The sequence below is a fragment of the Paenibacillus nitricinens genome, from assembly GCF_052056485.1.
Lineage (GTDB): Bacteria > Bacillota > Bacilli > Paenibacillales > Paenibacillaceae > Paenibacillus_AQ > Paenibacillus_AQ nitricinens.
Genome location: NZ_CP183948.1, coordinates 6,573,927 through 6,689,269 on the forward strand (window position 1 = coordinate 6,573,927; position 115,343 = coordinate 6,689,269).

At 43.0% G+C, this 115,343-nt stretch carries 108 protein-coding genes, 2 pseudogenes and 2 riboswitches (2 of these 112 cut by a window edge); of the genes and pseudogenes, 32 read left to right on the forward strand and 78 right to left on the reverse strand.

Features of this window, described 5'->3' with window-relative positions; translation table 11 throughout:
• The 3 genes from ACN6KS_RS29245 to ACN6KS_RS29255 all read right to left on the reverse strand — a co-directional run.
• Nucleotides 1-723 carry the 5' portion of a nucleobase:cation symporter-2 family protein gene (locus tag ACN6KS_RS29245; protein WP_094868385.1) on the reverse strand. The gene continues 597 nt to the left of window position 1, outside the view, so 723 of the gene's 1,320 nt are visible here — the first part of the coding sequence; its start codon is at nt 721-723; its stop codon lies beyond the left edge, outside the window.
• Nucleotides 717-1,331: a xanthine phosphoribosyltransferase gene (locus tag ACN6KS_RS29250; RefSeq protein WP_094868386.1), complete on the reverse strand. Its 615-nt coding sequence runs from the start codon at nt 1,329-1,331 to the stop codon at nt 717-719. The genes ACN6KS_RS29245 and ACN6KS_RS29250 overlap by 7 nt, the downstream gene beginning before the upstream one ends.
• Nucleotides 1,332-1,503: 172 nt before the next feature.
• Nucleotides 1,504-1,607, reverse strand: a riboswitch (purine riboswitch).
• Nucleotides 1,608-1,725: 118 nt separating this feature from the next.
• Nucleotides 1,726-2,673 carry a sugar-binding transcriptional regulator gene (locus tag ACN6KS_RS29255; RefSeq protein WP_440961011.1) on the reverse strand — a complete coding sequence of 316 codons (948 nt, stop codon included), beginning with the start codon at nt 2,671-2,673 and terminating at the stop codon, nt 1,726-1,728.
• Between the two features lie 153 nt (nt 2,674-2,826).
• On the opposite strand from ACN6KS_RS29255, the gene ACN6KS_RS29260 reads away from it, so the two are divergent.
• The 3 genes from ACN6KS_RS29260 (at nt 2,827) to ACN6KS_RS29270 (ending at nt 6,143) form a co-directional block, all read left to right on the forward strand.
• Nucleotides 2,827-3,795: a Gfo/Idh/MocA family protein gene (locus ACN6KS_RS29260; protein ID WP_440961012.1), complete on the forward strand. Its 969-nt coding sequence runs from the start codon at nt 2,827-2,829 to the stop codon at nt 3,793-3,795.
• Nucleotides 3,796-4,033: 238 nt separating this feature from the next.
• A complete protein-coding gene (locus tag ACN6KS_RS29265) occupies nt 4,034-5,242 on the forward strand; it encodes an MFS transporter (protein ID WP_094868389.1) in 1,209 nt (402 codons plus the stop codon).
• A gap of 58 nt (nt 5,243-5,300) precedes the next feature.
• Nucleotides 5,301-6,143: an aldo/keto reductase gene (locus tag ACN6KS_RS29270; RefSeq protein WP_440961013.1), complete on the forward strand. Its 843-nt coding sequence runs from the start codon at nt 5,301-5,303 to the stop codon at nt 6,141-6,143.
• Nucleotides 6,144-6,218: 75 nt separating this feature from the next.
• Here ACN6KS_RS29270 and ACN6KS_RS29275 read toward each other — a convergent pair whose 3' ends face one another.
• From ACN6KS_RS29275 to rlmN, 4 genes are all read right to left on the reverse strand, one after another.
• Nucleotides 6,219-7,148, reverse strand: coding sequence for an AEC family transporter (locus ACN6KS_RS29275; protein ID WP_440961014.1), 930 nt, complete (start codon nt 7,146-7,148; stop codon nt 6,219-6,221).
• Between the two features lie 150 nt (nt 7,149-7,298).
• Nucleotides 7,299-7,778, reverse strand: a complete 480-nt coding sequence (gene greA, locus ACN6KS_RS29280; RefSeq protein ID WP_042131553.1) for a transcription elongation factor GreA — start codon at nt 7,776-7,778, stop codon at nt 7,299-7,301.
• A gap of 116 nt (nt 7,779-7,894) precedes the next feature.
• The gene (locus ACN6KS_RS29285) at nt 7,895-8,182 is read right to left on the reverse strand and encodes a DUF6509 family protein (protein WP_094868392.1); all 288 of its coding nucleotides are present in this window, start codon (nt 8,180-8,182) and stop codon (nt 7,895-7,897) included.
• Nucleotides 8,183-8,260: 78 nt separating this feature from the next.
• Nucleotides 8,261-9,331, reverse strand: coding sequence for a 23S rRNA (adenine(2503)-C(2))-methyltransferase RlmN (gene rlmN / locus ACN6KS_RS29290; RefSeq protein WP_440961015.1), 1,071 nt, complete (start codon nt 9,329-9,331; stop codon nt 8,261-8,263).
• Nucleotides 9,332-9,487: 156 nt separating this feature from the next.
• Between rlmN and ACN6KS_RS29295 the strand changes: the two genes are divergently transcribed.
• Complete coding sequence (locus ACN6KS_RS29295; protein ID WP_440961016.1) at nt 9,488-10,549, forward strand: endonuclease/exonuclease/phosphatase family protein; 1,062 nt, start codon at nt 9,488-9,490, stop codon at nt 10,547-10,549.
• A 23-nt stretch (nt 10,550-10,572) separates the two neighbouring features.
• Here ACN6KS_RS29295 and ACN6KS_RS29300 read toward each other — a convergent pair whose 3' ends face one another.
• The 6 genes from ACN6KS_RS29300 to ACN6KS_RS29325 all read right to left on the reverse strand — a co-directional run bounded on the left by ACN6KS_RS29300 (nt 10,573) and on the right by ACN6KS_RS29325 (nt 15,635).
• Complete coding sequence (locus tag ACN6KS_RS29300; RefSeq protein ID WP_440961017.1) at nt 10,573-11,868, reverse strand: polysaccharide deacetylase family protein; 1,296 nt, start codon at nt 11,866-11,868, stop codon at nt 10,573-10,575.
• 5 nt (nt 11,869-11,873) lie between these two features.
• Nucleotides 11,874-12,596, reverse strand: coding sequence for a hypothetical protein (locus tag ACN6KS_RS29305; RefSeq protein ID WP_094868396.1), 723 nt, complete (start codon nt 12,594-12,596; stop codon nt 11,874-11,876).
• 177 nt (nt 12,597-12,773) lie between these two features.
• Nucleotides 12,774-13,436 carry a glycosyltransferase gene (locus ACN6KS_RS29310; protein ID WP_094868397.1) on the reverse strand — a complete coding sequence of 221 codons (663 nt, stop codon included), beginning with the start codon at nt 13,434-13,436 and terminating at the stop codon, nt 12,774-12,776.
• A gap of 128 nt (nt 13,437-13,564) precedes the next feature.
• Nucleotides 13,565-13,921 carry a nucleotide excision repair endonuclease gene (locus ACN6KS_RS29315; RefSeq protein WP_341135965.1) on the reverse strand — a complete coding sequence of 119 codons (357 nt, stop codon included), beginning with the start codon at nt 13,919-13,921 and terminating at the stop codon, nt 13,565-13,567.
• 85 nt (nt 13,922-14,006) lie between these two features.
• Nucleotides 14,007-14,981, reverse strand: a complete 975-nt coding sequence (locus tag ACN6KS_RS29320; protein WP_440961018.1) for an NAD-dependent epimerase/dehydratase family protein — start codon at nt 14,979-14,981, stop codon at nt 14,007-14,009.
• Between the two features lie 102 nt (nt 14,982-15,083).
• Nucleotides 15,084-15,635, reverse strand: coding sequence for a TetR/AcrR family transcriptional regulator (locus ACN6KS_RS29325; RefSeq protein ID WP_094868400.1), 552 nt, complete (start codon nt 15,633-15,635; stop codon nt 15,084-15,086).
• Nucleotides 15,636-15,949: 314 nt separating this feature from the next.
• Here ACN6KS_RS29325 and ACN6KS_RS29330 point away from each other — a divergent pair, with 314 nt between their 5' ends.
• Nucleotides 15,950-17,440, forward strand: a complete 1,491-nt coding sequence (locus ACN6KS_RS29330; protein ID WP_341135967.1) for a peptide MFS transporter — start codon at nt 15,950-15,952, stop codon at nt 17,438-17,440.
• Between the two features lie 66 nt (nt 17,441-17,506).
• Here the strand turns inward: ACN6KS_RS29330 and ACN6KS_RS29335 are convergent, their stop codons facing one another.
• Nucleotides 17,507-18,922, reverse strand: a complete 1,416-nt coding sequence (locus ACN6KS_RS29335) for a hypothetical protein (RefSeq protein WP_440961019.1) — start codon at nt 18,920-18,922, stop codon at nt 17,507-17,509.
• A 155-nt stretch (nt 18,923-19,077) separates the two neighbouring features.
• Entirely contained in the window at nt 19,078-19,830 is a 753-nt protein-coding gene (locus tag ACN6KS_RS29340) for an SDR family NAD(P)-dependent oxidoreductase (RefSeq protein WP_094868403.1), read from the reverse strand.
• A 188-nt stretch (nt 19,831-20,018) separates the two neighbouring features.
• On the opposite strand from ACN6KS_RS29340, the gene ACN6KS_RS29345 reads away from it, so the two are divergent.
• A complete protein-coding gene (locus ACN6KS_RS29345; protein ID WP_094868404.1) occupies nt 20,019-20,660 on the forward strand; it encodes a TetR/AcrR family transcriptional regulator in 642 nt (213 codons plus the stop codon).
• Between the two features lie 58 nt (nt 20,661-20,718).
• Here the strand turns inward: ACN6KS_RS29345 and ACN6KS_RS29350 are convergent, their stop codons facing one another.
• The 3 genes from ACN6KS_RS29350 to ACN6KS_RS29360 form a co-directional block, all read right to left on the reverse strand.
• Complete coding sequence (locus ACN6KS_RS29350; RefSeq protein ID WP_440961020.1) at nt 20,719-21,840, reverse strand: nitric oxide synthase oxygenase; 1,122 nt, start codon at nt 21,838-21,840, stop codon at nt 20,719-20,721.
• Nucleotides 21,841-21,980: 140 nt separating this feature from the next.
• Nucleotides 21,981-22,259 carry a hypothetical protein gene (locus ACN6KS_RS29355; protein ID WP_094868406.1) on the reverse strand — a complete coding sequence of 93 codons (279 nt, stop codon included), beginning with the start codon at nt 22,257-22,259 and terminating at the stop codon, nt 21,981-21,983.
• A gap of 77 nt (nt 22,260-22,336) precedes the next feature.
• Nucleotides 22,337-23,158, reverse strand: a complete 822-nt coding sequence (locus ACN6KS_RS29360; protein WP_440961021.1) for a methyl-accepting chemotaxis protein — start codon at nt 23,156-23,158, stop codon at nt 22,337-22,339.
• Between the two features lie 106 nt (nt 23,159-23,264).
• On the opposite strand from ACN6KS_RS29360, the gene ACN6KS_RS29365 reads away from it, so the two are divergent.
• Nucleotides 23,265-24,122 carry a metallophosphoesterase gene (locus ACN6KS_RS29365; RefSeq protein WP_440961022.1) on the forward strand — a complete coding sequence of 286 codons (858 nt, stop codon included), beginning with the start codon at nt 23,265-23,267 and terminating at the stop codon, nt 24,120-24,122.
• A gap of 182 nt (nt 24,123-24,304) precedes the next feature.
• Nucleotides 24,305-25,408 (forward strand): PdaC/SigV domain-containing protein, encoded by a 1,104-nt coding sequence (locus tag ACN6KS_RS29370; protein ID WP_440961023.1) that lies wholly within the window; start codon nt 24,305-24,307, stop codon nt 25,406-25,408.
• Nucleotides 25,409-25,533: 125 nt separating this feature from the next.
• Here the strand turns inward: ACN6KS_RS29370 and ACN6KS_RS29375 are convergent, their stop codons facing one another.
• From ACN6KS_RS29375 to ACN6KS_RS29430, 12 genes and pseudogenes are all read right to left on the reverse strand, one after another.
• Entirely contained in the window at nt 25,534-26,388 is an 855-nt protein-coding gene (locus tag ACN6KS_RS29375) for an IS3 family transposase (protein WP_440960104.1), read from the reverse strand.
• A gap of 20 nt (nt 26,389-26,408) precedes the next feature.
• Nucleotides 26,409-27,098 (reverse strand): helix-turn-helix domain-containing protein, encoded by a 690-nt coding sequence (locus ACN6KS_RS29380; RefSeq protein WP_440960103.1) that lies wholly within the window; start codon nt 27,096-27,098, stop codon nt 26,409-26,411.
• A 101-nt stretch (nt 27,099-27,199) separates the two neighbouring features.
• Nucleotides 27,200-28,405 carry an NO-inducible flavohemoprotein gene (gene hmpA, locus ACN6KS_RS29385; RefSeq protein WP_440961024.1) on the reverse strand — a complete coding sequence of 402 codons (1,206 nt, stop codon included), beginning with the start codon at nt 28,403-28,405 and terminating at the stop codon, nt 27,200-27,202.
• Nucleotides 28,406-28,610: 205 nt separating this feature from the next.
• A complete protein-coding gene (locus ACN6KS_RS29390; RefSeq protein WP_094868411.1) occupies nt 28,611-29,447 on the reverse strand; it encodes a YitT family protein in 837 nt (278 codons plus the stop codon).
• 45 nt (nt 29,448-29,492) lie between these two features.
• Entirely contained in the window at nt 29,493-29,984 is a 492-nt protein-coding gene (locus ACN6KS_RS29395) for a VanZ family protein (protein ID WP_179281470.1), read from the reverse strand.
• Between the two features lie 226 nt (nt 29,985-30,210).
• Nucleotides 30,211-30,868 (reverse strand): annotated as a pseudogene (locus tag ACN6KS_RS29400) (M15 family metallopeptidase); the annotation flags it as partial.
• A gap of 124 nt (nt 30,869-30,992) precedes the next feature.
• Entirely contained in the window at nt 30,993-31,688 is a 696-nt protein-coding gene (locus ACN6KS_RS29405) for a response regulator transcription factor (protein WP_440961025.1), read from the reverse strand.
• Between the two features lie 126 nt (nt 31,689-31,814).
• Complete coding sequence (locus ACN6KS_RS29410) at nt 31,815-32,822, reverse strand: sigma-70 family RNA polymerase sigma factor (protein WP_440961026.1); 1,008 nt, start codon at nt 32,820-32,822, stop codon at nt 31,815-31,817.
• Nucleotides 32,823-32,923: 101 nt separating this feature from the next.
• Nucleotides 32,924-33,604: a YdeI/OmpD-associated family protein gene (locus tag ACN6KS_RS29415; RefSeq protein ID WP_440962459.1), complete on the reverse strand. Its 681-nt coding sequence runs from the start codon at nt 33,602-33,604 to the stop codon at nt 32,924-32,926.
• 67 nt (nt 33,605-33,671) lie between these two features.
• Nucleotides 33,672-34,706, reverse strand: a complete 1,035-nt coding sequence (locus tag ACN6KS_RS29420) for a C40 family peptidase (RefSeq protein ID WP_440961027.1) — start codon at nt 34,704-34,706, stop codon at nt 33,672-33,674.
• Nucleotides 34,707-34,859: 153 nt separating this feature from the next.
• The gene (locus tag ACN6KS_RS29425) at nt 34,860-35,315 is read right to left on the reverse strand and encodes a RidA family protein (RefSeq protein ID WP_440961028.1); all 456 of its coding nucleotides are present in this window, start codon (nt 35,313-35,315) and stop codon (nt 34,860-34,862) included.
• Nucleotides 35,316-35,384: 69 nt separating this feature from the next.
• On the reverse strand, nt 35,385-36,443 hold the full coding sequence (locus tag ACN6KS_RS29430) for an LLM class flavin-dependent oxidoreductase (protein ID WP_440961029.1): 1,059 nt from the start codon (nt 36,441-36,443) through the stop codon (nt 35,385-35,387).
• Between the two features lie 228 nt (nt 36,444-36,671).
• Between ACN6KS_RS29430 and ACN6KS_RS29435 the strand changes: the two genes are divergently transcribed.
• Together ACN6KS_RS29435 and ACN6KS_RS29440 are read left to right on the forward strand one after the other, a co-directional pair.
• Complete coding sequence (locus ACN6KS_RS29435; RefSeq protein ID WP_440961030.1) at nt 36,672-38,393, forward strand: putative bifunctional diguanylate cyclase/phosphodiesterase; 1,722 nt, start codon at nt 36,672-36,674, stop codon at nt 38,391-38,393.
• 48 nt (nt 38,394-38,441) lie between these two features.
• Nucleotides 38,442-40,097 carry a histidine kinase N-terminal 7TM domain-containing diguanylate cyclase gene (locus ACN6KS_RS29440; protein ID WP_440962460.1) on the forward strand — a complete coding sequence of 552 codons (1,656 nt, stop codon included), beginning with the start codon at nt 38,442-38,444 and terminating at the stop codon, nt 40,095-40,097.
• An 83-nt stretch (nt 40,098-40,180) separates the two neighbouring features.
• Here the strand turns inward: ACN6KS_RS29440 and ACN6KS_RS29445 are convergent, their stop codons facing one another.
• Nucleotides 40,181-40,522 (reverse strand): zinc ribbon domain-containing protein YjdM, encoded by a 342-nt coding sequence (locus ACN6KS_RS29445; RefSeq protein ID WP_094868417.1) that lies wholly within the window; start codon nt 40,520-40,522, stop codon nt 40,181-40,183.
• 229 nt (nt 40,523-40,751) lie between these two features.
• Here ACN6KS_RS29445 and ACN6KS_RS29450 point away from each other — a divergent pair, with 229 nt between their 5' ends.
• Nucleotides 40,752-41,090, forward strand: a complete 339-nt coding sequence (locus ACN6KS_RS29450) for a DUF4234 domain-containing protein (RefSeq protein WP_094875359.1) — start codon at nt 40,752-40,754, stop codon at nt 41,088-41,090.
• A 100-nt stretch (nt 41,091-41,190) separates the two neighbouring features.
• Nucleotides 41,191-41,481 (forward strand): DUF2752 domain-containing protein, encoded by a 291-nt coding sequence (locus ACN6KS_RS29455; RefSeq protein ID WP_440962461.1) that lies wholly within the window; start codon nt 41,191-41,193, stop codon nt 41,479-41,481.
• 12 nt (nt 41,482-41,493) lie between these two features.
• Here the strand turns inward: ACN6KS_RS29455 and ACN6KS_RS29460 are convergent, their stop codons facing one another.
• The 5 genes from ACN6KS_RS29460 to ACN6KS_RS29480 all read right to left on the reverse strand — a co-directional run bounded on the left by ACN6KS_RS29460 (nt 41,494) and on the right by ACN6KS_RS29480 (nt 49,706).
• Nucleotides 41,494-42,147 (reverse strand): response regulator, encoded by a 654-nt coding sequence (locus ACN6KS_RS29460; protein WP_094868420.1) that lies wholly within the window; start codon nt 42,145-42,147, stop codon nt 41,494-41,496.
• The gene (locus ACN6KS_RS29465) at nt 42,140-47,221 is read right to left on the reverse strand and encodes an AAA family ATPase (protein WP_440961031.1); all 5,082 of its coding nucleotides are present in this window, start codon (nt 47,219-47,221) and stop codon (nt 42,140-42,142) included. Before ACN6KS_RS29465 ends, ACN6KS_RS29460 begins: the two co-directional genes overlap by 8 nt.
• Before the next feature lie 432 nt (nt 47,222-47,653).
• A complete protein-coding gene (locus ACN6KS_RS29470) occupies nt 47,654-48,196 on the reverse strand; it encodes an NAD(P)H-dependent oxidoreductase (RefSeq protein ID WP_440961032.1) in 543 nt (180 codons plus the stop codon).
• Nucleotides 48,197-48,466: 270 nt separating this feature from the next.
• Nucleotides 48,467-49,102, reverse strand: coding sequence for a response regulator (locus ACN6KS_RS29475; RefSeq protein WP_440961033.1), 636 nt, complete (start codon nt 49,100-49,102; stop codon nt 48,467-48,469).
• Between the two features lie 55 nt (nt 49,103-49,157).
• The gene (locus ACN6KS_RS29480; protein WP_179281471.1) at nt 49,158-49,706 is read right to left on the reverse strand and encodes a LemA family protein; all 549 of its coding nucleotides are present in this window, start codon (nt 49,704-49,706) and stop codon (nt 49,158-49,160) included.
• 256 nt (nt 49,707-49,962) lie between these two features.
• On the opposite strand from ACN6KS_RS29480, the gene ACN6KS_RS29485 reads away from it, so the two are divergent.
• A complete protein-coding gene (locus tag ACN6KS_RS29485; RefSeq protein WP_094868425.1) occupies nt 49,963-51,714 on the forward strand; it encodes a sulfatase-like hydrolase/transferase in 1,752 nt (583 codons plus the stop codon).
• Between the two features lie 89 nt (nt 51,715-51,803).
• Here the strand turns inward: ACN6KS_RS29485 and ACN6KS_RS29490 are convergent, their stop codons facing one another.
• The 4 genes from ACN6KS_RS29490 to ACN6KS_RS29505 all read right to left on the reverse strand — a co-directional run bounded on the left by ACN6KS_RS29490 (nt 51,804) and on the right by ACN6KS_RS29505 (nt 60,048).
• Nucleotides 51,804-57,617, reverse strand: coding sequence for an NPCBM/NEW2 domain-containing protein (locus ACN6KS_RS29490; protein WP_440961034.1), 5,814 nt, complete (start codon nt 57,615-57,617; stop codon nt 51,804-51,806).
• 157 nt (nt 57,618-57,774) lie between these two features.
• Nucleotides 57,775-57,861, reverse strand: a riboswitch (cyclic di-GMP riboswitch).
• 168 nt (nt 57,862-58,029) lie between these two features.
• Nucleotides 58,030-58,584, reverse strand: coding sequence for a hypothetical protein (locus ACN6KS_RS29495; protein ID WP_094868427.1), 555 nt, complete (start codon nt 58,582-58,584; stop codon nt 58,030-58,032).
• A 113-nt stretch (nt 58,585-58,697) separates the two neighbouring features.
• Nucleotides 58,698-59,699: an EAL domain-containing protein gene (locus tag ACN6KS_RS29500; protein WP_440961035.1), complete on the reverse strand. Its 1,002-nt coding sequence runs from the start codon at nt 59,697-59,699 to the stop codon at nt 58,698-58,700.
• A gap of 52 nt (nt 59,700-59,751) precedes the next feature.
• Nucleotides 59,752-60,048 (reverse strand): helix-turn-helix domain-containing protein, encoded by a 297-nt coding sequence (locus tag ACN6KS_RS29505; protein WP_094868428.1) that lies wholly within the window; start codon nt 60,046-60,048, stop codon nt 59,752-59,754.
• Between the two features lie 245 nt (nt 60,049-60,293).
• Between ACN6KS_RS29505 and ACN6KS_RS29510 the strand changes: the two genes are divergently transcribed.
• Nucleotides 60,294-61,145 (forward strand): leucine-rich repeat domain-containing protein, encoded by an 852-nt coding sequence (locus ACN6KS_RS29510; protein ID WP_280788071.1) that lies wholly within the window; start codon nt 60,294-60,296, stop codon nt 61,143-61,145.
• Between the two features lie 15 nt (nt 61,146-61,160).
• On the opposite strand, the gene ACN6KS_RS29515 is transcribed toward ACN6KS_RS29510, so the two are convergent.
• The 3 genes from ACN6KS_RS29515 to ACN6KS_RS29525 form a co-directional block, all read right to left on the reverse strand.
• A complete protein-coding gene (locus ACN6KS_RS29515) occupies nt 61,161-62,150 on the reverse strand; it encodes a sensor domain-containing diguanylate cyclase (RefSeq protein ID WP_094868430.1) in 990 nt (329 codons plus the stop codon).
• 40 nt (nt 62,151-62,190) lie between these two features.
• Nucleotides 62,191-62,985, reverse strand: a complete 795-nt coding sequence (locus ACN6KS_RS29520; RefSeq protein ID WP_440961036.1) for an alpha/beta fold hydrolase — start codon at nt 62,983-62,985, stop codon at nt 62,191-62,193.
• Between the two features lie 120 nt (nt 62,986-63,105).
• Complete coding sequence (locus tag ACN6KS_RS29525) at nt 63,106-63,867, reverse strand: SDR family oxidoreductase (protein WP_042131593.1); 762 nt, start codon at nt 63,865-63,867, stop codon at nt 63,106-63,108.
• A 203-nt stretch (nt 63,868-64,070) separates the two neighbouring features.
• On the opposite strand from ACN6KS_RS29525, the gene ACN6KS_RS29530 reads away from it, so the two are divergent.
• Entirely contained in the window at nt 64,071-64,700 is a 630-nt protein-coding gene (locus ACN6KS_RS29530; protein WP_256989669.1) for a TetR/AcrR family transcriptional regulator, read from the forward strand.
• 64 nt (nt 64,701-64,764) lie between these two features.
• Here ACN6KS_RS29530 and ACN6KS_RS29535 read toward each other — a convergent pair whose 3' ends face one another.
• Genes ACN6KS_RS29535 through ACN6KS_RS29545 form a run of 3 tightly spaced genes read right to left on the reverse strand, consistent with a single transcriptional unit; the run spans nt 64,765 to nt 68,245 of the window.
• Nucleotides 64,765-66,804, reverse strand: a complete 2,040-nt coding sequence (locus ACN6KS_RS29535; protein ID WP_440961037.1) for a carbohydrate-binding domain-containing protein — start codon at nt 66,802-66,804, stop codon at nt 64,765-64,767.
• 24 nt (nt 66,805-66,828) lie between these two features.
• A complete protein-coding gene (locus ACN6KS_RS29540) occupies nt 66,829-67,509 on the reverse strand; it encodes a DUF4956 domain-containing protein (protein WP_094875342.1) in 681 nt (226 codons plus the stop codon).
• Nucleotides 67,502-68,245 carry a polyphosphate polymerase domain-containing protein gene (locus ACN6KS_RS29545; RefSeq protein ID WP_094868434.1) on the reverse strand — a complete coding sequence of 248 codons (744 nt, stop codon included), beginning with the start codon at nt 68,243-68,245 and terminating at the stop codon, nt 67,502-67,504. The genes ACN6KS_RS29540 and ACN6KS_RS29545 overlap by 8 nt, the downstream gene beginning before the upstream one ends.
• A gap of 318 nt (nt 68,246-68,563) precedes the next feature.
• On the opposite strand from ACN6KS_RS29545, the gene ACN6KS_RS29550 reads away from it, so the two are divergent.
• Both ACN6KS_RS29550 and ACN6KS_RS29555 read left to right on the forward strand, forming a co-directional pair.
• On the forward strand, nt 68,564-69,241 hold the full coding sequence (locus tag ACN6KS_RS29550; protein ID WP_094868435.1) for a response regulator transcription factor: 678 nt from the start codon (nt 68,564-68,566) through the stop codon (nt 69,239-69,241).
• Complete coding sequence (locus ACN6KS_RS29555; RefSeq protein ID WP_280788068.1) at nt 69,241-70,515, forward strand: sensor histidine kinase; 1,275 nt, start codon at nt 69,241-69,243, stop codon at nt 70,513-70,515. The genes ACN6KS_RS29550 and ACN6KS_RS29555 overlap by 1 nt, the downstream gene beginning before the upstream one ends.
• An 82-nt stretch (nt 70,516-70,597) precedes the next feature.
• On the opposite strand, the gene ACN6KS_RS29560 is transcribed toward ACN6KS_RS29555, so the two are convergent.
• Together ACN6KS_RS29560 and ACN6KS_RS29565 are read right to left on the reverse strand one after the other, a co-directional pair.
• Entirely contained in the window at nt 70,598-71,341 is a 744-nt protein-coding gene (locus ACN6KS_RS29560; RefSeq protein ID WP_440961038.1) for a class I SAM-dependent methyltransferase, read from the reverse strand.
• A gap of 14 nt (nt 71,342-71,355) precedes the next feature.
• Nucleotides 71,356-71,898 carry a hypothetical protein gene (locus tag ACN6KS_RS29565; RefSeq protein WP_094868438.1) on the reverse strand — a complete coding sequence of 181 codons (543 nt, stop codon included), beginning with the start codon at nt 71,896-71,898 and terminating at the stop codon, nt 71,356-71,358.
• Between the two features lie 95 nt (nt 71,899-71,993).
• Here ACN6KS_RS29565 and ACN6KS_RS29570 point away from each other — a divergent pair, with 95 nt between their 5' ends.
• Complete coding sequence (locus ACN6KS_RS29570) at nt 71,994-72,908, forward strand: phosphatidate cytidylyltransferase (protein WP_042192888.1); 915 nt, start codon at nt 71,994-71,996, stop codon at nt 72,906-72,908.
• A gap of 1 nt (nt 72,909) precedes the next feature.
• Here ACN6KS_RS29570 and ACN6KS_RS29575 read toward each other — a convergent pair whose 3' ends face one another.
• The 8 genes from ACN6KS_RS29575 to ACN6KS_RS29610 form a co-directional block, all read right to left on the reverse strand.
• On the reverse strand, nt 72,910-73,968 hold the full coding sequence (locus ACN6KS_RS29575; protein ID WP_440961039.1) for a copper amine oxidase N-terminal domain-containing protein: 1,059 nt from the start codon (nt 73,966-73,968) through the stop codon (nt 72,910-72,912).
• Nucleotides 73,969-74,060: 92 nt separating this feature from the next.
• Complete coding sequence (locus ACN6KS_RS29580; RefSeq protein ID WP_094868440.1) at nt 74,061-74,807, reverse strand: uracil-DNA glycosylase family protein; 747 nt, start codon at nt 74,805-74,807, stop codon at nt 74,061-74,063.
• Between the two features lie 20 nt (nt 74,808-74,827).
• A complete protein-coding gene (locus ACN6KS_RS29585) occupies nt 74,828-76,051 on the reverse strand; it encodes an amidohydrolase (protein ID WP_440961040.1) in 1,224 nt (407 codons plus the stop codon).
• 109 nt (nt 76,052-76,160) lie between these two features.
• The gene (locus ACN6KS_RS29590) at nt 76,161-77,795 is read right to left on the reverse strand and encodes a methyl-accepting chemotaxis protein (protein WP_440961041.1); all 1,635 of its coding nucleotides are present in this window, start codon (nt 77,793-77,795) and stop codon (nt 76,161-76,163) included.
• Between the two features lie 44 nt (nt 77,796-77,839).
• Nucleotides 77,840-78,604, reverse strand: a complete 765-nt coding sequence (locus tag ACN6KS_RS29595) for a polysaccharide deacetylase family protein (protein WP_280788064.1) — start codon at nt 78,602-78,604, stop codon at nt 77,840-77,842.
• Nucleotides 78,604-79,206, reverse strand: coding sequence for a YkoP family protein (locus ACN6KS_RS29600; RefSeq protein ID WP_440961042.1), 603 nt, complete (start codon nt 79,204-79,206; stop codon nt 78,604-78,606). Before ACN6KS_RS29600 ends, ACN6KS_RS29595 begins: the two co-directional genes overlap by 1 nt.
• Before the next feature lie 25 nt (nt 79,207-79,231).
• Nucleotides 79,232-79,828: a sensor domain-containing protein gene (locus tag ACN6KS_RS29605; RefSeq protein WP_094875332.1), complete on the reverse strand. Its 597-nt coding sequence runs from the start codon at nt 79,826-79,828 to the stop codon at nt 79,232-79,234.
• Between the two features lie 197 nt (nt 79,829-80,025).
• Nucleotides 80,026-81,813: a helix-turn-helix transcriptional regulator gene (locus ACN6KS_RS29610; protein ID WP_094868446.1), complete on the reverse strand. Its 1,788-nt coding sequence runs from the start codon at nt 81,811-81,813 to the stop codon at nt 80,026-80,028.
• A 220-nt stretch (nt 81,814-82,033) separates the two neighbouring features.
• Between ACN6KS_RS29610 and ACN6KS_RS29615 the strand changes: the two genes are divergently transcribed.
• The 4 genes from ACN6KS_RS29615 (at nt 82,034) to ACN6KS_RS29630 (ending at nt 85,693) form a co-directional block, all read left to right on the forward strand.
• Nucleotides 82,034-82,615 (forward strand): RNA polymerase sigma factor, encoded by a 582-nt coding sequence (locus ACN6KS_RS29615; RefSeq protein ID WP_256990334.1) that lies wholly within the window; start codon nt 82,034-82,036, stop codon nt 82,613-82,615.
• A 97-nt stretch (nt 82,616-82,712) separates the two neighbouring features.
• Entirely contained in the window at nt 82,713-83,312 is a 600-nt protein-coding gene (locus ACN6KS_RS29620) for a DUF4179 domain-containing protein (RefSeq protein ID WP_341135989.1), read from the forward strand.
• Nucleotides 83,313-83,661: 349 nt separating this feature from the next.
• Nucleotides 83,662-84,645, forward strand: a complete 984-nt coding sequence (gene guaC, locus ACN6KS_RS29625; RefSeq protein ID WP_094868449.1) for a GMP reductase — start codon at nt 83,662-83,664, stop codon at nt 84,643-84,645.
• A 157-nt stretch (nt 84,646-84,802) separates the two neighbouring features.
• Complete coding sequence (locus tag ACN6KS_RS29630) at nt 84,803-85,693, forward strand: diacylglycerol/lipid kinase family protein (RefSeq protein ID WP_094868450.1); 891 nt, start codon at nt 84,803-84,805, stop codon at nt 85,691-85,693.
• Between the two features lie 99 nt (nt 85,694-85,792).
• On the opposite strand, the gene ACN6KS_RS29635 is transcribed toward ACN6KS_RS29630, so the two are convergent.
• The 3 genes from ACN6KS_RS29635 to ACN6KS_RS29645 all read right to left on the reverse strand — a co-directional run bounded on the left by ACN6KS_RS29635 (nt 85,793) and on the right by ACN6KS_RS29645 (nt 88,308).
• On the reverse strand, nt 85,793-86,974 hold the full coding sequence (locus ACN6KS_RS29635) for a multidrug effflux MFS transporter (protein WP_440961043.1): 1,182 nt from the start codon (nt 86,972-86,974) through the stop codon (nt 85,793-85,795).
• 258 nt (nt 86,975-87,232) lie between these two features.
• Nucleotides 87,233-87,745 (reverse strand): DUF2798 domain-containing protein, encoded by a 513-nt coding sequence (locus ACN6KS_RS29640; protein ID WP_341135991.1) that lies wholly within the window; start codon nt 87,743-87,745, stop codon nt 87,233-87,235.
• Nucleotides 87,742-88,308: a TetR/AcrR family transcriptional regulator gene (locus ACN6KS_RS29645; protein WP_341135992.1), complete on the reverse strand. Its 567-nt coding sequence runs from the start codon at nt 88,306-88,308 to the stop codon at nt 87,742-87,744. The genes ACN6KS_RS29640 and ACN6KS_RS29645 overlap by 4 nt, the downstream gene beginning before the upstream one ends.
• A 347-nt stretch (nt 88,309-88,655) precedes the next feature.
• Between ACN6KS_RS29645 and ACN6KS_RS29650 the strand changes: the two genes are divergently transcribed.
• Nucleotides 88,656-89,057 carry a RidA family protein gene (locus tag ACN6KS_RS29650; RefSeq protein ID WP_341135993.1) on the forward strand — a complete coding sequence of 134 codons (402 nt, stop codon included), beginning with the start codon at nt 88,656-88,658 and terminating at the stop codon, nt 89,055-89,057.
• A gap of 129 nt (nt 89,058-89,186) precedes the next feature.
• On the opposite strand, the gene ACN6KS_RS29655 is transcribed toward ACN6KS_RS29650, so the two are convergent.
• Entirely contained in the window at nt 89,187-90,599 is a 1,413-nt protein-coding gene (locus ACN6KS_RS29655) for an alanine/glycine:cation symporter family protein (RefSeq protein WP_341135994.1), read from the reverse strand.
• 199 nt (nt 90,600-90,798) lie between these two features.
• Here ACN6KS_RS29655 and ACN6KS_RS29660 point away from each other — a divergent pair, with 199 nt between their 5' ends.
• From ACN6KS_RS29660 to ACN6KS_RS29675, 4 genes are all read left to right on the forward strand, one after another.
• A complete protein-coding gene (locus ACN6KS_RS29660; protein WP_094868455.1) occupies nt 90,799-92,364 on the forward strand; it encodes a catalase in 1,566 nt (521 codons plus the stop codon).
• A 140-nt stretch (nt 92,365-92,504) separates the two neighbouring features.
• Complete coding sequence (locus ACN6KS_RS29665; RefSeq protein WP_094868456.1) at nt 92,505-93,491, forward strand: SDR family NAD(P)-dependent oxidoreductase; 987 nt, start codon at nt 92,505-92,507, stop codon at nt 93,489-93,491.
• Complete coding sequence (locus ACN6KS_RS29670) at nt 93,488-94,594, forward strand: undecaprenyldiphospho-muramoylpentapeptide beta-N-acetylglucosaminyltransferase (protein ID WP_341135996.1); 1,107 nt, start codon at nt 93,488-93,490, stop codon at nt 94,592-94,594. Before ACN6KS_RS29665 ends, ACN6KS_RS29670 begins: the two co-directional genes overlap by 4 nt.
• 164 nt (nt 94,595-94,758) lie before the next feature.
• Nucleotides 94,759-95,271 carry a DinB family protein gene (locus ACN6KS_RS29675; protein WP_256990333.1) on the forward strand — a complete coding sequence of 171 codons (513 nt, stop codon included), beginning with the start codon at nt 94,759-94,761 and terminating at the stop codon, nt 95,269-95,271.
• Nucleotides 95,272-95,296: 25 nt separating this feature from the next.
• Here the strand turns inward: ACN6KS_RS29675 and ACN6KS_RS29680 are convergent, their stop codons facing one another.
• A complete protein-coding gene (locus tag ACN6KS_RS29680; RefSeq protein ID WP_094868458.1) occupies nt 95,297-95,884 on the reverse strand; it encodes an NAD(P)H-dependent oxidoreductase in 588 nt (195 codons plus the stop codon).
• Between the two features lie 121 nt (nt 95,885-96,005).
• Between ACN6KS_RS29680 and ACN6KS_RS29685 the strand changes: the two genes are divergently transcribed.
• The gene (locus ACN6KS_RS29685) at nt 96,006-96,443 is read left to right on the forward strand and encodes a MarR family winged helix-turn-helix transcriptional regulator (protein WP_094868459.1); all 438 of its coding nucleotides are present in this window, start codon (nt 96,006-96,008) and stop codon (nt 96,441-96,443) included.
• 157 nt (nt 96,444-96,600) lie between these two features.
• Here the strand turns inward: ACN6KS_RS29685 and ACN6KS_RS29690 are convergent, their stop codons facing one another.
• The 5 genes from ACN6KS_RS29690 to hprK all read right to left on the reverse strand — a co-directional run bounded on the left by ACN6KS_RS29690 (nt 96,601) and on the right by hprK (nt 101,446).
• Nucleotides 96,601-97,482, reverse strand: a complete 882-nt coding sequence (locus tag ACN6KS_RS29690) for an SMI1/KNR4 family protein (RefSeq protein WP_440962462.1) — start codon at nt 97,480-97,482, stop codon at nt 96,601-96,603.
• A gap of 382 nt (nt 97,483-97,864) precedes the next feature.
• A complete protein-coding gene (locus tag ACN6KS_RS29695; protein ID WP_094875312.1) occupies nt 97,865-98,563 on the reverse strand; it encodes an ABC transporter ATP-binding protein in 699 nt (232 codons plus the stop codon).
• A complete protein-coding gene (locus tag ACN6KS_RS29700; protein ID WP_440961044.1) occupies nt 98,563-99,684 on the reverse strand; it encodes an ABC transporter permease in 1,122 nt (373 codons plus the stop codon). The genes ACN6KS_RS29695 and ACN6KS_RS29700 overlap by 1 nt, the downstream gene beginning before the upstream one ends.
• A 123-nt stretch (nt 99,685-99,807) precedes the next feature.
• A complete protein-coding gene (locus tag ACN6KS_RS29705) occupies nt 99,808-100,374 on the reverse strand; it encodes a TetR/AcrR family transcriptional regulator (RefSeq protein WP_094868463.1) in 567 nt (188 codons plus the stop codon).
• A 154-nt stretch (nt 100,375-100,528) separates the two neighbouring features.
• A complete protein-coding gene (gene hprK / locus ACN6KS_RS29710; protein ID WP_440962463.1) occupies nt 100,529-101,446 on the reverse strand; it encodes an HPr(Ser) kinase/phosphatase in 918 nt (305 codons plus the stop codon).
• A gap of 225 nt (nt 101,447-101,671) precedes the next feature.
• Here hprK and ACN6KS_RS29715 point away from each other — a divergent pair, with 225 nt between their 5' ends.
• The 3 genes from ACN6KS_RS29715 (at nt 101,672) to ACN6KS_RS29725 (ending at nt 103,862) form a co-directional block, all read left to right on the forward strand.
• Nucleotides 101,672-102,262, forward strand: coding sequence for a DUF1989 domain-containing protein (locus tag ACN6KS_RS29715; protein WP_440961045.1), 591 nt, complete (start codon nt 101,672-101,674; stop codon nt 102,260-102,262).
• A gap of 107 nt (nt 102,263-102,369) precedes the next feature.
• On the forward strand, nt 102,370-102,996 hold the full coding sequence (locus ACN6KS_RS29720; RefSeq protein WP_094868465.1) for a LysE family transporter: 627 nt from the start codon (nt 102,370-102,372) through the stop codon (nt 102,994-102,996).
• 92 nt (nt 102,997-103,088) lie between these two features.
• Nucleotides 103,089-103,862 carry a YqcI/YcgG family protein gene (locus ACN6KS_RS29725; RefSeq protein ID WP_094875310.1) on the forward strand — a complete coding sequence of 258 codons (774 nt, stop codon included), beginning with the start codon at nt 103,089-103,091 and terminating at the stop codon, nt 103,860-103,862.
• Between the two features lie 4 nt (nt 103,863-103,866).
• Here the strand turns inward: ACN6KS_RS29725 and ACN6KS_RS29730 are convergent, their stop codons facing one another.
• The 3 genes from ACN6KS_RS29730 to ACN6KS_RS29740 form a co-directional block, all read right to left on the reverse strand.
• Nucleotides 103,867-105,177 carry an amino acid permease gene (locus ACN6KS_RS29730; RefSeq protein ID WP_440961046.1) on the reverse strand — a complete coding sequence of 437 codons (1,311 nt, stop codon included), beginning with the start codon at nt 105,175-105,177 and terminating at the stop codon, nt 103,867-103,869.
• A 142-nt stretch (nt 105,178-105,319) separates the two neighbouring features.
• Nucleotides 105,320-105,910 carry a spore coat protein gene (locus tag ACN6KS_RS29735; protein ID WP_094868502.1) on the reverse strand — a complete coding sequence of 197 codons (591 nt, stop codon included), beginning with the start codon at nt 105,908-105,910 and terminating at the stop codon, nt 105,320-105,322.
• Nucleotides 105,911-105,998: 88 nt separating this feature from the next.
• Complete coding sequence (locus ACN6KS_RS29740) at nt 105,999-107,249, reverse strand: MFS transporter (RefSeq protein WP_094868468.1); 1,251 nt, start codon at nt 107,247-107,249, stop codon at nt 105,999-106,001.
• 136 nt (nt 107,250-107,385) lie between these two features.
• Here ACN6KS_RS29740 and ACN6KS_RS29745 point away from each other — a divergent pair, with 136 nt between their 5' ends.
• A complete protein-coding gene (locus ACN6KS_RS29745; protein WP_440961047.1) occupies nt 107,386-107,988 on the forward strand; it encodes a TetR/AcrR family transcriptional regulator in 603 nt (200 codons plus the stop codon).
• Nucleotides 107,989-108,086: 98 nt separating this feature from the next.
• On the opposite strand, the gene ACN6KS_RS29750 is transcribed toward ACN6KS_RS29745, so the two are convergent.
• From ACN6KS_RS29750 to ACN6KS_RS29790, 9 genes and pseudogenes are all read right to left on the reverse strand, one after another.
• A complete protein-coding gene (locus ACN6KS_RS29750) occupies nt 108,087-108,674 on the reverse strand; it encodes a DUF1349 domain-containing protein (protein ID WP_440961048.1) in 588 nt (195 codons plus the stop codon).
• Between the two features lie 27 nt (nt 108,675-108,701).
• Nucleotides 108,702-108,938 (reverse strand): YiaA/YiaB family inner membrane protein, encoded by a 237-nt coding sequence (locus ACN6KS_RS29755; protein ID WP_306035596.1) that lies wholly within the window; start codon nt 108,936-108,938, stop codon nt 108,702-108,704.
• 57 nt (nt 108,939-108,995) lie between these two features.
• A pseudogene (locus ACN6KS_RS29760) lies at nt 108,996-109,178 on the reverse strand (YiaA/YiaB family inner membrane protein); the annotation flags it as partial.
• Between the two features lie 192 nt (nt 109,179-109,370).
• Nucleotides 109,371-109,655 carry an alpha/beta-type small acid-soluble spore protein gene (locus ACN6KS_RS29765; protein WP_440961049.1) on the reverse strand — a complete coding sequence of 95 codons (285 nt, stop codon included), beginning with the start codon at nt 109,653-109,655 and terminating at the stop codon, nt 109,371-109,373.
• Between the two features lie 235 nt (nt 109,656-109,890).
• Nucleotides 109,891-111,486, reverse strand: a complete 1,596-nt coding sequence (locus tag ACN6KS_RS29770; RefSeq protein ID WP_440961050.1) for an ABC transporter substrate-binding protein — start codon at nt 111,484-111,486, stop codon at nt 109,891-109,893.
• A gap of 53 nt (nt 111,487-111,539) precedes the next feature.
• The gene (locus ACN6KS_RS29775; RefSeq protein WP_440961051.1) at nt 111,540-112,421 is read right to left on the reverse strand and encodes a carbohydrate ABC transporter permease; all 882 of its coding nucleotides are present in this window, start codon (nt 112,419-112,421) and stop codon (nt 111,540-111,542) included.
• Between the two features lie 39 nt (nt 112,422-112,460).
• Nucleotides 112,461-113,381 carry an ABC transporter permease gene (locus tag ACN6KS_RS29780; protein ID WP_094868472.1) on the reverse strand — a complete coding sequence of 307 codons (921 nt, stop codon included), beginning with the start codon at nt 113,379-113,381 and terminating at the stop codon, nt 112,461-112,463.
• Nucleotides 113,382-113,550: 169 nt separating this feature from the next.
• On the reverse strand, nt 113,551-115,125 hold the full coding sequence (locus ACN6KS_RS29785) for a response regulator (protein ID WP_094868503.1): 1,575 nt from the start codon (nt 115,123-115,125) through the stop codon (nt 113,551-113,553).
• Nucleotides 115,126-115,136: 11 nt separating this feature from the next.
• Nucleotides 115,137-115,343 carry the 3' portion of a sensor histidine kinase gene (locus tag ACN6KS_RS29790; RefSeq protein WP_341136002.1) on the reverse strand. Its footprint extends 1,530 nt past the window's final position, so only the last 207 of its 1,737 coding nucleotides appear in the window; the start codon falls outside the window, past its right edge — the gene reads right to left on this strand; it ends in the stop codon at nt 115,137-115,139.

Genomic DNA, 115,343 nt, shown 5'->3' on the forward strand with positions numbered 1-115,343 from the left:
ACTAACAATATTAACGATGATCATGGTGAAGATTGCAGTAAGACTGAACTCAGGCCATCCGAAGTAGAACGGCTGTGCGATGCTCACCCAAGAAGCTTCACCTACTGTAGAAAAGTTAACGATGCCCATTCCATAAGCAATCGCAGTACCCACCACTAAACCTACTAGAACAGATATGGAGCGTAGAAATCCTGTTGCGAAACGGTTAACTGCTAGAATGACAAGCAGTGTAATTAGGGCAAGCAGCAAATTGCGCGGTTGTCCAAAATCAGCGCTGCCTTCTCCGCCAGCAACGTTATTCATGGCTACTGGAATAAGAGATAGGCCGATAATAGTCACGACAGAACCTGTTACAATGGTTGGGAAGAACTTCAGCAGCTTCCCATAAAGCGGAGCCGCAAGTACAACGAACAGACCGGAAATAATGATCGCACCGTACGCAGTCGCCAGATTATGTGTCGAGGCAATCGCGATAATCGGACCAACCGCTGTAAAGGTACATCCAAGAATAACCGGAAGCCTGCTACCAAAATACTTGGTGCCCATAATTTGCAGTAGGGTAGCCAATCCGCAAGTGAACAAATCGGCTGCGATAAGGTAGGCCATCTGAGTCCCATTCAGCTTCAAGGCGCCCCCAACAATCAGCGGTACGATAACTGCTCCGGCATACATGGCTAGTACATGCTGAAGGCCTAACGTAAATACCTTTTGCTTGCTTAACATCCCGCACTCTCCTTGATTTTCTCTAATGAGCTTTCATTATCAATGAAGTGAATTTCACCTGGTGACATAGATGCAATACGGGCCAAGGCATGGACTTCTATGCCTCTGTTCTCCAGAAGGCTCCGGCCTTCTTGGAAGCTCTTTTCAATCACACAACCGACACCAAGGAGCTCTGCTCCAGCCTCTTTCACGATATCAACCAGTCCTACAAGTGCAGCACCAGTAGCGAGGAAATCATCCACAATAAGCACTTTGTCATCCGGTCCAAGATATTTCTGAGAGACGCTGACCAGATAGTCCTCTTGGCGTGTAAAGGAATGTACAGGCGCTGAATAGACCGCCTCCGCGAGGGTGACTGCTTTCTTTTTCTTCGCATAAATAAACGGTACACCTAATGCAATCGCAGTAGCCATGGCGAACTGAATTCCACTAGCTTCAATAGTAATTACTTTTGTGATCGGTTGATGACCGAACAATTTTTTGAACTCTTGACCGATTTGCAGCGCAAGCTCCGTATCGACCTGATGATTCAGAAATGAATCTACCTTTAGTACCGTATCTGATAAAATAAGACCCTCTTGTCTAATGCGCTCTTGAAGTACTTTCATCGTGAACTGATCTCTCCTTCTTCATTAAAAAAACAAAAAAAGGACAAATCCCTTGAGTCGTTTCTCTCAAGTGAATCTGTCCTTCTGGGCTTTTGTCCCTTAGTGGTGTAACACTGCATAGTGTCCGCATCGCTCGGTCCAGACCTTTCCTCCAAAGAAGAAAGCGGAACCCTAGATGCGCTATTTCACTCATAGTCGGATAATTACGATGGTTATCCGGTAGAAACTTATGGGCCATATTCCCAAGATTATATGAGTTTGTTTTTAATGTTCGATATGAATACCTTGTATATCTTACACGCTCTGTCGGGTGCTTACAAGCAAAATTTTCAGTATTCCGCATACCATTTTCAGGTTATTTTCACGAAATTCAATGGTTTACATTTAGTAGTGGTTACTCCAAGATCTTCTGCGCCGTCTCTTCGGTTGTTACGAGTACATTCATATACCCGCCATTCAGCGCGCCCAAGATCCCCGAGACCTTCTCCAACGATTCCGCTACACCAATAGCGTACCTCGCCCGCTTAATCTGCTCCAGCTCTATGGTCAGCGTTCGATCCGATATTGCTGTACGCACAGGCAATCCATTGCCATCATAGAAACGTGAGCAAATATCACCTGCTACTCTCCCGCTCTCCAGCTCATCAATCACAGCATCGCCATAAAATCCACGCCAAGCCTCTTCACCTTTAATTTCCGGTGATCCAATGCCGAATACAGCGATGTCCAGCTGATCCCATGCCTTGGCAATGGTCTGGTAATACTGCGAACGCATCAACTGATCCCGGGTCTCCTTTTGCTCCGTGATAGCTGGGACGTCAATCATTAATGAGCGTGCACCCCACTTTAAAGCCGCTTGATAGCAGATATTATTTACATGGTATCCGCTCTCCATCTTTCCAGATGGACCGCCCACCGTAGGTACACAGGTTACAAAAGATCTCTGTGCGAGGGTCAGATTCTCTACAACCGCAGCTAAGCTGCTTCCCCAAGAGAAGCCTATCATATCTTTCGGCTGAACCACTTTCTCCAGCCATTTTGCACAAGCCCGTCCAATAGCTTTGCGTTTGATCACCCCGGATTGGGCTGGATCTACCTCTACAACAATGGCTTCCTTCAGCCCGAATCGTTCTTTCAGTTCCTGCTCCAGTGTACAATGATCGCCGATATCATAATTGATGGTGATCGTAACGATACCTTCTTCACGGACTCTCTTCAGCATCCTACTAATGGTAGTGCGATATATGCCAAGTTTATTCGAAATTTCACTTTGCGTTAAATTCTGCTCATAATACATTTGTGCAATCTTAATGAGCAGCTTCTTTTCCTCTTTTCGATCCATGATAGTACTCCCCGCTTTCTACAAGGATTTGACGGATTCAGAACCCCTCGTTATACTGTAGACGATTATTTTTGCACATTTTTCATTATATTGCACAAATGTGCTATATATCAATTTTTTAATCAAACAATCAAAACAGGAGAGGTGCTATCCATGAACAATCTGAAATGGGCCATCATCGGCCCGGGAAGTATCGCTACTGAATTTGCGGCTGCTCTAAATGACATCGACGGAACTTTATATGCGGTAGGATCACGGACCTTAAAGAAAGCCCAAGCGTTCGCAAGCCAATATGGAGCGAAGAAGGCTTATGGCAATTACAGCGAAATGCTGCAAGATCCTGAAATTGATGTCGTCTACATCTCAACACCACATAGTAACCACTACGAATACATCATAGAAAGCTTGCAGAATAACAAACATGTCCTCTGTGAAAAGGCGATCACCGTAAATAGCAAACAACTACAGGAAATCGCCGAGCTTGCTAAACAAAAAAGCTTAGTCGTCGCAGAGGCGATGACCATCTACCATATGCCACTGTACAAAAAGCTACGGCTAATCGTGGATGAAGGTAAGATCGGACGCCTCAAAATGGTGCAGGTCTCCTTTGGCAGCCATAAAGAATATGATGTGAACAACCGTTTCTTTAGCAAAGATCTGGCGGGCGGAGCACTGCTGGATATTGGGACGTATGCCTTGTCCTTCACAAGGTTTTTCCTGTCCAAACAGCCACAGGAAATTCTAACGACAGTTAAACGTTTTGAGACAGGCGTCGATGAACAATCCGGAATCATTCTGAATAACGATGCGGATGAAATGGCAGTCATCTCCCTTACGATGCGCTCCAAAATGCCTAAACGGGGCATCGTTGCTGGAGAACTTGGCTTTATTACCGTAGACAATTTTCCGCGGGCCTCTACAGCTACAATTCAATATTTAGATGGCACCCTAGAAACGATCGAAGCCGGCGATACATCCAAAGCGCTGCAATACGAGATTGAGGATATGCAGCGCTATATCGCGGCAAACAGCAACCAGGAAACCCTCAATCTCTCCTTAGATGTCATGGACATTATGAGTAATGTTAGGGAACAATGGGGAATCAAATACAGCTTCGAATAACAAACTGAACACAATAGATCAATCATCAAAGCGTTAGCATTCCCTTCAGCTGAAGGGGGCCTAACGCTTTTTTGTAGCGGATAATTTTCCAGGAATCGATGACAATATCCTTAGGTGATTTCTTATAGGTACTTTTTAGTACCTATAGCACTTTAAAGTACGTACTATACTTAAATGACTCACGCCTTCATAATTGCACTTACCGGCCGGTGATTATCAGAGTGTAGGAGTGAGAGACATGTTGTTAAACCAAAAAAGAAGTACCCTGGCACTCCTGGCTTTAGCCATTAGCGCCTTTGCGATCGGAACCACCGAGTTTATCAGTGTAGGGCTGCTGCCTTTAATCGCTGATGACCTGAATATACCGCTGACCACAGCTGGATTAACTGTTACTTTGTACGCTTTAGGGGTAACCTTTGGCGCCCCAATCTTAACGTCGCTGACCACCGCGGTATCGCGCAAAACATTATTGCTTATCATTATGATTGTATTTATTATCGGCAATAGCCTTGCCGCGGCTGCCGATAGTATTACAATTCTGCTAATAGCTAGAGTAATATCTGCCCTTTCGCATGGTCTGTTCATGTCGATTGCTTCGACCACTGCCGCCGACCTCGTGCCTGAGAATCGTAAAGCCAGTGCTATTGCGATCATGTTCACAGGACTTACCGTAGCTACTGTTACTGGTGTGCCACTGGGTACCTTTCTAGGGCAACAGTTAGGCTGGAGGGCTGCATTCATTGCCATTATTGCCATCGGCCTTATAGCGCTCATTGGCAACCTGTTCTTGGTCCCTGCCACAGGACTGCGCAAAGGAACCCGAACACCGCTTCGTGAACAAGTCAAACTCGTAACGAACGGACGGTTACTACTCGCCTTCGCAATCACTGCTTTAGGGTATGGAGGTACCTTTGTAGTCTTTACTTATTTATCTCCACTTCTTAATGAAATCAGCGGTTTCAAAGAGAGTACCGTTGCCATCATTCTTCTTGTCTATGGTATAGCGATCGCCATCGGCAACGTCATTGGAGGCAAATTAGCCAACCGTAACCCTATGAATGCCCTGTTCTACATGTTTGCTATACAAGCTGTTGTACTGTTCGTCTTAACCTTTACCGCTCCCTTTAAAGTGGCTGCACTACTTACGATTTTCTTTATGGGTCTGTTAGCCTTCATGAACGTACCTGGGCTACAAGTACACGTAGTTACACTTGCAGATCGATATGTACCGAGTGCGCGAGATGTAGCATCTGCGCTGAATATTGCTGCTTTTAACGCCGGTATTGCCATTGGGGCCTATCTTGGCGGTATCGTCACGGATCATATGGGACTGATTCATACCACTTGGGTGGGTGCTATAATGGTTCTATCCGCTGTATTCCTAACCGCTTGGAGTCGTGCGCTGGAGAAGAAAGATGAGACTCTTCTCCAGTCGGAGGCTGCTTAATCAACCTTGCATTAACATACCAATCAAACTTTTAAATATCTCAGGAGGTAATTTTATTATGGCTCAACATCTACAGGACACAACTACATTACACAACGGGGTAAATATGCCTTGGCTAGGGCTCGGCGTATTTAAAGTTGAAGAAGGCTCCGAGCTGATCCAAGCAGTCAAATCTGCTATTGCACATGGCTACCGCAGCATCGACACAGCAGCGATTTACGACAATGAGACTGGCGTAGGTCAAGCAATCAAAGAAGCTTTGCAGGACAACAACCTGTCCAGAGAAGAGCTCTTCGTAACTTCAAAGGTCTGGACTGCAGATATGGGCTACGAAGAAACCATTGCCGCCTACGAGACTAGCCTAGCTAAGCTTGGACTTGAATACCTTGATCTATATCTTATCCACTGGCCTGTAAAAGGAAAATATAAAGAGACATGGAGAGCACTTGAAACCTTGTATAAAGAGGGACGCGTAAAAGCGATTGGGGTCAGCAATTTCCAGATCCATCATCTTGAAGAGGTGATGAAGAATGCGGAAATTAAGCCGATGGTAAACCAAGTAGAGCTCCACCCTTATTTGAGTCAGCAAGCACTCCTTAGCTTCTGCCAGGAACAAGGAATTCAATTGGAGGCTTGGTCTCCATTAATGCAAGGGCAATTGTTGGATCAGCCTGTACTGAAACAAATAGCAGCTAAACACAGTAAATCCGTAGCTCAAGTGATTATCCGTTGGGACCTGCAGCGTGGAATTATTACTATTCCAAAGTCTATTAAAGAGCACCGGATCATCGAAAACGTAGATGTGTTTGATTTTCTGTTAACAGAAGAGGATATGAATCTAATCAACGCCCTGAACCAAGATCAACGGGTAGGTCCTGACCCTGATAACTTCGACTTCTAAGAGATCAACCACTAGGTTAAGTAACAGTAAGAAAGACCCTATCTTTCATTTCTGAAAGATAGGGTCTTTTTGTCTTTACGCACCTTGCACTAGCACAATAAGGATCGGCAACACAAGAAACGAAGCAAGCGTCGTCCATAAAATACATTTGGATACCAGCTCTGGAGAGGCTTCAAATCGCTCCGCTAATACCACAGCGTTGACGGCAACTGGCATGGAGGCCAGAATCAGCAGTACAGAGAATAAAATACCATCCATATGCAGAATAGATAATCCGAGGTATGCCACTAGTGGAGCTGAGATTAATCGAATGATCATCCCTGTCCAAAAAACAGACTGGCCCTTGCGTTCAGATGGCATGGTTCGTACTTTGACCATCTGTGCTCCCAGAATCGCCAGTACGACTGGTGAATAACCTCCGGCAACCATGGAGACCCCTGTAGCAAGCTCAGAAGGTAAATGCAGGTCAAATATTCTAAGAAAAAGTGCTAGCATAGCTGCATAGATGGCAGGAAGAGAGAACACGGACTTTACAGCATTTTTCACCGAGAACTGCGATCTAGCCGCAAAATAAACGCCCACAGTATTCACGATAATCATCTGCCCAATCACATACACAGAAGCTTTATCGAGCCCAAGCTGTCCGAAAGCCAGCAACACCAAGGGAAGTCCATAATTCACACTATTCGTAAATGTCGAGACCAGAGTCAATCCCGATATTTCAGAGGGGCCGAGCTTCAATAATTTCCCGATGATATTTGCAATCGCCCATAAAAAGCACAGATTTAGCAGCGAAAAGGCTAGCGTCTTGTAAATATCATCCATAGAAATTTCGGCCGTAGCCAGTGTATTAAGAATAATAGCCGGCGTTAAAAAGTATAAATAGAGCGTCAATAACGGCTTGGTATCCAGATTCTTAAACCGTCCAAGCAGTGCACCGACAATGACTGGAATGGATAATGGCACGATGACTTGATACAACGTTGTTAACACGCTCTGGATCATGAACAGTACTCCTCTGCTCTAAGTTAATCTAAACTATAAGCGCAACATAGCAAGACGTCTAAGATATGAAATCAATATACACAATAGCCATTACCTATAATTAAAAAAATCCCAACCCCTGAGACGGAGTTGAGACTTTTTTATCATGTGTTACATCATTTTGATTTCAAGCAATTCATATTTGATGATACCCATCGGTGCGTTTACACTAACGATATCCCCGACTTTTTTACCCAGCAATTCCTTGCCCAGCGGACTTTCATAGGAAATCTTGTTGTTTAGGACATCTGCTTCAGCGGCCCCTACAATTCTATATTCAATCTTCTCGGAGTATTCGATATCGTTCAGGGTAACGATACAACCCATACTAACCTTTGACAGATCCATCTGACTCTCATCTACGATCTTGGCTTTGGTCAGCATTTTCTCCAAAATCATAATACGAGTCTCCATGAACGATTGGTCGTCCTTGGCCGAATGGTACTCGCTATTTTCCTTCAAGTCTCCATAGCTGATCGCCAATTTGAGCCGTGCTGCCAATTCCTTGCGCCCTGGGCCCTTCAATTCCTTCAGTTCTTCCTCTAATTGAGCCAATCCTTCTTTGGTCAAGAACACTTCTTCATTAGACATGTATACAACTCCTATTTTGGATGCTTTATAATAGTTTAACCTATATTTCACATTCATGCGTAAATAAAAATCCCTGCCACAATTGAACATTGGGCAAGGATGTCAATGCTGCATCATTATTCTGGCAAATGCTCTTTACAGAAAAGGAGTAATGCTGCTTCCTCGTCCTCTTCCATATCAAAATCAAGCAACTGACCTGTTGTTGTCTCTTGTAGATCATAACTCACGATGCTTACTTGATCTTCATCCACTTTAATAATCGCCCTAGCAGAAACTCCATTCTCTATATAGAGCTCATCATCTTCTGGAACATCCAGTTGAACCACGAATTCATACCGTTTACCGGTTAGTATACCAAAAGGATCTTTAACATTCTCCACGTTGTAGCTTGTAAATGTCAACATTGCTCATTCAACCTCTTTTCCTAATACCTGCCACGTCATTGTATCACAAAAAGCTGCGTGAAGGGGTCGCCCCGTCCCTCAAGCCATAGCTTTCGATTTCTTGATCTGTTTGCTTCGCAATTGTCCGCAGGCAGCATCAATATCCACACCATGCTCCAGACGAGTGCTTACACTCACGCCCTGCTTCTTCAAGGTATCAAAAAAGGCTCGTACGGTCTCCCGCTCACTTCTTTGATATTGACTGTGCTCATCGACTGGATTATAAGGAATCAAGTTCACATTAACAAGCTGGCGCCGGTCGCCGATTAGCTCGGTCAGCTCAAGCGCGTGCTCCTTGCCGTCATTTACATCCTTCATCAGAATGTATTCTAACGTAATTCTGCGATTTGTTTTTTCCAAATAATAATCTATGGACTCCATAAGCTTCTCAATAGGAATGGCCTTGTTAATCTTCATAATCTTCGTCCGCAGCTCATTATTAGGCGCGTGAAGCGAAACTGCCAAGTTCACCTGGGTATTCGCATCGGCAAATTCAACGATTTTGTTAGCAAGCCCACTCGTCGATACAGTAATACCTCTTCCTGCAATGGCTAATCCCTTGTGATCCTTAATAATCGATAAGAAATTGAGCAGGTTCTTGAAGTTGTCGAACGGTTCGCCAATTCCCATGACTACAACGTGACTAACCTTTTGTTCGAGGTTTGCTGCATCCAAATGCTGCTGAACCTTCATAATCTGCTCTACAATCTCACCGCTGCTAAGATCGCGACTCTTCGCTAACAGTCCACTAGCGCAAAAGCTGCAGCCGATATTACATCCAACCTGAGTAGTGACACATACGGACAAACCGTATTTCTGTCTCATGAGTACCGTCTCAATCAGGTTGCCATCCTTCAAACGGAACAGGAACTTAATCGTCCCATCCGCAGACTCCTGCTTCACATGTTCTTCCAACGTGTGGATCACATAGTGCTGCTCCAATAATTCTACACACTCTTTATTTACATCGAACATTTCCGTGAATTCTGTAATCCGCTTCCGATAAAGCCAATCCCAGACCTGCGTAGCTCGAAATTTTTTATGTCCACGTTCCAACAGCCATGCCGCCAGTTGATCAAAAGTTAATCCATAAATGGATTCCATATTCATTCGTTATCCTCTTTTCAAAACATTAAAGTTCAGTCCATCACTACTCATTGTCTCAAATTTTTTTTATTTAAACAAGGGGAGTTGTGGCGAAGCGTCGAAGTTTACATCATTAGAAGTCCGTTCTATGAAATCACATCTGAGGAGAGATCGAATTAAATGAGCTCAACCACAATAAAAATCATCGGTTTTGCCCTTCTAGCTGCCGTCTTAATCTTTGGTGGCTTTTTACTGTATATTACCATTGCCGATTATAAGCCGAAGGAGACTACTCCACTAACGGTAAACCATAATCAGGAACAAATGATGAAGCAGGGAGAGCCTTTTGTAATAACAACCTTTAATATTGGCTATGCCGGGCTGGATAGGGGGCAGGATTTCTTTATGGATGGCGGGACCCATTCACGTTCAAGCAGCGAGGAACAAACGAAGACAAATCTTGAGGCAATAGCCTCTCTAATGACCACTTCAGGCTCGGATCTATTCATGTTGCAGGAGGTGGACATCAATTCTTCCCGTAGCAACCACATAGATGAGGTCTCCTTGTTATCGAATACCTTCTCTTATTACAGCAACGTATTCGCAACGAACTACAAGGTGCCTTGGGTACCGATTCCCGTTTTTGATCCGATGGGCTCAGTAAATAGCGGTTTATTAACCTTATCTAAATTCAGTAGCACAAGTAACGTTAGATATGATCTTCCGGGAAAAGAAAGCTGGCCTCGTCAACTGTTTGAACTTGACCGCGCCTTTATGGAGAGCAGATTCCCCGTCGGTAACGGGAAAGAACTGGTCCTGATCAATCTTCATTTATCAGCCTTTGATCAAGGGGGAACGATTCGTAAGCAGCAATTAGAATATCTTTCTACTTATATTCAGAGAGAGAATGATAAAGGCAATTACCTCATCTTAGGTGGAGACTGGAATCATTCTTTACCGGGCACAACCCCTGAGGCCTTTGAGACTACACAAGCTTGGCCAGAATGGCTACAGCAGTTTCCTGAAGATTTCAAACCGGAGGGCTTTCAATGGGCTGTCGATGCTCAAGTGCCGTCCGTCCGGACACTTGATGTAGCTTATTCAGAAGGTGTAAATTTCCGTGCTGTAATTGATGGCTTCCTAGTTTCACCGAATATCACAATAAGTGGCGTACAAGGCCATGACCTATCTTTTGAACACAGCGATCATAACCCTGTAACAGCTACTCTTATTCTAAAATAAGTCCCAATCATGGATCATTGATGTTATTTAAAAATGACGAATTTCATGTTTTTCCCTTTTAGATACTGAATGATAGCAGGCAATGCCTCCACGGTAATCTTCTTTTCGTGAAAGAGATAGACTGCACCGGACGGATCAGTATGATGAACAAATTGAATGACGTCTTCTGGGGTCTTTCGTTTCCAATCCTCAGAATCACGATTCCATAACAATACCTTCATCTGCTGTTCTGTCACATTGGCTGCTAACTTATCATTAATCGCGCCGTATGGCGGCCGAAAAACAGTAATCGGCGATTGAGTGATTTGCTCCAATGCCTGATTAGCCTTCGCCAAATTATTCTGATTCTCCTTAACCCCATTGTCGGTCATCTTGCTATGATCCCACGAATGACTTCCAATCGACATCTGATGCTCGCTCGCATACTTAACCGCTTCCACATTACGAGAGACCTTATTCCCTACAAATAAAAAGGTGGCTGCCACCTCATGCTCTACTAGAATATCTACGATTTCTTTCGTATATTTCGACGGGCCATCATCAAATGACAAGGCTACGTAACCCTTCGGCAGGCTATAGGTGTATTTATCCCCGGTTAATTTAATCTCCTCATACCGCTTCATCTGCTCTTGAGGAGGCTCTGAAGGTTCTGGTGAAGGCTTAGAAGTTTCTGGCGTAGGCGCAGGTTCCTCTTGCTGACTAGGGGTCGTTTCTATCTTACCAATAGGGGGAATGAACGGTAGAGAGACCATTTTCTCGATCCCCTCAGCGCTGGTGCCTAGTGAGGGACCTTTCAACCCTTCTGCACGATCCATAACTTGACCACCCATTCGAAGAGACAATACAACTACTAAACAAGAAGCGAGCACAATACTCTGCAGTCCAAGTCTTCCAAACCGTTTTTTGTTTTTCTTTCTTAGCCTACGTGCTGGAGGTATAGAGGGTGATGTCGTTTCAACAGCAATCTCTTCATGTACATGGGGATCGTCTAATTCCTTTAACTGAAGAAGCTGCGATACATAATATTCAGAGCAAGCAAAATACAGGGTTTCGCTGAAGGTCTGGTTCATAATGACCAGTGTGCTGTAGTAACTATTACGAAAAGGATCCCACTTCGGATACAATGACAATCTCATTCTTTCCCCAAAATAGGGAGCCAACGCGTTTAGTTGTTCATATGTAAATTCATCTATGGTTAGCATGCGTCTGGCATACCCGATATCACGGGTTAAACCTATCTCAATCTGATAACCAGCCTGTTCATGCTCAAGCGACAGCAACTCAATCATTAGAACAGCGCTCGGTTCATTCATTGCCATGAATCTTATGTATCTCCGTTGTCTTCATTTCTTCCCGCCAGCGTGCTTCCATTCCCAAAAGGGACGGTCATACGATTGGTAAAATCGCTGATCATACCGGAGAGGTAGGCTTTTTCTTGGCGGATCGTATCGTATTTCTGTCTTAAATGCGCATTCTCAGTTTCAATCCGTCCGAGCTTCTCTTCCAGATCGTTCATCTTTTTAAGCTTCTCTGCATGAGCTTCGTTATGCTTTTGGATCAGATTTACATACTTTTGATGCTCCAGATCGATCGTACTTTTTAATTCTTCAATCTCTGCGGTGAGGGTGGTCTGAAGCTCCCGATAATCTTCCAGCACTTGATCGACCTTTAGATTCTTCTCAATCAATTTATGCTCAAGCTCTCGAACGTTCTTCTCTCTTTCCTCAATCACTTTATTGAGATTCTTCATGTCCCGGTTCAAACGTTCAACATGGCTGCTGGAATGCGTCAACCGATCCTGAAGTTCATTAATATTTGTCTCGGCATGCTGTCTGGCCTGAATAATCTGCTCCACGGAGAAGATTAGATCGAGTGATTTTTTATCAAGCGGAGCTTTTCCCGTAGTTACCACTCCTGCTAAAGTCTCGCCAGCGATCTGTTCCTCTACTTCCTCGCCCTGCTCTTCTGATAATTGCACCTTTTGAACCATACCCGGTTTGGACTGCTTATCCACGGAATCTTTCTTTTTAAAAAAGGGAGAAATCATTGATCTTATCACCTCAATTATAAAAAAATGTCAAAAAATGTCGAGTGCCCACGAGTCTATTATAGTTTACTTGCCTTGTCTGTAAGTGAGCCTTTATATCTAACTTTTTGAATTGGATCAAAAGACCTAAATGGTTGCCTATAACAAGAAAAAAGCACCCTTGCGGGTGCTCTGGTTCTAATTGAATTTATCAGGGAATTGTTTAACAATACCCACGGTTAGTAGATCTCCAAACATATTTATATGCTCAAGCCCTTTATCGAAGGCGACGACTTCGGCATCCCAATCCTTTTTAACTCTAGCTGTCACATCATCCGTTATTAGCTCCAAATGTTCATGAAGCATCTCTTTCAATTGTTCATACGAATATTTGGGATTCTGTGCGCTAAGGAACTTTGCAATGTCGTCAGCGTTGTCGTACCACTCTTTATTGTATTTCTCCAAATCTGACTGATTACCTGCTAGTGCAGCAGCAACTACCTTTCCGGCAATCAGGATATGCTCCCGCAATAATTGAGCTAGCTTATCCCCTACTGCCTTACCGTAATACGGCTTATAAACATCCCCTATCTCCTGCTGATTCTGTAGCAACCTTGCCAGTACCTTCTCTTTATCCTCGGAATTCGCAAAAGCGCTAACTATGTAGTTTTTTGTCCATATCACATGATCGCTCCATAGTTTCCTGAGATTATCCTTAAGCTCTATTACAGAGGGCGTAAAGCATAGCTTGTGTGAGCTCTTTTTCTCTTTAGCTGCAGCATCGGCAGTTACTGGCATTACACTAACCACAAGAAACATACACAGTAAGGTTAGCTTCAATATCAAAAACTTAGTCTTCAATATGACCGATCTCCCTTTAAGGATTTATTAACTATCTTTTATAGTGTGTTCCGATGCTCTTATTTCATTCCTAGCTTTCTTCAAGCATAAAAAAAGCACCGTCATTAGACGGCGCCTCTTCTTTATATTTATCTGAACATTACTTTATCTACATTGTATTTAGATTTCAGCTCATTAATGATATAGGTTTCGTATATCTCTCTATGAACTGGACTTTCGATTAAACATACATCAATTCTGGTGACCTCGTCCCGATGATGCTTGATATCAGATACGGTATCTTCAAAATGTTTTTTGATTCTGGGTCTTAGCTTTCTCGCTTTACCTACAAACAACAACTCATCTTGGTCATTGTAGAACATGAAGATGCCGCCGTAATCTCTTGGAATCAGATGGAAATCAGTGAATCCGTAAATATTGCTTAGCTGCGGGTTGATTTGTTTAGTAATTCGAACATCCACATTGGGCATAGTTATGTTGATCATTTTAGCTCACGTCCTCTTTCTATATAGGAGTAAATAGTATCATAAGTTTGCCTTTTATTCTATCTTTCACAATGACCGTTGTTCTTTATTCTCCCCTGACCTGACGACTCATCAGAGCAAGCACCGTCTCAGTTATCCCTTGCTCAAAAGGAGTAGTGGGAATTGGACCCACATTACGCTCATATTTACCACTGCTTAGGATCACTGGTTCCTGGGTTAAATACAGCATCTCCACGATCTCTTTCATGACTGGAACGAATGTGCCGAGCAGCGATAATCCAATCCTTCCTACAGAGATAACAGGCTTCTTGGAACCTTGTGCTACTTGCGCTATTTTAACGATATCTCGACCTGAAATTGTGCCTGTCCCCGGAATATTCCAATTCTGACCATAAGCCTCTTCTCTGCAAGCGAGCTCAACAATCATGACAGCCGCATCCGGCAAATATACATACTCACGGGGAACGTTCATATTGCCAATGAACATTGCAGGTTTACCCGCAGCGATGGACTCTAGGGTCGATCCTAAATAAGAAGCCTCATTGGCAGTAGGTCCATAATAATCCGGTAATCGGACAATGAGTCCCTGTGTATTACTCCAACGCCGGCTAAAAAACATTCGTTCAAACTCAAGTTTCACTTTTCCTTTTTTTGTATGCGGATTCTTCGGATATTCCTCGTCGATCGGCTTGTCATTCTGTCTTCTCCCATAAGGATAAATGCCATCCACTGCGACAACCTTTATTCCCAGCGTATTAGCCGCCTCCATAACCGCCTCTCCCATGGGTAACAGTCGCGTGCTCATCGCATTATATGGAACAGATGCACTATGAAAAATAACATCCACATCCTGTGCAGCTGCTAATATATCCTGCACATTAAATACGTCTCCTGCCATTAGCTTAAGCGCGGCGGGATTACCCAGCTTTGTTGCAAGCTTCTCCAGCTTTGGAATCGATCGTCCAAAGGCCACCGTTTCTATTCCTCTCTTTAACAATTCAGCGATAATAACAGTCCCTGTTCCCCCGGTTGCACCAAGCACGAGCGCTTTTGTTAACATAAATCATTCCTCCTATTATTGTTATTGATCAATCACTAACTTATAATCATACATCTAGGAGCCTAAGCTCTTAGATGTTACAACGTATCTTCTTCTCTACACCTATTTCCGATGTTTCGGCTTCAGCTCAGGCATTCCAAGGGCCATAGAAATATTGCACAGCATACCATTGGCCATAAAGGTGCTTACCTCTACTTCAGGCTGCTCGATCCCGGCGGCGACAAACTTCTCGTGCACAAGGTTGGTAATTTCCAGCATTCCCTTTTGCATGGTTTCACGAATGACTTCATCGCGAATCCCTAACCCCTGAATTTGCAAAATAATCTCATTCGGATGCGTCTCCATCAACAACTCGTATACCTTAATACTTTCCTTCAACACTTGATCTGCTGGGGCTTCTACTCCTTTAAATGAATGAATAATCCGCTCAAAAGCCCGTTCTAAGGAAGCGACAAACAATTCTTCTTTGTTCTTGAACACCTTGAATACATAGGGCTGAGAAATACCTACCTTTTCCGCAACCTGTGCTGTTGTAGCTCGGTAGTATCCATTCTCGGCGAACACAATAACCGCTGCCTCCAAGATTTGTTCCCGGCGGTTTACAGTGACCGATTCATCCGATTTCTTGCGACCGGAACTAGATTCTGTTGTCATGATAATCTCCTTACGTAACCTAATCTTATTAGGTTATTGATCAATCACTTTCTTGTTCAGAGTATATGCTCATCTCCGAAATAATGCAACTCCAAACAATATAATATTCAAAACTCAATTGTTTTGGATGACATTCACAATAAAAGTTAATTCATAATCCACGCTGGAAATATTACTAAAAAATATGACATTATTCAGAACCTTCTTACCAAAGGGTTGTGATTTTCCTCATGAGGGTATTATAAATATTAAGGTAGTGTAGAGCTGTGTTAACTTCATGAAAAGAGCAATTAGCATCTAGGAGGATTTGATTCATGTCAGCAACAGACAGGCAAAAAATTGTAGATAGTGTCCCGCAAACCGGATTTTTCGGACATCCTAAGGGACTATTCACACTTTTCTTTACTGAATTTTGGGAACGTTTTTCCTATTATGGCATGAGAGCGATCCTTGTTTACTACATGTATTATGAGGTAAGCAAAGGCGGACTCGGATTTCCAGAGGATATGGCCCTTTCAATTATGTCTATCTACGGATCACTCGTATATATGTCTGGAATTATAGGTGGATGGCTTGCAGATCGAATTTTCGGGACTTCCAAGGCTGTCTTTTACGGCGGCGTTCTAATTATGTTCGGGCATATTTTACTGGCGATACCGGGAAATGCCACGCTATTCTTTGCTTCGATGATTATGATCGTGCTTGGAACCGGACTTCTTAAGCCCAATGTATCAAGTATTGTAGGCGAAATCTACAGCGAACAAGATAACCGCCGCGACGCTGCTTTCAGCATTTTTTATATGGGTATTAACCTCGGCGGATTCATCTCTCCACTAATTGTAGGCGCGGTAGGTATGAATAATTTCCATCTAGGCTTCTCGATTGCCGCAATCGGAATGTTTATCGGACTAGTTGTTTACGTAATGACTCGCACCAAAAATCTAGGTCTGGCGGGTACGATTGTACACAACCCGATTCCAGCCGAACAAAAGAAAAAATTGTTTACTTGGATTGGGATTGGATTAGTTGTGCTTGCTGTATTAGTTACGATAGGCATTCTTACTGGAGCACTTACTTTTGAGACATTCATTAAAATTGTAGGGGTCTTAGGGCTGCTTATTCCTACCATGTACTTTATTGTGATGTACCGCAGTCCCAAGACAACTGCTGTAGAGCGATCACGGATTCTCGCATACATCCCTTTATTTATGGCTTCGATTATGTTCTGGGCGATTCAGGAACAAACTTCAACGGTTCTAGCAAGCTTTGCTGATAAGCGCACCCAGTTGGATTTTGCAGGCATACACATTTCTCCTGCTTGGTTCCAGTCGCTTAACCCACTGTTTATTATCGCCCTTGCACCTGCATTTGCCTGGATTTGGTTAAAGCTCGGTAACCGCCAACCAACGATTCCCCAAAAGTTCTCGCTTGGTTTATTGTTTGCCGGTCTGTCCTTCCTAGTGATTCTGGTACCGGCTTACTTCGGTGGAGCCCATTCACTGGTGAATCCATTATGGCTGGTTCTCAGCTACTTTATCGTCGTCATTGGGGAACTATGCTTGTCACCTGTTGGTCTCTCGGCAACAACCAAACTGGCACCCGCTGCTTTTACAGCTCAGATGATGAGCATGTGGTTCTTGTCCAATGCTGCTGCGCAAGCTATCAATGCTCAGATTGTGAAGTTCTATACCCCGGATACTGAAATGCTGTACTTCGGAGTCATCGGCGGAGTCGCCATTGTGCTCGCGTTAATTCTCTTCCTGTTCTCTTCGAAGATTCAGAATTTCATGAAGGGTATACGATAAACATATAAGGCTGCCGGGAATATTCTCGGCAGCTTTTTTTGGATTCCATCATGTTTTAAGCTGGGTCTACACCAGAAACATAGCAACAATTGTAGTAACTATCAGTCCAATTAGTACCGGTTTAACATTGCGTCTAGCGAGCTCAAACGGGCTTACACCGCAGATCGCAGCGGCTGGGATCAATGCCCATGGGATTAACGTACCCCCACCCACCCAAATGGCAGATACCTGACCAAGTGCAGTTAAAGTAGCTGCGTCAGAATGAGTGGCCACCGCGAACAATTTTCCGATGGACCCCGCAAGTGAGATTCCCGAGAACCCTGAACCATCAAGACCCGTGATGGCTCCTGTTATGGTGGCGGTCACAGCACCTACAGCACCATTCAGTGGCACATTATGCGCTAGAGCAACCCCAAGATCATTAACAATCCCCTGAGATGCAGCAGGTAAAACTTTTCCAAACAATTCAGCAAAGGCCGAATCACCCAAATAGAAGAATGCAGCAATCGGAATCACTGGACCGAATACTTTAAAGCCAAATGTAAGTCCATCGATTAGATAGGCGGTAACTTGCTCCAATCCTTTATTACGATGTGCGAGCAATGTTACTACGACCAAGATAAATACAGCAGTCCCGCCAACTAAAGCAGTTGCGTCTCCCCCCTGTAAATCCAGCAGAAACATGCCCGCTACATCAGCTAGAAACAAGAGTGGGATCAAGATAGCCAACCATTTCTTCAGTGTGGGCGGAATGACGGCTTGATCTTCTACCGCATCACTCTCTGCAGCTAGCGCATTCCCGGCATTTTTCCCCGAGATAAGTCCATCCCGCCAAGTACCATTCTTCTGATCCCGCCGCATCATCCAATAAGCTGTTACCGTAGTGACTATACCCATCACGATCACAAGTGGAATACTCGCTTCCATGACATTGCTTACCGGCAGCCCTGCCGCATCTGCCGTCAATTTAGGTGCACCTTGAATAATATAATCACTCGACAACGCAATCCCATGACCGAATAGATTCATCGCCATCGCTGCTCCAAGTGCAGGTAATCCCACACGAATAGCAACGGGCAGTAGCACAACCCCTATCAAGGCAACGGCTGGCGAAGGCCAGAAGAACCATGATGTTACCATCATAATGAAGCCAATGCCCCAAAATGCCATAAACGGCGTACGTAAAAAACGGGTAAGCGGAGCAACCATCGTCTCGTTTATTCCGGTACGTGTTAATACTCTGCTCATGGCTACAATGATCGAAATAATCATAATCGTACCCATTAGCTCCTTAGTTGCATATACAAAAGAGTTGAATACGCCTGTGACCGAACCACTAATCGTTTCTGTCGCGAGCCAGCCTAGTACAAAGATGCCTGCAATACAGATCATCGTTGTATCCCGCCGCTTAATCAGAAGTGCCATAATGAACACGATGAATGCCAGATATACATAATGGAGTGCTGTTAATTGGATGCCCATCTCCGAACCACACCCTTCTCCTACTTACAAGTGCTATATGTTATGCAGGGTTGTAGGCTAATGTTCGGTAGAAATGGGTGCAAAAAAGCCGCCCTACGCATAGACAGATTCTACGCATGAGACGGCTTTCTTAGTGTTTCCTATTTATAAATTTATTATTTAGCTACCACTCCGCCATCAACTGGCAACTCAACACCTGTAATGTATGAAGCTTCATCAGAAGCCAAGAATAATACAGCTTCAGCTACTTCAGAAGCACGTCCAACGCGTGGCAATGCAGTCTGGGACATAAAGAAGCTATGCATTCTTTCGTCATTTACAAATTCAGCACTCATTGGGGTTTCGATAAAGCCTGGGTGAACAGAGTTCACGCGAATGTTATCTTTACCAAAGTCTACAGCTGCTGCTTTACTCAGCATACGAACGGCACCTTTAGAAGCTGTATAAGCGCCAGCACCGCTGCTGCCCGTCAAACCTGCGATGGAGGAAATATTGACGATGGAACCGCCTTTATTGTTCTGCATTTGAGGAACAACATGCTTCATGCCTAAGAATACGCTGCTCACGTTAATGTTCATTACTTTGTTCCATTGATCAACAGTGGATTCAAGCAATTGAACAGGGAAAGAGATCCCTGCGTTATTTACCAGGATATCGATTTTACCAAACTTGCTAACCACATCTTCTACAACCTTAATCCAATCTTCTTCAGAAGCTACATTATGTGCATAAGCTGCTGCTTGTCCACCATTGGCTTCGATTTCCTTCACAACCGCTTGTACGGCAGCTTCGTTAATATCTGTTGCTACAACTGTAGCGCCCTCTTTGGACATCAAAAGCGCTTCTTCACGACCCATACCGCTGCCTGCACCTGTAATGATTGCTACTTTATTAGTTAGACGATTCATAATTAAGTCTCCTCTATAATCGTATTGTGATATAATAATTCGAGTGATGATAGTCACACTATCACTGTGATATACATCATATCATTATTATGAAACAACTACAACTACTCCTTGCTTAATCCAATAAACGGTGGATATAATACTAATAATTAAAGAACCTAATCAAAAAATGGAAGGGTCTATCCCTCATGAATCCTAAAACAAGATACGAAAAAGAAAGATCCGATGGTAAGCAGCAAAGATTATTGGATATCCTCGAAGCCGCAGAACAGGTATTTTCGCAAAAAGGAATTGAAAAATCGACGATGCAGGATGTCGCGAGTGAAGCAAATATAGGGATTGCGACGTTGTTTCGATATTTTCCTAGAAAAGAAAAGCTCATCGTGGCTGTGGCCACCCGAATGCTGGAGCCTATGCTCGATTATTTTAAATATGTGGCCGACTTGCCACTTACCTGTCTTGAAAAGATTGAGAAATTATTTGATTTCTTTATACTGGATCAGAATCATCTAAGTATTATCTTTATGGTCAATTTCGAAAGCTACGCCTCACACTCCAGTGAGCCTGTGGAGGATGTGCTGAATTTCAATGCACTCAATCGTAAGATCTGGCATGAATACTCCAGAATCATTCAAAATGGAGTGGAAGACGGTTCTATTCGTGCCGGTCTCCCTGTGAAAGAGACCTTGATCACTCTTATGAATAGCTTTGCCCTCTTTTCCAGGAAACTAACGATGAAAAAGAATATTCTCCTGCTAGAATCGGACCTAGACTCCGACGATCAGCTTGAGCTTCTCAAACGAATTTTCCTGGATCATTTAAAAGCCTAAAAAGCGCCAGTTTCCTTATAAGGGGAACTTGGCGCTTTTTTGATCATAAATTCGATTGCTAGTGAAAAGGGCAGGTGGCCACAGGTGATCGCTGATAAAGGAAACGAGGGCTGTAATCATATTCTTTCAGCTTACTGTCATGCCAAATCGGTGTAGACGACGGAGACATAGGGGGGATCAGCCATGACCAGCGTCCCGAAACCTGACGTCCATGTCCCTGCTCCTGCTCTTGGAATCTCACAAATTGATCGGCTGCTGTATGGTGATCAACGATACTGACCCCAGCTTGCTTAAAGGAATGCAGTACTGCACGATTCAACTCAAGAAGCACCCGATCCTTCCAAAGCGTTGTGTTACTGGAGCGGTCAAGTCCCATCAGATCAGCTACAGCCGGCAAAGTGTTATATCGTCCAGTATCCCCTAAGTTACGTGAGCCAATTTCGGTCTCCATGTACCAGCCGTTAAAAGGAGCCGCGGGGTATAGAATTCCCCCAATCTCCAACTGCATGTCCGAAATGATCGGTACAGAATACCAGCGAAGCTGAAGCTCTGCAAAACGTTCAATTTCGGGATGCGTTAACGGTACCTCCTGAATGAGGCATTGAGGAATAGGAAATACATGGGGATGCCCATTACCTATGCTGATCACTAGCGGCAATACATCAAAATCGCCCCTTGTTCCCTGCCAGCCTAGTTGTTGGCACACTTTCGTAAATTCATCCGATGCCGGATCACCAGCGCGTTCATGTTCAGCATCACCAGGATATCCCGCGTAACGAATCAATTGATGGTTCCAAATCCGGATTCTCCGGTCAGGATCTATCCCGCTGCGGAAGACCGTGATAAGTGGACGAATGCGTCCTCCATTATTCGCCTTTTCCAGATGTCGCAGCAAAGCTTCAGCAATATCCTCCTCGGTCTCTGCCAGACGTTCATCCATCAGCTCAATGGATTGCCAGAAGAGGCGGCCAATGCAGCGGCTATTATTTCGCCAAGCCATTCTTGCCCCATGAGCCAACTCTTCCGTTGTATGTGTGTAACTCCCGGATTGATTAATTTCTTCTCGTACGGCTTGGATGCGATGATCCATCTCAGCTTCAGTCTTATCAAGTTCAGCGTAACATTGTCGAACGAAAGCCTCCGCCTGCCGGGTTAACTCTTCAATGTCCTTACCATTCATATCGTTTATCCCCCATCCAAGCTCTTGCCAGAACCTTCAATCCAGTATACCATCCTCAATCCTAAGCTACACCCTTAAAGAAACAGTGCAAGAGAACAACCCGTGAAGCTTAGTCGCCTCACGGGTTGTAGCAGGAACATCTAGCGTTCTGAACGTTTCCCTTGCGTCTTCAATGCAGCAAGCCTGCTCTTATCCTCGGCCAGCAGTTCTTCAGCCAACTCCACACCTTGGGGGCCTAACCAGGCCTGAGCTTGCTCCACCGCCTGTTCGGTATGCGCCAAACGGTTCTCAGCCTGTGCCAAAGTCTGTTCTGTTGGATGACTAAGCGCCTGAGAGACAGAGAAATGAAGTTTGCCTAAAGCATTTTTGGCTTGAGTTACATTGTCGTTCGCTTGCAGACTGGAATCGGGTTGTTTCATAAATGAAATTCGCTCCCTTCTGAAATGCGCCTGTCTCTTCTAGCATGGTTTAGGATAAGTAACTTTATGCATACACCCTACTGGATGATGGATTGCATGAAAGTAGTCATTTCTTTGCTGGCCTTATTCAAGCGTTCAATTACCCCGCTGAATTCGGTGACAAGTTCTGCTTGTGCGTGTGAAGAAGCGGAGATCGCTTCAATTTCCAGCTCCATTTGTTTAATGGACTTTTGAACATCACTGAGTGATTTTTCAATATTATGGGTTGCTTCTTTGGTATTTACAGACAGTTTGCGTACTTCCTTAGCCACAACGCCAAAGCCCGCCCCCTGCTCTCCTACACGCGCAGCTTCGATGGCCGCATTTAGTCCTAGCAGATTCGTCTGCTCAGAAATTTCACGAATGAAGCTAGTAACCTTATTTACTTCTTGAGACTCCGTTACCGCTCTACGTGTATTATCTAATATTTGTTGAGAGGTGGCCGATAATTCTTCAGATTGGGCAGCTACGCTCTGAACCATATCCATTAGGTGATTGCTTATCCCATTAATCTCTTCTGTAAATACCTCAAGCTTATTCTCGTTCTCCAGTGTGTAAGCAATTGCGAACACGCCCACTACCTCGTTATCTGTTCCATATATAGGAACACATGTTGAAATCACAGGAGATCCATATATTTCTGCTGGAATCCGGTTAGAGCTTGCTATACCTTTCAGTCCATTTGAAAGCGACAGATCTTCAGGAGGGATAGGGTTACCCTTAACCAATCCGAGATCAATAACTTTACTTGGTGCGTAATACTGGAAGATTTCCCTGTCCGTAATACCGATCATAATATCTTGCGAGTGAAGCTTTTTGAAGTAAGGTGCTGCGAGGACTAAGGCATCGATAATACTCATCTGTTCATCTCCCATTAAGTAAATGTATATGTAAGTTTATCGACACAATGGGTGACATAATGAATATTGTCATATTAAAGTAACAATTCTACCGTAGGATGGATTCATGAATACTAAACCTATTAGCAGACGCCAATTTCTGAAGAAAAGTGCTCAAGTGTCGCTCGGGCTGCTTGGAACCACTAGTGCGACCGGCATTTATTCTCACTGGGTCGAGCCCTACTGGCTTGAAGTTAAACATATAGATATAAAGCTTCCTCTACTCCCTCCAACATTCGATAGATTTCGTATCGTTCATTTCAGTGATTTACACTTAGGCGTGTATACGAAGTCCGAAGCCTTAACAGAGTTAGTACAGCAAATTCAACATGTAAGTCCAGACCTGATCTGCTTCACTGGGGATCTACTCGATCATTCAACTGAATATATTTCTGAGGCTGTAGACTTATGTTCACAGTTGCGGGCACCCTTTGGACAATATGCTGTGTTAGGTAACCACGATGCTTTTGGTACTAGGAAAGCTGTGACGAAAGGGTTAGCACAATCTGGCTTCCACGTGCTTCATAATGAACATATTGTCTTAAAAAAAGATGCGGAGGCGCTTTATCTAGCTGGAGTAGATGATCCGTGGGTCGGCAAAGCAGATATTCATCAGGCGCTACGCCATATCCCTGATAAGGCATGCACCCTACTCCTTGCTCACGAACCGGATTTTGCCGATGAATATAGTGATCTTCCCATAGATCTGCAATTGTCCGGCCATAGTCACGGAGGACAAGTCCGACTCCCATTTGTTGGCGCTTTGTATACCCCACCTCACGGCAGTAAATATTCAAGTGGATTGTACCAGCTTCCAGATAGTAGACTCCAGGTCTACACCACACGCGGAATTGGAGTAACTCGTATGCCTTTACGTTTTAATTGTCGTCCAGAGCTTACCGTAATTACTTTAAAGGCCTCATGATTGTGTCAAAAATTAATAAATGGTTAAAAAGTATATACCTTTTGCACGTCTATGCAACAACACTGTAACCGTGTTTGTAATCAAATCTATTGGGGGCCTAGGTATAATTGTAGGAGTGATAGACAACATCAAAAATCATAATGAACTACATAAGCCCATCATTGGAGAGGAGAAATTAAATCATGAACAAAACTATGAAATGGACGTCTGCTGTATTAGCAACTGGAGTATTACTTGGAGGTACTGGACTCATCGGAGGGAATTCTGTTCAAGCTGCAACGACCACGAAAACGGTTAAACAAGCCGTTCAGCAGCCTTCTGTGGTACTTAAATATAAAGGCCAAGTCTTAACGCAGCAAGGAAAAATCGTAGATGGAAATACCATGATCCCTTTAACCGTATTGCGTGATGCCTTCGGCCTAGCTATTCAATACAATTCAACCACAAAGACTTACAGTGTAGGTAGTGACTCGGCGAAGCTGAACATGGAGGTCTCTGACTATGGCGTCAGTACCGATTTAAACGGATATTACATTTATAGCATGACCGGAAATCATGAAGTGAAGATGATCAATGACCGCTTATATGTTCCTTTCAAACTGTTAAATGATTATTTAGGTGTTCAAGGCGTATATAATCCAGCTCAGAAATCGCTTGAGCTTAGCAATAAGGTGATGAATGACATCAAGATCACCTCTGTTGCCTTAGACAAGAGCAATAAGAATGCTAATATTAAAATACAATATCCACAGATCAGCGGTCTGACGGATGAAGTACAAAACACGATTAATGCCACCTTCAAAAAAGAGGTTGAACTATTCGCGTCAGAGGCTGAGAAAGAGGCTAGCCGTAGAGATGGTACAATAGAGAATAAATATGACTATTCTCAAAATTATGTTGTCACCTTTAACCGTGAAGGCGTACTTAGTATTGTAGTCGATCAATATGGTTATAGTGGTGGTGCACACGGCGGTACCTTCCGTACGGGGCATACCTTCTCGCTGAAGGATGGTAAGAAAATAGAACTTAAAGACCTGCTAAAGGCAGAACCAAACTACAAACAAAAGCTAGATAAGATGTTGAAAGCAAGCACCAAGGAGGTAGCTTTTCCGGAGTCAACTGGTGGACTATCAGAGAAACCAACCTTCTTCGTCAGTGAAAGTGGCTTAGCTATCTTCTATCAACAATATGAAATCGCACCTTATGCAGCTGGAATTCCTACCTACACCTTTAATTTCAGTTCAATATTGCCTAAAGGCACCGATCCATTTGCTTCTTTCAAATAAATACTAACGCAAAACAAAAAGCGCTTCAGCCAATTGAAGTGCTCCCTGTCAAGTGGACAGTGTAAAAAACAAAAATAGTTAGTTTAGATACCTCAGCTCGTATTACTAGAGCTGAGGTATTTTCGTTATGCAGCTCGTCGGTATTCGTTAGGTGACAAGCCATCCAAACATTCTGTATAGCGGTAATTATTGTAGTAGTGAATATATTTGCTAACCTCCGTGAGGACTTCTTCATAGGTATCAAATTTTGTAAGATAATAGCTTTCTGCCTTGTAAGTACCCCAAAAACGCTCAATAGGTTGGTTATCCAAACATCGGCTCACACGAGACATGCTTTTCTTAAATCCGTATTTCACATGAAGTCGGTTATACTCATGTGACGTGTACTGGAAACCTCTGTCGCTTTGTAGAAGAGGAGATACGCCAGGATTCTTCGCGTAAGCCCTTTTCAACGTATCCATCACGAGTTTATTGTTGTTGGAATGGCTTAATACCCATGAAACAATGGAATTATCATATACATCAATAATGGCACTCAAATAGGCTTTGCGCCCATTCCCGTACTTCAGTTCTGTCACATCTGTACACCATTTTGAATTAGGGGAATTGGCATCAAAGTTACGGTTCATTACATTTTCAGCTACATGGATCTCCGTAGCTTTCACATAACTTGCTCGTTTTCTGCGAATGACTGCTTTAAGCCCAAGAGCACACATAATTCGGTAATAACGCTTTTTGTTGTACTGCTTTTTGAGCTTTCGGTTTAATTGCGTGCGCATTTGACGGTAGCCAAGAATCCCTTTTCGCTTGTCATATCGTAGCTTTACTTCTTTCGCTAACGCACGAGTTTCAAGTTCTATGCAAGAGGGTTTCCATTTTAACCACTTGTAATAGGCAGATCGAGCAACCCCAGCTAACGCACACAACTTCGTAATTGCGTGACCTTTTTCTTTGTTCAGTTCTTGAATCGCTTGATACAAGTTTACTTGTCGAACGAGGGTTAGCGTGTATTTCGTCGCTTGATCTCTGCCAACTTTTTTGCGAAGTCATTCTCCATCTCTAGGTATTCATTTCGCGCTTCTAGCTCTTTAATCCGTAGCTTAAGACGTTCATGCTCCTCTAGTTCTTCTACAGGCTTTTTACGACCTCGATTGTCCTGAAGAGCTTCCTCACGGCCAGCTTGATATTTCCGAACCCATGCGTAAACTTGCTGATAAGATACACCGTATTTTTCAATCGCTTTCTGATAATCCAATTCATTAGCGATGGTATATTGTGCAATTTCAATACGTTCTTCGAAAGTTGTTTTACGTCCTTTGTTCATATGAGATAGTCCTTTTCCTTTATGTGTAGGTTTTAATTCTATCTCATTAGTATACTTGGTAATCCATTTGATCAAAACACTTCTACTTGAAATATGATGCTTGTTTGTCGCCTCTTCAACGGAGAAACGACCAGACAACACTTCGTTAACAGCAGCCAGTTTGAATTCCTTTGAGTATGTTTTCCATGTTCTCGATTCCTTTAACCCGTCCAAACCATCTGCTTTATATTTCCTAATCCATTCTCTAACCGTGTGCGAACTAAGACCTCGCTGTTTTGCCTCATAGTTTGGATTCGACTTGTGCTCAAGGCACAGCCGTACGACATGTAATTTTACTTCTAAAGATGCTGGACTTCTTTTAGACATTAGAAAAACTCCCGTCATTGTAGCAGTAGAAGTTTTTGTTTTTTCTACTGTCTACTATGACGGGAGCATATCAAATCGGCTGAAGCGCTTTTTGTTTTATATTATTCTTCTAAACTGCCGGCAGGGCCAAAAAATTCAAAATGAATTCTGTCATCAGGTACCCGCCATTCCTTGAGCGCCTTATATATGACCTTCATAAAAGGGGTCGGCCCACAGAAATAGAATTCAGAGTTCACATCTGCTATTTCTTGAAGCCAAGAAAGATCAATATAACCAGATCTATTGTACTGTTCTCCTTCGTTTGGAGATTCATAACATACATAGGACCGAAGAGAAGAATGAGATTGCGCTAAATCTGCCACCCTATCTTTCATAGCATGCAAACTTCCATTGCTGGCTGCATGAATATAGGTTACCTCGCGTTCTGGCTGTGCAGCAATTATTGTCTCCAGCATACTTACCATTGGGGTTAAGCCCACACCCCCACTGATTAGAACCACCGGAGTATCACTACGCTGATCCAGTACAAAATCGCCCGCTGGAGAACCCACTTCTAAAATAGAGCCCACTTGGACGAAATCATGCAGATAAGTAGATACGACGCCTGCGGGTCTGTCTAACCCTTCGCCTTCCCGTTTAACAGTGATACGGTAATACATCTGTCCCGGAGCACTGGACAAACTGTAGTGGCGAATATGGGAATATTCTTCGCCCGTAGGCTGAACACGAACCGTGATGTACTGACCCGGGGCATAAGAGGAGATCTCCCCTCCATCCTCAGGAGACAGGTAAAAAGAAGTAATAAGCTCACCTTCTCTAACCTTCCGAGTGACGACAAAGTTTCTGAATCCACTCCAGCCCCCCGGAGCTTCCGCAGCTTCACGATACTTTTCTGCTTCCACACCAATGAAAGCATCTGCGATCACACCATAGGCCTTGGCCCATGCATCTATGATTTCCGGTGTTGCCGCATCGCCAAGCACTTGCCCAATCGCAGCTAACAAGGTCTCACCCACAATCGGATAATGCTCAGGCAATACACCTAGCGCGCGATGCTTCTCAGCAATCTGTTTCACCACTGGTAAGATATTCTCTAGTTGATCAATATTCATAGCCGCTGCTAGAACTGCGTTAGCAAGCGCTGTCTGCTGTCTGCCTTGCCGCTGATTGGCATGATTAAATATATTTAATAGCTCTGGATGGTTTTCAAATAACATGCCATAGAACGTCATAGTAATGGTTGTTCCATGAACCTGTAATACAGGAACTGTTGATTTTATAATAGCAATCGTTTGTTGATCTAACATATGAATACCCTCTCTCCTGCAATTAGATAATGCCTCTATAACAAGCATATAGAAGCTGCAAATGAGCGAGTGTGCGCTGAATCACTTTAAAATTTAATAAAATGTGAACAAACAGAAAACGCAATGATATCTATCACATTCGAATACCCAACCAAAAAAAAGCCGCCCAAGCAGCTCAGGTAGCTACCGGACAGCACTTTAGCTCTTATTTTGCCAGTTCCACAAAGCCTTCCCCGAACACATCTCTTACATCGTGAATGGCGATAAAAGCCTCTTTATCAATCGATCTTACGATTTTCTTAAGCATGGTCACTTCCTGTTTGCTAATGACAATGTAAAGCAGCTCTTTGGGTTCTTTAGTATAATATCCCCGGCCATAAATGACTGTGACCCCTCTATCCATGATCCGATTCACTTGTTCAGCAATTTTGTCCTGCTCCTTGGATACAATCGTAATGGCCTTCTTAGGATTCACTCCCTCAATAATGAAGTCCATCACCTTAGTCGCTATATAGAGCATCACAATCGTAAACATCAGACTTTGAACACCAATGATGAAATACGAAGCAAATACCACAACTAAATCGACCAGAAGAAGAGCGTAGCTAACGTTCCAATCCAAAAATTTATGCAAGATTCTGGCGATAATGGTTGAACCTGCGGTCGTCCCACCCACGCGTATGATCATTCCGATACCCACACCAGACAAGATGCCTCCAAATATTGCATTGATGATCAACTCATCGCTGGCGATATGCCAATTCTTCGTAAGAATCAAGAATAACGAGTTAAAAAACACCGCAATAATCGTGTATACCGTCGTCGTTTTGTCCAAAAATTTATAACCCATAATCAATAATAAAGCATTAAGAATTAAGCTAACAATACCCGGTGACCATTGATACAAATAGTATGTAATCATAGTCAGTCCCGTTACCCCGCCTTCACCGAATTCGTTCGGAATCACAAACAAGTTAACGGCCAAGGAGAACAGCAATGCTCCTACAATGATGGAAACAATATCCGAAATACGTTTTTTCATACCATGCCCCTTCTATTTCCTGTCTATATCTACCATCCACAAATACTAACACCGCTTCGATATAGTTGTAAACAATCCAGAAGAAACCAGCATTCTATACATGGCGTAACCGACTACCCCACCGCAAGTATTTAAGATCAGATCATCTACGTCAAAGGTGCCGATATACAATACTAATTGTGTAACTTCAAAGCTCAGACTCAGCGCAAAAGAGAGCATGAAGACCTTTTGGAATAACCTTTCTTTTTGCGATAACAGCATAGGTACAATGACTCCAAAAGGAATAAACGCCAGAAGATTGCCCACTAAATTAAGTGATGAAAAAGGATCTGAAAGTGACAGATGTTCTATCCCCCGCGAGATCTCTTTAAAAGGTATATAGTTGCCCTGTCGATTAAAAATTCTGTCGGGATGCTCAAGCATACGCCCAGCCTGTTCCCAAAGTGATGGCAAGCTAAAAGGTGCGCCTTTAAATACAATAATTCGGATCAAGAAATACATATAGACAATAAATACGGCTGCCAGCAATAATTTCATAGTAGACTCGCTCTTAGGCTTCGTACTCATCAAAATGTAGTGACAATTACGCCGTCCATATTATCGCCCGACGTTTTATATTGCCCTTCCTTTGGAATCTTAATACTTGTATATCCTGATACTGGATAATAGTTCACCGTATATGTTTTGCCGTCTACAACCGTTGAAATTTCTCTATTCTCCTTCAAAAGATCTAAATATTGTTCCAGCACAATTCCCTTCTCATAAATGATCGTACTATGCGGTAAGCCGACATAACGGAAGTGCCAAGGTTCATATTTTATCCCCGTAATCTCCGTTTTGTCTTTCGGATAGCGTAGAATAAAGCCGTATTTCCACGCATTCTTTTCCAACCATTTGCCTTCAGGTGCTTTGCTCATTTCCGATTGGGACGATCCGATGTCCAGCGATAATCCTAGATTATGTTCGCTATATTGTGCTGGCAGAGCATAGTCTGAACCTTTTTCCTTATACAATTCCTCTTGCTCCTCAAAGTCTCTGTACCCGCTGCTAATTAAAAAATGATTCACGCCATCCTTCTCAGCAGCCTTAATCATCTTAATAAATTTATGGGTTACACTTTCAGACAACCGAATCGAGGTATCTAGTAATCCGTAGCCCTGAACCAGTTCCTTCTGATCAGATAAGGTTACAATATCGGACTTCACACTGTCCTCATGTACCGGATATTGTTTGTTCACCAGCAATAAATCTCCTTGATATACCTGATCTTGCGTAACTACCTTTAAACTATCGCTATTTCTAATCGATCCTTTTTGAATCTTATCATTCTTATCAGCTAAATTACCCGTATCCGGTAAATAACGAGCTGCAGCGTAACCAAGAAATAACACAACAATCACCAAAAATCCCCACTTTTTCATCCGTAATGTCCTCCCATTTCCTTAAGGCGTTTATGCTTGATAGGAATAGAATAACGAAGACACTTTAAAGAAAAAGCAGGACAATTATAAAGTTTTTCTTAAAATGTATAAAAGCTCAGTAGTCTTACCCAGTAAAAGTATATCCTACGCCCCAGATCGTCTTAATAAATTTGTTCTTATTGATGTCTTCACCGAGCTTTTTGCGTAAGGTACGGATATGCACCATGACCGTGTTGCCACTTTCATAATAAGCTTCTCCCCATACCTGCTGGAAAATACTCTCCGCACTAAACACCTGCTTAGGATGGCTTGCCAATAAATGCAGAATATCAAACTCTTTCGGAGTTAGGTCTATTATCTCGCCGTAAAGAGTGACGGTATGCTCATCTGGTGAAATCGTCAGCCCACCTACTTCAAGGACCGACTTAAGAATGGCTGCGGGCTGACTGAATTGTATAGAGCGCCGTAGTTGAGAATTAACGCGGGCTACTAGCTCCATGGGATTGAACGGTTTGGTCATATAATCATCTGCGCCCATGACAAGTCCCGTGATCTTATCCAGATCAGAAGTCTTTGCACTTAAAAAGATAATCGGCAGATGATGCTGCTCCCGGATGTGACGGGTTACCTCATAGCCATCCAGCCCTGGCATCATAATATCGAGAATCGCCAAATCTATCGTTTGGGACTCAATAGCTTGCACCGCTGCCCGCCCATCGGATACTTTAATGATATAATACCCTTCTTTTTGCAAATGCAAAGCCACAAGATCCGCAATCTCCGCCTCATCATCCGCAATTAAAATCGTAATGCGCTTCATCTATCTTTCACCCCTGTAGGTTTGTGCTATATGATCTACATCCATTATACCCCAAATTTAAAAACCACTCCTAGGATAGAGTGGTTTCAATGAAATCTATGAGGAATAAATAGAACTGTTGTAATATTATTTATTTTTATGGTAACTCTCTAGCAGGGCCTCTAATGAAATGCCATTAACTGTGAAACCTGAAAGATTGCAGTCTTTTATCTCCACATTCGAAAGATCACACTCTACAAAAGATGTGCCGTTAAGCTGGCATCGTTCAAACTTATTGCCTTTACCATACAAGTGAATATCATGGAAATAGGCTTCTCCTAATTCACTATTGCTAACCTCGATTTCCCACAATCCGACTTCATTAAACTTAACAAGATGCATATTGATATCGTTAAAAGTAGTACTGCTCATATTAATATTGTCAAACTTGGTACCCGCCATATTTACATTAGAAAAGTTCGTCTTAGGCATATCAATATCATCGAATTCACTTTGGCCCATGGCCACACGACGAAAGTTGGTTTCAGGCATTCTTTCATCCTGAAAAACTCTCTTTTTAAATTCGTCCTGCAATTTGTTTTCACTTAGATTGTTATTCACTGTACTCAACATCTCCCTTTTTAAGATCGTTCTTGATCTGCGGAGTCTACTCTCGACAGCTTCAATAGATAAATCAAGGAAATCAGCGATCTCCCTAACCTTGTAGTTGTCGATATAGAATAGAATGGTGACTATACGGTTTGCTTCGGATAAGGTGTTTAATGCCTTCCACACATTTTGCTGGAGTTCTTTTCGGAGGAGCTGATCTTCAGTGGTCTCCATCTGAGAAACCTCGATTTGCTCCATGAATTCATATGCAGCTTTCTTCTTATTCGCCCTAAACCAATCTATACATTCCCGTGTAGTAACTGCATATAACCAACTGGCGAGTTTCTCTGGCTCCTTTAAGTTGGGTAAATTACGATAGGTCTTAACAAAAACCTCTTGTGTAATGTCTTGCGCGGTGTGGAAATCACCCAATTTACCGTAAGCTACCCCGTATACTGCATTGGAATATTTGCCGATAAGTCCACTGAATGCATCCATATCCCCTTTACATACCTTATCTACCAGTTCTGCATCCGTACAAGTCACTATCTGCCTCCTTAACAATCAAGCTCATAACATAGACGGAAAGGGAGCTCAAAAACCGTCTTTATACCTGCAAATAATCTTTTTAATGAAGAAAGATCGGATTAGAGTTCAGTACTACTGGCTTGCCGATACAGCTCTCGACTCTTATAACCAGCCTGTAGAATCTTCTTCATTTCCTCTTTACGCTTAGCTCTTGTTGCCTCTTGTTTGGCACTATAGACATATCGAGCCCAGTCTTTGCGGTATCCCGGGGTAAGCGATTGATAGATGGCTAGAAGCTCCGGTGTATCTTTCAGATCTTCTTCCACATTTGGAATGAAGGAAATATAATCATCCACAGATTGACTTGGGGTATTGGAAAGCTGACCTTTCCCCTTAGCATCCTCTTTTAACCCTACAACTGTAAAGACATCATCCAATCCTACCATGCGTGCAAATTTAATATTGCTTCTCCCGATGTAGCCATTCTCATCACTGCCTAGACCCTCTAGTAAGTCGTCACGATGAATAAAGGTCGGATACACTTTGTTTCCCTTTTTAGGATACGCCACAAAGAGATAGCCATTCTTATGAAGATGCTGTAGCTCAATTACACGGTTCACTAGTTCCTGTAACGACGCCATGTCTAGTGCAAAGGCAAATATAAGATCATACGCCCCATTTAGCGAAGTATCATAATCCGTCAATTCCGCTAAATAATCGGAGCCTTCTGGTTTACTCAATATCGCTACTTGGCTGTATCTTTGTAAGTTCAGCTTTTCTACGATGGTTTTAGTCACTATGCTTCATCCCCCAAATGTAATCGGATCCTTCTTCATCGTGACCATTATAGCCTAATCACTACCCAATCTAAAACATTCTACGGGCCGTCACAAAACGCTTCTTCCACTTCTCACTCAGGGCTTCATAATGGACGCCTTGCTCCTTAGAATACGTATGCAATATCTGATTATTTCCCGCATACATGGCAACATGACCAATGTCGAGACCACGCGCACTAAAGAACAGCAGATCCCCTTTACGCAATTCGCTGATCTCAACTTCCTTCCCTTCTTTGGCTTGATTATAAGAAGCGCGTGGCAGATCCACCGACAATACGTTTTCAAATAAATGCCCTACGAAAGAAGAACAGTCAAAGGTAGACGTTTGGTTCGTTGCTGCACCAAATTCATAAGGGGTTCCCAGATACTTCTCTCCGTAAGCAAGCAGCGCGTTTCCCTGCTTCTCAGCGAGCGACTCACTAGTATAATCGCTATATTTCGGTTTAGCAGATATGTACCCCGTCTTGTTGTCTTGCGTCCGCACTTCTAACCAGAGAGCATCCACTTCTCTAACGATATGAACTTTATCGCCTACGGACAACATTTGCTGGACACCTGATGGATCCGATGAATTCGGCGAACTGCGCAGGTTAACCCCATAACGAATCGTTGTATCGTAATTCGTCGCTGAGTAGATGCGGACGGTCCGAGTGTTGGCCTCCCACTTCACAGTGCTGCCTAGAGCCTCGCTGACAAAACGCAGCGGCATCATCGTATTTCCACCGACAACCTGACCCGGAACGGTTAAGCTTAAGGCTTGTCCATTTTTGTTAGCGGTTAAATCTCCTATTTGATAAGACAGCAGCAGCGTTCCCTTAGTGGCCTTAACTGTTTTGGTATCGTTGTTCCATGAAATCTTTGCTCCCTGTTCTTCAAACAGCTTACGCATGGGAATAAGCGTTGTACCGTTTATGAGCAAGGGCTGAACGTCTAATTCAAGCTGCCGATCATCCAGAAAAACGCCTGTAACCTGATTCTGAGGCGTCACCGCCGCATGGGCTGGAGCTGTATAGAGTATAGATGTAAGTAGTACAAGTAGTGTTGTTTTCTTATGAATCCTCATGATGTCATCACCTCGTTGATTGATATGTTCAATTATTATTACTAAAAAAAGGGTAATTAGTTTTGTTACAATTATTGGGGTTGCCGTCTGGCTATAGCTCAAGCCATGTAAAAAAGAGGACTGTGGTCACCTTTCGGTGCCACAGCCCTCTTGTTATTCCACTTCAAAAATAGAATCGATAATAATGGGAAGATTATCTCTTACAGAAACAGCACCCAATACCGAACGAGCGTGACTGCCCTTGTCTCCGAATACCTCCAGCATTAAATCAGAACAGCCATTGAGCACTTTATGATGTTCTTCGAATAAGGGATCTGCATTCACAAATCCTTGAATTTTGACCACTCTCTTCACTTTATCCAAGGAACCTAAAGCTGACTCAAGGACGGCAAGGATCTCTATACCAGTCTGACGTGCAAAATGATAACCTTCTTCGGTGGTGAAGTCTTGTCCCAGCTTGCCTTTGGGGTGTCCGGCAGGTCCTTTTCCCGATATAAAACATAATCCATTAACAATGACGTAGTTAGCATATTTTGCCGCCGGTTCACTGGCACTAGGTAGAACAATACCTAATTCCTCAAGTCTGTCCGCTATGATTCGATCCGCCATTTCAGTACCCTCCTCCAATCAGTACAATAATTGGTAAGATCATACTGGTTAATCTAGAAAGGGTCAATCCTATTTTGCTTCGACCTCTGCTTCCCATCTCGCTATCTCAGTTCGAACAATGGGTGCTACTTCAGTACCCAATAGCTCAATGGCTCTCATTACATCCTTATGAGGCATCGTACCTAGCGGTACATGCAGCATAAAGCGTGTAATTCCTACGTGTTTGCGCAGGTGAATAATCTTCTCCGCAACGGTGTCTGGATCTCCTACATATAAGGCACCTTCAAATCTACGTGCCGCATCAAAGCTCGCCCGACTATAATGACCCCAGCCACGCTCACGACCAATCACATTCATGCTAGCCTGCGTAGAGGGGAAGAACATGTCGGCCGCAAGCTGATTATCCTCTGCAATAAAGCCGTGCGAGTGTGAGGCAACCGGAAGCTTCGACACATCATGTCCTGCTTGAGCCGCCGCTTTCTTATAGAGCTTCACCAGTGGGGCAAACTGCAACGGACTGCCGCCAATAATCGCGAGCACAAGTGGTAGTCCGAGCAGGCCTGCACGAATCACAGATTCTGTATTGCCTCCACTGCCAATCCATACGGGCAAAGGATTCTGAACAGGGCGCGGATAAATCCCCAGATTATTAATGGCTGGACGGTGATTTCCACTCCAGGTTACTTTTTCGGATGCCGTTATTTTTAACAACAGGTCCAGCTTCTCATCGAATAACTCATCGTAGTCATTTAAATCGTATCCAAAGAGCGGGAAAGATTCGATAAAAGAACCCCGGCCTGCCATGATTTCTGCCCGTCCATTTGAGATTCCATCAAGTGTTGCAAAATCCTGAAATATACGTACTGGATCAGCAGAGGACAGCACAGTTACCGCACTGGTCAGCCGAATTCGTGTCGTCTGTGAGGCAGCCGCAGCCAGCAATACTGCTGGAGAAGATGCAGCATAATCCTTTCGATGATGCTCACCCACACCGAATATATCTAAGCCCACCTTATCTGCAAGAACAATCTCCTCTACTACCTCGCGCAATCGCTGTGCATGACTTATTAACTCCCCTGATTGAACATCCGGTGTTGTTTCTACGAACGTACTGATACCTATTTCCACTTACGATTCCCCCTTAACTATAATTTTCTCTTCGAGTTGTTTGTTTGATTATAACACAAGTTACGTTCAAGCATAGCTAGGTATTAATGCCTAGCTCCAGCTTGTCCAAACAATGATTCTTAAAATTTGCAGAACACGTCTGACAAATAGAGGATTTTGATGAAATATGTTGAAATGATCTAAAACAAGTAGCTCTCGTGCATCTCATGCTTAATATAGGAGGGACATATGCTTCAAAGAAATAAACACAAACATTCCATATCCAAACAAACCTTCAACCCTGTTCGGGGTTCCTTAAAAATCGCAATAATATATTTTATTGTAGGTTGCTTATGGATCCCCATAACAGATAAGGCCGTTTCCACTTTTACGCGAGATCCGGAGTGGATAAGACTTATTAATATAATTAAAGGCTGGTTCTTTATTCTCATAACGGCTTTGCTTATCTTTGCATTAATTCTAGGTACTCTGAAACGGATTAAAAGGATCGAAAAGAAACTGGATCTTGCCTATAGGGATAGGGTGAGCGCACACGAAAATCTAGAAGCCGCTTATGAGGAAATCACTGCTACAGAAGAAGAACTGAGACAGCAATATGATCAGCTCATTGAGAATCAAGAGAAGCTAGCCTTGAATGAAGAAAGGATGCATTACCTGGCTTATCATGATCTATTAACCGGCTTGCCCAACAAATTAGCTTTTTATGAGATTGGGCCTCGCATTTTGGAACTGAACAACACCGCAGCCTTAATGTTCATCGACATTGATTACTTCAAATATGTAAATGATACGATGGGTCATGAATTTGGTGACCGGCTAATTGTTAAGGTTAGTGAGAGGTTGGTCTCTCTTGTTGGAAGTAGTGGAGAAGTGTATCGTTTTGCCGGGGATGAATTCATCGTTTTTTTATATTCAATCAAGAACAGTCAGTGTATAACTAGTGTAGCCACCCACATTATTGCCGGTTTTAAAGATGCGATTGAGATGGATGACAGTCTGCTGCATGTTAGCCTAAGCATCGGAATCAGTGCTCACCCCGAACATGGAAGTAATATTATGGAACTGCTTAAATGCGCAGACATCGCTATGTATAAAGCCAAAGACGCCGGCAAGGGTCAAATTATTGTCTTTGATCAGCCGCTCAATGATACCTTTACTGAGCGAATGAACATTGAGAAGCAGTTGTATAATGCTTTAGAGAAAAATGAGCTGGAAGTATTCTATCAACCCCAGATTGATCTGACTCAGAACAGGGTGACGGGACTAGAGGCTCTTATGCGCTGGAACAACCCTATACTAGGCATGGTCCCTCCGGATAAGTTCATCAAAATAGCAGAAGATTCCCACCTCATTATTCCTCTCGGAGCATGGGTGCTCAGAACGGCCTGTGCTTTTTTAAAAAGTCTTCATGAGCAAGGATTATCACATCTGACGATGTCTGTTAATATTTCAATGCTGCAGCTCCTGCAAAGCGATTTCAATGAGTTAGTGCTAGACACCTTGCAAGCCTCCAGGCTAGATCCTGAATACTTAGAACTAGAAATCACAGAAAGTGTTCTGGTTGAATCTTACGAATATGTGAGCAGCAAGCTGACTGAACTCAGAAGTCACAACATCAAAATTGCCTTGGATGACTTTGGTACAGGTTATTCTTCCTTAAGCTATCTTACTCATATGCCGATCTCGACATTGAAAATAGACAAGTCCTTCATTGATTCCATTCGAACAGGGACACATCAAGCCGTTCTCGTCGAACAAATTATTATGATTGGTAAACGCATGAATATGTGTGTTATTGCAGAAGGTGTAGAGCGAACTGTACAACTCGATTACCTACAGGAGCAAGGCTGCGATAAGATTCAAGGTTACTTATTCAGTAAGCCACAGTCCGCACAGAGTGTACAAGAGCTGCTAACCGAGTGGGAGAAGGTTTCGAGCATAAATGAATAAAGATGAACCTATTTTTTTATATAAGAAGGTGTTACCAAATTGAATATCATGACATCGATTGACTTATCATTATTCTTCGTTCTTTTCGTTCTATTCATCTACATATTTGTTACTGTAACCATCACTAACTTACATAAGGTTTACTTGACTTTCCATTTCACGATGATGTTATGGCCCTTCTGTCAATTCGCTCTCAAAACTACAGCTGATCCCGATGTTCAATTGTTTTATGTGAAGCTCGCTTTTATTGACTCGATACTATTAACGATTGGATGGCTTCTTTTTACGATATTTCTCACTGGCAAATCATACCTTCTCCGAAAAAAGAAAACGCTGGTCCTATACATTGTCGCAGCATTGATCTTAATAGGAGTGATCGTCAATCCAAAGCAAAGCTTTGTACTGCCTATGCATGGTGGATATGTTGAAAGATCTTATGGTCCGCTTTTTTGGTTGTTTATTCTCTTCTTGATCTGCACTATTATTATTTCTCTATATATCAACTATTCAGCGCTTAAATCGAACGCCACACAGCGGATCAAAAAACAGGTTACGCTTGTACTTAAGGGTGTGCTAGTGCTGACTGTATTTGTATTACTGGATGTCTTTCTTAATGTAGTACTGTTTAAATCTCAGCCGGTAATTCCGGGGATGACCTCTCTGGGGATACTAATCTCTGCGATCTTTTTCGTCATTGCCATCCATCGTGATAAAATATTTGATCTCGTAACCATTGCCCATCAGGATATCATTGACACACTCACAGTAGGTATTCTTGTACTGGATGATAACGAGACTGTGGTAGAGATCAATCGATCGCTTTTGCCAAAAATCAACCTACAGATCGGTGACCGCTTCGACTTATCGACGCTAACACCCCTGGAGCAGACTGCCAGCGCTTTCCGATTGTTTCAACATACATATCTTAAACAGCCCATGGAGAGAACCGAAGTTGAAGTCTTCTACACCTCGCTCCAAGCATACATCAATATTACAGCGGCACCCATTGTCGTAGGCGAGATCATGGTTGGACGGATTCTCACCTTTCAGGATAGAAGCGAACTGCATCGCCTCATTGCTGAGACTAATCAGCAGAACGAGATCCTGCAAGAGCGTAATCTGGCATTAATTGAAATCCAGAATAAGCTTTCTCAGACCAACCAAAAACTCAAGCAGATGGCTATAACCGACAGCTTAACTGGTTGTTATAACCGTCATTACTTAACGCAGTACTTAGAAAAAGAGATTATAGAAAATATGATATTGAAGCAGCCTTTTGCCATCATTCTACTGGATATCGATTTTTTCAAAACGGTGAATGACAATTACGGCCATTTAGTCGGCGATGTTGTAATTTGCAGCACGGTGGAGGTCATTAAGCAATCACTAAGGGAGACGGATATTCTGGCACGCTATGGTGGGGAAGAGTTTATCGTCTATTTACCAAATACGAGCCACAAACAAGCAAACCTCTGGGCAGATCATATCAAATTCATGATAGAGGCCAATAAAGTACATGTGGATGAAGTTGCTCATTCTGTATCCATCACTGTAAGCATGGGACTACTGTCTATTAATAATTTTGCAGAGCAGTATGCAGAAAGCCCGACCAATCAGCTAAATGATTTATTCGAATCAGTGGACAAAGCTTTATATCAAGCCAAAAATGCAGGACGAAACCAAATTGTCGAGATCATAAGATGACACGCCTTTAAACATTACCTAAAAAAAGAAAGAATCAGCCCTGCCTCTATAGAAGGTAGGCTGATTCTTTCTTTTATATTTTTTTATATCTTTTTAACAAATTCGGATTTTAATTTCATAGCTCCAAACCCATCGATTTTGCAATCAATATCATGATCTCCGTCCACTAAACGGATGTTTTTGACTTTGGTGCCTATCTTCAGAACGGATGAGCTTCCTTTTACCTTAAGGTCTTTGATTACAGTTACTGAGTCGCCGTCGTTTAGTACGTTGCCGTTGGCATCTTTGATAACCTTTTGACTTTCACTATTCTCAGACTCTGATTCTAATGTCCACTCATGTGCACATTCCGGGCAGACTAGTAGACTTCCATCCTCATAAGTGTACTCAGAATTACATTTCGGGCAGTTCGGTAAATTAGACATTGTTTCATTTTCTCCAATCGTAGTTCAAATTCTAGCTGTCTTGCGGCTAATCTTTAAAAGTATATTTCATATGGAGTAATGATTCCACTATATCCAGATAGTAAGTTTGTTCCACGTTTCCTGATTTTCTCCTAGAAAACAAACTACCAAATATTATCTTGTATATGTTTTCACAATTGACTATGATAATACTGTAAAATTTTCATATAAATACATAGGAGAGTGAACAATGATTAGTCAAAGGAGTGTCGCATTTTCCATTATATTATCATTAATTACATGTGGAATATACGGAATATTTTGGTTTATCGTTCTAACGAATGACGTAGGCAAGTTAAGTGGGGACTACACATTTACTGGAGGAAAGCATTTTCTTCTGACATTGATTACTTGCGGGATATGGAGCCTGGTTTGGGCCTACCAGATCGGTAAACATGTTGCAGAAGCTCAAAGACAACGCGGCCAACTCGTGTCCGATAATTCAGCTCTTTATGTGATCCTCACAATCTTTAGTTTTGGTATTGTTACATACGCTTTGGTGCAATCAGATGTTAATAAATTGGTATAATTTTACGATTAATAAGAGGACACAGCCCAAACTATTTTGGAGTGTGTCCTTAAGTCTCCTTGGCTTACTGTATTTCACTGTATGGCTGCCCTTAACCCATATGGGTATTCCTTGTCTGTTTCATGAATGGACCGGATTTTATTGTCCGGGATGTGGAATTACAAGAGCTATCTTATCCTTATTAAAGTTCGACTTCATTCAGTCGTTTAGATTTAACCCGTTACTATTTATTCTAGCACCTTTGTATATGTTGTACTTGATTACAGAAAAGAAGCGTATTCAACCACTTAGCTATTGTATTATGGCTGTAATGTTGATCCTGACCGTTACATTTGGAATACTGAGAAATTTGCCAATGTTTTATTACTTGGCTCCAACAGTAATTGGCTAGCATTAATCACGTTTACATAATAGCTTGAAGTCGCACAATCGCTTGAGCCCGGTCAACCACCTCTAATTTGCTATAAAGATTACTAATATAGTTACGGGCTGTCCCCTCCGCAATATGCAGTGTATCGGCAATTTCGCGATTGTTAAGCCCCCGGATAATGAGCTGCGCCAGCTCCTCCTCCCGTTCTGTCAGACTGATGCGATCTAGGCTAGATCTTTGCCAATGCTCATACTCCTCTGTTAGCCTATTCATCCTTGCTGCCAGTTTAGCTGCTACAGGAGCTGGAAGAATAAACTGACCGGATAACGTATCATGAATCGATGCGATCATTTTATCTGCGTCCATATCCTTCAGCATATAGCCGCTCGCTCCGTAGGCCATCCCCTCAACAATATAATCAGTCTCTATAAAAGTAGTCAGAATCAGAATAAAGATGTCTGGCCGAATCTGCTTTATTCGTTTCAAGGCGCTAATTCCATCCATAACCGGCATTTGAATATCAAGAAGTACTAGATCAGGCTGGAATGCTTCCACCATCTCGCAGGCCTCTTCCCCATTCTTGGCAGCACCAACCACTTCCATATCATCTTCCAGATCTAGAATGGTGCGAAGTCCCTCACGCGTAAACAATTGATCATCGGCAATTACAATCTTAATCTTACTCATTTCTATCCACGACCCTTCGCATTGGCAGATCGATCTCCAGTAAACAGCCCTCATTCATTTCTGAATCGATGGATAAGCTGCCCCCTAGTTGCTCAACCCGTTCTTTCATCGTTCTTAGACCAAATCCCATCACAATAGGACTAGCCCCTAGCCCACTATCTTTTAGCCTAAACTGCAAATTCGCTCCAACAGACTCCAGGCTAAAATGGAACTGTGTACTTTTCCCGTGTCTAATTCCATTCGTTAATCCCTCCTGTAGAGCATGATACAGTGCCTTCTTATAGGCTGTTGACATGGCTTCCGGCAGATCATAAATAACTGCATGGATAACAACGCCTGTATTGCGCTCTGTATCTCTAATCAGCTGCTTCAGCATAACGGTTAAATCAGAATACCGGTCCTCCTTCAGCATATGGACCGAGCCGCGAATTTCATTCAGGCTATGCCGCACAAGATCCTGGGCCTCAGCCAGACGCTGAAATCCACTGTCAATGTCCTTCTTATGGAGTAGCCGCTTTCCAGCCTCAATCTGCAGGATCGTCGACGTAAGTGTATGCCCGACAATATCATGAATCTCTTGGGCAATACGATTACGTTCCTCAAAGACGGTAGCTTCAGCCAAAGCTGCAGACGTTTCACGCATTGAACGCTCCAGACTACGGGTTCTTTCTATGACTTGGTCCTCTAGATTTTTCTTAAGATATTGAATTCCTGAATAAAGCTTAGCATTGGCGATAGAAATGGCGCATTGAGAGCCAAGCAGCTTGAGCACATCAAGCCTGCTCGGAGTAAATACACCTGGTGATAGATTATTCTCCAAATAGAGCAGGCAAACCAATTTATTCTGATTCATGATCGGAAGACAAAGAACGGATTTCAGTTTATGATTCCTAACGTAAGTATTACGCGTAAATATTCCCTCACTGAGTGCATCATGTAATACAACCTGCTCATGTGTTCTTGCCGCATAAGCTATAATTGCTGCCGGAACCAGCGACGATTCTTCCCCAAGCGGTACAGATTCTATATGCTGAGCTTCCGAGGTACCATAAGCTTCAACCATCCATTTGCCATCATGATCAAAAATAACGGCTCCATATTCGGCCCCAGCATTATGGAGCATGATTCGCATCAATGTGGCCAATAATCGACTCATCTCCATCTCACCCGACAAAGCTTGGGCAGACATTACCACGGAAAGAGAATCCACACGATCGAGCCCAGGCTCGCGTTTAATATGCAGCAAATAGCTGTGCTGCTTCTCCAGTTCATCCGCTTTAGCCTTTGCGCCCCATTGCAGATAAGCCTCGTAGGCCTCTGTCATATAGATTCTTGCCAGATGTAATTTGCCATGGCGAAGCCCATATTTGCCATAGCACTCCGCTGCCAATGCTAAATCATGGATATGTCCGTAAATACGAGCGGTCTCAATGGATTGTTCATAGAAGACTTCAGCTTGGCGAGGATCTCGTGATAGACGAGTAAGCTCAGCTTTCATCAATAAATATTTATGCTGATAATTCTCCGGGCTACGCCTAGCAAGCTTTTTCATTTTCTCCAGGCAACCGCGCATTTTTCTCCGATATATGCGCTGCTCTTCAGCGTCATATTCCTCATACAACTGCGCCCAAACTAAACCTTCGTACATGGTCTGTGTAGGAGTGTCTAACCCATCCTCACGTGATTTTATAATGGCTGCTGATTTGGCTAATGCCTCACTGGCTTCTCTGTACTCCCCAAATATATAACCTGTCAAATACTGATAGATCCAGACCATTTCCTGTATAAAATCAAAGGTGTCGCCATGAACCGACTGTGCAAAATCAGATTCGCTAATCTCTGTGATGTTAAATGGATCATCCACAGAGCGATAACCTGTCAATCGAACAAGAATGGCCACTGCTATGATAGCCTGCTTACAATGGAGGCTGTTGTTATGGCGCAGCAAAGCTCCAGAATGAGTAATTAACCGATTATAGATATCACCGAGTGGGTGACCAAATTGTAAAAGGGAAGCACAATTGATCAGTATACTCTGGTTACCCTTCCATAGATCGCCCGATTCCAAACCGACTTTACCTGCATGCTCGGTAAATGTTTGGAGCATAGCTGGATCATATTTCCGCCAGCTATCATAGCACATGGCGAATGCAGACAGGGTTGTCACATGAAGCTTCGGATAAGGTTCTGATAAGCTGCAAGCCAGCATAGCCCATTTGAATGTCTCTTCATCATTACGGAAGTAATAGTATTGAAACATGGCGTAGCCTATGAATCCAAGAGAAGCCTCCGGAGTCATCCCATAGTCGAGCGTTAACTCAATCATAGTGAGAGAAGAAGCGAGCCAACCTTCTCGATTAACATAGAAGCAGGAATTGCTCGAATGATCTAAAGTAGACATGGCGATTCTACGTGCTTCATCGGTCATTGGAGGTAACAGTTTAAGCGACTCGATAGAAACCTTCTTTAGCCTACGCCGCAATCGTAACCACTGGAGCGTCAATTGAACATAACTCGGATCAAATTGATGTTTCACTTTCAGTAACGATAATGTATGCCTCCCTAAAGAGATAACCTTTTCATGGTTATCATTACTTGCTTCCAGTTGAACCCTCATCGCGTAGACATAAGCCTTATCCATATCTGTTGTAGCTTTATGGATTAACAAATGGAATAATTCATTAGTCGTGTCGAAATGGGAACATAAGTATTCGAGCTCAGCCCTTTCCCGAAATACCCGAAAGGTTAGCACATAATGCTGCTCCCAGCTCTGCTCCTCTAATAACGCCGTCGCTTGAAGCAGATATTGTAAGGCTGTCTCATGTGCGGTTGTTTGTTTGGCTTTTATCCCTGCCTCTAAATTCAGCTCTACCAGTTGAAGCCTCTGTTCAGGGTTATCTATCCAGGTAAGTACCTGATTCAAATGATGGACAGCTTCAAATAGGACTGTTCCCTCACTATCAGGGTGACGACCCAGCAATAGTGATCCAATCCTCCAATGCAACTCTGGGAGCTCCTCTTCGGGAACAAGCGCATAAGCCGCCCGATGAATGTGGTTGTGCTGGAATTTAAAATGTGTATATTTCTCCCCGCTAACAGGTTGTAGCAAGCGTCCATTTACAGCTACTGCCAACGCTTCGGTCAATATTTCTATCGGAATCTCCGTTATTTCGGCAAGCGTACCCACATCAAATATGCTGCCTAGTAAAGCGGCTCTACTAAGTGCATATACCGTCTGCTCAGGAAATTGCTGTAATTTACTTGATAGATATGCTGCTACATTATCAGGAACATTCAATTCAGTAATACGCTGGAGATCCCATTTCCAGCTTCGCATATTTTCATCAAATTCCACCCGCTGATCATCAATTAAATCTTGAAGGAATTGCTTAATAAATAACGGATTTCCATCAGTCTTATGTAGCAGCACCCGCGCCAGCTCGTCCAAGTCTGCAGCTTCATAACGCATAACATCAAGTAGCAGTTGTTTTATATCCGTGAGTTCAAGCGCTTGTAAAGTGATTCGGCTCATCGCTGCGTTACGGTCGATCAGATGCTTTTCCAATCTACTAAGCGGATGCAGCCTCGTAATTTCCCGATCACGATAGGATAGAACGATTAGCAGATGACTCGTGGCCGTGTCTTCTATAAGCGAAATGAGATATTGCAGCGATGTTTCATCTGCCCATTGCAGATTGTCCAATATCAAGATCAAAGGATGATCTTCATGAGGAAAGAGTTGAATAAATCGGCTCATGATTAATCGAAATCGATGCTGAGCTTCCAACGGAGGCAACGGAGGTACGGAAGGCTGTGGGCCAATCAAGAGTTCAAGCTTAGGAACAAACTGGATCAGCAGCTGCCCGTAATTCTCCACCGCTTGTAAAATACGCAGCTTCCAAACCTCCAGCTGCAGCTTCGTTTCCATCAGCAGTTGACTGACCAATTCTTCTATCACTTGATGCCAGATGCCATAAGGAAGTGAGGTATGTAGAGATTCAAATTTGCCTCTGGCGAAAAAAACATCCAAAGAAATCGTATTTTTAAGCGTTTCTTTTAGAAAGGTTGTTTTGCCGATACCACTCTCCCCACTAAGCCAGACCGTATTTACAGCACCTTGTGATGCTCGTTTCAGCGCTTCTCGTAAGCTAAGTTTCTCAAAATGTCTTCCGTAGAATTTTTCCGATACCATCCAGTGCTCCGGAATATCCCAGCTTCCTAACAAGAAGGGCTCGATGTACCCGAATTGTTCTAGGTGAGTTAGACATTCCTCAAGATCCGACTTAATTCCAAAGGCGCTGGCATATCTCGCACTAGGCATTTTCTCCATGCATTTGCCAACAATGTCTGAGACAGATAGAGGGATAGTGGGAAACCTGCGATGTATAGACTCCGGTGTATCTGCAAGATGACGATATACAATATCAACCACATCATGAAGTTCGAAGGGAAGACTACCTGACAGGCACTCATACATGATAACGCCAAGCGAATAAAAGTCAGAACGGTAGTCCGGGTTCACCCCTGTTCTGCCCGTTTGTTCTGGCGATATATAAGGAAGCAAAGCATCCGGTCGGCCACTTAATGATAACAAAGGACTGGAAACACTTTCGGTACAGGACATACGGATATCAATAAATTTCACTTCAAAGGTGCTAGGATTTACGATTAGATGAGCGGGGGTTAGTTCATTTAGTGTTATTTTCTCACGATGAATTTGCATAAGACAATCGGCTATAGCTATGGCAATACGAAGTAGCGCTGGAAGCTCCAGTGAATCAGGTGTATGCAGTATCTGATCCAGCGTCACCCCCTCTATATTTTTCAAGAGAAGGACTGGCCGTTCCGGTGTGAGTTCCAGACTATACGCCTCGACTGCTCCACGACCGTTAAGTCGCTTAAGTATGTCATACTCATAACGAAAAGCATCAACCATAGTAGACCCTGGATACTCGCCTGTAGTTGTCTTGGCGATAAACTTAAGGCCATCTTCTTGACGTAGCAGTCTGTACAGCTTGATATCTGAGGTAGTCTCTATAAAATCTAAAGTTTGGTATCCTGGCAACTCAAACATTAACAGCACTCCCTAGTTACAATTAGGTAGACAGAATACACAATATCGAAAAGTAGTTATACTCATTATATCATCTGATCTCGCCATAGAATCCTATGTTGTAATTAACTTTGTCATCTATTTTGTCATATGACATCTATAAAATTTCATTGTGATAATATAGAAAAAAACACTCAATCATCCCAGAATACGGAGGATTCAAATTGTATCTTTTCTACATAGACTACCCTACGCGATTGGTGATCTGCCTACTGTAGAAGCTATAGGGGCTAGAGAACGAGTTCTAGCGATTATTCCCGTGCTTGATATGATATGCATATGGGGAGAGGAAAACATCGTATCCGATGTTAAGTCGGAGACAGAGCCGCTCCAAATTTAACATGGAAAGAAGCAGCATTTCCTTTGATAGAAATGCTGCTTCTTTTTGTTACATTAAAGCTTGTCAAGAAACTCCACGTACCCCTGCGCGCTGCGGTCCAAAATAAGTGGTAAATCGCTGTTATCTGCTAAATAGTGTTCAGCGCCATAAAAGACAAAGAAAGAGCGGTAATTAGTTTTGCAGTACGACAAAGTCGTTTCAAAGGGAACCAGGTACTGTTCAAGAGTCTTTCCTAAGGCTCCTTCCACGCTAAGATCATGCTCCGTTCCCCCGGCTGTTACGGCCAGAGCCGTTTTTTTGTTTATTAATGCTTTGGCCTTTGATCCGTACGCCCATCCGTGTGTGAATACTTCATCGAACCATTGTTTTAGCAGCGGCGGGGAACTCCACCAGTAGAGGGGAAACTGTAAGACCAGCTTGTCATGAGCTTCAACCAGCTGTTGTTCTTTTTCCACGTCGATCTTTCCATCCGGGTAGGCTTTATAAAGCTCGTGAACCGTATATTTTTCCGGGTATTTGCGGAGCTCCTCTATCCAGCGTTTATTGACGATGGACGTGTCCATGTTTGGATGCGTGACGATAATAAGTGTTTTCATATGTTTTTCCCTCCTTGAGCGGTATCTGTTTCTGAAACTGAGTGTAACCCACATCAAGGAAATGCGTAAGTACGCACATTTAGTTCATGTACTTACCTAAAGGTGAGTACTCACTGAACTGGACTTAAACGAATCAGCTTTAAGGATGCGGAGGACTACATAGCCGCTTCCTAAATACATTACATACAAAAAAAAAAATTCAGGAGGTGCCCCAGGAGCTATGAACTGGCTGCTGAGACACCTCCTCGTATATAATGCTGATGACATATTTTACTCATAAGACATTTCATATTTCGTTAGCCCTATCGCGTTTGCGTACAATGCCGCCTGTGTCCGATCATTAACCTGCAGCTTCGCTAAAATCTGGCTGACATGCTTCTTCACCGTAAATTCACTGATAAAGAGACGTGTAGCAATCGTTCTGTTGCAAGCACCTTGTCCAAGTTCAATCAATACTTCCTTCTCTTTCGATGTCAATTCATCCGCCGGGCTGCTGCCGCTAATACGCATCTTTTCTTCCATTAGACCAGGATCATAGTACTTTCTCCCTTTATGCACTAACTGGATAGCAAAGAGTAACTCTTCCGGCAGTGCCTCTTTTAGGACATATCCGTTTACTTCTGCTTCTTCAGCCCTCAAAAAATCCTCTCTGCTTGCAGAGGAAGTCAGCAGAATGAACTTACTAACCATGCCGCGAGCACGTGCTGTCTTAATGACATCCAAGCCCGATTCATCAACAAGCTTTAGATCAATGAGAACAATATCCGGCTTTGTCGCTTCAATCACATCAAATGCTTCTTGACCATTCGTAGCTTCACCAGCGAAATGCACACCTGGCTGCATTGAAATGACAGATGCCAACCCTCTTCTAACTAACGGATGATCATCCACAATAACGATTTTCATAGAAACCACTCCCTCAAACAATCATGCATTCTTTAATTTTCCAGAGCAAAGCGTCTTAGGATACCTTCCAATTAACCTCTGACCGCTTGGCTCCCTCCATTTTGAGTAAGATTTCTGATTTAAACCCAGCAGCTCTTGCAAATAAACGATAAGGCAAGGTGCTAATTATCGTATTGTAGCTTGTCACATTTGTATTATAGATCCGTCTACTGGCTGATAATTTTTCCTCTAAAATATTTATACTTCGTTGCAATTTAATATACTCATCACCAGCCTTTAGCTCGGGATAATTGTCCACCTGAACATTTATGGTATGAAGATACTTCTCCATTTCCACGTATCTAGTTAGTTTCTCAACAGGTAGCTGATGATCCTTTAAGCCCGCACGCATTCTATTCACTAACGCCAATGTCTCACGATCATTTACGGCATAAAAGATAACCATTTCCGATACTTCCATCAGCGCCTCAAATCGTTGCTGTAAATAGGCTTCAATGGTAGCAAAGGACTCTTTCGCACGATTACGCATCATGATCAATTGGTTGCAAGCAACGATTAAATAGGCTCCAGCTATAATAACGATGATCAACCCGATTCCTAACATTTGCATCACCTCTAGATATTTATATTTTTGATACCGTTTAATAGCAAAAATAGAAATTTAATTTAATTTCATATACTTCTGATTAAGTATAGTGAAAAGAATAGTCTGCTTATAGTGAGCGTTGTCATTTCTTTTGTCATATGACAAATTGGATTTTTTTGCAAAACAAACTTTAAAAAGGTCTTCCTGATAGGCTACTGTTTTGGAGTCAACCCACATAATCTAAGTAAATAATCTAATCAAGGATGTGTTTGCCATGAGTGGCACTACAGGATCATCACGCCGTTTAGAGAGGCCCAATTTTCTTGTTATTCTCGTAGATGAGGAGCGATATGCCCCCATATATGAACATCCCGAAATCAGAGAATGGCGACGTCAGAATCTAGTCACACAGCAATTATTAAAATCCCATAGCCTTGAGTTCCACAGACACTACATCGGAACTACGGCCTGCTGTCCCAGCCGGGCAACCCTGTTTACAGGTCACTATCCTTCGCTCCATGGTGTCAGTCAAACAGTAGGAATTGCCAAAGAATCCTTTGATTCCAATATGTTTTGGCTGGATAGTAACACTGTACCTACAATGGGTGACTACTTCCGGGAAGCCGGTTACCAAACCCACTATAAAGGGAAGTGGCATATCTCCAATGAGGATATTATCATTCCCGGTACCCATGACAGCTTGCCCAGCTATAATTCGGTGACTGGCGTCCCTGACAGGCAGCTTGAAGAAATTTATTTACGAGCGAACCGTTTAGATAACTTTGGGTTCTCTGGTTGGGTGGGACCTGATCCGATTGGAAAAAATCCGCGAAACTCTGCTTCCTCAGCCGCGATCGGATTAAGTGGACGCGACGAGGTATATGGTGCAGAAACTGTAGAAATCATTCAAGCACTGGATCGCCAAAAAAACCAGAACAACAACGCTCCACCCTGGCTTCTCGTCTCTTCCCTTGTAAATCCACATGATATTGTTCTATACGGAGCCCTCACTGCACATTTGCCTAATTTTAGGTTTGAGGTCGAGCCTATGCCTGAGGTTGCTCCCTCTCCGACGCAAAATGAATCATTAGCTACCAAGCCGCGCTGCCAAGCCAGCTACCGGGACCTCTATCCAAAAGCCTTGCAGCCTATTATTGACCAGCCTTTTTATCGCCAACTGTATTATCAACTTCAAAAAAACGCGGACCTTCAAATGCGAAAGATCTTCGAGACTCTAACTCGCTCTTCTTTCTATGACAATACCATCGTCATCTTTACTTCCGATCACGGAGATTTATTAGGAGCTCATGGCGATCTCCATCAAAAATGGTACTCTGCCTACGAAGAATTTCTACATGTCCCTTTTCTCATCCACAATAGACGCTTATTTCCCAAATCTCAGGATGCCCATGCCCTAACAAGCCATGTAGATCTGATTCCTACTATGCTGGGGCTCGCCAATCTGGACATCACAAACCTTCAGAGCCGTATGCAAAATAGATTCAGTGATGCCCGCCCTTTTGTGGGCCGTAATCTTGCACCTCAGATACTGGGGCACGATTCCTCTGCGATTGCTGATGCCCCCGTCTATTTCATGACCGACGATGATGTGACTCGCGGCCAGCATCAGACAAATCCCTTGGGAGAACCCTATTCCTCCGTCGTTCAGCCGAACCATATTGAAACGATTCTAACGTATCTCCAAAGAAAGGGTCGGACAGAGCTATGGAAATTTTCCCGCTATTTCGATAATCCTAAGTTTTGGAGTGAGCCCGGGGTACAGGATGTCACGCTCCAGCCTGTGGAGGGAAAACCCGGTGAATGGACTACAAAAGTTAAAACAGTACCCGTACCTGAGGAGTTTGAGCTCTACAACTTAACTGAAGATCCTTTAGAAGCTCGCAACCTTGCTCACACCACCCTAGCAACAGTGCAGAGCAGAAGTATTCAGCAATGGATGAACCATCTACTAGCAGAGCAGCGGAGCCAAAAGCGCTTAACGCCTACCCAGACGGCCACCAAATAAAAGTGAGGCTTATTAGATAAGCTCAATAAAAAACAGGCGAGTCATGGTTGAATACACCACAATTCGCCTGTTTTCCTGTGCCTATGAATTTAAGGATTATTAATAAAAGAAATCAATTGCACGAGATTACCTGCAACTTGATAAGTTACCCCTAGCATGTAAGTTCCCTTCTCTTCGTTCGATAGATCTAGGGTGAACACCTCTGGATTAGCTGCCCATTCATTCATATCAAACATAATTTCTTTAAATGTCCCAGTGTTTCTAACCCCTGCTGAACTAGGAATTACTTTACTGCCATCGAGCCCTTTCACCAGATTGGTCAATTCAACTACAGGACCCTCTAATTGTGCTATCTCAATCACTTGTGGGTCGGCCAATAAGCTAGTCAGTTTAGTCAATCCTTGTAGTGGAGAGAAATCCGTAATTTCATTTCCAGCAATATTAAGTGTTTCTAAGTTCTTAGCATACTGAAGACCTTCCAAAGATTTAGCTCTTCCAGTTACGCTCGTTAACGTCGTAAGTTTATACATGTCCCCTAGCGTTAGCTGTCCAGATACGCCTAGTGCGGCCTTAATTGAGGCACTTAAATATGGGTCTGCAATCGTGATTTCTTGCGTAAGGTCTATTTCGGTGAGACCCTCTGCTGCCTGTTGTAACGCCGCTGCGGCTGCATCTACCTCACTTTGTGTGACCGAAGGATTAGCCAAAGCTGCTTCTGCACCCGAGAGACTGGCCGTAAACACCGCAATACTCTCGGCTGTGAAACCTTCAAGAGAAATTGCTTTCGCCACAGCAATCGCTTGTTCCAGATCTCCAGTGAATAGGTGATCTCCATTCGCGAAATGTAGTTTGGTCCCCCCCCATGTAGCATGGTCAGATCCGTTGCCATTTCCACCGTCTGTAACGACTAACTTCAGCTCTTGGGCTCCATTAACATCTAACTCGATAAATTTCTGTGGATCTCTGGAGTTCATAAGTCCACTATCAAACTTCTTCTCTCCATCGACGAACACTTCGAAGCTCACCGAACCAACCGTACCGTACATTTGCCGATCTACACCCACATAGGAAGTGAAGTAGTCCGCGTTCTTATCGCTTAGATCGTATACAATCGTCGAGTTGGAGTGCGCTCCAATCCCTCTCTCGTAAGACACCACTTGATTGCCCTTATCTGTTAATCTCAGCGTATTGGCACTAACAGATTTGTCCTTCAAAGGTGCGGTAAAGCTGTTCTGAGTAGAGTTCCAGTCGTAATCCGTCAGATACGTAAAATCCGTCATGTCTACTACGGCTATAGTTCTAGTCTTCGTGGTCGTATTTCCATCACTATCGGTCACCATATAAGTGATCGGATACTTTCCAGCTTTGTTGAATTTAACCTGATCTTCACCCGTAACCTTTACTTGAGCCGTTAAGTCACCATCTTCTGAATCCGTTGCCGAATAGCTTTCATTTATGGCTATGGCTTGCCCCACTTTGGTGGATACAGGTTTAGGGATCGTAAGCTCCGGCGTACTGTTCAGAATCATAAACTTCGCATCCGCAAAATCACCGTGATCTGATGCATTTCCGTTACCTGCATTATCTAATACCAATTTCAATTCATTTACACCCTTCACAGGGATTCGAGCTATTTTAGCTTCCGTGCCAAATTTCATCAGTCCGCTATTATATACTTCTGCCCCATCGGCAAAGATTTTGAAGATCACACTAGAATTATTTTGCTCTGGGATATTTCGGTCAACCCCTACATATGTTTCAAAATATTCGAAATTAGCACCCGCCAGATTATACACAATTTCAGAGTTAGCATGCGTTCCTAAGCCCTTCGTAAATTCTTTGGTTACGCCATTTACAAGTAGTTTAATCGGATTGTTAGAACTTGCCTTATCCTTACGAACCACATTATAATCCGTTCTTGCCGACTGCCAAGCTGTATCACTCAAGTATTTACTAGCGCTGTACACAACGATCTTTCGGGTCTGCACAGCTGTATTCCCATCCCGGTCTGTAACTGACAGTTCGACGGTGTAAGTGCCTGTTTTACTTGAAGTGAAACCATTCGGGTTTACCTCAACGGCTCCAATCAAGTTACCATCTTCCTTATCAACGGCTATGACATCAGTCAAAATATCAAATTCACTATTCAACTTAACGAAAGTTGTCTCTTCCGGCACTGTGATGGTCGGCTTACTTGAAGTATTCGTAAACTTCGCATCGGCCCATACCGTATGATCTGAAGCATTGCCATCTGTAGCATCTGTGGTAACCAGCTTCACTTCGCGCGCACCTGTCACAGGTATTTTCACAAATTCATGCTCTGTCCCTGCCCGGAAAACATCACTCGCGAATTTCTTCTCTCCATCTACATACACTTCAAAGGTTGCAGAGGATGGCTTTCCTTTCATCGCTTGATCGATCCCGATGTAGCTTTCAAAGAAGTCATAACCTATACCCTCAATATCATAAACAACTTCAGAGTTCGCATGTACACCGATTCCCTTGGCATAGGTTGCAGCTAGCCCTTGTCGAACAAGGCTGATGATTCCACCAGAAACGGCTTTATCTTTCTTTAATTCACCCCAACCAACAACGACTGACTTGGCATTAAGATCCGAAAGATAAGCATAGTCACTCGTTACCGTAACCAGTGTTGTTTTGGTTTCTGTAACCCCTTCGTTCTTCACTTCATACACCACTTCGTAGTCGCCTTTTTGCGTTACATCAACGGTATTTGCTTTCAGGGTGACATTAGCCGTAATATCGTTTCCTTGATAGTTAGTCGCTTTTACATAGTTCATCGGATCAAAAGCTTGATTAAGCTTTAACGTGATTTGATCTTCAACAGATAACGCTGGCTTGAAGGCTTTAACCTGTACCGGCTTCAGTGGGTTCAGCTTCTTATCATAACCAACGATCTTGTACGTATAATTGATGCTGTTATCTACATTCGTATCCACGAACTGGTCAGTCCCTGTAAACCCTACTAACTTATCGTCTCTATACACCTCATAACCTAAGAAATCTTTCTTAAGATCCGTATCCATACTGAAGCTTAGTGTGTTCGATTTAGCAGTAGTGTTAGGCGTGATATTAACCTTTATCGCAACATTCTTATCTGCTATTCCTGTTCCTTCATAATGAACCACTGAATTGTTTAAATACCAGAGCTTTTTCGGTGCTGGATATTTAGCTAACTTCACTTTTGTTTCAGGATTCACAGTGAAGCCATGTCTGGCAAAATAGCTACTTAAGTCTAACCCCAGCACTTCAGAGGAGAACTCCACCAAATACTGCTGCTTGGAATTGTCGCCGTTCGGAAGGGAGACCTTCCGCTCGCGGTACAGCTTGGTCAGTTCTGTCCAGTAACCCGGATGCGCCAATTCTAACTGCCAATAGGCACCAAGCTGTGCAAATAAGCCCTGCTGATTCATAACCACTTTATTTTCTTCGATTACATATTTATATATATCACTTTCAAAAGGAATACGAGTATCCATCGAGTCCGCATAGACTGACATCAGCATAGACACCATATTATTGGTTACTTCACCATATTCTCGTTCTCCCATCGCCAAGCGATGCCCTATTTCATGATTCAATCCCCAGCCTGGATAGACTTTGTTAAAATCACCTAACATTGTCCCCACGGTTCCAAGTTGTATCCCTGTATGGTCCCCCGCTGCATACATCGCACCATAAGGCTGCATCAATCGGATATTCTCACGAATTAGCTTGGCATCATGAATCACACTACTGCCATCCAAGCCATAGAAGTCAAAGATCGTCTTCATCCAAGTATCATAGCCGGTTACGGTACCCAGCGGATCATTTCCTTGCGTAATAAACATGTTATAAGCTTCTGTCGCAGTGCCTGTGAAAATAACATGATCGCTGACCATTTCCACCACATCAATGAGCTTGCGATCTTGAACATTCGGATGCGCTGCCTTATCTTCATCTATTTTTTGTTTATAGGTGGTTAAGAAGGCTTTGAATTGTTCAGGATCTGTAATCTTGGTCATCATAGGGATCTTGGTAAGCCCCTCGAACCGGATCATAGGTGCTTTACCTTGTTCCTCCGCTGTATATGGATTGACGATATACACTGTACCGCCCTTAGTCACTTCATGTGCATAATAACTATTCGTCGCAAATTCAGGAACGGTTATTGTGTTTTTACCTGGACGCAATTTCACACTGCTAGCCCAAACGTTCCAAGCCGCCTCTTGTTGAGAAAAGACTAAAGAAGGCAATTTATCGCTCGAAGCTGCGTCCACATAAACGTTGATCGTATCTCCAGGCATTGCAACGAGACCTGTAGGCTGGTTGTTCGTACCGAAACCAATTCTCAGGTTTTCTTGCGCATGCTTTTTCATATCTCCACGTTGTTCCGCCTCAATGATGGTGCCTTCGGTTTGAATTTCACCATTCACTAGCTTCTTAGCTAAATCCAAAGAATCCTTCAGGATTGGATAGAGCGGATGTACTTTTGCCGCTTCTTCTAATTCGTTGATTGCTTCGACGCTATTATAAGCAGGAACAACCGCACTCATCGTGCCATCTGTGAAAATACCATTTACAGCTTCACTTACTTTATCCTCTGTATAAAATCTAAATTCGGCTGCAAAGGGTCTGTTGATATTGGCTTTTGTGAACTTGAATTTCAATCTTTTAAACTTCGTAGGTTCAAATTTAAACTCCAGAAAGTCATTCGTACTATTCGCGGTTCCGCTAGATACGAGCTGGAAGGTCTCTCCCTTACTTGTTTCTGATGCATAAATTTGAAAAGCCTCTGGGAAGCCTTTGCGGTTATCTCTAGCCAGGAAAGCCACTCTATCTAATACTTTCGCTTGCGCTAACTCAAACACAACTTCATTCGTGAAGCTGTCGTCATTGTTTTTATTGGTTTCCCAGTGTGTATTCGGTTGGTCATCGAGCATGTATTCCGGTTTCGTACCTGGGTAGCTTCCGCCGTTCACCGTTACTTTTGATACGTTTGAGTTGGGCATTCTATAAGCTTCGCTATAGGCATTTTCATATGCTGTACCATAGCCTTTTAGCTTCGAAACCTTAGCCGCTGTTGCCTCTATTTGATGATTCTCCAGAAGTACTTTTGCATTCTCTATATCTGCTTGAAACTGCGCGTACAGTGGATGTGTCTGCACTTCTTGTTCTAAAGCCGTTAATTTCTCCATCGTATTAAATGCTGCGCTAACTTGACTCAAGCTGTCATCTGTGAATAAATTTTTCATTTTAGCGGATACGGCATCTTCTTTGTAAAAAGAAAACTCAGCCGCACTCGCCCAATCTTGGTTAGCTTTTTTGAAGACAAATTTAAGTCTCTTAAAGGTTGCCCTGTCAAACTGCACCTCTACTACGTCACCTGCTCCGCCTTTATATTCTCCAGAGGATACTAGCGTATAGTCGCCTGCATCCGTTGTTGAGCCATAAATATCAAATTCCTGGGCAAACCCCTTACCCTTTGCGCTGGATTGTCTTGCAGCATATACGATTCTATTTAATTCAGTGGACTCATTGAATACAAAGACAACCTCATTCGTAAACGTTGAACTATTCGGTTTGCCCGTTTCCCAATGCGTACTCATATCGCCATCAATAGCCTTAGCTATAGGTGAACCTGAGTAGTTACCACCGTTATTGGTAATGGATTTAATATTCGCAGGATTCATTCTAAAAACATCATTATAAGCGCCTAGGATAGCCTTGCCGTACAGATCAAACGGAATAACTGACGCATTGCTTATTAGGTCAGCCTTGCTTTGTACTACAGTGTTCACTACAGTTACCTTGCTTACATCACTTGCTAAAGCATAACCTGCCTCACTCGAAAAGCTAGCTAACATGGCTGCCGATGTAGCGATTGCAATCATTTTTTTCATCTTTTCTACCCCCCAGATGTAATATTAATCTCTTCAATGCCTAAAAATGGGCACAAAAAAAACTACCCCGAAAGAGTAGCTTGATTGCAGCTAAAGTTGCATAAAAATTAAGACTTAATTTTTATTAAACCTTAAAAACAAAAAGCGTTATACACTCTTTGGCAGCTGGCTGACAATAGTCGTGATAACCTTAGTCCCTATAGCTTTGCGTCCCTACATTTCCATAGGTTTGCCTATGAAGTTTCGATTACATTACAAAGGTTAACATAACTATGCATCTTATTGCATGATTATTTGGTATGAAATTGATATTTGATCGACATAGGTAATTGCAATCAATTTCCTCTAACTGATCGATATTATTTATCAACTGTCCCAGACGAAGAGTGATACTTTAGGACTGGAGGAGCGTTCAACCTCCAAATAGTCGCCGAAACCAATTCCACACATCACCTGTGATCGGAATTAACCCAAAGCCATGCTCGCCAACCGCGATTAGACCATATGCCCATTGTCCAATAGCTACGGCTCCCCCAGCAATCCGTCCTATGGCTACCGCTCCAAATGCCGTATCCCCTATGGCGACAGCACCCAACGCTTTTTCGGCTATCGCGATCGCTCCTACAGCCACTCCTGCAATAGCAATCGCCCCAGCTGCGAAGCCAAGCCAGCTAAGTGCTATCGCTCCAAGTGCTAACCACATTCCTAGTGATATTGCACCCACGGATAGAACCCCTACGCTTATCGCACCTATGGAAATCAAGCCTACAGCTATATCTCCAATAGCAATTAATCCAACAGCTGTCTTCACACGAGGTCTGCTGCCATAACCCTGACCAGAGTAGCGACCTAAATTGCTGCGAATACTTACCACTGGAAATGAGGGAGAAGGCCACTGATAATCAATCTCTCGCCCTTCCCAGCCCCTGGAATCTGCCCAACGTGTGATGTATTTATGCCATTCCATATTCATCCGACCCCCTTCTCAATTACCTAAATTGTACAGCCCCGGGGCTCACCTGTAATCAGACTCTGACCTGAATTCATCTCATCCTCTAGACGGAGATCTACTCATTAGGATCACTGTTTGGGAATAGGGTCAGGTTTTCCAAATAAATATCCCTGAAACAACTGATAACCACTCTGCTTAAGCCATTCAAAGTCCTCTCTAAATTCCACTCCTTCTGCTAAGGGAACGGATTGGATTTCTAATGCCTTTTCTAAAAACTGTTCTGCTACTTTCTGTTTGTTCGGATCACTAGACACACCCTGAACATATTTCATATCCAGCTTCATGTAATGGGGTTTAAGTGCCAATAACATCTCGATTGTGCTGAAGCCTTCGCCAACATCATCTAGAGCGTATTCAAATCCCCGATCCTTGTAATATGTCAAAATAGCTTTCAAATGAGCAAGGTCATCCACTTTCTCCGTCTCAACAACTTCAAAGACAAAAAGAGAGGGATCTACGCCTAATTGATTGGCCAATTCAACTGTTGATCTTAGGCAGAACTCTGGAGCGTAGATCGACGTTGGGATAAAATTAATAAACGTTTTTTTATTTAAGGGTGCAGCACATTTTACAGCAGTCATTCTACATAACCGGTCTAAAGCATATAAACGGCCACGATTGCGTGCCGCCGTAAAGATCTCATTAGGATAGATAAGGGCTCCATCTTCTTTTTTAAATCTGGATAAGACCTCGTATGCAAAAATCTCTTCCTTTGCATTCACGATTGGCTGGAAGTGACAAATCACTAACCCCTTAGTGATAACCTCATCAATCCACTCCATATCAAGTACAGTGGGCATCTCGGATAGAGGTCTCCATGTTTGGTCATCTATACGGAATTCAATCTGCTTCGACGCCATATGATCATTACAGAAATCCAGAAAATCCCGCGCCCCAGCCTCTTTAATCGTAATCACATTTTCTTCTACCTTATGTATCGTATTGCTTCTACTCAAATGATGAATAACCTCAGGTAACATCCTTAGATTAAGCTCGCCATGAGCCTTAATTTCAAAATTCAGCTCTCTTACTACACAATGATTACAAGCCACATTCATAACCCCTTTCATCTTCGATTCTCTTAAAAAGCTCCCAGAACTACTATTCTCAATCAAAATCCGTTTACTCCAGTAAGTACGACAGGTCTAACACGGTTAACTGTTGATGTTGAATCTCAATAATCTTTTGCTCTTGCAGATCTTTAAGCACAAGGGTAGCCGTCTCCCTGAGCGTTCCGATTATATCCGCGAACTGCTGATGGGTCAGCCGGAGATTAATCCTCATCTCGCCTTGCTCCTCTATCCCGAATATTTGGTATAGTCTTCTTAGAGTAAAAATTGCACGCGCTCTCGCAGCATGAAATTTCATTTCGGGTAATAACCGATTCGATAAAAATAAACGATCCATTTGCAGCAGCATCAATTGTTCCTTAACTAACGGGTAGTGTATCGTTCATCGCCACCGCTGATATCACTCTTGCATTGGAGGGATGGATCACATCCAGATCGCCAAAGAAATCCTCTTTTCCAAAAAGAAGCTTCCATCTCATTATTCCTTTCTAAAACACGCCATAGTTTTGTATGCCAACATACAGATAATAAATCATTATCCTGTTATATTCTATCGTAACGATTGCCCATACCAATAACAAAGGAGAACCTTCTATGAGATATAATTTTGACGGAAAAGGACTTACAGAAACGCCAGAGATCGTGTTTGAGAGCAATCCTCTACTAGAACTGAGCATGTACAACAACCATATTAAAGAGATTCCCGATCAACTCTTCCTTCATGATGAATTAGAGGTACTAAATTATGCGGGTAATGACATCGAACGGTTATCCGAGAACATCGGTCGTTTAGTTCACTTAAGAATGCTTGATTTAGGCCATAATCGACTCAAGGTATTGCCGGAGAGTATTGGAGAACTACGGGGGTTGGATTCTTTTCTATACCTAAGTAATAATCAGTTCGAGCAGCTGCCGGAGCAGCTTTGTAATCTCCAGAAACTCAAGTATCTGAATGTAACAGATAATAATCTCAAGCAACTGCCTACTCTTTTAGGCGCAATGAGCAGTCTAATTGAATTGCGGCTATATTACAATCAGCTAGAAAGTCTGCCAGATTCAATCACACAAATAAAAGGGCTAAGAGAGATCCATCTGTATGGTAATCAACTGGTCTTGTTACCCGAGCATTTGGGTGCTATAGAAGAACTTCGGATACTTGATTTAAATGATAATCGAATCACTGAACTACCTTCATCCATCGGTAAACTAAGCAAGTTAAGAAAACTGAACCTTCGAAAAAATAAACTGAATCAGCTGCCTGAGCAAATAGGTCAATTAAGCAGCCTTGTTGAGCTTGACCTAAGAGATAATAACCTGCAAGAAATTCCGAAATCCCTTTTACAACTAGAACGATTAGAGAAACTGGATCTCAGATGGAATCACAGCTTGAAGGAAACAGACATTTTAGAGCAATTAGAGCAAAGAGGATGTATCGTTTATAAATAACAAAAAAGCCCCCTGTTAAAGAAGCTTTTCATTCAAATCTATGAAGTGGGTAACGCGGTTTCTCCCCTGTTCTTTAGAGGCATAGAGCGCTTGATCAGCTTTTTGCAGCAGGGTGTTTTCTGAATCGGCTGGAATAAATGTAGCTACACCAATGCTCACCGTTATCCGGCCCATTTCCCAAGTTGAATACGCGATAGACTGCCGTAAATTCTCAGCTATAGTCCTTGACTCCGAGATGTCTGTATTAGGTAAAAGAAGTATGAATTCCTCACCGCCATATCTAGCCGCAATATCCTCTTTACGAGATTGCAGTTTCAAGATACTCGCCATTTTCTCCAGCACATAGTCACCTGTCTGATGCCCATAGGTGTCGTTCACTTTTTTAAAATGATCAATATCTATAATACACAGCGAAAATGCTGTTTGAACTTGGCCGTACCCTACAATTTGCTCTTCCAGCTTCTCTTGAAGAAACCTTCTATTCTTCAGCCCAGTCAGCTTATCTGTATTAGATAACTCTACTAAAACGGCATTCATCTCCAGCAGCTCGGCTTGTTTCTGTTCAATTTCTAAATGAATTCGCTTGAGCTCGGCAAGCGCCTGATCCTTTTCCCAATAAGCCACTTCTATTTGCTTCTTGGCAGACCGAAGCTCCAGCTCATAGTCAATACGTTTTCCCATCTGTACCAGGATACAATCAATGACCTCTACACCTTCACACTCGAGCCTTCTGCCATTCAATAAATAGGGAACCGCTTTACCATCACTATCTTTCAGATTTATAAATAACTCTTCCACCTGTCCATTAAGATTAATAAAAGGATAGAAGTATGAATGAAAAATAAGCTTGTTTGCCGTAGACATGATAGATTCAAAATGCTTATGCACCAAATCAACCTGTTTATACCCCATACGGTCCAAAAACGTCTGATTTACATCCTTGATTATTCCTTCATGGGTAATAGAAACATAGCCACAAGGCGCATATCTTAATCGGTCATCCATGATCTAAATATCCTTTCAACACAGCATAATCTCATCTAGCTTACGTAAGATATTCATTAATTAAAGTGATGGTCTCCTCAGGATGGCTAATGTGTGGGTAATGCCCTTTAGCCTCCATTAAACGGAAGGTACTATTATTCAAGTGTTTATGTAGATATTCTCCAGCCGCTATAGGTACGATACTGTCATCCGAGCATTGTAGAATAAGTGTAGGGATTGTAGCCTTAGGTAGATCTTCCCTATGATCTGAAAAGAACGTAACTTCTGCAAATTCCCTTGCAATAACAGGATCTGCCGAGATAAAGCTGCGCTCCAGCTCTTTCGTTAACACCGGGTCAGGGTTGTTCATAGCAAGAGGTGCCATAAAGCTAGCCCAGCCAGCGAAATTCATCTCCATCATCTCCAGAAGCTCAGTAATATCACTTTTCTCGAAGCCTCCGAAATAAGTATTCCCCTCATTTAAATAACATGAAGAAGGACCTATCATAATCATTTTATCAAAATAATCCGGCCGCTCAATCGAAGCCAGCATCCCGATCATAGAGCTAATCGAATGACCTATAAAAATAATATCTTTGAGTTCCAACGTTTCGATGACATCCAATACATCCTGTACATAGCCGTGGAGCGTATGATATTTATCTGTTGTATATGCACTTAAATCAGAGTTACCTGAGCCTACATAATCAAATAGAACGATTCGATATTTCTTCTCAAAAGAGGGCGTAATAAACTGCCACATGCTCTGGTCACACCCAAATCCATGTGCAAAAACAATGGTTCGTTCTCCTTCTCCAATCACTTTCACGTGATTCCGCGCCCTAACATCGTTCATTTCATATAACTCCCTTTATAGTTAGCATTCTCTCTATTTTGAAGGGTTGGCCTGGAAATATCAAGCGCATAAAAAACTCCGCTAGAGTAATCTCTAGCGGAGTTTTTATGCTATCTAATTTTAGAATGCAGAAGTCCATCCCGCATCGGCAGCGAGGACTGCTCCGTTTACAAAACTGGAGTCATCGGAAGCCAGGAACAACGCAACTTGTGCGATTTCTTCGGGTGAACCCACCCGAGGAATTACAGCCTGTGTAAGTTGAGTACGGCTCATGCCGAACTCATTAATATTTTTCATAGAAGCACTAATGTTAGTGGCAGTAGCTCCTGGTGCGATGGCATTACAACGAATGCCTTTGTTGGCATACATAAAAGCTGTATTTTTTGTCAAGCCTACTACTGCATGTTTGGAGGCAGTATAAGTTGCTCCAGCATGAGCACCACTTACGCCACCTGTAGAAGCGGTATTCACAATAACGCCCTTTCCTTTTTCGAGGAAAATAGGTAGCGCTTTACGTGTGGACCGCATTACACTTTTGGTATTGATGTCAAAGATAAGATCCCATCTCTCATCATTAATATCACCAACTGGCTCAAATCCATCCATAATACCCGCATTATTCACTAGTATATCTAGCGTTCCATATTCATTTACTGCGGTATCAATCATGTTATTGATATCTTCGACTAGAGCAACATTTACTTTTAACGCCTTAGCTACTCCACCATTACTAACGATTCCTGCTGCGACTTGTTCCGCACCTTCCAAGTTAAGATCAGCTACTATTACTTTAGCACCTTCTTTAGCGTACAACTCTGCGATAGATTTCCCCATACCCGATGCTGCTCCGGTAACAACTGCAACTCTGTCTTGAAGTTTCATGTTGGAAGTCTCCTTTACGTTTATCTATAATGTAAGTATTAATATATAAAATCTCTAAAACGATTAAAATTTATTCTACTTAAGTTTAATCATCTGCAATTTAACTATCAATATACAAACGGGACACCAAATGTTCATAAATAAATATAAAGCAGGATTGTGTTGAAATAGGGTTAGAAAATAGACAGTTAGGTGGTCTTCTGTTGCTTAAAAATCGAAGAACAAGTAAATCGAGGAAAGAACTAAAAAATGCATTGATATTACTCATGGAAAAAAAGAATTTCCGCACCATTACGATAACCGATATTGTTACCCTAGCCGATTTAAACCGTGGAACCTTCTATAAGCATTATCAAACCAAAGAAGAACTTCTGAATGAGTTAATTGATGATGTGCTGGAGGATTTAATTAAGGCTTATAAAGATCCCTATCTCCATACCGATAAATTTATGGTGAGTGAGCTTACTACCTCTAGCATCAAAATTTTTGAGCATGTCGTTTCCTATTCTAATTTTTATACCATCATTGTAAATTCCAATGTTCTGCCTGGGTTTCAAAATAAGATTTGTGACATCTTAAAGGAGCTAACCAAGCAGGACTTAGTCGCGGTTAATCATACTAATAACAATATAAATATCGAATTATTTTCTAGCTATACGGCCTATGCTCTATTTGGATTAATCATGGAATGGGTAAAAGGAGGGTTCAAATATACTGCGAACCATATGGCCGAGCAGCTGATTCAAATTCTGTCTTTTAATTCACATAATGTGATCATAAAGACTTCAAATCAACCCATTAAGCAGAATTTGCTCTCTATTAATAGCGACTAATTATCTCAACCACCAAAAAACCACTCCAATGTGCTGGAGTGGCTTTTAATATGCATTTTATAGATTATGGTCTTCCTTTTCCACCACCACCGCCACCTGGGCCTTGATTGGTGTTCGCGGTGGTTACTCCGGATTCATTCAGCCAAGTTACACTACTGGTGATTTCAAACGTTACTACTTTCGTTCCTCCAGTATACTCGCCATCCGTATACAATCCATTTGCTTCACTGCCAGTCGAGGTACCTCCCGAGTAGAGGGTGTATGATCCACCGTCTTTCAAATCAGGGGAACTCATCACGAGCGACTGATAATCTTTCGATGGAGCAAAGGTTAGGATTGTGTTTCCTTCGCTATCCTCCAGATGGACCAATGCTCCGGCCTTCTGGATCTGAGGGAACGTCATGCTGACTGCATGTTGGCTGGAGGTGTCAGACGTTGCCTGAGCCATACCCGAGCTTCCCGCGGCTATTAGAGTACCGCCACTCTGTTCAAAGCTGCCATCGTAATCGAGAGCGCCGTTTCCACCATTAGTAGGTCCGTTAACAATTACTGTACCACCGGACATCACGATAGAGCCGTTCGAATCCAATCCGTCACCTGTGGCATCGACCGTTAATGTTCCTCCGCTAATCGTGAGTACATTAGCTGCAGCATCGCTGAACTGATCCTGCTCCTGAGGGCCACCTCCTACAGTCACTTCATCATTACCTCCTGCAACATTCACTCCATCATCAGAAGAGACTACGTGAGCTTCGCCTCCGGACATCGCGATGTTCGCTCCTTCAATCCCTTCGTAGCTCTTCGTAATATCAATTTTGCCACCGGATATCGCCACCAAGGCATCCGCATGAATTCCATCGTCGCCAGTTTTGATGTTAAATTCTCCAGCGGCTATCGCAATGTTGCTATTGCTGTGCACTGCATCATCAGCAGAATCAATGTTAAATGTTCCGTTGTTTACGCTAATATCTCCTCCAGCCTTCAACCCTTTAGTGCTTACTGTTTCGGATTCTGCCGTTGTTGATGTAGTTGACGCTTCCTGCTGTGACGCCTCCGGCATTGTCTCTGGCTTTGCTTCTGATGTCGATGTATCTGTTGTTCCTGGTGCTTGGCCACCTGTTCCTTGTCCACGATTACCTCTCATGCCCATGCCTGTCCCTGGATCACCTGTCTTCACTTCACCATTCTCGTTGCCTCCGCCTGTAACCAAGGTGTACGTTCCGCCATCGATTACAAGTGCAGTTTCCGCCTGAATTCCGTCATTGCCAGCCTGAATATCAAACGTTCCTGCTGTGATACCAATAAAGCCTTTATCCGTTTCGGTATCATTGGTCGATTTGATTCCGTCACCTTCAGCTGTAATGCTGATACTTCCATCCTGCACAGCAACTAGATCTTTACCGACAATCCCGTCATCAGCAGCCTGAATTTCAAGGATGCCACTCATGATTTTGAGATCATCCTTGCTTGTAATCCCATCATTATAATTAGCAGAAACAGACAGCTTCCCTGTGCCATTGATTGTTAAGTCTGCTTTACTAAAGATAGCTGCACTAGGCTCATCTGTAGTGTCATCAGCATAGACATAAGTTGCCCCATCCGATACGGAGTTCTCTGTTCCGTCCTCCAAGGTAATGATCACTTTACCCGCTTCTTTAATATAAATTGCAGCGCTGTCACTGTCCGTAATGTTCACACCGTTCAGCACCAGATGTACAATTCCGTCATCCTGATTATTAATTACGATCTGCCCATCACTCAGCTTACCCGAAAGCACATAGGTTCCTGCTGCAGTAATCGCCACTGACCCATCTTTGGATTCAGCTCCCGCACCTTCGACAACAGCGCTCGTGCCAGCCAGGGCAATATCCGTGGATTGGTCCGCCGTCCAACTTGTATTAGAATCGTCTTCATCGAACGTTACCAAGTCCGACAGCTTAGCACCTGCCAATTGTACTTCAGTAGCAGCTCCACTCTGGCTCAACGTTAATTCACTCGACGTAGCTTCAGACTGTGCTGTTGTATTATTATTGCTGCAAGCCGACATGAGTCCCGCACACAATAACAAAATCCCTATTTTACTGACTGTTATATAATTTTTCATATTCCATCCATCCTTTCGGTCATTTTAATAGTCATTTACAGTGGGAGTCATGGTTAACGAGAGATCTAGATTCCCATTTCGAGTACGGATCGCATCCAGGAACTCCTTCTGGTTCACAGCCTCACTCAGCGTAACGGAGTAGACCAGTTCATATAAACTGCCAAGCTCAGTCGTTCTAATCTTCTTAAGCTCATACCCTACATTAAATGTATTGAAAACTTCTGCGAAGGCTTCTTCATACCCCAGACTCTCTGGAATAGTTACCTTTAGTGTTTTTTGCGATGTTGTTCTTACCCCAAAATTAGTCCGATTAAGAATAAACATCAGGGCGCACAGAATAAGGGTAAACAACACCGCGTATCCGAAAGAACCTACCCCGCAGGCAAGTCCTGATGCCATGGTGAACAATACAAAGGTGATATCCTTCGGATCGCCAGGCGCACTTCTGAACCGAATGATGGAGAATGCTCCGGCAAGACTGAAGGCTCTGGCAACATTACTGCCAATAAGCAGAATGATGATGGCCACAATTACGGGCAGCAGTACCATCGTGAGTGTGAAGCTTTGCGAATACCCGCCGGAATTTGTCTTCATATAGGTGTAGCTAATGATCCCGCCAAGGGCGATAGCTATAAAAATAGTTAGAATTGCGTTGGTAAACGTTAGCTCTGTACTCGTTGCTACGGTAAATAATGAATCAAGCATAAAGAGCACTCCCCCGATCTGTTTTACTGTTCTTCAGCATTTTTTTATATTCATTACCGTATTTGGAGAAGCTTGTACGGTACATTTGATGCTCTGAGAGCATTTTTGCTAACCAGACCGGAATCGTATTTTCAGCCTTTACTTCCATCAGCCACTGACCCGGCTCTAGTAATGGTTCGCCATAAACGCCATGCTCCATCTTGAGATCGTACCGCCGACTTCGGATATTCGTATCGAACGTGATTCTTAAATCACGATTATTTTTACAAAACAACGCTTTGCGGTCATAAGACAGATACACTTTAGGCTGCAATTCATATCGCGTTAAAAAGTATTTAATCTCTTCAATCACCTGTTTGTTCATGTAGTCCTCGAATTCTGGCTCCCTGCCTGTGGCAACAAAAGCATAAGCCTCGTCCAATTTGAGCGACGTTCTTCTTTTATTCACCAGCCCGAACACCTTCTTCTTGATTTCCAGATAAACCTTTGTATCTTGATTTGGCACACCGTAAGCTCTTAAACGCAGCTTCTCTTTGTACTTCGGCTTCGCAAGACTGTTACGAATCAGCGTATTGTGCGCAGTATCATAATATAAGTTGGTTATGGAATAAAACTCATGCTGCTTGTTGAAATCGTCTAGCTCCATGTATTCAAGTAATTGGTTATAAAATTTATAGTAGGCTTCGTTATCCAGTAAATATTTGTTCTCATAACGGTTGAATACCTCAATCGCCATATGGGATCATTCCTTTCTGTTTATCGTTGTCTCTTGTGCTTATGAATGTATCTTAGATCCCAAACCTTTAATGAATCTTAAATGGTTTTACATCCCACTAACAGAGGTGTAAATCGTAACTGCGGTGAATGTTGGACTTTCGCAGACAAAGGGGGACGCTATTGCTCCTACAGTTCCAAAATTCCCCTCCGTTACTTGCCACCTGTTCAATTTTCACAATACAGTTCTATACCAACCTTCATTAAGGTTCAGTAAAGGTAATACTGATATAATGACCTCAATAACAAATACTCGTTTTATGTAGGGGATGGCAGAACCATGAGAATATTAATCGTAGAAGACGAGCTTCATCTCGCCGAAGCCTTAACTCAAATATTAAAAAAACATAATTATTCGGTGGACGCAGTCCATGACGGTAGATCGGGTCTGGATTATGCACTGAGCGGAATTTATGATTTACTGCTGCTCGATATTATGCTGCCTGAGATGGATGGGGTTAGCGTCCTCAAGTCGCTGCGTAAGAAGGGGGTATCCACTCCCGTTATCTTGCTTACAGCAAAGGGTGAGATAACAGATATGGTCACTGGACTAGACTATGGGGCTGATGATTATATCGCCAAACCTTTTTCCTCGGAGATCCTACTGGCACGAATAAGGGCTGTACTAAGACGTAAAAACGAGGTTATTCCAGATGATGCTTTAAAGTTCGGGGATATTGAATTGAATACATCGACTCTGAAGCTTACCGTAGGTGGCAAAGAGATCAAGCTGAATCTTAAGGAAAGTGAATTATTGGAGCTTCTGATTCTGAGGAAACAAGCCGTAACCTCCAAGGAACAAATTATTGAGAAGTTATGGGGGTTTGATTCGGAGGCAGAGCACAACAATGTAGAAGTGTATATTTCTTTTTTGAGAAAAAAATTGACCTTCTTAAATTCCACTGTACGCATTAGTACGATCAGAAATGTAGGGTATGTATTAGAGGTGACAGCCTAATGTTCACGAAGCTCAGAAATCGATTTCTTATTGTTAACCTAGTAACTATATCCGTAATAATGCTGGTGGCTTTCATCTCGATTTATGTCATTACGTACCAAGATGTCCAAAACAATATTCAGATGGATCTTCACAGAATTATGGAGAACTACAAGTCTCCCGGCGGTGATGCAGGACGAATGGGCTCAACTAAGGGAAGTTCCCAGTTACCCCATGCTGATAATAAACGTATCGATAACGGAACTCCACCTCCGGAACGGTCTGTCTCATTTATGCTGAAGATAGATACAGCGTCGAACCTCATCGGGAAAGATTCCAAATTTACGATGGATGATGATTTTTATACTACAGCTCTGCAAGAGGCTCTAAGTGCTGATAAAGATACCGGAAGGTTCACCTTGGACAGCAGCAAATGGATCTTCAACATCCAGCATACGAATGATGGAGCGATGCTTGTATTTCTGGACATCACTGCCCAGCAGAAAATCCTCACCAATCTAATCTATACCTTCTCTGTAGTTGGCTCGGTGATGCTAATTATTTTATACTTCACAAGCCGGTTTTTCGCTAATCGGTCTATCGCACCGGTGAAGGAGGCTTTTAATAAACAGAAGCAGTTTATTGCCGATGCTTCCCATGAATTGAAGACGCCGTTGACCATTATTAACACCAATGCGGATGTTCTTCTCTCCAACAGTGATGATACTATTCACAATCAATCGAAGTGGCTGCACTATATCAAGTCGGAAACAGAGAGAATGACCCGTCTGACCAATGATCTGCTATACCTAACCGAGATGGACGATTCCAGATCGACCCTGATCTATTCGAAATTCAATTTGAGCGAAGCGGTTGAGAATATTATTTTAACAATGGAAGCTGTTATCTTCGAAAAGCATATTTCGCTTGAATATGACATTGAACCTAACCTGATCGTGCTAGGGAATAGTGAACAAATTAAACAAGTGATTATGATCCTTTTAGACAACGCTGTAAAATATACGAATCCTAAAGGCTCAGTCACTTTATCCCTTAAAAACCACCATAATGATATGGTGTTATCGGTCACCAATACGGGTGAGGGCATTGCATCGGAGCACTTAGCGAGAATCTTTGACCGTTTCTACCGTACGAATGCTTCCCGAGCGCGTACACAAGGGGGTTATGGCCTAGGGCTGGCGATTGCCAAATCCATCGTTGAACAACATAAAGGAAAAATTTACGCCAAAAGCACGGTCGGCGAATCCACCACCTTTTACGTTCATCTTTCATAACTAAAAGTAAAAAAAGACTCAATCCCTGTTATCATTAGGATTTGAGTCTTTTTAATATGCTGATCATATACTATACTTCGCCTCAATAGACCTCGGTCTCATATTCAAAAAATACTTTATCATCCTGTTTATTTCGTTCAAATAGGTTCCTCAGCTCCGTCATCATACTCTCGAAACGTGGATCTCCGGGGGCTGGAATGTAGGAAGATGATCTCGCCCGTCCGCTTAATCCCTCGAAATCAAACACCTGCTGATTGCTAAAGTGCGCTACTTGCATCTGCCCTGCCTTAAAAAAGGAGCTAAGGATTTCAGGGGTAATGTTCTTATGATTAACCCCAGTGTAGTCGGTGCCGAAGGTTTGCACAAGCTGCTCATATTCCTCCAGGAATGGGGTACCGTAAGTACGCCGAGAATTCCATATCAGAACTGCCTTTCCACCCGGTTTAAGAATCCGCTTGAATTCTAATTGCGCTGCGTCCCTATCAAACCAGTGAAACGCCTGGGCACATACGATAAAGTCTACAGACTGGTCTGGCAATTCTGTCTTCTCGGCAGACCCAGGCAATGCGCGAAAATGGTTATCCTTTGCGAGCATCTCCTCCGCAGCTGTACGCATTTCCGGATTTGGTTCAACGGCAGTCACACGACTCCCGCGCTCCAGAAGCAGTGCCGAAAATATTCCTGTTCCTGCGCCAATATCCGCAATATCACAATTCGGTTTTAGCCCAATCGTATTGTATAAATAATCAATGGCTTCTTTAGGGTAACTCGGGCGATATTTCACATACGAATCTACCCGATTTGAGAAACGTTCTTTGTTATTCATCCCAATACTCTCCCTTAGCTTTTAGGTTCGTACTCACTTAATTTGCCTCGATAAATCAGCTTCAGCCGATCGCTTTGCCGAAAATCATCCGGCGTTACGAGCGCGGGCAGCTTGTTCCATAGCTTAATGCCAGACCTCTCCAGAATTTCCGCTACAAACTGTGAGCAGAAGTAGGAGTTGCTGAATTCGACAGGTTCTTTCAGTGCGATACCAATCACGCCGAGAATATTATAGAGGTACTTTTGCCGGCTTCGGATAAAGACTTTGAGTACCCGCTCCATTTTCTCCACTTCACGGGCTGTAACTTGAAGTTCATATAGAACACACGTCGTATTTGGATATTTGCTGAACGTGCCCGTCTTAATATTCTCCTTCACGAACCCTCCGTTTAGAGGGTTGCTTGGGTGCTTTCTGCCAAAGCTATATAACTCGGAAAGCTCCCGATTAAAGGAGATCGAGGCATGATTATAAGGAGCTCTCGTGTAGCCTTGGATAAGCTTCGTAAAGAGCGTTCCGGTGTTCGTAAGCAAGATAAAGACCGATGGATCATCTGCCATTTACAATTTTCCCCTTATCAAGATTGAACGTTTCCTTCATAATAACATATGAACCCATTAATGGAATCTACTCTACGACAAGTTGGTGATTAGCTATCGACCGCTCTCTATTAACGGTAATCCTGATTTTTGCGGCCTTATCGGCCATTCACTTGATGTATGTAGTTATAGGCAAATTACAGCCCAGTAAAGACTATACGGGTATCGGCTTCCGCATCAAAACCTGGTGGGGCATGCTTTTTATCTTTTGTTTAGCTACTCTCTTTAATCCAGTCGTCTCACTGTTGGCACTAATGGTGCTGACCTTCTTCGCACTCAAAGAATATTTCTCCATGATAAAGTCACGAAAATCCGACCGCAGATTATTTCTGTGGGCGTACTTATCCATTCCTCTACAGTTCTACTGGATTTATATCGAGTGGTACGGGATGTTTATTGTGTTTATTCCAGTCTATGTTTTCTTACTCCTACCGCTACCTAGGCTTATTAATAAAGGGACCGTTGGCTTCCTGCGTAGTGTTAGTTCAACCCAGTGGGGATTAATGCTGATGGTTTTCGGACTTAGTCACTTAGCCTATTTTCAATTTGCTACACCGGAGTATGGGGCGGGGCTTGTATTATTCCTAGTAGTGCTGACACAGCTGAATGATGTGGTCCACTATCTCGCATCCCTCTATATGGGAAAGCGCAAAGTGGTCCCAACTGCCAACCCGTATTTGACCTGGGAAGGTTTTGCCTGTGCATTTGTCGTAACAACCGGGGTCTCCTATTTGATCTATCCCTACCTGACGCCGCTCAACCCAATTTTCGGTTTCCTGTCAGGCATGTTAATCAGTTTGAGCGGCTTCTTGGGTAGCTTAACGGTTTCCGTGCTGAAGCGAGATTTGCTCATCGGTGATGGTGATAAATTCGTAGCTTTAAAAGAAAGCTATTTAAGCCGTGTAGACAGCTTGACCTACACCTCGCCGGTCTTTTTCCATGTCATCCGTTATTTCTTCGATTTCATGTAAATTAGTTTTCTACAACGATTTTGGTCGCTTGGCCGATAGGTGGCAAGCTCTTGGTTAACATCGGACCGTAGAACGCATACACTTTGTCACCTTTTTTCAGCTCACTTGTGGCAATCTTCTGATTATCTTTCGTGCCGAGAATAGTCGTAGTGTCTGTAGTATTTAGAACAATCGTCTCGAAGGAAGAATCACTGAGCTTATCGCCTTTAATTACAACGCGGGTCATGCCATTATCTGAAGAAGTAACCTCTTCGATCACGCCAACCGTTCCCAAGGTCTGCTGATCCGGAGCTTGGTCTTTCACAACAATCTTGATCGCGCCCGCCAATGGCGGCATGCTCATAGCCATGACCATACTGTGCTCAACCTCGATGGACATGCCTAGCTGCAGATCAGCAAAGGTTAGCTTCTTATTATCAGCAGATACGATTTCCGTTTCATCAGAAATGCCTAAGCGAACGCCATGACCATAGCCGTTGAGGCCGATTTCAGCATTTTGCTCGCCCTTATAGATACTAGTGATTGATCCTTGCTTGATCGTGTCTGAGGCAGTCTCTCCATTTCCTTGTTCCTTGGAATTAATCGATATGGTTCCAGTTGGTCCTGCGACTACTTCAAGCTCCAATACTTTTTCGAAGAAAGATAATGGAACATAGGTTTTACCGTTCTTTAGCTCTGGTACAGCACCTAGCGAATGAATTAATGTGCCATTACGGTAAGCATCTTTTGCAATTTGAAAGGATATCGACTGGCTTTCTTTCTCAAGGCCTAGCGATTGAAGGCTTTGAGTCCATGTTAACTTATATCCAAGCGCTTCCGTTGCTGTACGGATAGGGATCATAACTTCCTTACTTGAACCTACGTATAGCGGAACATCGACTGGGGAGAAGCCGTTACCATCAATGACTAGCACATATTTTAGACCACCATAAGAATCCTGCGGCACTGAGGAATTAGCCGCTGGTGTGACTGGAGCTGGCTGGATTGGGGCAGCAGAGATGACGTTCGATGCTATGAGCGTGCCAGCCAGAACCGCTCCGATTACTTTGAATGTTTTCATAGTGAATTATACCTCCTGAGATGAATGAAATTGTGTTACTCTATCATTCTTGACGGGAGGTCCAGAACAAATGTTGCGATAAGATTGATCACTCAGCCGTTCCATAAATGATCTTGGAGCGTCTTTGTCATGTTATCTCGCTGGCTGGCAAACTGTTTAAATCTATGTCCGTTCGCTCCAGAAGGATGAGGAAATCCCCATAAACAGCGGTGATCATCGAGCTTATCCTCAGATACCAACAGCTGAAGCATTTCCTCCACCGTTTTTCCTAAAGGAATAATTAAAGCTTGGCTCAGGATGCCCAGCTCCTGCTCTAACGACAATAATGCACATTCTCTAAGGAATGAATCTGATCGCAGCTTAGGATGTGCCCCACTATAATTTTTCTTCTCTACAAATACAGGAAAACGCAGTAAAGAGGTGGTATGCAAATTCGTTTGCTGCTCCTGAAACAATTGGTCACAAGAGGTAAGGTTCAAATACTGATGAAGGCCAAGTATATCTAGCATGCGAATTAACGTCCTCCTCATGGAGCCTGCGAATCTCGCCGCTTCTTTTGCTTTTCTGCATACCTCTTCATCTGAAAACCCGGCTTTCAACCCAATGACTGCTTCTTGTATGGCTATTCTCATTTGTGTAAAACCGGGTGTTAGCCCGATAATAATCACCTTTGCAGAGGGATTGATGTATTCATTGTGGGGTGCATAGTACATTTCAAGCTTCCCGCTTCGCTTCATTAGAAGCTCATCCACCTGCAGATCGTCTTTCGATAGCGCGGTTCCCTTCGGAAGAGAGAGCATCGCAGCTTTATACTGTTGTAAATGGTTAGAGATGAGCATGTCATCCACCTCTCATATCCCTATAATGATCCACTCACGAGACGCCCTTCGAACCATACCGCTTGACGGTCCGCTCTTCTTGCTACTGCTTCGGCCGAGCAGCTGGCATGCAGTAACACAAAGCTTGCAGTGTTTCCTACTTTTGGCCATACCTGTTCACCCTTAAGATTAAGAGGCGTTATCCCTCCTGTTATGAATCTAAGGGATTGCGATAGTGACCGTTCATCACTACACCCATATAACTCTGCGTACCGTCCCGCCTTCTCCAATTGATCTCCATTTCCAAAAGGAGACCAGTGATCCGTAAGGCTGTCTGTTGCCAGTTTCACTTGTACACCTTGGCTGTGCAGCATCGGTAATGGCATCATCATTCTTCCAATAGGAACTGTGGATGCAATACCCATACCAAGTGATGCCATCCGTGTAGCCATTTCTTCTATTTCCTGCTGCGGAGCACCTGCGAACCAGAATGCGTGACTAACGGTCACCTTGCCCTGTAAGCCAGCTTCTTCTGTGAGATCAGCCAAACGCGACAATGTCTGTTTTCCTGCTTCTTTTCCATCATGTAAGTGAAGATCAATGCCAGCATTATTCATTACCGCTAGCTCGACCATGGTCTGGAGTGACTTCTCGATATCTCCATCCACGGAGTATGGATCGACACCACCTACATAGGTTGCCCCCTCTGCCAGAGATTGCTTTACTAATTCAACAGAATTAGAGCGAAGCAGACCATGCTGCGGAAAAGCTACAATTTCAAATGAAATTTTTCCGGAGAAGGTATCCAAAGCTTGCAGGGTTGCTTCTAAACGCTTCAGACCGCTGACAGGCTCAATATTACAATGACTACGCACATGTGTCGCACCGAAACGCTGTATAAGCGTCAAGATGCTCTCCGCTTGTTGTCTCGCCATAGGCAGCAGCTTAGGCAATAATACCTTCTCTTCCTCAATGCGTTCGAAGACACCGGCCGCAGGCTTTACCGCTTTCCAGGGTCCAGCGAAATATGTTTTATCTAAATGGATATGCGCCTCCTCAAAAGAAGGAAGCATCAATAACCCTTTGCAGTCATATTTAGGTAGATGACTCTGAAGCTCTACGTCCGCTCCAACCACTTCTGAAATCTTATCTCCGTCAATTCGGATATGACAAACCTTCGTATCCGTACCAACCACTTGTCCATCCTCAATAACATAACCCTGCTCTAATCTTATATTGGTTAACCAGTAAGAAGCATTCAACATGCTACCCCATCCTTTTCTCAACGATTTAATATAGGTGCGAACCACTTTATCCTAAATGGTACCATAGCCCTTCCTATATAAAAATGTTTGAAAGGTTTTTAGCATAAGACTATATCGTAAATATCCCAACTTCTAACTTTAAAAATACAGATAACTCGCTGAGTTCTCTAAGTCTGGTCGTCATCTCATCGATAGTCGCAAGTTGCTCCTCCGTGGAAGCCGCTACTTCCTGTGAGGAAGATGCCGACTGATCAATGAGCTGCGAAGATTGCACTAGCGCCTTCAATGATTCATGTGACATGGTAGATAACTCACCAAATATGCCTTGAATGCGCAGCGTGCTTTGGGTCGTTAGATCAACCTTCTGTACGATCTCCTCTAGGGATTGTTGCCCTTGTAATACTAAGTCATTCTGTTGATTGACCACTTGTTGACTTGATTCCATCGTTTTGACCGCTGCATTCGTATCCGCTTGAATCGCGCCAACAAGCTTGGCAATCTGCTCGGCTGCTCTTTCGGAACCTTCAGCAAGCTTACGGATCTCTCCTGCAACTACTGCAAAACCTTTCCCTTGCTCTCCAGCGCGGGCCGCTTCAATGGCTGCATTAAGCGCGAGTAGATTCGTCTGACTGGCTAATTCGGAAATCACGAGAATAATCTCACCGATTTGGCTGGATCGGTTGTTCAGCTGTGCAATGGTTTCTGTTGAGTTTTCAATGGAACTAACCATAGTTTCCAAATGATCTACAGATGCCTGGTTTGCACGCTGGCCAGTTTGCACGGCTTTTATTAAATGATTGGAATCGTGAACTGTATTTACCGTCTCCTGCATAATTTCCTCGGAGATTTCAACTGTCCGTTCCATCATCGTGAGTACTTGCCGCACATGTTCTGCTTGCTCCGTCGACCTCACAGCCATATCCGTAATAATCGTTGTGATTTGCTTGGATGTCTCATTTGTCTGCTCTGCTGAAACTTGAAGTATCCCTGCATTTTCATTCAGATGATTGGCCTGTGACGTGACATTCCTGACGATGGCCCGAATGTTATCCAGAAACTGATTCATAGAATACGCCAACATCCCAATCTCATCATTTCGCTTCATGTCCAGCTTCTTAGTCAGATCGCCTCCGTGTTCAACAAGCTCCATTACATGCTCATTGATTCTGCGAAGCGGTCGTACAATAAGGCGGGTTAAGATAATGAAGAGTAAGACAATAAAAATAATCAGAGCGATAACAAAACCGCTTATAATTAAATATTGGTTATCCATCATAGGCTCCAAAATCTGTTTTACAGGCATCACCAGCACTAACTTATAATCTGTATCGCCGATTCTTGTAAAGGCATAGACATTCTTCGAGTTCTCCGTACCACTAGTTCCCGTAGATTGTGCTATGACCTGACCGACTTTTTGCAGCTGTATGTCCGGTTCATCAGATATAGCTTTGCCTATAACGTGCTTAGGGTTCTGGCTTGCTACATATCGACCAGCTTTATCTATGACAAAATAATAACCTGCATCCTCCCTCATTCCAGCCAAGCTCTTCTCGAAATCATTCGAGAATCGACTATTTAGTTTAGTAGAAGTAAGCTCCACCTTATAGTTAAGCTTTTGTTCAACTTCATGACTGAGAATTTCATTAAACTTAGAAAATGTATACATACATAGACCTGCAAAAATCAACACCATGTATACTACAGCAACGGTCATAACGATAGTTCGAACGGTTTTCTTTTTCAATGTCGGATTTCCCTTCCAATCTAGTGACATCATGTCATCCATAGCTACAGATTAATCTGACCGTGATGGTTGACTCTGGATCTAGCTTCTCCAATACGACTAGCTTCCTTGTTGAGCAGCTCATCCACCCGCAGGCCCTTTAACCCCCTTCTAGGAATCTCCTTTAAGACCTCTTCCAGTCCTGTGATCATGTTCAATGGCGCTTCTTCATCTGCCCAAGGCGTATCTCCACTGTCGTGAAGAACGATGATGGAGCCTGGTTTAATTTTTTTTAATAAGGCATGCTTTAATTGCTCTGCACTAACTGACGCTTTCCAGTCTCCGACCATAACAGACCACAACACGATCTGATAAGACTTCCTTATTAAAAAGAGATCCCCTAGATTCACAAGACCCCAGGGTGGCCGGTAAAAAATAGGACGTTCGCCTGTGATTCGTTCCACAATGTCAGCTGTTCGATCTACTTGCTTCCGTCTATTCGTCCATGGGGAGTAGATCCAGTTAGGCGTATGCGTATAATTATGAATGCCTATCTGATGTCCTTCCCGGTGCATTCGCTCGATTATATCCGGGTATTGCTCAGCCTTTTTGCCTAATACGAAGAAGGTCGCTTTAACGTCATGCTCATGTAACAAGTCCAGCAGTTCAGGTGTATAACAAGGATCTGGGCCATCATCGAACGTAAAAGCAATTTCCTTCACGGCTCCTCCTTCCGTATGAACCCCCCATCCCCAAATGCGGGTAATCACAAAAGGAACGATCATAAAGAGAACAATTATATCTATAGCTAGAATAATGAACGTTAGCATCAGGAAACCGCCTCTTTCCTTCGAGGAGCAAACCGTGCTTTCAAAGACTGCTTACTAAGCACGAGCATCTTAGGAGACAACTTCTCCGTGCTGTCCTCAACGCGATGTTTCCCCTCAGGATGCAGCATCCGAAGTAAGAACCGAAGATAGATTCCGAACCATCGCCGCTGCCATTTGGACTTGATAGGATGCTGCTCAAACCCTATGCCATGAATGATCCCGCGGTGAAGTAGCGTAATCCCCGTTAACGCCTGCACTTTGCTAAGTTCTGGATTGCTATCCAGTTCACGACTAATCTCCTTCATAGCCTCACGAAGCATGCGTGCAGTACGGATACCCGCTCGATCTGCACCAAATGTACGTGTCAGCTGCACTACCTGACGATTATCCAGATGAAGCTCCCCCACCCAATCACCGGGAAGTATCTGGTGCCCATCTTGGCAGACCACACTTTCCCCGTGATACTTCACCACTACCAATTTACATATCCCATATGTGCGCACAGACTGACTGCGAAATTTGGTTATGACAGCAAATATGCTCTCCCACATCATCCAAAGAGATTGCGAGAATAATTTTATAAATGAAACTGAAGCTACCATTATTCTTCCTTCTTCCCGTTTAAGTTTATCTTCTAGCAAAATCTTTTACTAAACGCCGCGTATACCTGCCGATCATCTTTACCAGACTGTTTCCAAGATAAGCACCTATCCATAGAAATAACGCACCTAACAGCATGAAAAAAAGTGAGATGCTCAGCGTATTATTTTCAATCCCGAATACCGATATAGAAGAGATGCCGAGTAAGTACAAGACAGGTGCGAACAAAAGAATAATAGGAGCCAAGTAAAAAAGGGTTGCACATATTAGACTGAGCATTCCGATAATACCCTGCAGCATCAGTCCTATAATCGCTCTCCAGTTATGTTCATTTAGAAACTCTGCCCTAACCCTTTCCCACATGCTTCCTTCTTCTTGAGATCGGGTTGGAAGCGTGCGAACGGAGATATCCGTATAGATTTTCGTTCGAATTCGCTCATGCTGTAAAAAGGTTTCGGTAGAACGCAAAACATAATAAAGGATCGGAATCCCTACTATGGTGAAGGACATTGCAACTCCAAAGGTGATGCCTACCAAATAGAAGCAAAGGTAAAACAGCCCTGTGGCAAAAGTAATTAATAAGAAACAGAAATTCCTCACATGTTTCCGGATCATTTGATTCATCTTCTTCTCTCCCTCTCTGCAATAAAAATTTGTTCATCTAAGCAACTCCCATGCTAGCGCTTCTGATGTAAAATCGACCAGTGCCGTAATGTCATATGACAGTTTTTCATACAAAAAAAGCACCCTATTGCCTACTCCCGTAAGGGAATATAGACAACAAGGTGCTCGCGCTTCAATTTCAGATCATTCGGTTTTAGTTATTCCAAAGTACCAAAGGCTTTCTCAACAGCCTCTTCGCGATTCCGTACACCTAGCTTAGCATAGATGGTAGAAGCGTAATTTCTCACCGTGCCATCGGACAAATACAATTTAGCTGCAATAGACTTATAACGCATGCCCTTTGACAGGCATTCTAGAATTTCCAGCTCGCGCGGGGTCAGCCCATACTCATTACTCTGCTCAGTCTGCGCTTCAGATGTTGGATGCATCTCATAATGATCAATTAATACATTCGTAATAGCTGGTGTTATCATCTTCACACCCCGATGTACGAGACGTATCCCTTCGAATAGCTCCTGCGGTTCAGTAGACTTTAACAAGTAGCCATCTGCCCCGTTTTGCAGTGCTTCGACTGCCAAATCTGTTTCTTGAAAAGTAGTCAGGATCAGCACGCGTACCCCTGGCCACTTTTGCTTAATAAGCTTCGTTGCTTCCGCACCGTCCATGTCTGGCATATTTAAGTCCATTAGCACCACGTGAGGTTGATCCTGTTCGCAGAAGCTTACTGCTTGCTCACCATTCTCTGCTAAACCTATGATCTCAAAATCGGGTTCCTGCTCTAAAATAATTCGCAGACTATCCCGGATATAAGGCTGATCATCTACCAGTAGTAAGCGGACCGTTTCCTCCTGTATCTCTTCAAGCCTCGGCAAACTACAGGTCACTAAGGTCCCTTCTCCTAACTTTGAATAAACATACACTTGCCCTTGCAAGTTAGAAGCTCGTTCCTTCATCGCGTTCAGACCAAACCCTGCTGTTAAATCCTCTGCGCCTAATCCATTATCCTGCACATCCAGCCGGATCAACTTCTCTTCGTAATGGAGACTAATGACAATTTCACTGGCTTGACCATGGCGTACAGCGTTGGTTATTGACTCTTGCAGACATCTGTATAATGTCATTTGAGCCTGCTTGGATACTGTGTAGGCCTCTCCGAACGTTCTTAGGCGAATCTTAACCTTAGAGAAGGTTTGAAAATCATCCACTAATTTCTGCAGAGACTGTATAAGCGTCAACGAATCCTGCGAAGAACCCACTTGGTGCAAATATCTCCGAACGTCATCTAGGCCATGGCGAGTTAGTTTTAACAAGGCATCTATCTTTTGCGCCCCGTCCGAAGTGTTCACCTCCGTACGTAAAGTCTCTAGCCCCATAAGAATGGATGTATAAGAATGCCCCACCGTATCATGCAGATCTTTGGACAACCGATCTCGTTCTTCCAGAAGTGTCATACGCTCGACTTGTGAGATATACTGCTCCAAGACCGCATTCTGATCCTTAATGATTCCGCTCTGCTTGTGATTGACCATCAGTAAATGAAAGGCGAAGCCAAGCGTATACACCAAGCCAATATTCAAGATCATCGATACAGCATCCACTTGCTGTGACAACCTAGACAACAGAATTGGAATCAAAATAACCGTAATCGGTGCTGACCAACGATAAGACTTCTGTGCACTATTGCTAGCAATCATAAAGGCAGTAGGTAAAAAAGTTACATAGGATTCAGGAAATAGCGCAGCCAAATATAAACATAGACCACCCGAAAGAAGGATCTCCGCAATCAGATAATATTTATAATGCAGCTGCAAACAGAACCAAGGCACTGAAAAAGCGATCAAGCCCCAAACAAACGCGATCCAAAAAGGAATCGTAAAATTGTCCGAAAGATAACACATGGTAATCAATAAAGAAGTAGAAAAACAAATCCGAAACAGGAGGACGAGCCAATCGTACCAGAACCACTGTTTGACCAGATTAAACAAGACATTGCCCCCTATATACTGTGCTGACTTGACCTTTATTATAGTGTAACCCCCTGGGACCTTACTAGTTACAAAAGGTCATGAGTTGGAATGACATTTATGCTGATGCTACAAATTCCATAGAGGTCACTATCGACGTCTCTGAGATTCTAAACAAAACAATGTCACAAATCAACGACTTGAAATTGTTATATAAACGAAAAGCAAAGGAGGTGATCGCTTGGAAGAAGCTAGACCTAGTGGCGCTGCTACAGAGCAAATAGAGGCCGCTGTTTCACTGGTTAAGTCGGGAAATCATGAGGCTTATACATCTATCATCCACAGATTTGAAAAACCCATGTACATCTATTGCTATCATCTGCTCAAAAACCGGGAAGAAGCTCAAGATGCCGTTCAAGAAATATTCATCAAAGCTTATCAAGATATTCACCGTTATGAGCCTACTGTCTCCTTCTCTGCATGGTTGTACAAGCTTGCCTATCATCACAGCCTAAACCTGCTAAAGAAACAGCATCGAAGGTTAAAGATTGTATCGTACTTCAAACAACAGGAGGAAGCCACGGAGCACATTCCAGAGCCGGAATCGCCTTTAACTGAGTTACTGACCTATCTCACTTCAGAGGAAAGGCACATTCTATTGCTGAAAGCAGTGGAGCAATACAATTTTGAAGAGATTGGTCAAATCATGGACTGTAAGGCAGCAACCGTACGAAAAAAATATCAGCGCTTGCGCCAGAAGCTCATGGAACAAGCCAATAAACAACGAAGGGCAGGCGGATTATTTGCGCAATCCAACGAATGACAGACAAATGGAACAAATTGAAAGCATGATCCGGGAAACCGGGACGCCACAGTATAGCCTTAGTACACAAATCATGAACCGGATAGGAGAGAATCCCATGAATAAAACCACTAAACGAGGACGTATGTTTAAGAAAACATTAATCGCCGCCACTACAGCAGCTGCACTTGGTCTAGGGATTATCAGCACTGGCTTTATCTCACCCGCTATGGCAGATACACTGGGACAAATTCCTGTCATAGGCAGTCTGTTCAATAATAACGTGGATAATGGGCTGAAGTTGGCTGCAGAGAATGGCCTTATTACCAAGCTCGGCATCAGCGATACCCATGAAGGAGTAACACTGAAAGTCTCTGAGGCTTACCACGATGGAAGCCGCCTGTCGATTGCCCTTGAACGCGAGGGAGTAACCACGACGGACGATCAGTTAATTGGACACTGGGAAAATCGGGAAAGAGGTCTTCTGGTGACAGAAGAATTTATCGTTCTGGTGAACGGTGAGCGAAATTTAATGAGCGTGATGCCAATCATCAATTCTGATCATACTGTACAAAAGAATGCTGCTCTGGTGGATATAATTCCCGAGGAAGGTGAGCAGCTGCCGGATGAGTTCGAATTAACCCTTCAGGTCAAACTAGCAGGGATTGATGATACTTATGAAATCCAGGTGCCTGTAAGCAAGGCAGAAGCACAATAAATTTCAAAGAAAAATGTAGCCCTTTCCGCTGAACAAACCGCAGAAGGGGTTTTTCTTTGTCTATATCGCTTGAATCGCTCGATGACCTCTAAACAACTATTTTTTTATATGATGGCCGGCATTGTATGATAGTACATATTAACGCAATACTCATTTCTTTGGTTCGTTATGAATAATCTGCTTTTTTATATGAATCATAAGCCGTACACCAAATCGTCGTATAATTAAGTCCAATTTACACCATAATGTACTAGAATTTTGACTTCTTGTTCGGAATGCTGTACATTACAAAGTGGACGAACAATAATCAAAACAAATACTATAATGTTCGCATTTAGAGGTGTATATAATGAAAAAAGTATTCGATTATGAAGATATTCAGTTAATTCCTGCAAAATGTATCGTAAATAGCCGTTCTGAGTGTGATACAACAGTCACCTTAGGTGGTCATACTTTTAAATTACCTGTGGTACCCGCAAATATGCAAACCATCATAGATGAGAAGATCGCCAGCTTCTTAGCGGAAAACGGCTACTTCTACATTATGCATCGTTTTGAGCCGGAGAAGCGTACGTCTTTCATCAAAGAAATGCACGCCCGCGGATTAATCGCATCCATTAGTGTCGGAGTCAAAGAAGAAGAATACGATTTTGTTGAACAATTAGCTAACGAACAGTTAATTCCGGAATTCATTACGATCGATATTGCACATGGTCATTCCGAAGCTGTCATTCGAATGATTAAACATATTAAACAGTATTTGCCTGCTAGTTTCGTTATTGCTGGAAACGTGGGAACTCCTGAAGGCGTTAGAGAATTAGAGAACGCTGGGGCCGACGCTACTAAAGTGGGAATTGGACCAGGGAAAGTATGTATCACGAAGATTAAGACAGGATTCGGAACAGGTGGCTGGCAATTAGCCGCACTACGCTTGTGTGCCAAGGCTGCAAGTAAGCCTATTATCGCTGACGGAGGCATTCGGACACACGGGGATATCGCCAAATCCATTAGATTTGGTGCTTCCATGGTCATGATCGGTTCCCTATTTGCCGGGCATGAAGAATCTCCTGGTGATACCATCGAGATCGATGGAAAGCTGTATAAAGAGTACTTTGGCTCCGCTTCTGAATACCAAAAAGGTGAAAAGAAGAATGTTGAGGGCAAAAAAATTGTTGTTGAACACAAAGGTGCTTTAGCAGAAACCTTGAGAGAGATGGAGCAAGATCTTCAGTCCTCGATTTCTTATGCTGGAGGCAATAAATTAGAAGCCATTCGTAAAGTCGATTATGTTATCGTTAAGAATTCCATTTTTAATGGTGACAAGGTCTATTAATCTAGAAGAAATATAAGAATTATGTATATATAAATAGGTGAGTAAGGCGACTTAGGTCGTTCTTGCTCACCTTTTTTTAGGTTGTTATGATTTCTGCTATACCACTTTGGGGTAATCATCTAATAGGTATTAGATTGAATAAGAGAGGATAATCCCTATGCCGCAAGCTATGATTATTATTAACCCCTCATCTGGTAAAGAAGAAGCTGGCGAATATGTCAGATATGCAGAAAGAGTTCTAGCTGATCAAGGTTACTTGGTTACGATCAAGGAGACAGCAAAAGAACTAGATGCAACTCGTTATTGTATCACTGCCTGTGAGGAGTGTTACGATCTAGTCGTCTCCATTGGCGGGGATGGCACACTTCACGAGACCATTAATGGTCTTATGAATCAGAAACAACATCCAAAGTTAGGTGTAGTCCCTTTAGGAACAGTTAATGATTTTGCCCGCGCGTTACAGATTCCACTGAATCCCGAAATAGCCATTCAAACCCTTGCTTCCTCTAACGTAAAGACAGTAGATATTGGTTGCTTAAATGACCGCTTATTCGGAAATGTTGTTGCTGTAGGTTCAATCGCCGGATCCTTATCCTCCGTAACAATCGAAGAGAAAACCAAGCTCGGCTCATTGGCATATTTGAAAGAAGGCCTAAAACAACTTACAAGCACTTCCCCGCACCCTCTTGTTATTCATTATGACGAGAAAACATGGCAAGGCGATTCCCCGCTTTTTCTCGCCGTGTTAACCAACTCCGTTGGCGGATTCGAGAATCTGATCCCTGATGCTGCGGTTGACGATGGTCTGCTTCACTGTTTTATTATTCAAGACCTCAGTATACTCAATACCATTACAGCCAGTATTTCTTTATTACTTGGCAGTCTTAAGGATCATAAAGACGTTGTCTATTTCACGGCCCAAAATGTAACTGTAAGCTCTCCAGAAGCTGTAAGAACCAATGTGGACGGTGAAGAAGGTCCGATTTTACCAATTTCGCTAAGTGTTCTCCCTCGTCATATCCAAGTCATTGTGCCGGAAGTAGACTAACAAATAAAAAGCAGTCCGGAACTCAAAAGGTTCCAGACTGCCATTATTATATGGATGCCCCGTTCCATACCTTCTCTTTGCAAATCACTTATAAAAATTCTATTCCGCTACAATAAACTTTCTACTTAATAACCACATTCCGCCGCTAATCCCTAAGAAATAGATGGGCATCGTCAGTAATGAACCATTATGCAGGGCGCTCATTCCCCATGTCGCCAAACTAACTAATAAGTAATATCCCAAGCTGAAGATCGCACCTGCTGTTCCCACAACATCCTGAAAATTGACAAGCGCAAGACTTAGACAATTAGGTAAGGCGATACCGGCCCCCATTAACATGACAAAAAGGGTTACCAAGATACATACGATCAGTATCATATCCGGCAACGTTCCGAGACTACATACTAATGTTAATAGTAAGGAACCGGTAGCCATGACTAGACAGCCGATGTGAATTATTTTTTCTGCGGCATAGAGACTCAATAATCTCTTGGACATCATTGCTCCCACTATCGATGCCAAAGCCACAACAATACCTAGAAAACCATATACTCCCGGTGAAATGTTAAAGTGTTCAATAAATATAAAGGGTGCTTCTGCATAATAGCTAAATAAAACTCCATTGATGCCCCCGATCAGTAACCCAAACACCAGTACACGTGGCAATGAGAGCATTCTTTTAACGATAGGCAGAATAGCCACCTTTTTTCTCGCGGAAACATCAGTCGTTTCTGGCAGCTTCCAAAAAGCATATACAAATAACAACACACTCATCGTTACTAGTGTAAAGAAAACCGCCCGAAAGCCAAAAGCTTGATCCACGAATCCGCCAATAAGAGGCCCTACGGCTGGAGTAAACGCAATCACCGCCGAGATTTGGGCAAACATGGCATGCCGCTTATTTCCGGATAAACTCTCACGAAGAATCGTTTGTGTAATGATTGAGCCTGTCGCTGCCCCAAACGCTTGAATGAAACGGCTGACCAGAAGTAGAGTAATGGATTCCGAGTTAAAACACCTCAAGCATCCAATACCATATACAATGAGGCCACCCAGCATGGCAGGTCTCCGTCCGATGAAATCAGAGAGCCAACCCCAACACAAAACACCTAAAGCAAATCCGATAAAATAGATACTTAATGTTAATTGTACAGAACTATTAGAGACCCCAAGTGCTACCGCAATATCCGGCAACGATGGAGTGTAGATCGTCTCACTGATTTGCGGAAAAGCCACAAGAACAATCATTAGCAGTAAAGATGGTGCTGCATATTTTTTCATATTAAATTCGCCCTCCTACAAGCTTATATCCTAGAACAACAAGAATATGAGCCTAGCTAGGGAAATGGGGGCATCATTATGGCAAGACGACTATAGATCATCATGTTCGATATTACCTTTCATTGTTAAGCTTTCTTTGTTATAGGAGGGTTTCAATTATTCGACTAAAATATCATTATATACGGTAATAGAAAAGCTCTCAAACGAAACGCTTCGCCTGAGAGCTTATTTATGTTACGAGTTTTTTTCCGAAAATCCTTATGCAGTTATACCAGCGGTGCTGGACTTCTTTTTATCCTGAGAAGCATGTAGCTTTACCATCACAAATCGTGCAAAAGGCTGGATCACTATACTTTCAGCGATCAGTGCAATCAGGAAATTTCTTGGCCAATTCGCTAAGAAGTGATGGAACGTATCAGAACTCAATCCATTCCCGATAATGTCTCCAATAAAGGTCATCACAAAAGACATTCCTAGTACGGTGAAAAGAATACGAAATAGAATTTTGGCATTGAAGCTATCACTAGGTTGTGTGAATTTAGCTGTCAGCTTTTCTGCGATACGCCCAATAACAACAGGCTCTATAATCATAACAATGACCCAAATGATCGGAAACACCTTAAGGATTGATAAGGCAACTTCCCCATTAAATTCTCCAACCGCTAAAATGACATTTAGTGAAGACATAAACAGAACGGTTAGTGTACAAATAATTGCACCGTATAATGCACCCTCTTTGCCGTTTCTCGGTAATCTTGTTTCTAAATTCATGATGTTCTTCCTTTCAAAATTGTCGGTAATAGTTTCGCAATAGTCTTTAAAGGTGCAGTAGATCGCTGCGTTTGACACAGCATGATCGCACCCTCAATCGAGGTTGTCATCCATAAAGCAATATCAGAAGCTAGTTCATTCGAGAAGCCTTCAGTTGTAAGCTTCGTGTAATAAATAGTCTGAATGTTCTCATAAAGTGAGTTACATGCTTGGCGGACAGGCTCACTGACTGTAGCCATTTCACTGACAATACTGCTAAATGTATAGCCTGTAAGCTTGCCCTCGGTTTCCAAGTTGTGAATTAACTTATTAAGCATAAATTGCGTGGCCTCTTGCGTAGAAGAATGCCTTTTAAAAATATCCTCCATATCTATTGTTATGGCTTCCTTTAGGCTCTTTAGACAAGCAATTAATAGCTCTTCTTTTCCATTTGGAAAATGATGATAGAGCGCTCCTTTGGTAACATCACAAGCCTTTAAAATTTCACTAACGCCTACACTCTTATAACCTTTTAGTTGAAAAAGGAGTGTCGCCTTCTCAATCATTAGTGATTTTGTATCCATAATTACGTATTCCCCCTAACATACCAACCGGTCTGTTTGTAATTATAACAACATAATATCCGCTAATGTAAGTGTTTTTTGTGCCGAGGGAGGCAAAGTTGCCGTCACGCATGGATTAATGTTATCATTCTGATGGAGTTATCTTACTTTAAATATGAAGGAGGAATACCTGATGAAAAAGAGATCCCTAAAATATTTATCTTTTGGTATTGGGTATTCTACTGCTGTTTTTTTCTAGAATTAATGATGGATAGGATAGGTCTGTCAAAAATTAAAACTAAAAAACAGTGGAGATATATAACCTAGCTATCGTTATGTATCTTCTATTTAAAGGAGACTTCATAAAAATGAACTTAAATAATCATGTGATTACAAGATATAATCCAGAAAATATTGCGAAACCCGTTGGTAACTATAGTCATGTAACAAAAATAAGCAGGAACGCTGAAATGTATGTATTTTCTGGTCAAATTGGAATTGATCAAAACAGTAATATTCCTACAGATTTTAATCAACAAGTAACAAATACAATGAGTAATATTGTGGAAGTCCTCTCTTCTCAAAAGCTGACTCCCGATAACGTAATCAAAATCAACATTTGGGCCACTGAAGAAATCGATTGGGATCATTTCTATGAAATTTGGAATAAAGTATTCGGGATGACGCCTCCTTCAATGACCATTGCTTATGTTAAAGGATTAGGTTTACCAGAATTAAAAATTGAGTTAGATGTGTGGGCGGCAGGTTAAATACTAGATTAAAAAAGACTGTTTAAATATTCTCTATGCAAAACGAGCCTATAGAAGCAATTCTAAAGGCTCGTTTTTCTAATCTGACAGCAAAAAGAGCTCAGTCTCCTGAGCTCTTCAAATACATTTCTATCTTTTTATATCTGAAGAATTGTCCCAACCTTCAATGTTCTCGAGCCCCGGAATGCTGTCTTTATAGAAAACAGGATCCTTCCCTTCACGTTTCTGCTGCTTATAATCCTTCAAGGCGGCAAAGGCCACTTTGGATAATAGCAGGATGGCAATCAAATTCACGATAACCATGAAGCCCATAAATAAGTCAGCCAAATCCCATACCAATTGAACCTTTGCTACGGAACCAAAAATAATCATCGCCAAGACACTGTATCTATAGAATAATAATACTTTTTTGTTGGAGTTCAAGAATTCTATATTAGTCTCACCATAATAATAATTTCCAATTAATGTACTGAAGGCAAACAATAAAATCATGATCGCTAGTGATCCAGATGCCCACGAACCAATATGCTCGCTTAATGCGGCTTGTGTCAGCTTGATCCCATCTAGCCCAGGCTGCTTGTAGGCATCAGACAGTAAAATAATAAATGCCGTACTCGAACAAATAAGTAACGTATCCGTGAGTACGCCCAGGGCTTGCATTAGCCCCTGTTTCACCGGATGACTTGTGGTTGCCGTTGCTGCAGCATTTGGCGCACTCCCCATGCCCGCTTCGTTAGAGAACAAACCACGCTTCACACCCTGTAGAATTACTGCACCAAGAGAGCCACCAGCGACTTGTTCAAATCCGAAGGCACTTTTCACAATGAGTGCGAGAACTCCCGGGAGCTCTGTAATATTAATCAGCATAATAATAAGAGCAGCCCCAATGTAGATTCCTGCCATTACCACCACAATATATTCGGACATTCTTGCGATACGCTTAACACCGCCGAAGATAACCAGCGCAAAGGCGGCAGCCATTATAAGGCCAAGAATGGCCCGATTGGTGCCAAATGAATTCTCAAAGGCCACTGTGACCGTATTCGATTGGACCGCGTTAAATACAAGCCCGAAGGATAATGTAATCAGAACCGCGAATATCGCTCCCATCCAGCGCTTGTTCAGGCCTTTCTCCATATAATAGGCAGGCCCACCGCGAAATCCGGTCTTATCCTTCACTTTATATACCTGTGCCAAAGTGCTTTCTATAAAACCAGACGCTGATCCAATAATGGCAATCACCCACATCCAGAAGATAGCCCCTGGACCACCTATCGCAATAGCAATTGCGATTCCCGTTATATTACCTGTCCCTACCCTCGCCGCCATACTGATGCAGAAGGCCTGGAAGGATGAAATACTATCTTTTGACCTTTCATTAGATCCTTTAAGAACCCGAAACATTTCTTTGAACATACCAAACTGTACAAATTTCGATCTTACGGTGAAATAAAGTCCACAAGCAATAAGAAGGATCACCAATATTTTCGACCATAAAAAATCATTTGTTACGCTAATCATACTATCTAAAAATTGTTGCATGTAATTCCGCCTCTCCATTCTGTCGATCCCAAGTTGCTAAGCTTATAACACATAGTATTTTCAAATATAACAGTCATTATTTCAAATGCCAATAAAAATTGTAACTTTCATAACATCTCTTGTCAGTGGGTTTCGCATACTTTTCAGAATTATGGTAGAAAATACTATACATATCTGAAGAAAGGTGGAGCTCTGCCCTATGGACAAGGAAAAAGAAGATATGACTTTAACGGATCGACAGGGTCATCCAATTACAGATAATCAAAATATACGGACGGTAGGCAATCGCGGACCGTCGACGCTCGAAAACTACCACTTTATCGAGAAAATATCTCATTTTGATCGAGAGCGTATTCCGGAACGTGTTGTACATGCTAGGGGTGCAGGAGCCCACGGGTATTTTGAAGCTTATGGAAAAGTAGGCGATGAACCCGTCTCGAAGTATACGCGTGCTAAGCTTTTTCAAGAAGCAGGCAAAAAAACACCTGTATTCGTACGGTTTTCTACGGTAGTTCATGGTGTTTACTCTCCGGAGACCTTTCGGGACCCCCGTGGCTTCGCCACAAAATTCTATACAGAGGATGGCAACTGGGACTTGGTCGGCAACAATCTGAAGATTTTCTTTATCCGTGATCCGCTGAAATTTCCTGACATGGTTCATGCTTTCAAGCCAGATCCCGTGACCAATCTGCAAAACCCGGAACGGATGTTTGATTTCGTATCGAACTCTCCTGAAGCTACTCACATGATTACGTTTTTGTTCTCTCCTTGGGGGATTCCAGCCAACTATCGGCAGATGCAGGGGTCTGGGGTCAACACCTATAAATGGGTGAATGAAAAAGGCGAAGCCGTCTTAATCAAATACCATTGGGAGCCGCTGAAACATGGCATTAAGAATCTCACTCAGCAAGCCGCTGAGGATATCCAAGCCAAAAACGTCAGCCATGCTACGCAGGATTTATATGAGGCTATTGCGCGCAAGGATTATCCTGAATGGGAGCTTTGTGTACAAATCCTGAGTGACGATGAGCATCCAGAGCTCGACTTTGATCCACTCGATCCTACTAAGCTTTGGGATCATGAACGTTTTCCATTTTTACCTGTAGGGAAGATGATTCTGGATCGAAATCCAGATAATTATTTTGCCGAGGTCGAACAGGTCGCTTTCGGGACTGGAGTTCTAGTAGACGGTCTGGATTTCTCGGATGACAAGCTGCTGCAAGGCCGGACGTTCTCCTATTCGGATACTCAGCGGCACCGGGTGGGCGCGAACTACATTCAGTTGCCGATTAATGCTCCAAAGACAAGGGTAGCAACGAATCAGCGGGATGGGCAAATGACTTATCATGTGGATAAGGCACCTGAGCAAAACCCACACGTGAATTACGAACCATCCTCGCTTGGCGGGTTAAAGGAGGCAACCCCTTCTGGCAAAGAACATCAACCGATGTATAATGATCGACTAGTTCGCGACAAAATTAGTCGGGCAAATGACTTCGGGCAAGCTGGAGATACCTATCGCAAGTTCGAGGATTGGGAACAGGATGAATTGATTCATAACCTGGTCGATGCACTGAAAATATGTGCGCCTGTCATTCAGAATAATATGATCGAGCATTTCACAAAGGCCGATCCAGACTATGGCCGTCGAGTGGCTGAAGGTCTTGCTCAAGCCCAAGCCGACCACAAGCATATAGGTACCTCGGATAATCGAGCCGGCGCGGAAATTGCGGAGCAATCCGGTAAACAAACCGATGGCTATTAGATGTTAAAAGAAGGGTTAAGGGACCTGTTATACGGGTTCTTTAACCTTTTTTTGATTTTGGGAGCTTTCGCTTTGCCATATTCACGTAACATATGAACACTATGATTGTTGTGTAGCTAAGATCATAGGAGGAACAAACCGTGCAAAATACAACCATATTAATTACTGGGGGAACCGGATCATGGGGAAGACAACTCGTGAAACGGTTATTGGAAAGTGACCCTAAAGAAATCAGAATATTTTCCCGCAATGAGTCACTTCAAGTAGAACTACAACAGGAATATCATCATAATCCCAAACTAACGTTCATCATCGGTGATATACGTGATAAGCAAGAACTGATGCAGGCTTGCCATCAGGTAGATTATATCTATCATTTAGCGGCCTTGAAGCATGTCCCGATCTGCGAACAACAACCGGACAGTGCGATGAAGACTAACGTACTCGGAACTCAGCATGTGATTCAAGCCGCTATTAAACATGGCGTTAAAAAAGTGATCTACGTCTCCACTGATAAAGCAGCTCATCCATCGAGCACCTATGGAATGACAAAATCACTCGGCGAAAAGTTAATGGTTCATGCCAATCTCAGACAAACCAAAACACAGTTTGTATGTGTGAGAAGTGGCAACGTCCTCGGCTCAACCGGCAGTGTGGTTCCCATTTTCAAACAAAGTATTGCGGATGAGGTAGACATTTCCCTTACAGATGCTAGAATGACTCGCTTTTTCTTAACCATAGATGATGCAATTACCTTACTCCTTAAAGCGACAGAAGAAAGCAGGGGCGGAGAAGTCTTTGTGACCAAGATGCCTGCTTGCAATATTAAGGATCTTGCCCAAGTCTTAATTGATAACTTATCAACTAGCACGATCCAAATCAATGAAACGGGGATTCGCCCAGGAGAAAGCTTAAGCGAGGCCCTAATTTCGGAATTCGAGAGTGCTTCTTCCATTCATCTGGATGATCACTATTATGTGATTCTCCCTCCTTTTCCTATAGAAGGGTTACAAGAAGCTTATGCCTCTTGCCCGCCTGTGGACTTCCAAAGCTATGATTCCAATCATGTGTTGATGAGCCAACCCGCAATAAAAGAAATGCTACAACAAGGTGGGTTCCTATCATGAGGCCCTCGATCGTATTTACAGGCGGAGGCTCCGCAGGACATGTATCTGGTAATCTAGTGTTGATCCCTAAATGTCTTGCAGAGGATTGGGACGTCCATTATATAGGTTCTGAACAAGGGATTGAGCGCAAGCTTTTGTCTGAATACAAGGAGGATGTGACCTACCACCCCATTTCCACAGGAAAATTGAGACGCTACTTCGACTGGAAGAATGTAACTGATGTATTCAAAGTCATGAAGGGCATCTTTCAATCCTACCGGCTCCTACGAGCCATCAAACCAAGTGTAATTTTTTCTAAAGGTGGATTTGTTTCTGTACCGGTCGTGATTGGAGCCAAACTTAACAAAGTGCCCATCATTATTTATGAACCAGACTTAAATCTTGGACTAGCTAATAAAATATCACTTCCGTTTGCCACTCATCTGTGTACAAATTTTCTGGATACTGTAACCAAATCTGCTTCACTCAAGGCCGTTCATGTGGGACCGCTCTTGAAGGAGCAATTCAAATTAGCGGATAAACAACGTGGTTTAGCCTTTTGCGGATTCACCTCTGTTAAGCCTGTTCTTCTTATTATGGGAGGAAGCCAAGGGGCACACAGCATTAACCAAATGGTGAACAATGTACTCGCTGAGTTGATAGATAAATTTCAAGTGGTTCATATTTGCGGGGAGGGAAAGGTTGATTATCACCTCTCTATGTCAGGCTACAAATCGTATGAATTCATTACAAGCTGTGAGCTGCCGCATTTATTAGCTATGGCGGATGTTGTCGTATCGCGTGCAGGCTCAAATTCTATGATGGAGCTTCTTTTTATGCAAAAGCCAATGTTATTAATTCCTCACACGAATGGTGGCAGCCGCTCTGGTCAACTTGCCCAAGCGCAGTATTTTCAACAAACTGGACTCGCTGAAATGTTACTTGAAGAAGAGATGACTAATCAAACCTTTGTTCATTCGATTATGATGCTATACGAGAACCGCTCTACTTACAAAGATAAGATGAAGCCTTATGAGAACGGCAGAGGAGCCTATAAGGTAATGAATTTAATCAAACAAGTAAGCGGCGAGGACTTAACAATGTTCAAGGCAGGTACGGTGTAGATGGGAATGAAGCTAGCGAATTGGTTACTCCTCTGCTTTATCGCTGTCGTCTGTATCTTGGTTTATTTTGGACAAAGGATCCTATAATAAACATCTCTAAATTGTACCGAACATTTTTGGAATGGGTATAATTAAAGCATCAATAATCTTAGGGGGAGTAACTCATGGAGAAACATCCTACGTTAGAAATGTATGACTACAATGTATGGGCTAATCAAACGATCATCCATCGCTTAAAGGAGTTGCCTAAAGACATTTATCATAAGGATATCCAGAGTGGTTTTTCTTCGGTAGCAAAGGTTGTGACGCATATTTATGTCGTGGAGAATATTTGGTTTGACTTGATTTCAGGGCGAACTAGGAATGAAGCTATAGCATCAGCAGCACAACTAGAGCCCTTGTTAGCAATAAAAGATATTGAAGAAATGGATGTCCTCTATCGTGAGCTATCCAGTAAAAATAAAATGGTTCTGAATAGTCACATAGATAAGGACCCCACCGTTGTGTTAGATCATCCAACTATGGGATCGCTTGAGACATCTATTTCCGGAGCTATCTTTCACATCGCGAATCATGGCAGCTATCACCGCGGTAATATCGGGATAATGCTGCGACAAATGGATCATACCTCAGTGCTACAGGATTATGTTGCCTATCTATACAACGAGCCGAAATAATCATAACGCTGCTTCATCTATCGTATTAATTAGCTACAGATTTGAAATATTGATACACCTGATTTAGCTTCTTTTCATGTTTACCTTTCGGGCTCTCCATGTTGCCAAACTCAAAAAACTTCACTTTCTTGATCCCACAATATTGAAACAATGCTTTTCTCATCAGCACTTTATGGGAATTATTTAACCAATATAAAGGATACAGGGTTGGACCCTTCATGCTGGAAATACAAACTACCGACTTCCCTTTCAGCAGCCCTTCAGGTATAAGCCCGCCCTTTTCTCTGTAAGCGAAATTAGAAGCAAACATTTGATCAATATAACCTAGCAGCATGGCCGGAGGCCGCCCCCACCAGATGGGATACACGAATACAATTTTGTCGGCCTGACGAATCTGCTCACGATATTTCTCTAGCTGGGGATCGGTGTGCATGTCTCTTCTCCGTTTATGTTCATTAAAAACCAGCACCGGATCAAATTGCTCTTCATATAGATCAAGTACCTCTATCTTCGAGATCTGTTGATTCTCATTACTTCCTTGGATGACTTTATTGAAAAAAGAATAACTTAAACTTTTATGATTCGGATGTGTATAGATGACTAAGACGTTCATTGCTCCACCTCTTTAATTATCATTTGATAACAAAATCGTATCACAACCTATATTTAGTTGTCAAATGATAATTGTATTATGATAATTATTTTGTTAAAGTTTACACTAAGAGGTGATCGTAATGGACAAAGAAGCGTTTTTCCATAAATTAGTGACCTTTACGACGGCAGTCCATGAAGTAACATTCGACCTAACCAAAGATGTTAGACCGGAAGGTATTACGCCTGTTCAATATAGTATTCTGGAGTATATTGCCGTTAGCCAGCCTGTTACCCTCAGCCAAATCAGCGATTGTAAGAATATCTCTATGCCAAACACAAGCCGTGAACTTAAGAAATTAACGGAAAAGAACCTTTGTGAGAAGTTTGATGTCGCAGAAGATCGGCGTAAGCAATTTATCCGACTGTCTGAAGAGGGACAAGCGATGATGAATAAAGCTTTTGAGCAAATCGGCGAACGTTTTCTGGATCGAATTAAAGATTCTTCTACTGAAGAATTGGAGGAAATCAACCAAGCGCTCGATGTACTTCAGTCCAGGGTGTTCATTAACGGTCAATGAGTGGATAAAAAAGAAAACAGAGCAGCGTATCTCCATGATTGGATAACCGCTGCTCTGTTTCCTGGTTCATGAATGGGCTGATTCATGACTAATTATAGGTTCACCAAAGTCTAACGACTCGGAACCCGTCTCGCCTTCAGCTAAATCGCCGAATCCACTATTTCACCAGTCCACCGATAAAGGACTCGAAATTGTCAGCCAAGCGAGTAATCTTGTATTTGTTATCACGATCTACATGGATAACCTCAGGTTCGCCATCATTTCCAAACTCGCGGTAATCCAGCATGATTACTTCATTCTCCGAAGGACAATCACAAATCACCACACCAACCTCTGGATAACGTCCATTTTCAATCACATTCCGGCTGCCTGAAGCTCCACAGAGCGACCTATTTTTATCTCGTCCAATGCCAAGGATACCTGAAATCGTAATAAATTCTCCTGTTCCCGGAATTGGGTACCGATTGTTATGAGGAATTCCCCCATTATGTAACTTCATCATTTCAACGTAGTATTTTGGCAACTTAAATACCAGCTCTTCTTCCACTGAAGCAATCAATGCATCTGTAGGCGGTTCAGAGATATATTCTTCGAACGCATACTCGCTGTCATCCCAAAAATTGGTGGAGTCGATTGCTACTACAGGCTTATTTGCGGGTTTACTCACAGGCTTTTTGGTAGCTTTCTTAGCCAATTTGCGTTTGATCCAACCCAAAAACTCCAAGGTATCCTCATCATCAGGCTCTAGCTCGTCTGCAATTGTAAATGCTTTTAAAGCTTCGTCATAGCGCTTCAGATAATAGTAGGAAACTCCGATACGGTAATGCCAGAGCGGATCACCTTCGCCCTCTTCTTCAATGCTCAAATACTGCTCTAAGGCCTCTTCATATTGCCCGAGATTATTAAGTGCTCTGCCCAAATGACTAGTTAGAACATAATCTCTTTCCTCTTCAGGAATTTCCGTTATTGCATCCACAATTTCTTGAAATTCATCCTCTTCATGCCAAGTATCCAATTTTTCCAATAGCTCATCACTCATCATTAATACCTCCTAGTAACGATCACTCAAAATACCTATTAGAAATTATACCATTTATAGCCTATGCCCAGCCAATAACGCAAGTCCTCCTGCGTATTCATACCCTTGAGGGGGTTATTGCATAGGAATAGTATGTCGCAAGAAGATTACAATCATCACAAAAAAAGCGCCGTGTCAGCCACAGTCGCTCTTTGATTACGATTCTTTTCATCATTAGTTACTCAGTCTTTAACAAAAGTTTCAAACTTAGCAACTGACTCGAGCTGGTTGAATACAACACCTCTAATCTTAAATGATCCTCTAATTTCTGAAAGCATAATTTACTATTAAAAAATAGGCCGCAGAATTGATCTGCGGTCTGTTTGTGTAGACAGAGAAAAATTTATTTATAAACATCTTTTAGAGGGAACAAAGATAACTTACCATCCTCCATCCGGTATACTTTATCACAATATTTAAGCATACGTTCATCGTGAGTAACCATAATCGCTGCTTTCTGGCGTGACTTCACCTCTTGCGCGATTAGACTAACTACTTCATGGGCCCGTTTAGTATCCAAACTAGCTGTAGGCTCGTCCGCCAAGATGACATTAGGGTTATTTATTAAAGCGCGAGCGATGGCTGTCCGTTGCTTCTCCCCACCTGATAACTCTTCTGGAAGACTTGTTAGCTTCGCGCCAAGACCCAGCTCTTCGAGCAGCTTAGTGGCCAATTGCTTATCCTCTCTAGTTACTGTGCTCGACATCCTTTTTACTATTAGCAATTGATCCAAAACATTTAAATATGGAACCAAATTTGAAGATTGCATAATAAATCCGATTTCTTGTAGTCTTATATTCGACAGTTCTTTGGCAGTAAGCGTAGAAATAGTATGCCCATTCAGCTTAACTTCCCCTTCTGAAGCTTCAAGCATGGCTCCAGCAATAGACAAGAACGTACTTTTACCTGAACCCGACGGTCCAACTACAGCCACGAACTCACCCGGCTCGACCGATAGGGTTACATGATCAAGTGCGGCGATACGATTACTTCCTTCAGCATAGTATTTTGTGACATCATTCATTTGTAATCCCTTAGTCATTATTCAACCCTCCCCAATGCCTGTAGCGGATCAATCTTTGTAATCTTTCGAACGGATACCATCGAACTTAACACAGCGATGATTAGTAAGATTAAAGAATAAATTACGACAAGATTCGTTTCCAGCTTGAAAGGCATACCCTTCGGCATAATGGCGGCTGTCCCATAAGTCAGTAAGATTCCAATTACAATACTAGTCAAAGAAATTATAAATACTTGCGATATAATGGCTTTTCCAAGGAATTTGTTACTGGCACCTATAGCTTTCATAATGCCAAACTGGTTGCTCTTCTGCATCGTAATTACATAGAAGAACACTCCAAGCACGAATGCAGAGATCGCCAGCAAAAATGCTAGCATCATTAAAATAGTACCATTCTCTTCCTTGTAACCTGGCATCCCTTGAACAGCTTCTGCCCGGGTAACCGTATCCGTACCTGATAATTTGCTATTCATTACTTCTGGATCGATATCCTTGCCTTGCAGCATAATTGCATTAACCGGACCTGGAATTCCTTTATCTGAACCCGGAGCAGCAAAACTAATCTTCCGCCACTCCTCCATCGGAGTAAATACGGAAGCAACGTGGTTATAGGTCTGATCCTTCACAAACCCGATAATCGTTAATGATTCCGTTGTACCGTCTAACTGAAAAGTATCACCTAGGCTATAACCCTCATCCTTCATGGTCATGTTCACTAGTACACCAGTAGAATTCTCAGAAGTTAAACTCTCCCCTTCCACGATAGTCGGCTCCAAGAAACTTCCTGGATTAATTCCAATAATCGCGATGTCTACCTTATCCTCATTCTTAGCACCTTGCTCTTTCAGCGCTGTTGCCATTGTACTTCCCATCGGTGCTGCAGCACTAACATTTGGCAATAACTCCACTTCGGTCAATAACTGCTCAGACAGAAGAGACTTGCTCATCGAAGACTGCGACCCTTCTTCAAAAACTACATAATCAGCCTTCATAGTCTTGAGTGTGGATGCAGCTAGTGTAGATAATCCAGTTCCTAAACCTGATAAAATGAATACCAACCAAGCAATTAATACAAAAATAATAGCAATCATTGAAAACTTCATTTTACTATGCATTATTTCCTTCATAGCTAAGAACATTATCTTTTTTCAGCTCCCTTTATATTAATTGACACATGTGTCAAATTAGATGGCACCACCACATCTGTCTCATTTATTAAACAATATAAATGACACATGTGTCAAATTCTCTTCAAAATTAGATCAGCTCTTTGCACCCCCAATCCACATTTGAAATAACACCTTACCCCAATCAGGTGTTGGGATATTCAGCATATTTGGTGTATTAATTAGGTTAAAAAAAACACCAATAAGTACAGGAAGTGGGATATCCTGCCGCAGGCTTTTTTCCTGCTGTGCGCGTGCGAACAAACCAGATAACTGAATTTTAAGAGTCTTATGTGCTTCTTCAATAAATTCAAGATCCCTCGCCGCTGCAGCAGAATTCGCTGTGTTTATTTTACTGGCATCTCCCAGGAGCTGATGGAGCGAAGATTCTTCTACGTAAATGAGAAGTAACTGCTCGAGAGCGTCCATGGGATTTGCCTCGTTAATTGTTAATGCCTTATCTAATACCGCTGCAATTACGCGCTTCATACAAGCGGCAACGATTTCTTCTTTATTAGCATAATATTGATAAATGGTACTTCGGGCACCGGACAGATGCTGCGAGAGCAGTTTGAGATGAAAGCCATCGTAGCCATGATCCAATACTAATTTTTTTGTCATATCAAGCAGCTCGGTTTCAGTAAAAGTTTGTTTTCTACCCATGGTCCATCCCCCTTTTCATTATTACAGTTTAGCATACGCAAAAAGTAATGCGTAGGTCATAATAAAAAGACAGACCGTCCATAAGCAGCACTCTCACCTGCGGACAGTCCTTTCAAAAGTACTTGGATATTCTATTTATCCATATGTTTTACCTTCACGACTGCATCCCGTTTTCAATCCTCTGCATAAACTCTTCAACGGCGCTATAGCCAAGCTGTTTCAGATACCAGTTGTTGGCGGCAGCTTCGATTAGGCCGGCTACGTCACGGCCGGGCTGAAGCTGGATTTCAATATGTGGAATTTGGACACCAAGATAGTCTGTGAACTTCGGCTCCAGCTCGAGCTCATTATTCAAGGAATTCTCTCGCCAAGGAGACAACTCAATGTCGAGTACAATTCGCGTCTCATCCTGAAAAGCTCTACGCCCGTACTGGCGTACAACATTGATCAGACCAATACTGCGCAGCGCTAGGAATTCGCGGGTCGTCTCATTATGTGTGTCGAGAAGCGTTGCCGGTCCCAGCTTCTTCAGCACCACGATATCATCCGCCACAAACCGGTGGCCTCTTCTAATAAGCGTATGCGCGGTTTCGCTTTTTCCAATCCCAGACTTGCCCCGGAGTAGGACACCTATACCAGACACATTTACACATACCCCATGAATTGAAAGCTCTGGCGCCAGCGCCTTCACCAGATAGGTGTCAATCTTTGCGATGATCTCTGTCGTCGTCTCCTGCGTCCGAAGCAACGGGATGCCCTCTTCTTCGCAGAATAGAGTTAAATAAGGAATCTCCTGCTGACCTGTCGTCACAATAAAGCATGGTGGATGATACTTGACGATATTACCAATATGTAACTTGCGCTCTTCAACGCTTAGGGTTAACAGATAATTGATTTCCTTGCAGCCCAATACTTGTACCCGCTTCGTTGGGAAAAAATCAAAGTAACCCACGAACTCCAGACCAGGTCTATGCGCCTTTGAACGAGTGATTTCACGTTCCATGCAGCTAGCACCTGCAAGTACTTCCAGCTTAAACGTCTCTGTAAGGCTTTGAACGGTAGTCGATTTCAAAGTTGTTCCCTCCTGTGGCTGCGTATCTTGAATACGCAATACGGTTAACGGGATATATTCAACGACAAATGGGATGATTCCTGCAACAACGCTACTATAGGCTTGTAATGTCATCATATCTAATACAATTGTTTCTATGAACGTCACACTGCACCATACTTGGTATGACTTTTTTGGCAAAAAGCCATACTACTTCTCACAGACTATGACCGAAGGAGAATACTCATGAGCGAACACCAATGGCTAATTCCAGCAACCAAGGGATTGGGCTTCAAGTTGGACAAAGGGCAGATCGTCCGGGTAACCGATGTAGAAGGAGAGCAGGTAGCAGATTTTGCTGCTTATAACGCCGTTCACCCTAATGAACGGATTGACCCCGGTGTAACGATAGATGCTCTAGGTAAGATGAATGTGCTCCCGGGGGACATCCTCTATTCCAACCAATACAGGCCACTGCTTACGATTATTAAGGATACTGTGGGCCGTCATGATTTCATTAACTCTGCCTGTCGTCCCGAGATGTATGAGGTGCTGTATAACAAAAAGGATCACGCCAGCTGCTACAATAACCTGAATGAGGCGCTATCGGAGTTTGGCCTGCCCGCTCCCGATCAGCATTATCCGTTTAATCTTTTTATGAATACTGTCATTGATCCTTCTGGAAAAGTCAGCGTGGAGCGACCGCTTTCTAAAGCCGGGGATTATATGGAGTTGCGGGCTGAGATGGATCTGATCATTGCCATATCAGCTTGTCCCTGCTCCGAAAGTGTCTGCAATGGGTACAAGTGTACACCGATTGCCGTAGAGATTCTTTAGAGTATGTTGCAAAAAGAATAGCGCCCACCAGGCTCGTCTTCTAACCGGCCCACTTCTTGAATAGAATAACTTGTACAAGTTAACATCTCATTCAAGGAGCGATGACCATGAATAGCTTTATCACCTATATAGTACTCGGCATCTCTTTATCTGCACCTATTGGTCCCATCAATGCAGCCCAGCTTGACCGGGGAGCGCGGATGGGATTTTTCCAATCCTGGATGATTGGACTGGGGGCCATGTGTGCGGATTTAGTGTATATGCTACTCATTTACTTTGGACTAGCTCACTTTCTGAATACCCCGTTTATGAAAACCTTCCTATGGACATTCGGCAGCTTCGTTCTCCTGTATACCGGAATTGACACTTTGAAAAATATCAATGCCGTGCCTGGATCCGCCTCGCGTGGTGCACAGACCGGCACTAGCGCCTTCCGTTCTGGATTTCTAATGGCACTGATGAACCCACTCAGCATTCTGTTCTGGTTAGGCATTTACGGCTCCATTCTGGCCAAAAGCATAGAAAATCAACATTTCGATCAGGTGCTGTGGAACAGCATGGGTATTTTTGTCGGCATCCTACTCTGGGATGTGGTGATGGCGATGCTGTCTAGCTTCTTTCATCGGTTCACCGGCCCTTCTATGCTCCGGTTCATTTCCCTTGCCGCGGGGATTTGCCTTCTTGGTTTTGGCATCTACTTCGGCTCTCAGGCATTTATACAGTTGTTTGGCTAATAGGTTCAACCAGCAAGAGATTTCCTAGGCCTTCACCTATCTCCCTCCCTTCGCATAGGATGTTTTGAACTTAACGAGGAGGGTGTTTTTGGATGGCCCATTTGAACACAAAGGTCTGGCTGGATGAACATCTGGCTGAGCTGCCGTACTGGCAGCAGGATGCTTTTCGTCAATTTACATCTATGATTGCAGATCCTGAAGGCAAATATCCCTGTATCCCGGGACGGCAGGGGTTTCTATCCAATAATTTACGCTTTGGTTTCGTTGCTGATCCACGAAACGAAGACTCGACTACGGAAGTCGCTCATTTACTTCGCCAATATGGCCAATGCTCGCGGGATACCGGTAAATATGCCTCCCTTGTCCTGTTTTTTGAAACTCCGGCAGATCTGGCAGAAGGCTACTCCATCGAGGAATATGAGAATTTGTTCTGGTCCATTCTGGGCCGCGTCAGTGCGGTGGATACGGTGCCCTGGCCGGATGAAATTTCTACCGATCCCGCACATCCTTCGTGGGAGTTCTGCTATGATGGGCATCCGTATTTTGCGTTCTGCGCAACCCCGGCACATGAGCTGCGAAGAAGCCGCCATACCCCTTATTTTGTGATTGCCTTTCAGCCGCGTTGGGTATTCGAGAATATTAACGATTCTACCGCATTTGGTCGAAATATGAAAAAGCAGATCCGCAAGAAGCTCGCAGACTATGATAGTATACCTGCGCATCCTTCCCTTCAATGGTATGGGCAGGAGAGCAATTTGGAATGGAAGCAATATTTTCTGCGGGATGACGAAAGTGCGCCGTCTAAATGTCCATATACTTATATGAAGAACAAGTTCAAAGCTATAGGAATTAAATTTCACTCTTAAGCGCTTATGAGGTTTGTTCGCGTTTTTTCAAGAGGTGCTCCCTAAACCAGGTAATCAAAGCAACGACACAGATGATCAGAAGGCTGGACCAGAAGCCGGGACGGCCCCCTTTTTCAAAAAGTGTACCTGCCACGGCAGCAATGATCAGCGCCATAGCAACCATGGATCTAATCCAACCGCCCATCTTTGGTTTCAATAGCTTAAGGAAAGAGGCAAGGATAAATAGCCATGTGTACAAAATAACTAGACCGGCAGCTGTAGTGATATGCTCAAAAATTTGCTTTGGCAGAAACAAGCTCAGTACAATTGTCACGCAAAGGCCCAGCATATTGATACCAAGCGCGTAGAGCGGCATCTTTCTTTTTCCTTTTGTCACCGCCAACCAAGAAGGGGCATCTTTATCCTCGGCCAAGGTCACCAGCATAGTCGAGACCGCATACAATGAAGCCACTAGGATAGAGAACCCGGCCACGATCATTACCCCGTTCAGCACGTATACAAGAATAGGTAGTTCCATCGCTTCAAGTGCAGCAATAATTGAGCTTTGATCAGGTCTCACTTTCTCAGGGCTCACGAATAATAGGGCGAGTCCTATCGACAGTACATACAGCAGGGTCACGCCCAACAGCATAAACCTGCCTGCTTTCGGAGCTTCTTTTGGGTCGCGTAAGTCCATCGCCATAAAGCCCATAACCTCAATACCCCCAAAAGCATAGAACGCATAAAGTAACCCTTTCCAAGCGCCCATCCATCCTTTGTTCAACCATGCTGCCGAACTGTGAACCGTATCCCAATTCCCCCTCCCTCTCAAAAGGGCAACCACGGCGACCACGATGAACATCAGTACCGCGGCGATTTTGATCATGGCGAATACATTTTCCGCTTTGTTAATCCCCTGGCTACCTAGAATAATTACCAGCAGACCCAGCACGGCATAAATTGCGGTAAAAACCCAAAGCGGCCAACTCGCAAACCATACCCGCGAGAACAGTCCCAAAGCAGTCAAAGTACTGCCAAGTATTAAAATTTCTGAACACCAATAGATCCAGCCCATGCCAAATCCGGCCCAACGTCCAAAAGCCGCCTTAGCATAACTACGGAAAGAACCCTTTTGAGGATCCTGCATAGTCATTTGGGCCAGCGCCTCATAGACGAACAGAGTTGCCACAGCCGCTAACACAAAAATAACCAACACCAATAATCCGCTTTTACGGATAGCGATGCTGGAACCAAGAAAAAATCCCGTGCCAATTGTGCAGCCTACACCAAACAGAGTAAGCTGCCACCAAGGTAGCTTGCCAGTTGGAGTACCCATATGTATATCCCCCCGTCTGGTGTTACTATGCGTTTTCGGGAGCTATTTTATTCTGGTATAGGCTTAGGCAGACAAAAGAAGACCCGACTTCCTGTTCAACAACAAACGAGTCGGGTCTTCTACGGTTAGAATTGGTCAGTGCCTAGTTATTTACGGGCATCTGAGGGGAACCGGCAGCGGGAACATAGGCATCCAGCATCTGCTGTATTACTGAAACCTGAAGCTGCGGAACCTGATAGTAGGCATGTTTGTTCTGATAAAGGAACAACTCATATCCCATTTCAATAAAATGCTGCACCTGTGAAGCCAGCACCCGGCGCAGCGCTGGGTTCGTCACTTCGGGAGAAGACATGGCCAGCAGTGAGGCATGGGATTTGATTAGACCCAGCATATACCCGCTGACGCCCGCATCTTTCACCTCTTCCAGTGATTGGTTAGGCTTCTTCGGCTGGGCAGGTTGGAGGCCGTAAACTGGCTGTGTCATATTCGGGATAAGATAGGTAGCCGTTTCCTGGCTTGGCTTTTGCCCTGTCTTAAAGCATTGGCAGGTCAAGTTGTACTGATCCAGCATGAAATTGTACTGCCGATCCAAAATAGACAAAAGCTCTTGATCCTGTACAAAAGTTCTGAACATCATAAACTGGTCCAGTACATTGATCTGGCAGGACAATACCTCGTGCACATCGAACATTTCATGGGCGCCGTGGTCTAGCTGCTGTCCCCCTATTGTCATGCTTCCTGGCTGTAGTTGCTGCTGCAAAGTGTATTCTCCTTTGTTCTTAGATGAGTACCCTCAATAATATGAAGGATCAGGTGGCCAATTATGCATGCACCTTCTTATTATCAATCCGAATCTTCCTTCTATGTGTCGTGAATAATCCGAAGTACCCTATCGTTACGAGAATACAGATTATAACATCAACAACAATCAAGTTCTGATAATCCCCAAAATAATCGAAGGACAGGCCTCCAATTAATGCACCTACTATACCGCCGCCCTGGTGTATGAGAAGTAGAACACCGGTTTGTTTTCCTTTACCCTTTGCAATCTCATTAATAACAAGCATTCCACCTGGTAATGCGCTTAAGTAGGTAATTCCGAACGCTATAGCAAAAAGAATTGGTGAACTTCCTAAATGCATAAAGAGGAAAGCAAAACCTACAATACGTATGCCATACAATAGAGACATCATCATTAATTTATTGTATCGGTCCAGAAAATAGCCGCAAATAAGCGCCCCCGTGATTTCCATAATTCCAAGTATGCTCATAGATAGGGCGATCATGCTTGGTGATACATCTGCCAACTGATGTATGGCTACCAAATTCATCTCGACGGATCCCATATTGATACCGCAGGTGAACAGCGCAATCGCGACCACGACAAAGATAGGAAAAGAGATAAATCTTTTAGACGGTGCAATTACGCTAGATAATGTATCTTGACCATCGACTTCTATTGAACGATCCGAAGGAGCCCTCTCCGTATTTTTCGGTTGTGAACTCTTAATTCCTAACCAAATTACGGGAAGCGTCACACAAACACCTAAGATAAAAGAAGCCATAAAAGCGTTCTTCCAAGTCAGCCAGTCTATGGTTACGAAAATAGGAGTAACAATCGCTAATCCTACGGAAGAAGCACTCGCCAGCAAAGCCATTGCTTTAGCCCGATGATGCCTAAACCATTCAAACATCAATATATAATTCGTCGTCGCCCCAATACCTGCCAAACCAGAGATAACACCGTATCCAATAAAAAAGACAATAGGATGGTGACCTAACACGACAATACCAGTACCCAAAGTACTCAAAATTGCACTTAACATTAGTATCTTCTTTGTACCATACCGATCCACGAGCCAGCCCCCCAAAGGTGCACATACGGCTACGATGAATAAATTGGTGGACCATGCCATTGAGATAAATCCCCTGCTAATCTGTAAATCCGTCGATATCTGCACCTGAAAGAAAGACAAGCTGAAGCGGGTCAATGCACCAATAAATCCAATAACCCAGAGAGATCCTAATCCAATCCATGCATACCTGGATTCCTTAAACCATGTCGTTTCCATTATGGTTTCCACCCTTGTCTAATATAAAAGATACCGATCGGTATCTTTTATATTAGCATAAATGCTTTTTTTTGCAACAGAATAATTTCATTTGATATACTACGTGTACATATACAATTAAGGACGGAGGATGATAATGGAAAAGGGGGAGAAGACTCGCAATTACATCATAGCTAAAGCCGCTGAACTGTTTAACCAAAAGGGATATTCGGGCTCCTCGTTATCTGATATAACAGATTTGACAGGCATTAAGAAAGGTGGCATTTATCGCCATTTTTCCAGTAAAGATGAGATTGCATATGAAGCCTTTAGCTATGCGGGTAGTATTGTGGGGGCCCAACTAGCTAATGCCATTAGTCAGCAAGAAACGGCCTCTGGCAAGCTGTTAGCATATTTACATGTGTACGAGAAAGTAGTTGAAGCGCCACCTTTTATTGGGGGGTGCCCGCTCCTCAACACGGCTATTGAAAGCGACGACAGTCATCCAGGCTTACGTGAAAAAGCCCAGCAAGCCCTAATAGGCACACTAGAATCCAAAAAGAAAATCATTTCTGAGGGTGTACAAAGTGGTGAATTCAAAGCAGACCTCGATATTGAGGCACTAGCTACCTTCTCCCTTTCCATCATGGAGGGCGGTATCATGATGAGCAAGCTCGAAGGTAATAATCGGCACATACGGATGAATATCAAGAGCTTTGCTGCTTATTTAAAAAATGAGTGCCTACGCGAGCCCAGTTAGTTCATTCAAAACTTTGTTAACATACAAAGATTTTAAAATAAAAAGGAGCTTCGTCATTATTCACGAGGCTCCTTTAGCTTAATCTTAGTTCCATAACTTTATTTATGTTCCAACCACTGGCATTCTGTGATTTCTATTTCTGTGAATGTTGCTTTAAATGACGAATCCTCTGGGCTACAAGCATATAAACCAAAATTGATATGCTCACTTCCTTCAAACAAATGAAAAATACGCATCTGCTTAAATGTAATTCCATCAAGAGAATTTTCAACACAGAAGTCACTCTCACGCCGACTTAATCTGTAATACATTGTTTTTATTGTTGCATTGATATCTGTTGTTGCCCAATCCGAATATCCGTGATTCGTAACCACACTACCCAACCTTTGATATTCTTCATTCTCATATTCAATCGATGCCTTGAACCAATTGTCACTGTCCTGATAAATAATTACTCCACACTGATCAAATCTATGAGCGCTGTCAAAAACAGTTTTCACTATAAAAGAAAAATATTTCTCATCCGTCTTCATCAGTAGTGCAGGTGCATTATCATTTCTAAAACCATAATAGGTGCGTTGCCAAAAATCAGTATTAGGCTCAGTTACAATTTCAATCCTGTCATCTGTAATAGAAAAAGTGCTCGTTGGATGTTGCCAAAAGAGATTTTCTTTTATAAAGTTCATTTCACTGCTCCTTATCTAGGTCCCTCTTTACCCTTGAATGTCCCTCCTGGCATCTTGCTCGGCGAGAATCTCTTTATCCTCCGCGTTATCTCTCGTCACTTTCTGAACGCCAACGGCGCTATATGAAATCAACAGAATAACAGCTATATAATACCCCTTTACATTCAATTGAAATGGAGCATTGTACAGACCAATAAAGAACATTACATACCCAATAACCAAGCCTGCAAAAGCCATAATTGTGAAAGCCCCTGTATTTCTCATCCTGTGTTTCGGATTTTCTAGCTTAATTTCCTTATCCTCTGAATTGTCTCTAACAACCTTTTGCACAACGATACAGCTAATCGTAATTAACACCATGCAAAGCAAATAATACCCTTTAACGTTCAATTCCCAATCGTCGTTGTACACCCCCAAACAGAATAGAAAAAGACCTGCAGCCAATGCAAAATACGATACCCCTGTGAAAGCAGCTGTGTTGCGTTTACGATACCTCTGATTCATCCGACGATTCCTCTCCCAATACAGAATTGAATGGTGTTATAACCTTCTTCACTATACCGTGGAACATCGGTAAAATTCTACCATTAATTAGGTTGTTTTGGGAAAACGCAAAGAAAACGGTCTCAGTCCCAGGTAATTCAGGACTAAAGCCGTCTCCTACATTTTCTGCAACTTTATGATTTAGAAAAAATGCTACTCCCTCTCCTGATCCACCAATTGCTGCTGTGCGAGCCGAATCATCTCGCGGACCATCGATCCACCAATTTTTCCGCCAATCTGCCCCACTGATTCTGTACTCAAATGTCCATTTTCACCGCGCTCCAATGGGACACCAAGTTCTTTTGCGACTTCGTATTTCACATCATCAGGCCGCTCCGGATCTACATCATAACCCTCGCGGCGCATCACCTCGGCTTTAAACATTTGCATTCCGCGATTAACTCCCGGCACTGCATATTTCCTGTTTCTTCTGGACATCCCTTATCCCCTCCTAAACATGTTTTAAGTAACATGCCCGGAAATCGGAACCTCCACCCCTGTTAATTTGCTCCGATTATTTCCAAGAGGGTGCTAAACTTCCGTTAATTTGATAATTTGATGTAAATTTAAAGATAAATCCTGTGTCCGATAGCGACCTCCTATTCGGACGATCCCCACAACAGGGAGGCCCAACAGTCATTTCATGACTGTTGGGCCTCCCTTATCCTGTATATTACTTGTTCGCTAAGAAAGCATCGATTTGCGCTTGCAGCTCAGCCTGGATTTTATCAATGCCAGCTGATTTCAGCTGTTTGTTCAAATCTGCAAGGCCTTTGTCGATATCTTTAATTACGCCGTACTCGAGCGGAATGGCATAGCGGAGCATTACATTGCCCACATTGGCAATTTCCGTCTTCACTTTGCTATTGTCGAATACAAAGGTTTCAAGGGCATAGTGGTAGACGTTAGCTTCCCATCCCTTAGCCAGATCGTTAGCTTCTTGAGGGAATGCTTCATTATCAAGGTTGAGTGGTGAGTTGAAGTTCCAATTAGAGAATCCAGTAAAGTTTGGATTTTTGTCGAGTGCTTTATATTTGGTGTCGCCAACCGGTTCATAGTGCACGCCACTAATTCCGTACATTATCAGGTCGTGCAGTTCTTTATCATTCTGCATCAGATCAATCAGCATCAAGGAACGTTCTACATTTTTGGAAGTCGCATGAATCGACGTACCGTTTTGTGTAGAAATCGCCACTGATTTTTTCTTCCCTTGGTTAATATCAGCCAACGCCACTTCATAAGGAGAATTTTCTTGGCGCATCAAGGCCATGAGTGCTCCAAGTGTTCCGTTATTATGCGTAATCGAGGCCGTTTTGCCTGCTTTAAAATCCGCCTGATGATCATTTTTGCTGTTCAGAACGTTTTTCGACCAGGCATTGTTATCAGCGAGATCTTTGTAATACACGAGTAGATCCTTGAACTCTTGCGTTTCATAGACGTTAAAGACTTTGCCTGTTTCATCGGTCAATTTGAAGGCAAACGGAAGATCCAGGTCAAACATATTCCATTCGTTTTGCTGCTTCAGTAATACACGGTCCAAGTTATGATACTTCCAGTCTCCTGTTTCCGGAGTGAAAGGGGTAATTCCTTTTTCCTTCTCAGCTATCGTCTTCAAATAGGTAGCATATGCTTCCGGGCTGTTGATTTCAGGAAGATTGTATTTCTTGCGCAAATCTTCACGATATAGAATCAGCTTTTCAACAGACTCTCCTCTGTTTTGCGGAACCATATACAGCTTACCGTTTACTTTTGCCTGATCCCAGCTCACATCTGACATAGCTTCCTTAGTTTGCGGCATATATTTGGTAAGCAGCTCGTCGGTTAATTCTAGAAATCCGCCTTTCAGCGCCTGGTCATTATAACCAGCCCAGTTTGCCGAATAGATGAGGTCAAAATCTTCATTTGCCGCCAGCTTCAGAGGATATTTTTGAGCCCAGTCAGACCAGTCCAAGAACTCTCCCTCAAGGGTCGCATTAACTTTTTCTTTCAGTTTCTTGTTAATTTCAGCAAAAACACTATCATAGTCTATCGGTTTAGGCCCAACGAAGATCATTTTCAGCTTTACTTCTTTAGAGGTGTCTATGGTATCTGAAGTTTCGGCTGCATTCGTTGCACTCGCTGTTTCGGTAGGCTCACTTGTTACCTCAGCGGCATTATTGGTAGCCTTAGCCGGTGTATTGGCGTTGTTGTTGCCACCACCACATGCGCTCAAGATCATTACGAAGGTTAAAACGAGTGCGAGCATAATGAATCTATTTTTTCTCAGCATTTCAAGCCTTCCCCCTTGTATTCATTATATTGATAAACCGGATTTCCCCGGGTTCATCCTTTCACAGCGCCAATCGTCAAGCCTTGAACGAAATATCTCTGAACGAATGGATAAGCGAGCAGAATCGGACCTGTAGCTACAACCGTCATTGCCATCTTCAAGCTCTCGCTTGGAATCGATGTGGTTACGACTGCTCCTGCACCCATCATGGCTTTTCGCATGCCGTCCATATTACCAAGCATTTTGTACAAATAATATTGAAGCGGCATCAGCTTCTCATCGGAAATAAATAGAAGTGCATTGTACCAGTCGTTCCAATAGGCAAGAGCCAGAAACAAACCAATTGTAGCTAGGGCCGGCTTAGAGAGAGGCAGGATTAAACGGGCGTAAATCTTAAAATCGCCTGCACCGTCAATTTTAGCCGATTCTACTATTGCTTCCGGAATGCTGCCCATAAACGACTTCATAACAATAATGTAAAAGACGTTGAGCATCATCGGAATCACTAAAGCCATCAGTGTATCTTTGATATGGAGGTAATTGACCATAAGCAGATACCATGGAACCAGACCGCCGTTAAATAAAGTTGTAAAGAAAAAGAAGAACGAAAATTTATTACGCCATTTAAAATCTTTTCTGGATAGCGCATAAGCCGTCATCGAAGTCAGAAACAAGCCAAGCAATGTGCCTATTATAGTAACGCCTATGGTCACCATATAGGCTTGAATCATCTGGTCGGGATACTTAAACAAAATCCTGTAGGCTTCTGTTGAGAAGGCCGTAGGTATAAATTGATAGCCCTCTGTTAATATTTTTGACTCTTCCGTCAGTGATGAAGAGACGACAAGTACAAACGGGAATATACATAAAATTGCGAGAACGATTAGGGATACATAACCAATACCCGAGAATATTTTACGATCGAGCTGCTTCATATCGTTACCTCCATTATGAAAACTGTACCTCTGATGCGGTTAGAATAAGGCGCGGTCTTTATCGTATTTACGAACAGCATAGTTCACAGTCATGATCGTTGCGAAGCCAAGAACGGACTGGAAAACGCCAGCTGCAGCCGACATGCCGATATCATTCGAAGTAATCAGCGATCGGAAGACGAAGGTATCGATAACATCCGTCGAAGAGAACAACAAGCCATTATTGCCGATCATGTTATAGAACATCCCGAAATCACCGCGGAAAATATTCCCGACCGCCAGCAGCACCAAAATAATAATCGTCGGGTAAAGATTTGGAATCGTCACTTTCCGGATCCGCTGAAAAATATTGGCGCCATCGATTTCAGCCGCCTCATACTGTTCAGTATCTATGCCCGTAATCGCAGCCAAGTACATTACCGTTCCGTATCCAAGGCCTTTCCAGGCGGACACGAGAACCAGGATATACGGCCAGTAGGCAGGCGTATTGTAAATATCAATAGGTTCTAGCCCGAGTCCTCTAAGGAGTGCGTTCACAGTACCAATATCATAATTGAGCAGGTTATAGGCAATCGCGCCGACAACTACCCATGAAATAAAATAGGGAAGGAACAACGCCGATTGCGTAATTTTGCGGAACCATTTGCCACCGACCTCAAACAACATAATGGCTGCAAAAATTTGCAAAGCGTTATTTACAACGATGAATGCAATATTGTACAATGCTGTATTCCGTGTTACCCGCCAGGCATCTCCTGATTCAAAGAAAAATCGGAAGTTATCGAGCCCGTTCCAGGCACTTCCAAAAATACCGCCCGCGTAATCATAATGCTTGAAGGCAATAATAATGCCCGCCATTGGGACATAGGCAAACAAAAGAAAAAAAGCAACCGCCGGAGCCAGCATCAGCAACAGAACCCTATAGTTTTTTAAATCGCTCCAAAATGTATGCCCTTTCATCTTTGCACCCCTTTCTTCTCTATATCTCTCATTATAAAAGGACGGCGGCGGTGAGATAATTCAGCGAAACAACTAAACATAATACTAATTCAACGATTCATAAACAATTTCGATAAAAAAGAAGACCCTGTTCCATATAGAACACGAGCCTCCTCAATAAGCAATCGATTCAGATTTTATTTTTCTTCCGGTACTCGCCGGGCGACATGCCCATATATTGCTTGAACTGCCTATTGAAATAAATAATGTTCTTATATCCGGCTTGTTCCGCAATCTCATATACTTTTTTTGTTGGATCCTCGAGTAGCTCGCATACCCGCTTCATACGTAATTCACTTAGAAAATCGCTGAAGAGACTATTGGTTTCGACCTTGAACAGATGCCCCAGATAGTTAGGGGTAAAGTCGAAATGTGCGGCGACCTCGTTTAGCGTTATTTTTTGATCTAATCTTTCTTTCACATACTCCGTGATTTCATCAATTAACTTACGTTTTTGCCTTTGGCGTTTCAAATAAAGCAGCTCAGACAGTTCAAAGAATCTTCTTCTCAGCCACGATAGGATATCATGCACCGTTTCGAACTGAAACAGTACAAAAGGATGATGCGAATCCCAATTCAAAATCTCGTACAAATGCTCATTCATTTGCTGCAGATCAGCATGAAGCTTAGAGGTGATCCGGATAATGATATCGTAGATGTCGTTTTTCTGGGAGATCGGGCTGTCTCCGGCAAATAGTTGAAGCAAGCAATCATCAATAGTGGTAAGGTCGTAGTCGAGCATAGCTTTAAGCATACGATCCACAATAACCTCTAAGTCCGAAGCCATCTTTTCCTTTGGAGACCATTCCGAGGCATCTTGGATTAACCTATTCTTCCCTACGATCCATTTAATGCTTAAAGCGGCCTGCGCCTGCCGATAGGAATCATGTAGCTTGACCGGGTCGGTTGTGTACATTCCTCTTCCGATCGTAATCGAACAGGAGAACTCCTGATAGAACGCCCGAATCAACTCTTCCAGCAAAGCTGTAAAATATTGTTCCTGAACCGCAGCAAGGATCACAAAGTGATCGTCATAGGTCGTAATTACCATGCCCAAATTTTGATCCTGAGCAAACTTTCGGATAAACTGATTGGCAGTGCTGCTCCATAAACTCCGCTCTTCTTCCGTCCAGGTTTGGATTTTTCGCGCCATGTCGTCGATCTCAATGATGGCAACCGCCGATGCACCTTGTAAGTATGGCGTGAGGACGTTGTGAATGTGCGTTTCAACCTGTCCCGGTGCCGCCTCGTTAAACCAACGCAGCAGTAGCTCCTGATTAACAAGCGTCAGCGTTTCCGACAAGGAAGTACGCTGCGTCCTCTCCTTCTCAATCTTGGCGCAGAGTTCGGTCAGCGTCTCGTTCAGCTCGTCATCATCCACAGGCTTAAGCAGATAACTGTATGCATTCAATTGAATCGCTTCCTTGGCATAATTGAAATCCTGGTGTCCGCTAATAAAAAGAATATGGACCTCAGGGTTAATCTCCTTCGCTTTCCGCGCAAATTCCACGCCCGACATAATCGGCATGCCGATATCAGAAAGAATGATATCAATAGGATGCTGCTCCATCATTTTCAGAGCGGCAAACCCGCTCGTTGCCGTTCTCACGCTATGCAAAGACAAATGATCACTGCCGGCTACACGCCGTCTAAGCCATTCCAAATCGATTACTTCATCATCCACCAGCAGAACATTGATCTCCATTGCCATACTCCTCACTCCCCCATCACTTCCCTGATTTCTGCATTTTCCACCGGTAAAATAATTTGAACTGTCGTTCCCGCTCCAAAATAGCTGCCGATTTGAATGCCGAAATCGCTCCCGTATCGCAGTTTAATTCGTTCTTCCACATTTCTCAGACCGTAGCTGCCTGGTTGATATGCGCTTGATCGCATGTTTTGAAGTGTCTCCGGCCGCATGCC

Excerpts from the sequence above, each read along its gene's own strand:
- ACN6KS_RS29250 (WP_094868386.1), bottom strand. The coding sequence starts at position 1,331 with ATGAAAGTACTTCAAGAGCGCATTAGACAAGAGGGTCTTATTTTATCA.
- ACN6KS_RS29255 (WP_440961011.1), bottom strand. The coding sequence starts at position 2,673 with ATGGATCGAAAAGAGGAAAAGAAGCTGCTCATTAAGATTGCACAAATG.
- ACN6KS_RS29260 (WP_440961012.1), top strand. The coding sequence starts at position 2,827 with ATGAACAATCTGAAATGGGCCATCATCGGCCCGGGAAGTATCGCTACT.
- ACN6KS_RS29265 (WP_094868389.1), top strand. The coding sequence starts at position 4,034 with ATGTTGTTAAACCAAAAAAGAAGTACCCTGGCACTCCTGGCTTTAGCC.
- ACN6KS_RS29270 (WP_440961013.1), top strand. The coding sequence starts at position 5,301 with ATGGCTCAACATCTACAGGACACAACTACATTACACAACGGGGTAAAT.
- ACN6KS_RS29275 (WP_440961014.1), bottom strand. The coding sequence starts at position 7,148 with ATGATCCAGAGCGTGTTAACAACGTTGTATCAAGTCATCGTGCCATTA.
- greA (WP_042131553.1), bottom strand. The coding sequence starts at position 7,778 with ATGTCTAATGAAGAAGTGTTCTTGACCAAAGAAGGATTGGCTCAATTA.
- ACN6KS_RS29285 (WP_094868392.1), bottom strand. The coding sequence starts at position 8,182 with ATGTTGACATTTACAAGCTACAACGTGGAGAATGTTAAAGATCCTTTT.
- rlmN (WP_440961015.1), bottom strand. The coding sequence starts at position 9,331 with ATGAATATGGAATCCATTTATGGATTAACTTTTGATCAACTGGCGGCA.
- ACN6KS_RS29295 (WP_440961016.1), top strand. The coding sequence starts at position 9,488 with ATGAGCTCAACCACAATAAAAATCATCGGTTTTGCCCTTCTAGCTGCC.
- ACN6KS_RS29300 (WP_440961017.1), bottom strand. The coding sequence starts at position 11,868 with ATGGCAATGAATGAACCGAGCGCTGTTCTAATGATTGAGTTGCTGTCG.
- ACN6KS_RS29305 (WP_094868396.1), bottom strand. The coding sequence starts at position 12,596 with ATGATTTCTCCCTTTTTTAAAAAGAAAGATTCCGTGGATAAGCAGTCC.
- ACN6KS_RS29315 (WP_341135965.1), bottom strand. The coding sequence starts at position 13,921 with ATGATCAACATAACTATGCCCAATGTGGATGTTCGAATTACTAAACAA.
- ACN6KS_RS29320 (WP_440961018.1), bottom strand. The coding sequence starts at position 14,981 with ATGTTAACAAAAGCGCTCGTGCTTGGTGCAACCGGGGGAACAGGGACT.
- ACN6KS_RS29325 (WP_094868400.1), bottom strand. The coding sequence starts at position 15,635 with ATGACAACAGAATCTAGTTCCGGTCGCAAGAAATCGGATGAATCGGTC.
- ACN6KS_RS29330 (WP_341135967.1), top strand. The coding sequence starts at position 15,950 with ATGTCAGCAACAGACAGGCAAAAAATTGTAGATAGTGTCCCGCAAACC.
- ACN6KS_RS29335 (WP_440961019.1), bottom strand. The coding sequence starts at position 18,922 with ATGGGCATCCAATTAACAGCACTCCATTATGTATATCTGGCATTCATC.
- ACN6KS_RS29340 (WP_094868403.1), bottom strand. The coding sequence starts at position 19,830 with ATGAATCGTCTAACTAATAAAGTAGCAATCATTACAGGTGCAGGCAGC.
- ACN6KS_RS29345 (WP_094868404.1), top strand. The coding sequence starts at position 20,019 with ATGAATCCTAAAACAAGATACGAAAAAGAAAGATCCGATGGTAAGCAG.
- ACN6KS_RS29350 (WP_440961020.1), bottom strand. The coding sequence starts at position 21,840 with ATGAATGGTAAGGACATTGAAGAGTTAACCCGGCAGGCGGAGGCTTTC.
- ACN6KS_RS29355 (WP_094868406.1), bottom strand. The coding sequence starts at position 22,259 with ATGAAACAACCCGATTCCAGTCTGCAAGCGAACGACAATGTAACTCAA.
- ACN6KS_RS29360 (WP_440961021.1), bottom strand. The coding sequence starts at position 23,158 with ATGAGTATTATCGATGCCTTAGTCCTCGCAGCACCTTACTTCAAAAAG.
- ACN6KS_RS29365 (WP_440961022.1), top strand. The coding sequence starts at position 23,265 with ATGAATACTAAACCTATTAGCAGACGCCAATTTCTGAAGAAAAGTGCT.
- ACN6KS_RS29370 (WP_440961023.1), top strand. The coding sequence starts at position 24,305 with ATGAACAAAACTATGAAATGGACGTCTGCTGTATTAGCAACTGGAGTA.
- ACN6KS_RS29380 (WP_440960103.1), bottom strand. The coding sequence starts at position 27,098 with ATGTCTAAAAGAAGTCCAGCATCTTTAGAAGTAAAATTACATGTCGTA.
- hmpA (WP_440961024.1), bottom strand. The coding sequence starts at position 28,405 with ATGTTAGATCAACAAACGATTGCTATTATAAAATCAACAGTTCCTGTA.
- ACN6KS_RS29390 (WP_094868411.1), bottom strand. The coding sequence starts at position 29,447 with ATGAAAAAACGTATTTCGGATATTGTTTCCATCATTGTAGGAGCATTG.
- ACN6KS_RS29395 (WP_179281470.1), bottom strand. The coding sequence starts at position 29,984 with ATGAAATTATTGCTGGCAGCCGTATTTATTGTCTATATGTATTTCTTG.
- ACN6KS_RS29405 (WP_440961025.1), bottom strand. The coding sequence starts at position 31,688 with ATGAAGCGCATTACGATTTTAATTGCGGATGATGAGGCGGAGATTGCG.
- ACN6KS_RS29420 (WP_440961027.1), bottom strand. The coding sequence starts at position 34,706 with ATGAGGATTCATAAGAAAACAACACTACTTGTACTACTTACATCTATA.
- ACN6KS_RS29425 (WP_440961028.1), bottom strand. The coding sequence starts at position 35,315 with ATGGCGGATCGAATCATAGCGGACAGACTTGAGGAATTAGGTATTGTT.
- ACN6KS_RS29435 (WP_440961030.1), top strand. The coding sequence starts at position 36,672 with ATGCTTCAAAGAAATAAACACAAACATTCCATATCCAAACAAACCTTC.
- ACN6KS_RS29440 (WP_440962460.1), top strand. The coding sequence starts at position 38,442 with ATGACATCGATTGACTTATCATTATTCTTCGTTCTTTTCGTTCTATTC.
- ACN6KS_RS29445 (WP_094868417.1), bottom strand. The coding sequence starts at position 40,522 with ATGTCTAATTTACCGAACTGCCCGAAATGTAATTCTGAGTACACTTAT.
- ACN6KS_RS29450 (WP_094875359.1), top strand. The coding sequence starts at position 40,752 with ATGATTAGTCAAAGGAGTGTCGCATTTTCCATTATATTATCATTAATT.
- ACN6KS_RS29455 (WP_440962461.1), top strand. The coding sequence starts at position 41,191 with ATGGGTATTCCTTGTCTGTTTCATGAATGGACCGGATTTTATTGTCCG.
- ACN6KS_RS29460 (WP_094868420.1), bottom strand. The coding sequence starts at position 42,147 with ATGAGTAAGATTAAGATTGTAATTGCCGATGATCAATTGTTTACGCGT.
- ACN6KS_RS29465 (WP_440961031.1), bottom strand. The coding sequence starts at position 47,221 with ATGTTTGAGTTGCCAGGATACCAAACTTTAGATTTTATAGAGACTACC.
- ACN6KS_RS29470 (WP_440961032.1), bottom strand. The coding sequence starts at position 48,196 with ATGAAAACACTTATTATCGTCACGCATCCAAACATGGACACGTCCATC.
- ACN6KS_RS29475 (WP_440961033.1), bottom strand. The coding sequence starts at position 49,102 with ATGAAAATCGTTATTGTGGATGATCATCCGTTAGTTAGAAGAGGGTTG.
- ACN6KS_RS29480 (WP_179281471.1), bottom strand. The coding sequence starts at position 49,706 with ATGTTAGGAATCGGGTTGATCATCGTTATTATAGCTGGAGCCTATTTA.
- ACN6KS_RS29485 (WP_094868425.1), top strand. The coding sequence starts at position 49,963 with ATGAGTGGCACTACAGGATCATCACGCCGTTTAGAGAGGCCCAATTTT.
- ACN6KS_RS29490 (WP_440961034.1), bottom strand. The coding sequence starts at position 57,617 with ATGAAAAAAATGATTGCAATCGCTACATCGGCAGCCATGTTAGCTAGC.
- ACN6KS_RS29495 (WP_094868427.1), bottom strand. The coding sequence starts at position 58,584 with ATGGAATGGCATAAATACATCACACGTTGGGCAGATTCCAGGGGCTGG.
- ACN6KS_RS29500 (WP_440961035.1), bottom strand. The coding sequence starts at position 59,699 with ATGAAAGGGGTTATGAATGTGGCTTGTAATCATTGTGTAGTAAGAGAG.
- ACN6KS_RS29505 (WP_094868428.1), bottom strand. The coding sequence starts at position 60,048 with ATGCTGCTGCAAATGGATCGTTTATTTTTATCGAATCGGTTATTACCC.
- ACN6KS_RS29510 (WP_280788071.1), top strand. The coding sequence starts at position 60,294 with ATGAGATATAATTTTGACGGAAAAGGACTTACAGAAACGCCAGAGATC.
- ACN6KS_RS29515 (WP_094868430.1), bottom strand. The coding sequence starts at position 62,150 with ATGGATGACCGATTAAGATATGCGCCTTGTGGCTATGTTTCTATTACC.
- ACN6KS_RS29520 (WP_440961036.1), bottom strand. The coding sequence starts at position 62,985 with ATGAACGATGTTAGGGCGCGGAATCACGTGAAAGTGATTGGAGAAGGA.
- ACN6KS_RS29525 (WP_042131593.1), bottom strand. The coding sequence starts at position 63,867 with ATGAAACTTCAAGACAGAGTTGCAGTTGTTACCGGAGCAGCATCGGGT.
- ACN6KS_RS29535 (WP_440961037.1), bottom strand. The coding sequence starts at position 66,804 with ATGAAAAATTATATAACAGTCAGTAAAATAGGGATTTTGTTATTGTGT.
- ACN6KS_RS29540 (WP_094875342.1), bottom strand. The coding sequence starts at position 67,509 with ATGCTTGATTCATTATTTACCGTAGCAACGAGTACAGAGCTAACGTTT.
- ACN6KS_RS29545 (WP_094868434.1), bottom strand. The coding sequence starts at position 68,245 with ATGGCGATTGAGGTATTCAACCGTTATGAGAACAAATATTTACTGGAT.
- ACN6KS_RS29550 (WP_094868435.1), top strand. The coding sequence starts at position 68,564 with ATGAGAATATTAATCGTAGAAGACGAGCTTCATCTCGCCGAAGCCTTA.
- ACN6KS_RS29555 (WP_280788068.1), top strand. The coding sequence starts at position 69,241 with ATGTTCACGAAGCTCAGAAATCGATTTCTTATTGTTAACCTAGTAACT.
- ACN6KS_RS29560 (WP_440961038.1), bottom strand. The coding sequence starts at position 71,341 with ATGAATAACAAAGAACGTTTCTCAAATCGGGTAGATTCGTATGTGAAA.
- ACN6KS_RS29565 (WP_094868438.1), bottom strand. The coding sequence starts at position 71,898 with ATGGCAGATGATCCATCGGTCTTTATCTTGCTTACGAACACCGGAACG.
- ACN6KS_RS29575 (WP_440961039.1), bottom strand. The coding sequence starts at position 73,968 with ATGAAAACATTCAAAGTAATCGGAGCGGTTCTGGCTGGCACGCTCATA.
- ACN6KS_RS29580 (WP_094868440.1), bottom strand. The coding sequence starts at position 74,807 with ATGCTCATCTCTAACCATTTACAACAGTATAAAGCTGCGATGCTCTCT.
- ACN6KS_RS29585 (WP_440961040.1), bottom strand. The coding sequence starts at position 76,051 with ATGTTGAATGCTTCTTACTGGTTAACCAATATAAGATTAGAGCAGGGT.
- ACN6KS_RS29595 (WP_280788064.1), bottom strand. The coding sequence starts at position 78,604 with ATGCTAACGTTCATTATTCTAGCTATAGATATAATTGTTCTCTTTATG.
- ACN6KS_RS29600 (WP_440961042.1), bottom strand. The coding sequence starts at position 79,206 with ATGGTAGCTTCAGTTTCATTTATAAAATTATTCTCGCAATCTCTTTGG.
- ACN6KS_RS29605 (WP_094875332.1), bottom strand. The coding sequence starts at position 79,828 with ATGAATCAAATGATCCGGAAACATGTGAGGAATTTCTGTTTCTTATTA.
- ACN6KS_RS29620 (WP_341135989.1), top strand. The coding sequence starts at position 82,713 with ATGAATAAAACCACTAAACGAGGACGTATGTTTAAGAAAACATTAATC.
- guaC (WP_094868449.1), top strand. The coding sequence starts at position 83,662 with ATGAAAAAAGTATTCGATTATGAAGATATTCAGTTAATTCCTGCAAAA.
- ACN6KS_RS29630 (WP_094868450.1), top strand. The coding sequence starts at position 84,803 with ATGCCGCAAGCTATGATTATTATTAACCCCTCATCTGGTAAAGAAGAA.
- ACN6KS_RS29635 (WP_440961043.1), bottom strand. The coding sequence starts at position 86,974 with ATGAAAAAATATGCAGCACCATCTTTACTGCTAATGATTGTTCTTGTG.
- ACN6KS_RS29640 (WP_341135991.1), bottom strand. The coding sequence starts at position 87,745 with ATGAATTTAGAAACAAGATTACCGAGAAACGGCAAAGAGGGTGCATTA.
- ACN6KS_RS29645 (WP_341135992.1), bottom strand. The coding sequence starts at position 88,308 with ATGGATACAAAATCACTAATGATTGAGAAGGCGACACTCCTTTTTCAA.
- ACN6KS_RS29650 (WP_341135993.1), top strand. The coding sequence starts at position 88,656 with ATGAACTTAAATAATCATGTGATTACAAGATATAATCCAGAAAATATT.
- ACN6KS_RS29655 (WP_341135994.1), bottom strand. The coding sequence starts at position 90,599 with ATGCAACAATTTTTAGATAGTATGATTAGCGTAACAAATGATTTTTTA.
- ACN6KS_RS29660 (WP_094868455.1), top strand. The coding sequence starts at position 90,799 with ATGGACAAGGAAAAAGAAGATATGACTTTAACGGATCGACAGGGTCAT.
- ACN6KS_RS29670 (WP_341135996.1), top strand. The coding sequence starts at position 93,488 with ATGAGGCCCTCGATCGTATTTACAGGCGGAGGCTCCGCAGGACATGTA.
- ACN6KS_RS29675 (WP_256990333.1), top strand. The coding sequence starts at position 94,759 with ATGGAGAAACATCCTACGTTAGAAATGTATGACTACAATGTATGGGCT.
- ACN6KS_RS29680 (WP_094868458.1), bottom strand. The coding sequence starts at position 95,884 with ATGAACGTCTTAGTCATCTATACACATCCGAATCATAAAAGTTTAAGT.
- ACN6KS_RS29685 (WP_094868459.1), top strand. The coding sequence starts at position 96,006 with ATGGACAAAGAAGCGTTTTTCCATAAATTAGTGACCTTTACGACGGCA.
- ACN6KS_RS29690 (WP_440962462.1), bottom strand. The coding sequence starts at position 97,482 with ATGAGTGATGAGCTATTGGAAAAATTGGATACTTGGCATGAAGAGGAT.
- ACN6KS_RS29695 (WP_094875312.1), bottom strand. The coding sequence starts at position 98,563 with ATGACTAAGGGATTACAAATGAATGATGTCACAAAATACTATGCTGAA.
- ACN6KS_RS29700 (WP_440961044.1), bottom strand. The coding sequence starts at position 99,684 with ATGTTCTTAGCTATGAAGGAAATAATGCATAGTAAAATGAAGTTTTCA.
- ACN6KS_RS29705 (WP_094868463.1), bottom strand. The coding sequence starts at position 100,374 with ATGGGTAGAAAACAAACTTTTACTGAAACCGAGCTGCTTGATATGACA.
- ACN6KS_RS29715 (WP_440961045.1), top strand. The coding sequence starts at position 101,672 with ATGAGCGAACACCAATGGCTAATTCCAGCAACCAAGGGATTGGGCTTC.
- ACN6KS_RS29720 (WP_094868465.1), top strand. The coding sequence starts at position 102,370 with ATGAATAGCTTTATCACCTATATAGTACTCGGCATCTCTTTATCTGCA.
- ACN6KS_RS29725 (WP_094875310.1), top strand. The coding sequence starts at position 103,089 with ATGGCCCATTTGAACACAAAGGTCTGGCTGGATGAACATCTGGCTGAG.
- ACN6KS_RS29730 (WP_440961046.1), bottom strand. The coding sequence starts at position 105,177 with ATGGGTACTCCAACTGGCAAGCTACCTTGGTGGCAGCTTACTCTGTTT.
- ACN6KS_RS29735 (WP_094868502.1), bottom strand. The coding sequence starts at position 105,910 with ATGACAATAGGGGGACAGCAGCTAGACCACGGCGCCCATGAAATGTTC.
- ACN6KS_RS29740 (WP_094868468.1), bottom strand. The coding sequence starts at position 107,249 with ATGGAAACGACATGGTTTAAGGAATCCAGGTATGCATGGATTGGATTA.
- ACN6KS_RS29745 (WP_440961047.1), top strand. The coding sequence starts at position 107,386 with ATGGAAAAGGGGGAGAAGACTCGCAATTACATCATAGCTAAAGCCGCT.
- ACN6KS_RS29750 (WP_440961048.1), bottom strand. The coding sequence starts at position 108,674 with ATGAACTTTATAAAAGAAAATCTCTTTTGGCAACATCCAACGAGCACT.
- ACN6KS_RS29755 (WP_306035596.1), bottom strand. The coding sequence starts at position 108,938 with ATGAGAAATACAGGGGCTTTCACAATTATGGCTTTTGCAGGCTTGGTT.
- ACN6KS_RS29765 (WP_440961049.1), bottom strand. The coding sequence starts at position 109,655 with ATGTCCAGAAGAAACAGGAAATATGCAGTGCCGGGAGTTAATCGCGGA.
- ACN6KS_RS29770 (WP_440961050.1), bottom strand. The coding sequence starts at position 111,486 with ATGCTGAGAAAAAATAGATTCATTATGCTCGCACTCGTTTTAACCTTC.
- ACN6KS_RS29775 (WP_440961051.1), bottom strand. The coding sequence starts at position 112,421 with ATGAAGCAGCTCGATCGTAAAATATTCTCGGGTATTGGTTATGTATCC.
- ACN6KS_RS29780 (WP_094868472.1), bottom strand. The coding sequence starts at position 113,381 with ATGAAAGGGCATACATTTTGGAGCGATTTAAAAAACTATAGGGTTCTG.
- ACN6KS_RS29785 (WP_094868503.1), bottom strand. The coding sequence starts at position 115,125 with ATGGAGATCAATGTTCTGCTGGTGGATGATGAAGTAATCGATTTGGAA.